Annotated in this window: 92 protein-coding genes and 1 riboswitch (1 of these 93 running past the window's edge); of the genes, 18 read left to right on the forward strand and 74 right to left on the reverse strand. The window is 51.4% G+C overall.

Annotated elements, in window-relative coordinates; all coding sequences use genetic code 11:
- Both PGL01S_RS13325 and PGL01S_RS13330 read left to right on the forward strand, forming a co-directional pair.
- Window positions 1-251 carry the 3' portion of a helix-turn-helix transcriptional regulator gene (locus PGL01S_RS13325; protein ID WP_244935582.1) on the forward strand. Its footprint begins 604 nt before the window's first position, so the window shows 251 of its 855 coding nt (coding positions 605-855); the start codon falls outside the window, past its left edge; it ends in the stop codon at window positions 249-251.
- A 101-nt stretch (window positions 252-352) separates the two neighbouring features.
- Window positions 353-1,090, forward strand: a complete 738-nt coding sequence (locus PGL01S_RS13330) for an SDR family NAD(P)-dependent oxidoreductase (RefSeq protein ID WP_127495102.1) — start codon at window positions 353-355, stop codon at window positions 1,088-1,090.
- Here PGL01S_RS13330 and PGL01S_RS31595 read toward each other — a convergent pair.
- Window positions 1,064-1,384 (reverse strand): CBO0543 family protein, encoded by a 321-nt coding sequence (locus PGL01S_RS31595; RefSeq protein ID WP_373864159.1) that lies wholly within the window; start codon window positions 1,382-1,384, stop codon window positions 1,064-1,066. The two genes, PGL01S_RS13330 and PGL01S_RS31595, sit on opposite strands and share 27 nt — an antisense overlap.
- Window positions 1,385-2,215: 831 nt before the next feature.
- Between PGL01S_RS31595 and PGL01S_RS13335 the strand changes: the two genes are divergently transcribed.
- Complete coding sequence (locus tag PGL01S_RS13335; RefSeq protein WP_127495103.1) at window positions 2,216-2,851, forward strand: hypothetical protein; 636 nt, start codon at window positions 2,216-2,218, stop codon at window positions 2,849-2,851.
- A gap of 342 nt (window positions 2,852-3,193) precedes the next feature.
- On the opposite strand, the gene PGL01S_RS13345 is transcribed toward PGL01S_RS13335, so the two are convergent.
- The gene (locus PGL01S_RS13345; protein ID WP_127495104.1) at window positions 3,194-3,964 is read right to left on the reverse strand and encodes an arylamine N-acetyltransferase family protein; all 771 of its coding nucleotides are present in this window, start codon (window positions 3,962-3,964) and stop codon (window positions 3,194-3,196) included.
- A 589-nt stretch (window positions 3,965-4,553) separates the two neighbouring features.
- Here PGL01S_RS13345 and PGL01S_RS13350 point away from each other — a divergent pair.
- Entirely contained in the window at window positions 4,554-6,281 is a 1,728-nt protein-coding gene (locus tag PGL01S_RS13350) for a cellulase family glycosylhydrolase (protein WP_164775456.1), read from the forward strand.
- Between the two features lie 392 nt (window positions 6,282-6,673).
- Complete coding sequence (locus tag PGL01S_RS13355) at window positions 6,674-8,605, forward strand: fructose-1,6-bisphosphatase (RefSeq protein ID WP_127495106.1); 1,932 nt, start codon at window positions 6,674-6,676, stop codon at window positions 8,603-8,605.
- Window positions 8,606-8,661: 56 nt separating this feature from the next.
- On the opposite strand, the gene PGL01S_RS30830 is transcribed toward PGL01S_RS13355, so the two are convergent.
- A complete protein-coding gene (locus PGL01S_RS30830) occupies window positions 8,662-8,811 on the reverse strand; it encodes a hypothetical protein (RefSeq protein WP_164775455.1) in 150 nt (49 codons plus the stop codon).
- 44 nt (window positions 8,812-8,855) lie between these two features.
- Here PGL01S_RS30830 and PGL01S_RS13360 point away from each other — a divergent pair, with 44 nt between their 5' ends.
- The 5 genes from PGL01S_RS13360 (at window position 8,856) to PGL01S_RS31645 (ending at window position 19,987) form a co-directional block, all read left to right on the forward strand.
- Window positions 8,856-9,092, forward strand: a complete 237-nt coding sequence (locus PGL01S_RS13360) for an acetamidase/formamidase family protein (RefSeq protein WP_373864160.1) — start codon at window positions 8,856-8,858, stop codon at window positions 9,090-9,092.
- A 190-nt stretch (window positions 9,093-9,282) separates the two neighbouring features.
- Window positions 9,283-17,574 (forward strand): GH36-type glycosyl hydrolase domain-containing protein, encoded by an 8,292-nt coding sequence (locus PGL01S_RS13365; protein WP_127495107.1) that lies wholly within the window; start codon window positions 9,283-9,285, stop codon window positions 17,572-17,574.
- Between the two features lie 443 nt (window positions 17,575-18,017).
- On the forward strand, window positions 18,018-18,386 hold the full coding sequence (locus PGL01S_RS13370) for a DUF6864 domain-containing function (protein ID WP_127495108.1): 369 nt from the start codon (window positions 18,018-18,020) through the stop codon (window positions 18,384-18,386).
- Complete coding sequence (locus PGL01S_RS13375; RefSeq protein ID WP_127495109.1) at window positions 18,383-18,697, forward strand: hypothetical protein; 315 nt, start codon at window positions 18,383-18,385, stop codon at window positions 18,695-18,697. The genes PGL01S_RS13370 and PGL01S_RS13375 overlap by 4 nt, the downstream gene beginning before the upstream one ends.
- A gap of 222 nt (window positions 18,698-18,919) precedes the next feature.
- The gene (locus tag PGL01S_RS31645) at window positions 18,920-19,987 is read left to right on the forward strand and encodes a hypothetical protein (RefSeq protein WP_244935583.1); all 1,068 of its coding nucleotides are present in this window, start codon (window positions 18,920-18,922) and stop codon (window positions 19,985-19,987) included.
- A gap of 1,022 nt (window positions 19,988-21,009) precedes the next feature.
- Here PGL01S_RS31645 and PGL01S_RS13385 read toward each other — a convergent pair.
- From PGL01S_RS13385 to PGL01S_RS13400, 4 genes are all read right to left on the reverse strand, one after another.
- On the reverse strand, window positions 21,010-22,065 hold the full coding sequence (locus PGL01S_RS13385; RefSeq protein WP_127495110.1) for an LLM class flavin-dependent oxidoreductase: 1,056 nt from the start codon (window positions 22,063-22,065) through the stop codon (window positions 21,010-21,012).
- Window positions 22,066-22,067: 2 nt separating this feature from the next.
- Window positions 22,068-22,547 (reverse strand): MarR family winged helix-turn-helix transcriptional regulator, encoded by a 480-nt coding sequence (locus PGL01S_RS13390; RefSeq protein ID WP_127495111.1) that lies wholly within the window; start codon window positions 22,545-22,547, stop codon window positions 22,068-22,070.
- Window positions 22,548-22,709: 162 nt separating this feature from the next.
- On the reverse strand, window positions 22,710-23,465 hold the full coding sequence (locus PGL01S_RS13395) for a MerR family transcriptional regulator (protein WP_127495112.1): 756 nt from the start codon (window positions 23,463-23,465) through the stop codon (window positions 22,710-22,712).
- Between the two features lie 134 nt (window positions 23,466-23,599).
- A complete protein-coding gene (locus PGL01S_RS13400) occupies window positions 23,600-25,003 on the reverse strand; it encodes an MFS transporter (protein ID WP_127495113.1) in 1,404 nt (467 codons plus the stop codon).
- Between the two features lie 142 nt (window positions 25,004-25,145).
- Between PGL01S_RS13400 and PGL01S_RS13405 the strand changes: the two genes are divergently transcribed.
- A complete protein-coding gene (locus PGL01S_RS13405) occupies window positions 25,146-26,036 on the forward strand; it encodes a LysR family transcriptional regulator (protein WP_127495114.1) in 891 nt (296 codons plus the stop codon).
- Window positions 26,037-26,096: 60 nt separating this feature from the next.
- Here PGL01S_RS13405 and PGL01S_RS13410 read toward each other — a convergent pair whose 3' ends face one another.
- The 9 genes from PGL01S_RS13410 to PGL01S_RS13450 all read right to left on the reverse strand — a co-directional run bounded on the left by PGL01S_RS13410 (window position 26,097) and on the right by PGL01S_RS13450 (window position 34,586).
- Window positions 26,097-26,981: a tetratricopeptide repeat protein gene (locus PGL01S_RS13410; RefSeq protein ID WP_127495115.1), complete on the reverse strand. Its 885-nt coding sequence runs from the start codon at window positions 26,979-26,981 to the stop codon at window positions 26,097-26,099.
- Window positions 26,982-27,005: 24 nt separating this feature from the next.
- Entirely contained in the window at window positions 27,006-27,962 is a 957-nt protein-coding gene (locus tag PGL01S_RS13415) for an ATP-binding protein (RefSeq protein WP_127495116.1), read from the reverse strand.
- 44 nt (window positions 27,963-28,006) lie between these two features.
- Complete coding sequence (locus tag PGL01S_RS13420; protein ID WP_127495117.1) at window positions 28,007-29,107, reverse strand: threonine aldolase family protein; 1,101 nt, start codon at window positions 29,105-29,107, stop codon at window positions 28,007-28,009.
- Window positions 29,095-29,817, reverse strand: coding sequence for an SDR family NAD(P)-dependent oxidoreductase (locus tag PGL01S_RS13425; RefSeq protein ID WP_244935584.1), 723 nt, complete (start codon window positions 29,815-29,817; stop codon window positions 29,095-29,097). The genes PGL01S_RS13420 and PGL01S_RS13425 overlap by 13 nt, the downstream gene beginning before the upstream one ends.
- Before the next feature lie 160 nt (window positions 29,818-29,977).
- On the reverse strand, window positions 29,978-30,517 hold the full coding sequence (locus tag PGL01S_RS13430; RefSeq protein WP_127495119.1) for a hypothetical protein: 540 nt from the start codon (window positions 30,515-30,517) through the stop codon (window positions 29,978-29,980).
- A 299-nt stretch (window positions 30,518-30,816) separates the two neighbouring features.
- Window positions 30,817-31,329, reverse strand: a complete 513-nt coding sequence (locus PGL01S_RS13435) for an acyl-CoA thioesterase (RefSeq protein WP_127495120.1) — start codon at window positions 31,327-31,329, stop codon at window positions 30,817-30,819.
- Between the two features lie 40 nt (window positions 31,330-31,369).
- Complete coding sequence (locus PGL01S_RS13440) at window positions 31,370-32,329, reverse strand: nucleoside hydrolase (protein WP_127495121.1); 960 nt, start codon at window positions 32,327-32,329, stop codon at window positions 31,370-31,372.
- A gap of 113 nt (window positions 32,330-32,442) precedes the next feature.
- Window positions 32,443-33,723, reverse strand: a complete 1,281-nt coding sequence (locus PGL01S_RS13445) for a D-alanyl-D-alanine carboxypeptidase family protein (RefSeq protein WP_127495122.1) — start codon at window positions 33,721-33,723, stop codon at window positions 32,443-32,445.
- Window positions 33,724-33,740: 17 nt separating this feature from the next.
- A complete protein-coding gene (locus PGL01S_RS13450) occupies window positions 33,741-34,586 on the reverse strand; it encodes an HAD-IIB family hydrolase (RefSeq protein WP_127495123.1) in 846 nt (281 codons plus the stop codon).
- 155 nt (window positions 34,587-34,741) lie between these two features.
- Here PGL01S_RS13450 and yxiS point away from each other — a divergent pair, with 155 nt between their 5' ends.
- From yxiS to PGL01S_RS13465, 3 genes are all read left to right on the forward strand, one after another.
- Window positions 34,742-35,050, forward strand: a complete 309-nt coding sequence (gene yxiS / locus PGL01S_RS13455) for a protein YxiS (RefSeq protein ID WP_127495124.1) — start codon at window positions 34,742-34,744, stop codon at window positions 35,048-35,050.
- A gap of 42 nt (window positions 35,051-35,092) precedes the next feature.
- The gene (locus PGL01S_RS13460; protein WP_127495125.1) at window positions 35,093-35,734 is read left to right on the forward strand and encodes a cysteine hydrolase family protein; all 642 of its coding nucleotides are present in this window, start codon (window positions 35,093-35,095) and stop codon (window positions 35,732-35,734) included.
- Window positions 35,735-35,872: 138 nt separating this feature from the next.
- Window positions 35,873-36,520: a metal-dependent hydrolase gene (locus PGL01S_RS13465; protein WP_127495126.1), complete on the forward strand. Its 648-nt coding sequence runs from the start codon at window positions 35,873-35,875 to the stop codon at window positions 36,518-36,520.
- Between the two features lie 102 nt (window positions 36,521-36,622).
- On the opposite strand, the gene PGL01S_RS13470 is transcribed toward PGL01S_RS13465, so the two are convergent.
- The 28 genes from PGL01S_RS13470 to PGL01S_RS13605 all read right to left on the reverse strand — a co-directional run bounded on the left by PGL01S_RS13470 (window position 36,623) and on the right by PGL01S_RS13605 (window position 65,512).
- Window positions 36,623-36,895 (reverse strand): HesB/YadR/YfhF family protein, encoded by a 273-nt coding sequence (locus PGL01S_RS13470; RefSeq protein ID WP_127495127.1) that lies wholly within the window; start codon window positions 36,893-36,895, stop codon window positions 36,623-36,625.
- Complete coding sequence (locus PGL01S_RS13475) at window positions 36,892-37,107, reverse strand: DUF3006 domain-containing protein (RefSeq protein ID WP_127495128.1); 216 nt, start codon at window positions 37,105-37,107, stop codon at window positions 36,892-36,894. Before PGL01S_RS13475 ends, PGL01S_RS13470 begins: the two co-directional genes overlap by 4 nt.
- Window positions 37,108-37,127: 20 nt before the next feature.
- Entirely contained in the window at window positions 37,128-37,850 is a 723-nt protein-coding gene (locus tag PGL01S_RS13480; RefSeq protein ID WP_127495129.1) for a metallophosphoesterase, read from the reverse strand.
- 75 nt (window positions 37,851-37,925) lie between these two features.
- A complete protein-coding gene (locus tag PGL01S_RS13485) occupies window positions 37,926-38,432 on the reverse strand; it encodes a metallophosphoesterase family protein (protein ID WP_127495130.1) in 507 nt (168 codons plus the stop codon).
- Window positions 38,433-38,472: 40 nt separating this feature from the next.
- A complete protein-coding gene (locus PGL01S_RS13490) occupies window positions 38,473-38,841 on the reverse strand; it encodes an ArsR/SmtB family transcription factor (RefSeq protein ID WP_127495131.1) in 369 nt (122 codons plus the stop codon).
- Window positions 38,842-38,930: 89 nt separating this feature from the next.
- The gene (locus tag PGL01S_RS13495) at window positions 38,931-39,602 is read right to left on the reverse strand and encodes a ThuA domain-containing protein (protein WP_127495132.1); all 672 of its coding nucleotides are present in this window, start codon (window positions 39,600-39,602) and stop codon (window positions 38,931-38,933) included.
- Between the two features lie 19 nt (window positions 39,603-39,621).
- Window positions 39,622-40,077, reverse strand: coding sequence for a VOC family protein (locus PGL01S_RS13500; protein ID WP_127495133.1), 456 nt, complete (start codon window positions 40,075-40,077; stop codon window positions 39,622-39,624).
- Window positions 40,078-40,201: 124 nt separating this feature from the next.
- Window positions 40,202-41,245, reverse strand: a complete 1,044-nt coding sequence (gene add, locus PGL01S_RS13505) for an adenosine deaminase (protein ID WP_127495134.1) — start codon at window positions 41,243-41,245, stop codon at window positions 40,202-40,204.
- A 151-nt stretch (window positions 41,246-41,396) separates the two neighbouring features.
- Window positions 41,397-42,638 carry a pyridoxal-phosphate-dependent aminotransferase family protein gene (gene pucG, locus PGL01S_RS13510; RefSeq protein WP_127495135.1) on the reverse strand — a complete coding sequence of 414 codons (1,242 nt, stop codon included), beginning with the start codon at window positions 42,636-42,638 and terminating at the stop codon, window positions 41,397-41,399.
- Window positions 42,635-43,891, reverse strand: coding sequence for an allantoate deiminase (gene allC / locus PGL01S_RS13515; protein ID WP_127495136.1), 1,257 nt, complete (start codon window positions 43,889-43,891; stop codon window positions 42,635-42,637). Before allC ends, pucG begins: the two co-directional genes overlap by 4 nt.
- Window positions 43,892-43,906: 15 nt before the next feature.
- Entirely contained in the window at window positions 43,907-45,307 is a 1,401-nt protein-coding gene (locus tag PGL01S_RS13520) for an allantoinase (protein ID WP_127495137.1), read from the reverse strand.
- 18 nt (window positions 45,308-45,325) lie between these two features.
- Entirely contained in the window at window positions 45,326-45,712 is a 387-nt protein-coding gene (gene uraH, locus PGL01S_RS13525) for a hydroxyisourate hydrolase (protein WP_127495138.1), read from the reverse strand.
- 5 nt (window positions 45,713-45,717) lie between these two features.
- Window positions 45,718-46,677, reverse strand: coding sequence for a factor-independent urate hydroxylase (pucL, locus tag PGL01S_RS13530; protein WP_127495139.1), 960 nt, complete (start codon window positions 46,675-46,677; stop codon window positions 45,718-45,720).
- Window positions 46,678-46,692: 15 nt separating this feature from the next.
- Complete coding sequence (gene uraD / locus PGL01S_RS31250) at window positions 46,693-47,193, reverse strand: 2-oxo-4-hydroxy-4-carboxy-5-ureidoimidazoline decarboxylase (protein ID WP_127495140.1); 501 nt, start codon at window positions 47,191-47,193, stop codon at window positions 46,693-46,695.
- Window positions 47,168-47,701: a (2Fe-2S)-binding protein gene (locus PGL01S_RS13540; RefSeq protein WP_127495141.1), complete on the reverse strand. Its 534-nt coding sequence runs from the start codon at window positions 47,699-47,701 to the stop codon at window positions 47,168-47,170. The genes uraD and PGL01S_RS13540 overlap by 26 nt, the downstream gene beginning before the upstream one ends.
- Window positions 47,698-50,007, reverse strand: coding sequence for a xanthine dehydrogenase subunit D (pucD, locus tag PGL01S_RS13545; RefSeq protein WP_127495142.1), 2,310 nt, complete (start codon window positions 50,005-50,007; stop codon window positions 47,698-47,700). The genes PGL01S_RS13540 and pucD overlap by 4 nt, the downstream gene beginning before the upstream one ends.
- A 33-nt stretch (window positions 50,008-50,040) precedes the next feature.
- Complete coding sequence (locus PGL01S_RS13550) at window positions 50,041-50,934, reverse strand: FAD binding domain-containing protein (protein WP_127495143.1); 894 nt, start codon at window positions 50,932-50,934, stop codon at window positions 50,041-50,043.
- A 17-nt stretch (window positions 50,935-50,951) separates the two neighbouring features.
- Complete coding sequence (locus PGL01S_RS13555) at window positions 50,952-51,881, reverse strand: ABC transporter permease (protein ID WP_127495144.1); 930 nt, start codon at window positions 51,879-51,881, stop codon at window positions 50,952-50,954.
- 16 nt (window positions 51,882-51,897) lie between these two features.
- Window positions 51,898-53,019 carry an ABC transporter permease gene (locus tag PGL01S_RS13560; protein WP_127495145.1) on the reverse strand — a complete coding sequence of 374 codons (1,122 nt, stop codon included), beginning with the start codon at window positions 53,017-53,019 and terminating at the stop codon, window positions 51,898-51,900.
- Window positions 53,016-54,563, reverse strand: a complete 1,548-nt coding sequence (locus PGL01S_RS13565; RefSeq protein WP_127495146.1) for an ABC transporter ATP-binding protein — start codon at window positions 54,561-54,563, stop codon at window positions 53,016-53,018. Before PGL01S_RS13565 ends, PGL01S_RS13560 begins: the two co-directional genes overlap by 4 nt.
- A 285-nt stretch (window positions 54,564-54,848) precedes the next feature.
- The gene (locus PGL01S_RS13570) at window positions 54,849-56,006 is read right to left on the reverse strand and encodes a BMP family ABC transporter substrate-binding protein (RefSeq protein WP_127495147.1); all 1,158 of its coding nucleotides are present in this window, start codon (window positions 56,004-56,006) and stop codon (window positions 54,849-54,851) included.
- Between the two features lie 180 nt (window positions 56,007-56,186).
- Window positions 56,187-56,789, reverse strand: a complete 603-nt coding sequence (locus PGL01S_RS13575; protein ID WP_164775457.1) for a nucleotidyltransferase family protein — start codon at window positions 56,787-56,789, stop codon at window positions 56,187-56,189.
- Window positions 56,710-57,795, reverse strand: coding sequence for an XdhC family protein (locus tag PGL01S_RS13580; RefSeq protein WP_127495149.1), 1,086 nt, complete (start codon window positions 57,793-57,795; stop codon window positions 56,710-56,712). The genes PGL01S_RS13575 and PGL01S_RS13580 overlap by 80 nt, the downstream gene beginning before the upstream one ends.
- Window positions 57,796-57,831: 36 nt before the next feature.
- Window positions 57,832-59,157 carry a 5'-deoxyadenosine deaminase gene (locus tag PGL01S_RS13585; RefSeq protein WP_127495150.1) on the reverse strand — a complete coding sequence of 442 codons (1,326 nt, stop codon included), beginning with the start codon at window positions 59,155-59,157 and terminating at the stop codon, window positions 57,832-57,834.
- 45 nt (window positions 59,158-59,202) lie between these two features.
- On the reverse strand, window positions 59,203-60,789 hold the full coding sequence (locus tag PGL01S_RS13590; RefSeq protein ID WP_127495151.1) for a PucR family transcriptional regulator: 1,587 nt from the start codon (window positions 60,787-60,789) through the stop codon (window positions 59,203-59,205).
- 266 nt (window positions 60,790-61,055) lie between these two features.
- Complete coding sequence (locus tag PGL01S_RS13595) at window positions 61,056-63,017, reverse strand: stalk domain-containing protein (protein WP_127495152.1); 1,962 nt, start codon at window positions 63,015-63,017, stop codon at window positions 61,056-61,058.
- An 81-nt stretch (window positions 63,018-63,098) separates the two neighbouring features.
- Window positions 63,099-64,073 (reverse strand): serine hydrolase domain-containing protein, encoded by a 975-nt coding sequence (locus PGL01S_RS13600; protein ID WP_127495153.1) that lies wholly within the window; start codon window positions 64,071-64,073, stop codon window positions 63,099-63,101.
- A 23-nt stretch (window positions 64,074-64,096) separates the two neighbouring features.
- A complete protein-coding gene (locus PGL01S_RS13605; protein ID WP_127495154.1) occupies window positions 64,097-65,512 on the reverse strand; it encodes an MDR family MFS transporter in 1,416 nt (471 codons plus the stop codon).
- A gap of 207 nt (window positions 65,513-65,719) precedes the next feature.
- Here PGL01S_RS13605 and PGL01S_RS13610 point away from each other — a divergent pair, with 207 nt between their 5' ends.
- Entirely contained in the window at window positions 65,720-66,346 is a 627-nt protein-coding gene (locus PGL01S_RS13610; RefSeq protein WP_127495155.1) for a DedA family protein, read from the forward strand.
- A 206-nt stretch (window positions 66,347-66,552) separates the two neighbouring features.
- Here PGL01S_RS13610 and PGL01S_RS13615 read toward each other — a convergent pair whose 3' ends face one another.
- Window positions 66,553-66,831: a hypothetical protein gene (locus PGL01S_RS13615; protein WP_127495156.1), complete on the reverse strand. Its 279-nt coding sequence runs from the start codon at window positions 66,829-66,831 to the stop codon at window positions 66,553-66,555.
- 218 nt (window positions 66,832-67,049) lie between these two features.
- Here PGL01S_RS13615 and PGL01S_RS13620 point away from each other — a divergent pair, with 218 nt between their 5' ends.
- Window positions 67,050-68,462, forward strand: coding sequence for a hypothetical protein (locus PGL01S_RS13620; RefSeq protein ID WP_127495157.1), 1,413 nt, complete (start codon window positions 67,050-67,052; stop codon window positions 68,460-68,462).
- Between the two features lie 56 nt (window positions 68,463-68,518).
- Here PGL01S_RS13620 and bacA read toward each other — a convergent pair whose 3' ends face one another.
- The 12 genes from bacA to corA all read right to left on the reverse strand — a co-directional run bounded on the left by bacA (window position 68,519) and on the right by corA (window position 82,050).
- Window positions 68,519-69,307: an undecaprenyl-diphosphate phosphatase gene (bacA, locus tag PGL01S_RS13625; RefSeq protein ID WP_127495158.1), complete on the reverse strand. Its 789-nt coding sequence runs from the start codon at window positions 69,305-69,307 to the stop codon at window positions 68,519-68,521.
- 150 nt (window positions 69,308-69,457) lie between these two features.
- Window positions 69,458-70,756: a hemolysin family protein gene (locus PGL01S_RS13630; RefSeq protein WP_127495159.1), complete on the reverse strand. Its 1,299-nt coding sequence runs from the start codon at window positions 70,754-70,756 to the stop codon at window positions 69,458-69,460.
- 127 nt (window positions 70,757-70,883) lie between these two features.
- Window positions 70,884-71,243, reverse strand: coding sequence for a Lin0512 family protein (locus tag PGL01S_RS13635; RefSeq protein WP_127495160.1), 360 nt, complete (start codon window positions 71,241-71,243; stop codon window positions 70,884-70,886).
- A 14-nt stretch (window positions 71,244-71,257) separates the two neighbouring features.
- Window positions 71,258-72,394 carry a DUF3900 domain-containing protein gene (locus PGL01S_RS13640; protein WP_236013162.1) on the reverse strand — a complete coding sequence of 379 codons (1,137 nt, stop codon included), beginning with the start codon at window positions 72,392-72,394 and terminating at the stop codon, window positions 71,258-71,260.
- Window positions 72,395-72,424: 30 nt separating this feature from the next.
- Entirely contained in the window at window positions 72,425-73,519 is a 1,095-nt protein-coding gene (locus tag PGL01S_RS13645) for a nitric oxide synthase oxygenase (RefSeq protein ID WP_127495162.1), read from the reverse strand.
- Window positions 73,520-73,761: 242 nt separating this feature from the next.
- Window positions 73,762-74,208, reverse strand: coding sequence for a disulfide oxidoreductase (locus PGL01S_RS13650; RefSeq protein WP_127495163.1), 447 nt, complete (start codon window positions 74,206-74,208; stop codon window positions 73,762-73,764).
- Window positions 74,209-74,213: 5 nt separating this feature from the next.
- Entirely contained in the window at window positions 74,214-74,954 is a 741-nt protein-coding gene (locus tag PGL01S_RS13655; RefSeq protein ID WP_244935585.1) for a DsbA family protein, read from the reverse strand.
- Window positions 74,955-75,130: 176 nt separating this feature from the next.
- Window positions 75,131-77,212, reverse strand: a complete 2,082-nt coding sequence (locus PGL01S_RS13660) for a HelD family protein (RefSeq protein WP_127495164.1) — start codon at window positions 77,210-77,212, stop codon at window positions 75,131-75,133.
- 142 nt (window positions 77,213-77,354) lie between these two features.
- Entirely contained in the window at window positions 77,355-77,645 is a 291-nt protein-coding gene (locus PGL01S_RS13665) for a DUF1294 domain-containing protein (protein WP_127495165.1), read from the reverse strand.
- A 25-nt stretch (window positions 77,646-77,670) separates the two neighbouring features.
- Window positions 77,671-80,163, reverse strand: a complete 2,493-nt coding sequence (gene hrpB / locus PGL01S_RS13670) for an ATP-dependent helicase HrpB (RefSeq protein WP_127495166.1) — start codon at window positions 80,161-80,163, stop codon at window positions 77,671-77,673.
- Between the two features lie 84 nt (window positions 80,164-80,247).
- Window positions 80,248-81,072: a hypothetical protein gene (locus PGL01S_RS13675; RefSeq protein ID WP_127495167.1), complete on the reverse strand. Its 825-nt coding sequence runs from the start codon at window positions 81,070-81,072 to the stop codon at window positions 80,248-80,250.
- A 30-nt stretch (window positions 81,073-81,102) separates the two neighbouring features.
- Window positions 81,103-82,050: a magnesium/cobalt transporter CorA gene (gene corA / locus PGL01S_RS13680; protein WP_127495168.1), complete on the reverse strand. Its 948-nt coding sequence runs from the start codon at window positions 82,048-82,050 to the stop codon at window positions 81,103-81,105.
- Between the two features lie 125 nt (window positions 82,051-82,175).
- Here corA and gluQRS point away from each other — a divergent pair, with 125 nt between their 5' ends.
- Window positions 82,176-83,144 (forward strand): tRNA glutamyl-Q(34) synthetase GluQRS, encoded by a 969-nt coding sequence (gene gluQRS, locus PGL01S_RS13685; protein WP_127495169.1) that lies wholly within the window; start codon window positions 82,176-82,178, stop codon window positions 83,142-83,144.
- A 62-nt stretch (window positions 83,145-83,206) separates the two neighbouring features.
- Here gluQRS and PGL01S_RS13690 read toward each other — a convergent pair whose 3' ends face one another.
- From PGL01S_RS13690 to lepB, 16 genes are all read right to left on the reverse strand, one after another.
- Window positions 83,207-83,917, reverse strand: coding sequence for an adenosylcobinamide amidohydrolase (locus PGL01S_RS13690; protein WP_127495170.1), 711 nt, complete (start codon window positions 83,915-83,917; stop codon window positions 83,207-83,209).
- On the reverse strand, window positions 83,914-85,002 hold the full coding sequence (gene cobD, locus PGL01S_RS13695; RefSeq protein WP_127495171.1) for a threonine-phosphate decarboxylase CobD: 1,089 nt from the start codon (window positions 85,000-85,002) through the stop codon (window positions 83,914-83,916). Before cobD ends, PGL01S_RS13690 begins: the two co-directional genes overlap by 4 nt.
- Window positions 85,003-85,024: 22 nt before the next feature.
- Complete coding sequence (cobS, locus tag PGL01S_RS13700) at window positions 85,025-85,837, reverse strand: adenosylcobinamide-GDP ribazoletransferase (RefSeq protein WP_127495172.1); 813 nt, start codon at window positions 85,835-85,837, stop codon at window positions 85,025-85,027.
- On the reverse strand, window positions 85,819-86,799 hold the full coding sequence (cbiB, locus tag PGL01S_RS13705) for an adenosylcobinamide-phosphate synthase CbiB (protein ID WP_127495173.1): 981 nt from the start codon (window positions 86,797-86,799) through the stop codon (window positions 85,819-85,821). The genes cobS and cbiB overlap by 19 nt, the downstream gene beginning before the upstream one ends.
- Complete coding sequence (gene cobU, locus PGL01S_RS13710) at window positions 86,796-87,404, reverse strand: bifunctional adenosylcobinamide kinase/adenosylcobinamide-phosphate guanylyltransferase (protein ID WP_127495174.1); 609 nt, start codon at window positions 87,402-87,404, stop codon at window positions 86,796-86,798. The genes cbiB and cobU overlap by 4 nt, the downstream gene beginning before the upstream one ends.
- An 11-nt stretch (window positions 87,405-87,415) precedes the next feature.
- The gene (gene cobT, locus PGL01S_RS13715; RefSeq protein ID WP_127495175.1) at window positions 87,416-88,483 is read right to left on the reverse strand and encodes a nicotinate-nucleotide--dimethylbenzimidazole phosphoribosyltransferase; all 1,068 of its coding nucleotides are present in this window, start codon (window positions 88,481-88,483) and stop codon (window positions 87,416-87,418) included.
- Window positions 88,484-88,509: 26 nt separating this feature from the next.
- A complete protein-coding gene (locus tag PGL01S_RS13720; protein ID WP_127495176.1) occupies window positions 88,510-89,316 on the reverse strand; it encodes a heme ABC transporter ATP-binding protein in 807 nt (268 codons plus the stop codon).
- The gene (locus PGL01S_RS13725) at window positions 89,316-90,350 is read right to left on the reverse strand and encodes a FecCD family ABC transporter permease (RefSeq protein WP_127495177.1); all 1,035 of its coding nucleotides are present in this window, start codon (window positions 90,348-90,350) and stop codon (window positions 89,316-89,318) included. Before PGL01S_RS13725 ends, PGL01S_RS13720 begins: the two co-directional genes overlap by 1 nt.
- Window position 90,351: 1 nt before the next feature.
- Entirely contained in the window at window positions 90,352-91,341 is a 990-nt protein-coding gene (locus tag PGL01S_RS13730) for an ABC transporter substrate-binding protein (protein WP_244935586.1), read from the reverse strand.
- A 172-nt stretch (window positions 91,342-91,513) separates the two neighbouring features.
- Window positions 91,514-91,728, reverse strand: a riboswitch (cobalamin riboswitch).
- Between the two features lie 32 nt (window positions 91,729-91,760).
- Window positions 91,761-93,995 (reverse strand): heavy metal translocating P-type ATPase, encoded by a 2,235-nt coding sequence (locus PGL01S_RS13735; RefSeq protein WP_127495179.1) that lies wholly within the window; start codon window positions 93,993-93,995, stop codon window positions 91,761-91,763.
- Between the two features lie 145 nt (window positions 93,996-94,140).
- On the reverse strand, window positions 94,141-94,449 hold the full coding sequence (locus PGL01S_RS13740) for a rhodanese-like domain-containing protein (RefSeq protein ID WP_201000397.1): 309 nt from the start codon (window positions 94,447-94,449) through the stop codon (window positions 94,141-94,143).
- Between the two features lies 1 nt (window position 94,450).
- Window positions 94,451-94,831, reverse strand: a complete 381-nt coding sequence (locus PGL01S_RS13745) for a DnaJ family domain-containing protein (RefSeq protein WP_127495181.1) — start codon at window positions 94,829-94,831, stop codon at window positions 94,451-94,453.
- A 106-nt stretch (window positions 94,832-94,937) separates the two neighbouring features.
- Entirely contained in the window at window positions 94,938-95,249 is a 312-nt protein-coding gene (locus PGL01S_RS13750; protein WP_015844937.1) for a YbjQ family protein, read from the reverse strand.
- A gap of 132 nt (window positions 95,250-95,381) precedes the next feature.
- A complete protein-coding gene (locus tag PGL01S_RS13755; RefSeq protein WP_127495182.1) occupies window positions 95,382-95,708 on the reverse strand; it encodes a YqzG/YhdC family protein in 327 nt (108 codons plus the stop codon).
- 80 nt (window positions 95,709-95,788) lie between these two features.
- Window positions 95,789-96,598: a VanW family protein gene (locus PGL01S_RS13760; RefSeq protein ID WP_164775461.1), complete on the reverse strand. Its 810-nt coding sequence runs from the start codon at window positions 96,596-96,598 to the stop codon at window positions 95,789-95,791.
- Window positions 96,599-96,627: 29 nt separating this feature from the next.
- Window positions 96,628-97,164 (reverse strand): signal peptidase I, encoded by a 537-nt coding sequence (gene lepB / locus PGL01S_RS13765; RefSeq protein WP_127495184.1) that lies wholly within the window; start codon window positions 97,162-97,164, stop codon window positions 96,628-96,630.
- 149 nt (window positions 97,165-97,313) lie between these two features.
- On the opposite strand from lepB, the gene PGL01S_RS13770 reads away from it, so the two are divergent.
- Window positions 97,314-98,501 (forward strand): MFS transporter, encoded by a 1,188-nt coding sequence (locus PGL01S_RS13770; protein WP_127495185.1) that lies wholly within the window; start codon window positions 97,314-97,316, stop codon window positions 98,499-98,501.
- Between the two features lie 5 nt (window positions 98,502-98,506).
- Here the strand turns inward: PGL01S_RS13770 and PGL01S_RS13775 are convergent.
- On the reverse strand, window positions 98,507-99,574 hold a 1,068-nt coding region (locus PGL01S_RS13775; protein ID WP_218032365.1), incomplete at its 5' end, for an energy-coupling factor transporter transmembrane component T.

A 99,574-nucleotide genomic window follows, 5' to 3' on the forward strand; every position in this document is an offset into this window, starting at 1 on the left:
TGGAGCGATTTAAACAACTGCTTCGGGATAGCGAAGATTTTGCTCGCTTCTGGGATCTATTCGAAATACAGCAGAAACGGGTAACTCGAGCGGCTTATTTTCTTCCCGACGGACAGAGGATGGATTTCGAAATACACTCTGCCACAGGTATAGACAACGATCCGAATCTACATTGGTGCATCTTTATGCCAGTTGCCAGTACAAACACGGAAGAGCAGCTCATCCGTTTGCTGGAAAAGGATAAGGGATGAAGTTAGCCTGTTAGTACTGTTACTAGAATAGACATGCTGTGGTTAATCATTTTCCTTATGATGTATCCTAAGATGGAATTACATCAAGGAGGTTATTTCGAATGAAAACTTGGTTTATTACCGGAGCAACGGGCGGACTTGCTATACAAATGGTACATCACTTGTTGGAAAGGGGCGACCGCGTCGCCGCCACTATACGCAAACCGGGCATACTCAATGAACTGCAGGCCCAATACGGCTCCCGGTTGTGGCAGGCGAATCTGGATTTGACCAATGCGGCTCAGATCAAAGAGGTCGCGGAACGCGCCATTGGCGAACTAGGCACGATCGATGTCGTCGTTAACAACGCTGCATATGGACTCTATGGGGCAATTGAGGAAGCGAGCGATGACCAACTGGAGCATCAATTTCAGACCAACGTATTCGGCTCGCTTCGCGTAGCAAGAGCGTTTCTCCCCCATCTTCGGAACCGGGGCGTCGGTCATATTGTCCAAATCGCCAGTAAAGCCGGCCATTATGCGACACCCGGGATGGGGGTGTACTGTGCATCCAAATGGGCTATTGAAGGTGCTTTCGAAGCACTGGCCCAAGAAATCGCGCCCTTCGGCATAAAGACAACTATCGTAGATCCAGGCGGTATACGCACAGGATTTGCTGCCAACAATGGCAGATTCGGAGAACAGATGGACGTCTACCGGGATCAAGCCTCCGGAAAAATGATTAGCATGATGAAAGGGGAGGTTCCCGGCATCGATCTAAGCATGTTAGAAAAGCTTGTTGTTGGCGATCCGGACAAGATGGCTCGTGCCATCCTACAGATAGTAGCCATACGAGAGTAATAAGGTCGCAGTCATCGTGAGGAAACTCCAATACCACGTCCAATGCAAATACTTTATTAATTCTGTGTTTTTCTCAAGATAAACCTCACTTATGGTCATAACTCCAGGAATAGCAATGATGTATAGCGTTTTAATGAACCAAGGCTTCTTTTTAGGAAAGTAAATATTATAAATTGTACTTACAGCAGGAAAAACGTAAAACTCAAATGTGAAACTTGCTCGGTATGCCATTTTTAGGAAACCTACGGGATACTCTATCAAACCGCCCTGAACAACTAAAACGTGGTTTTTCAGAAAAGTAAAAGTAGTATAAAAGGAGCGGTAACTCTTATGTGGCTACCGTCATTTTTCCGTTCTCAAGTAGTAGTTGCTCCTCCTTACCGCATGACGTTATCTGCGTCTGTTGAGTAGGCAAGATCTTTTTGAGCTTCCAATTCATCCAGCCTCTTCACGAGCGCTGCGCGAATGTCGTTGTATGCATCACTACCAAGCGGTACTCTAAGGGGACCTTCCCCCTGATCAACGATACTCCTTAATTATTTGTAATTGAACTATATTTAAGTATTTGTCAGGTAATGTAATTCCATTCATGCTCAAATCGAGATGAGTTAGAACTAAACAGCAGTCATGATTGAACTAAACAGGAGACGATAGTTCAGCCATTCAGGAATAATTTTCCACCAGGAACCTAGAAGGGGCTGTTCCAAGGTCACGAAAGTGATCCGAGGGACAACCCCGTTTTTAATAGAATAAGAACTTCTATACAATTACGAAAATAAGTTATTCAGCGAAAGGGCAGGATAGCGTGGCATATACACCGAATTAAGGGGAAATGTATCTGCGTTTCTAGTCATTCAGGAGGTAAAAAACGAACAAAAGAATTGCTATTCAATCTGCAGCAAATGAAATATCACGTTCTATCTAGTGCAGAATTCGACTCTTCTTCTATTGCAACACCCTTGACTAATTGTTAAAGAAGCTCAAGCGTGGAAATTCGTTATAGAATTTCGCACCAACCAGCCTTCTGAATGTGATCTATTACTCAAAGATTTTGAATGAAAGTAAATTACACGCTATGACACGTTCTGCCGGTCGTTAAGCAACAAAAAGAGGGGGTGTTTGGTTATGATACTTAGTGTTGAAGAACGGGACCAAATATTGGCCCAACTGAATGAGCGGCAGCGGCAATACTTATCAGATTATCTTGTTCGCGGTCATCGGACAGTATTTGCTAATATCATGGCCAAGGAGAAGGGTTTTCATATTCCCGAGGATTCGGATCCGGCAGAAATCGAAAGGTTATTGCAAGACTGGATTTATGTGGGCTATATTGATGGCGGCCATATTAGGCAGGACCTACGATGTGAATGCGGCCGGCCGCTGAGATATCAGCACCAGGTAAGGAATAAATCCACTGGCGAAATAAAGTTTTTTGGTATTGAGCATTTAAAAGAGCATTTGGGCATTGGGGCAACTACTGTAGCTGCCGTTAAAAAAGGGTTCGATGCCATTGATTATGAATTGGACGAGCTTCTAACCAAGTGGAAAAATAAATGGATCATGGATCCGGAGTTGCTTCAAGTGGATAGTATTCCAACGCCGGTTGCCGAGCAAATTAAGCTTGGTCTCCCGTTGCTTGAAAAACAAATACGCAGCTTGAAACAGAATCGAATCAGATTACTTCCTAGAAAGCTAACCTTTGAAGAAAAAACGCCTCCCAAAGAAGTAGTTGCAGAAATCGAAAGAGATTTATTCAGCTAGAACGAACCTCCCCAGACTTCACAGAGCGATCCTTTTTATCTTTCGGAGAATTCAAAGTCAGCTATACAAAGTTATATTAAGAGCGGTACTCAAAGCGCCCGTATCATTTCTGATTTACTGATTCTTGAGCACGCAGCTCCGAAGAAGCGTTTGATTACTGGTAAACCTGAGATTTATGCTGCTGTGTGTATGTATATTGAACGTCATTATAATGTAGAAATTACTACATTAGGCGCGGAAGATCGTATTTACACGATTAATTCATAAGAAGTAGAAGTACTCCAAAGAAACTGCCTGTTATCATTCGAATAATGACGACAGGCAGTTCTTGTATTGAAACGACTAGTCCAGCTTGATCCCAAAGTGCTGGCGTAACGCTTCCTTGTAAGCTTCGTCCGATTGGGGCGTGAACACGTTGACCCCATCTTGGGCAAACAGGCGGAATTCCTTCCCGGCCACCGTGTTCCGGCCCTCCCGGGTGCGAATGGCAACCATCTCTGCCTTCGTAAAAATAGAGTCTGGCGCATGCTCGCACCAATAGCTGGCCATGATGTAATCCTTCGGCAGCTGTGGCTCCTCCGTGAATGAATAGAGCCGGCACCATTCTCCATGCTTCAGTTCGCACAGCATCCAGCCATAGTACGGGTCCTTGTCCAATCGGTAAGTTTCATCGCCCTGCCGGTGCGGAAGCCCCTCGACCATGGCGACTGGCCGACGGGGAACAATGCCGCCGACACCCACGTCACATAAATAGGTTTGGTCCCCGGCTTCAACCTTCAGCACTTGATGGCGACGTTTCGGAGGAGGGGACGGCTCGTCGCGCCAAAAGCGGGCGAACAGATCGGTTACAGGGTATCCCAGCTCGCGCAGCAGCCATCCGAACAGCGCGTTCAACTCGAAGCAATAACCCCCGCGTCGCCTGACGACAATTTTATCGAATAGGTGATCGATCTCAAGCGAGACCGGCACGCCACGCACAATGTCCAAATTCTCATAAGGCACGGCGTGAAGATGACAGTCCTGCAGATCTGCGAGCGCTTGAGCGCTTCTGTCCAGCGGTCCTTCATAGCCGATTCGATCTAAATAGAGCTGAATCTTGCTTTTCACGTCCATATTTCCATTCTCCTCCCTTAAGACTAATTTAGATCTAGTTTAACTCAAACTTGTCGTGAGAGGTGACAATTGTTGTCGAACGAGCCGGCAGAAATAAAAAGATGACCTTGATGTAGAAGGTCATCTCTTGGCTTATACAATTCCGTAAGCGAGGAGAAAGCAATGATTCATATTATGTATAGAAGTTCTTATCGTCAGCTCAAGACAAAACTTCTATACAAAGCCGTATTAGGACAATCTTAACTTCTGGAGATACAGGCAGATCACTCGTAAAATACTTCTCTGAGCGCGAAGACCAGATGCGCGAATGGAACAGGGAATGAGGTCGTCTGCCTCCTCAAGAGTACGTTGTCTTTATTGTGCTATTCAAGTGACTCGATAATGAAGGTTATCTTCTATTGTTACCTGTATAATCCAGAATGGAAGCGAGAACTTTTTAAGAGGGGAGGGATATAGGGGAGGCTTGAGATTCATGAAGCTATTTACGAAAACGCTTTCTTTCGCCTCGCTTCATAGCAATTCGAGAGATAGAACAATATGGCACTGACAGGAGGAATTTCTAATGATAGGATCACAGAGAAAAAAATTCATGAAAAGAGTGACAGCTTTTGTGATGACCATATGTTTGATAGCTGCATTTGGGTTTAACAGTTCGAAGCCCGCATCGGCAGCGGCGGTATCTCCGTCGCAGGCCTATGTCGAAGCAATGGGCAAAGGCTGGAACGTATTTAATACCTTTGATAGCTTCAATTCAAACGACTTCTCGCTATCCGATGAAACTTCCTGGGGGCAGCCGAAGGTAACGCAAGAGTTGATTGTGGCAGCCAAGGCCAAAGGCTTCAATAGCATTCGCATCCCCATGACCGCCTATACCAGATATACAATGGGAGCCGACGGACACTATGTCATCGATTCCTCTTGGCTGGCCAGATATAAACAAGTAGTGGACTGGGCCGTTTCCGCAGGATTTTATGTCATGATCAACCTGCATCACGATTCCTGGATCTGGCTTAAAGACTGGGATGGAAATACGGCATCCGAGGAATATAAGCGATATGTGGATTTGTGGACACAGCTTGCGGATTATTTCAAGGACGAACCCAATACCGTATCCTTCGAGACCATAAATGAGCCGCAATTCGCAAGCGATACCGGAACCGTCACAAAGCAGGATAAATTGAATAGGATCAACCAAGCTGCCTATCAAGTGATTCGTCATTCGGGTGGCGATAATGCAACAAGAATGGTTATTATTCCGACTTATGAAACAAACAGTGCTGAGGATAAAACCCTTGCAACCTACAACTTTATCACAAGCCTGAATGATCCGAACATTATTGCCACCGTTCATTATTACAGCGACTGGGTGTATAGCGGCAACCTGGGTATTACAGGTTTTGACGAACAGCTTTACAAAGACTCCGCTCAAACGCCGAGATCCAATACGGATCTGTTCTTTAACACCTTGAATAACACTTTTATTTCAAAAGGCATCGGGGTTGTCATTGGCGAATATGGCTGGTTATCTTCCGATGAAGGCGCTGCAGCCAATCAGTCGGGCGAGAAGCTGAAATATCTGGAATATTTGAATTACATGGCTTCAAAATATAGAGTCAGTACGATGATCTGGCCGCCTGCATTCGATCGGGTCGCGCCATATGACTGGAATTATTTGATAGGGTCAACGATTAAAACATCCGTTCAGGGACAACGTTCCTCCAATTCGACAGGGTTAAACGAAATCTATATTAAAGAAAAGGCTGCAAGGGATATTCAGATTCCGCTTACGCTGAACGGGAATACCTTTAAAGGCATCGCAGGATTGAAGAAAAGCGATTATTCCTATAATGCCAAAACCGCAACTCTTACGCTTTCCAAAAATTTTGTAACCGAGAAATTCACAAAGGGGTCATACGGGCTCATTGCGGATTTGGAGTTGCAATTCTCAGCAGGCGCCGCATGGCATCAATATATAATCAAATATGCAGCGCCAGTATTTCAAACCGCTACAGGCACGACAACCTCCGGAATTACGATTCCGGTAACCTTCAACGGTTCCAAGGTAAAACGTGCTTCAGCCTATGATGCATCCGGCAACAGAATCGGCCCGAATTCCTGGTTCCCGTATATGCAGTTTGGCTCTGAATTTAATGCGAACTATACCGAAGGTACGTTCAGTATACAAAGCAACTTCTTTAACAATTCCGTATTGGATGGTACCATCAAGATTACGATCGAATTCTACGATGGGCAAGTCATAAACTATGCCATCCAAAAGAGCGGATCGAATGTGACCGGGATCGGGGTAGTTTCTTGATCTCAGGTTACTGTAGATTCTGCGACGAGTATATACCGTCGGCATTATAACATAGAAGTAGATCCCCGATCCTTACCGGCATCGGGGATTTTTTTGCTGCGCCAGCTCTCTCTTACGTTATGTACTTGACTAGATGTTTACAACCATCGGTTAAAGGGGCAGATACAATGGCATGATATCAATTTTGAGGGGGAATCCCTGTTTCGCAACTCGATTTATTAAGCTAACGGGCGGATAGTGGGGGAAGTTTCAGTTATAATAGCTGTTAGTAAGAGTACACATGGCCTAACGACTTTCCCTTTACTGTTAACATAAAGCTTAAAGATACGCGGCTAGCCCCATTAAAAAAACTCTTATACATTACCCTATTTCCTTGAAGGAGGATATCTATTTTGGATGCGCAGTTTCTAGATCTATTAGCCCAGAAATACGATACGGAAGAAAAAGTTGTAACAGAAATCATCAACCTTGAAGCGATCTCCAATCTTCCCAAGGGAACTGAGCATTTTGTCAGTGATTTGCATGGGGAGTTCCAAGCTTTTCAGCATGTACTAAGAAACGGTTCAGGCACCGTAAAAGAGAAAATCAAAGCCTTGTTCCGTGAGGATTGGACGGAGCAGGAAATCAATGATTTTACGGCATTAGTCTATTATCCGGAAGAAAAAATACAGCTGGTTAAAGGAGAACTGTGCAATAAACAAGCCTTGAACCGATGGTATAGAAAAACGATTGAACAAATGCTTAAGCTCATTTCATTCGCCTCATCCAAATATACGCGGGCCAAATTGCGCAAGGCTCTTCCGGAGCAGTTTGTATATATTGTAGAAGAGCTTCTATACAAGACGGATTCGACCAACAATAAGGACCCCTATTATGAGGAAATATACCGGCAAATTATTTCCTTGGGCCAGGCGGACAAGCTTATTATTGGCCTTGCTTATACGAACCAGCGCCTGGTTGTTGACCATCTTCATGTGGTCGGGGATATCTATGATCGCGGGCCGGACCCCGATAAAATCATGGACACGCTGATCGACTACCATTCCGTAGACATTCAGTGGGGGAACCATGATGTCCTGTGGATTGGTGCCTATGCGGGTTCCTTGGTCTGCCTTGCGAATATTATCCGGATCTGCGCCAGATACGACAATCTGGACATCATCGAGGACGTATACGGAATCAATCTTCGTCCACTGCTCAATTTGGCGGAGAAATACTATAATGACAATCCGGCCTTTAGACCAAAGCTGCAGACCGACCATAACGGCTCGGAGCAGGAAATCCTGCAGATCACCAAAATTCATCAAGCCATTGCCATGATTCAGTTTAAGCTTGAAATCCCGATTATCAAGAGACGCCCATATTTTAATATGTCTAACAGGCTTTTGCTTAAGCAGATCGATTACGACAAGAATGAAATCAAGATCGGCGGAAAAACTTACCCGCTGGAAAACACCTGTTTTGCAACCGTAAATCCGCAGCAGCCTGAACAATTGCTGGAGGAAGAACAACAGGTAATGGAAAAGCTGCTGTTCTCCGTTCAGCATTCCGAAAAGCTGGCCAGACATATGAGTTTTCTTATGAAAAAGGGTAGCCTTTATTTAACATACAACGGGAATTTGTTATTTCACGGCTGCATTCCTTTGGATGAAGAAGGAAACATGGAAGAAATGCAGATTGAAGACAAGAAGTATTCGGGCCGTCAGTTGCTCGATGTTTTTGAATATTATTTACGTTACGCCTTTGCGCACCCGGAAGATACGGATGATCTGGCTACGGATATGGTATGGTACATCTGGACAGGGGAATGTTCGTCGCTCTTTGGAAAGAAAGAAATGACCACCTTTGAACGGTACTTTATCCAAGATAAAGAAACCTATAAGGAGAGAAAGAACCCTTATTACCATCTGCGTGAAGTTGAGGAGATATGCCGAAAAATTCTGCTGGAATTTGATATGAATCCCGATCATGGACATATCATTAACGGTCACACGCCGGTTAAAGAAATCAAAGGAGAGAGTCCGGTTAAAGCAAACGGGAAAATGATTGTTATTGACGGAGGCTTTTCCAAAGCCTATCAATCCACAACAGGGATCGCCGGCTATACCTTGTTGTATAATTCCTTTGGCATGCAGCTCGTTGCCCATCAGAAATTTATTTCAAAAGAAGATGTGTTATGCAACGGAACGGACGTCTTGTCTATAAAAAGGCTGGTGGACAAAGAACTGGCGCGGAAGCTGGTGAGGGAAACCAATGTCGGGGAGAAGCTGCTGCAGAAAATCTCAAATTTGAAGAACCTCCTAGAATATCGCTACATGAAATGAAACAACTATACGGAGAAGTACCTTTTCATGGGCAACACCAACAACTGGCCAGTAGCTTACAACATACGGATAAAAGCCTGCGGCGAAAAGCTGTAGGCTTTCCAATGCATATCATGCAGCGCCGATATTACGCCCTGCCATTTCACGAATGCCCATACGATGACTTTCGATGGTCCGGTTGGAGTCTGCCGGCGATTTCTGATCATTCCTGTTCAGCGCACCGCTTGCGTATTCGGTAACCTAGGAAGAGCTGAACGAACACAGCACCAATGGTCACCTGGATAACAGCCGCGTTCACGCCGACGCTACGTTGATATGCCCGGTTAAGGTACCCGGCGGCAGCGTCTACTTAGGCGACGTGAATGCCATGCAGGGTGACTGTGAAATTGCTGGCCATACGGCGGAAGTTGAAAACTCACTCCTACTGTCAAAACCGGCTCAATTCGAGGCGGCACCTAAGCTGTTGAATGATTTGAATATGACATAATGTGGAAGAACAGTGCCAGATGCCGTCTCAATGAGGATCTGGTTTATTGTCGTTGGCGAATAAGTTGAAAGGAGTATTTTATAAAAACCCTTTAAAATGGAAATGATTAGATGGTCCAATATTTCTTCACGAACCGGACGAAAAAATACGTTTGCTGAATTCTAACCTATTTCTTCCGGAGGAACCATTCATGTCTGCCACAAATGAACAACTCAGAGAGCGCGCGCACGAGCTGGCGCTTCAGCAACAGCTCAAGTCCGCGGCCGGTCGGTCAGGTTATATAAAAAGACAAGTCGAAACCGACATCGCTAATATCCGAGCATTCGTCGCTTTGCTGCAGGATGCGCCAGTCGGCTGCGGTCAGCAAGCCGAAGAATGGCTGCTAGACAATGCGGAGTTCATCGAGGAACAAGTGCTGAACCTGAAGATGCATTTGTCCGAGTCAGTGCTTATCCATCTGCCCCAACTGCGGGGAGAAGAACGATTGCGTATCCACGCGCTTTGTTTGGCATATCTGGAACAAGTGGAAGGCATCCTGGACGAGAGGACGCTGCTAGCTTTCCTTGGCGCTTATCAGGAAATATCCGTACTGACGCTGGCCGAGACCCGGTTGATTCCGATCATGCTCAAAGTTTCTCTTATCGGGAAGATCGCTGAATCCATGGCATTGGTCCGGGACAGGCGGGAAGTCTGCAGTCAGGTTGAGCAGCTGTTAAAGCAGATAGAACCGGCCAGACTAAGCACCGAAACGATCGGTACGGCACTTGAGCAAGCAGGTCAGATCCCGCCGTTGTCCGGTCCATGGGCCGCGCATCTCATAAGCCATCTGCGGGAATGGTCGGGCGATTCGGATGCCGTACGCGAATGGCTCGTTTGCACGTACGAGAACGGCTCGGACGACCTTGACCGAATCGTCACGTACGAAGCCAAGCTCCAAGTCGCCTATCAGGTAAAAGCAGGCAACCTCATTACGAGCCTGCGTAGCAACGAACGCAGGAACTGGGATGAACTGTTCGAGGCGATCAGTCTGCTCGATCGCACCATGCGCGAGGATGTGACGGGCCTTTACCCTCGCCTGGATACATCCAGCAGGAATGGAATCTTAAATCGGATCGAGGAAATGGCCAGACGCCTGCGAGTACCGGAAAGTCTTGTCGCTTCGCAATCGCTCGCGCTTGCAAAGCATGCCTATGAACACGGCTCCGCGAATCCGATACGAATAGAGAACAAAACTACGGAACAAGAGCATCCGCAAGAAGCGCTAATGCGCCAAGCTTTTGCTGCATATTACGTCTTTGAGCCGGCAGGCGTAAAAAGCCTGGTTCAAGCGTTGAATAAGTGCAGTAAGCCACGGACAATGCCGCTCAAAGGCTTAGCTAGAAGCGCGCCCATGAACTATTTTTCTTCTCTGCTGGCACTGTTCATGCTGCTGCTGGTCGTCGTGGCGGCTTGGGTCGTCGATTGGAATACCATAACGACAGCGGGCATTGCAGCGGTATTCCTAGCTCTTCTGTTCCCGGTAAGCGAGTGGGTTATGACTGGCCTAAACTTTGGGATTGAGCGAATCTGCCGGGCCAAACCGCTGTTGCGGTTCGACTATTCGAGCGGGATTGCGGCGGAAGCTGCGACTATGGTCGTCATACCGGCTATATGGTCGACGGTCCAAGAAGTGGACGAGCTTGCCGATCGGCTCGAGATCCATTACTTAGGCAATCGGGACCCGAATATTCATTACGCGTTGCTCGGCGATTTCACCGATGCGAAAGAAGAAAGCCTTCCCTCGGACGAGATTCTTGTCGCCGCGGTCAAAGCCCGCATCGACCGCTTGAACCGTATGTACGGGGACAGCGGCACAACCTTTCATTACTACCAACGAGCCAGACTGTGGAATCCCGGCGAAGGCAAGTTCATGGGGTGGGAGCGAAAACGGGGAAAGCTGGTCGAGTTCGTGAATTTGTTACGCGGCAGCGAAGATACCAGCTATGCGGTAACGCACGGCGACCGTAAGGTCCTGCCCGGCATTCGCTACATCATTACCTTGGATGCCGACACCCAGCTTCCGATCGGAAGCGCGCAGCGGCTGATCGGAACGCTGCATTTTCCCTACAACCGACCTCGCTTAAACAAGGCGGGCACTAGGGTAGTGGAAGGGTATGGCGTCCTGCAGCCCCGTATCGGCACCAGCCACGATTCGGCCATGCGTTCTCGGCTTGCTCATTTCTGGTCCGATCCGGGCATCGATCCTTATGCGTTTACGGTCTCCGATCCGTTCCAAGACGCGTTCGGTACCGGCATCTTTACGGGTAAAGGAATTTTCGACGTCAACGTATTCGCTAAATTGCTTGGCGAGCGCATTCCGGACAATACCGTGCTTAGCCATGATTTGCTCGAAGGCGGATTTCTGCGGGCGGCGCTCGTGTCCGACATTGAGTTAATCGAAGAGCACCCGTCCACCTTTCTATCTTTCCAGAAACGGATGCATCGATGGGTTCGAGGTGACTGGCAGCTCCTGTGCTGGCTCCGCACCAAGCTTTGTGACCGGCGCGGAGAGCTGCAACCGATCGATCTGTCTCTGCTCACGCGGTGGCAGATTATCGACAACCTGCGGCGCAGCTTGCTGCCTATCGCGATGCTCGTGCTGTTCGGGCTGGCCGTGACCGTTTTGCCCGGCTATCCGGCACGCTGGCTTGCGTTCTTGTTCCTCACTCTGCTGCTGCCCTTAATCCGGCAGCTAGCCATCATGAATTCGGCAGGTGCGCATTCAAAGCATGTGCTGTCGACACTGGTAATGGCCGGCATCGGATTCTGGACGCTTCCGTTTCAGACAGCCGTGTTGCTGGACGCCATAGTCAAGACGCTATACCGCATGGCCGTCAGCAAGCGCGGGATGCTGGAATGGACCAGCTTCTCGCAGACGGAACGAAGTCAAGCTGAGGCACGGCGCCGCTTGATTCTTGGCGGCAGGGGGGGCTACTTGTTAATCTTGCTATTCGCGGCCGCGGTTGTCCTGCAGCCGAGCATCCCGCTTCTGTGTTTCGGACTTGCCCTTTGCCTATTCTGGGCGCTTGCTCCGGTTGCAGTACGCTGGCTTGATCAACCCGTTCTCAAAGCGGAGCGGCCGCTTGAAGCCGCTGACGCGGAGCAGCTGCGCACCTTGGCGAAGGAAATTTGGCAGTTCTACGAGGACTATGCGGGGAAAGAGGATCACTATCTTCCGCCGGACAACGTGCAAATCGAGCCCCCGAACGGCGTTGCGCACCGAACGTCGCCAACCAATATCGGGTTTCTCCTGACGGCGGCCCTAGCCGCGAGAGAGTTGGAATTCATCACAACGCCGATGCTGGTGGAACGGCTCGAGCGAACGGTCGGCGTGATCGAACGGATGGAGAAGTGGAACGGCCATTTGTACAATTGGTACGACACTTCAACGCTGGAGCTGCTTCGTCCGGCTTATGTCTCGACGGTGGATTCCGGCAACTTCGTGGCCAGTCTGATGACGGTTAAGCAAGGTCTGATTCGCTGGCTTCAGACGGACGGATGGGGCAAGGGTTCCCGGCGGCGCGAGCAAGCTCCATTAGCGGCCGTTGGCACGGAGTTTGCCATCGAACTGGATCGCATTCATCCGGAGGAAATGTACGAAGCGCGACGAGAATCAAATGTGAAGCAAGATGAGCCGATGCATGCAACGACCGGTTGGATTGGTCAGGGTTATGAGCTTGTCGACCGCTTGGAACGGCTGATCGTCTCAACCGATTTCCGACAGCTCTATGACGACAAGGCCAAGCTGTTTGTGCTCGGCTACCATGCCGATTCGGGTCAACGGGAAACGATTCTCTACGACTTGCTCGCATCGGAAGCAAGGCAAACAAGCTTCGTTGCCATTGCGCTTGGTCAAATTTCGGTCTCCCATTGGATGGCGCTTGGCCGCACGGCCAAGCAGCAAGGCGGGCATGCGACCTTGATCTCTTGGTCCGGCACGATGTTTGAATACATGATGCCTTGGCTGATTATGCGAACCTATCCGGGTACGGTTTGGGACAGTACCTACCGCGGCGTCGTGCGGCGTCAGATCGCATACGCCGCACGACGCAACGTGCCCTTTGGCATCTCGGAATCAGGCTATTATGCGTACGACTATCAGCTGAATTACCAATATCGCGCCTTTGGCGTGCCGGGGCTGGGGTTCAAGCGCGGGCTTGAGGAAGACACGGTCATCGCACCTTATGCCACGATTATGGCGCTTCCGTTCGCGCTGCGCGAAGGCCTTCAAAATTTGGAGCGTTTGGATCAGCTTGGAGGGCGAGGACAATACGGCTATTACGAGGCGGTCGATTTCACCGCTCAGCGTATGCCACAGGGGGAAACCTACAAGATTATCCGCAGTTTCATGGCGCATCACCAAGGCATGAGCCTGCTTACGCTGGCCAACATGCTGGTGCCGTCGTGCATGATCAACTATTTTCATGCGGATAAGCGCGTTCAGGCCGCCGAGCTGCTGCTGATCGAGCGGATTCCGCACAAGTCGGCGCTTCTCAATCGGGAGCTGCCGGGCAGGTCGCGAAGCGGAGGCGAAACCAAGTTGCCGCAGAACGACCCGCTGCGAGAATTCGCGGAGGTGCCCGCGCCTTTGCCTGAGGCGAACGTGCATGGGAACGGTTCGTTAACGACGGTCCTGACGGAAACCGGCAGCGGCTTCATCCGATATAACGGGCTGGATTTGACGCGCTGGCGGGAAGATCCGGTGATGGATCCTTGGGGCAGCTACATCTATATTCGGGACGTGGAGAAGAATGTCTGCTGGTCCCCGACCTATTTGCCATGCCGCAAGCAGGCGGATCGCGCGAGCGTTCAGTTTCGCAAGGAGCGGACGACGTTCCTCCGCGAGGATGACGGGCTGCATACGAAGCTCGAGGTGACCGTATCGACCGAGCATAATGCGGAGCTGCGCCGGTTGACGTTGACCAACACGACGCAGGAGGCCCGAATTGTCGAAATAACGACGTACATGGAATTAGCCATGGCCGCGCACAACGCGGACAAGGCTCATCCCTCCTTTACCAAGCTTTTCGTTCAAACGGAGTTCGCTTCGGAGGAGCAGTGCCTGCTAGCCCGCAAACGCCCTCGTAATGATGACGAGAAAGCTCTATGGGCTTTTCACACGCTACGAGCTGACGAGGAGCAAGGAGCAGCAGAATTCGAGACTGACCGCGCAGCCTTTATCGGCAGAGGGCATACGCTTGCCAATCCGCGCGGACTGGCAGCCCGACTAGGCGGCACCTTCGGTGCCGTTGCCGATCCGGCTTTTATCATGCGTAAGCGAGTGCATGTTGAACCTGGCAAGCAGATCAGCCTGACAGCCGTAACCGGAGCAGCCGAGAGCAAAAAACAGGCGCTTGAAATCGTTTCGCAGCTGTCGTCCGCCTCGCAGGCAGAACGTACCTTCCAAATGGCATGGACGCGAAGCCAAATCGATCTGCAGCATTTACGCATCGGTGAACAGGAGGCGTCCGCTTACCAGTTGCTGGCCGGTCGGGTCCTGTTCGCATCTCCGCTTCGTCCAGAGCAGGAGGCAAGCATCTCCGCGAATACGAAAGGGCAGCCTGGTTTGTGGGCGCATGGCGTCTCCGGCGACAGGCCGATCATATTGGTGAGCGTGGCCGAAACGTCAAGCCTGCCGTTCATGAATAAACTCCTGGTCGGTTATGAATATTTGCGCCGGAAGGGGCTTAGCTTCGATCTCGTAATTTGGAACGAGTCCTCCGGCGGTTATCAGCAGGAGCTTCGCGATTCGCTGCAGCGGATGATCGAGCAGCACGTCCATAACCTTAACAATGGCGCCGGCGTTCATATCGTCGCGGCAACCGAGCAATCCCAAGAGGACAAGAATCTGTTGTTTGCCGCGGCGCGGCTGCTGCTGCATGCGGAAGGACCAAGTCTGAGAGCCCAGCTCCTGCCTCGCGAGTCAGGAAGCACCGGGCAATTAACCGAGCTGGTGCCTACTTCGCCGCAGAACCTTTATTCCGACAAGCCATCGCGGGACGAAGGCGCGGGTCTGTTCTTTAACGGATACGGAGGCTTCTCGACGGATGGTGACGAGTACCGGATCGTATTGCGCAGCGGACAGCATCTGCCCGCTCCTTGGATCAACGTAATTGCAAACCAGAATTTCGGCTTCCTGGCTTCGGAGCTGTACACCGGGCAGACCTGGTGGAACAACAGCCGTGAATGCAAGCTAACGCCATGGTCCAACGATCCCGCCCTGGATCCGCCTGGCGAAGCTGTTTATATACGGGATGAATCAAGCGGTGAATATTGGGGGATGACGCCATCCCGGAAAGCGGAATCCAAGACGGTGCATACCGTGTCGCATGGACAAGGCTACTCGCGCTACGAGCATGAGAGTCATGGTCTATCGCATGAGATGACGGTGTTTGTCCCTCTGGACGATCCCGTCAAGATCATCCGGCTGCGCTTGACTAATGAAACGAGCGACGTACGGAAACTGTCCGTGACGTACTACGCCGAGTGGGTTATTGGCGTGAATCGCGAAGAGAACGCATCCAATATCGTTACGGAATGGGATCCAGAACATCATATACTGCTTGCACGAAACACCTATCAGGACACGTTCCGAAAAGCGACGCCATTCCTTGCCATGCATCCGCGGGCATTAGAGTCCGGCCCGTCCTGGACGGGAAGCCGGCTGTCATTCATCGGACGGGAAGGTGACTTGGAAGATCCAGCCGCAATGAGCAAAATGCGTCTTTCGGGAGAGTCGGGACCGGTCCATGATGCCTGCGGAGCGATTCAGGGCATCGTATCGCTCGAACCCGGCGAGGGTGGCGTCGTCTATATCCTGCTCGGCTGCAGCGATTCCCGAGATGCCGCGACCCAGCTGGCCCGAAAGTACAGCGAAGCGGACGCCTGCGAAAAGGCTTATCGGGATGCGCGCGCCTTCTGGAAAGACATAAACGGCACGATCCAGGTTGCTACGCCTTCGGCCGAAATGGATATTATGCTGAACAACTGGCTGCTCTATCAGTCGTTGTCCTGTCGGATGTGGGCACGCACGGCATTTTATCAATCGGGAGGCGCCTTCGGATTCCGGGATCAGCTTCAGGATTCGTTGTCCATGCTGCATGCCCGGCCGGAAATGACAAGGGCGCAGATCATTCGCCATGCCTCGCACCAGTACTGTGAAGGGGATGTGCAGCATTGGTGGCACGAAGAGACGCACCGCGGTATCCGCACGAGATTTTCGGATGATCTGCTCTGGCTGCCATATGCTGTTGTCCGTTATTTGGAGCATACAGAGGATACGAGCATTTTAACGGAAATTGCTCCTTTCCTGCAGAGTGAGCTCCTGAAGGAAGACGAGCACGAACGCTACGAAGAGACGGTTCTGTCGGAGGAGAACGGGACGATACTCGAACACTGCTTCCGCGCGATTGATCGGGCGCTTCGCTTCGGCGAACACGGATTGCCGCTCATGGGAATCGGTGATTGGAACGACGGTATGAGCAATATCGGTCCGCAAGGGCGCGGCGAGAGCGTGTGGCTGGGCTGGTTCCTTGGCGAAGTTCTGAGCGGCATTGCCGAAATCTGCGAGCGGTATGGCAAGCGAAGTCACGCGGAGCGTTACCTGAGCGCGAGAAGCAAGCTGGAGAATGACATGCAGGAAGCTTGGGACGGAAATTGGTACCGACGCGCGTTCACCGACGCCGGAGAATGGCTCGGATCCGTCCGCAATGCGGAATGCCGCATTGACGCTATTGCCCAATCCTGGTCGGTCATATCCGGGATGGCGCCGAAGGAACGCGCGCAGCAGGCGATGCACTCCTTCGACAGGGAATTGGTCGATAGACATCTTGCCGTCGCGCATATTTTGACGCCTCCATTTGACCAGACAAAGCCTAGCCCGGGCTATATCCAAGCCTATCCGCCAGGCATTCGAGAGAATGGAGGACAATATACGCATGGTGTCATCTGGAGTATTGTAGCGTGGAGCATACTCGGGGATGGGGACAAGGCTTTCGAGTTATTCCATATGTTTAACCCGATCACGCACACAAAGTCCTCGTTTGACGCCCGCACTTATGTCGGGGAGCCTTACGCCATGGCGGCTGACGTCTATACGGAACATCCGCATCGCGGACATGCGGGTTGGACGTGGTACACCGGCGCTGCTGGCTGGATGTACCAAGCGGGAATCGAGTGGATATTAGGGCTAAAGAAAAGGGGACAAAAGCTTCTGATCCAACCTTGCATCCCTGCGGAATGGCCGGAATTTACCGTTACGTATACGTACAAGAGCACGGCCTACCGAATCATCGTCCGCAATCCGTCGCGCAAATCCGGCGGCTGCACGGCATTAAGGATCGATGGTAAAGAGACCGAGCTCAGCATGAATCTTATGGGCGAAAGTCCGTTTATCACGCTGGAGGACGACCAATTGGAGCATGTGGTCGAACTGACTTTATAGCTCGTTCGCAGGGATCGTGTATATACCTGCATTCACAATGTTTGATGTACCAAAAAGGCCGCATACTTGCGGCCTTTTCGACCTTGACCGGCTTCGTGCCGTTCAAGGTTTTTTAAAGAAAATTTTATGACAGATCAAGAAGGCTGTCGGGTGACAATACCATGGTATCATTGAGAGTCGCATAAACTGCGGCTTTTTTGTTTTATGTTATCAAGTTCTTGTCAATATGAACGGTTGGACCGCAAATTCGACTTTCAACTTCTGGCTGCCTACTTAGAAACAACTGGCAGCTCTGAACGAGCTTTTTGAGCATCGGAGCGCGCTGTAGAAGAATCAAGACAATATTCCTGCCGCGGCCATCGATCGATAGACATGAATTCGAACACCTGCTCGTACACTGTAATAAAGAGCTTGTTCGATGACAACTTACCACGGAGGTGTAAATGATGAAAATTAAGTCCGGCGGATATGAAGCAGTGTATCACGGCCGCGTACTGGCCTATGGTATGAATCCGATCGAGATTGTATTGTCGGAAGAGAGTGATCCGCTGACATTCGTGTTTTGTATTGAACACGAATCGGAACGAGACGACTTCATGACGAATATTCAGCTGGTTCGTTACAATGAAGTCCGCATCGCTTGCGTTAATTTTCCGAGAGGCAAGCCAATCGGTAATCAAGATATGATTCAGCTCGGCGTGTTGAACAACCGCAAACTATCTTTGCGTTATGAAGTGACTATAAATTACGATGCGACGTCCTGGGCGCTGGCCTTTACTTTCTTTGCGGGAGAGGGGGTCGTGCCGGTATGAACAAAATCGAAATTCAGGATCCGAAGGTAGCAAGTAAGATCATCGCTGCGAACGCGGAGAACGATAAGCGCAAAGCGGAGCTCGGCTTTCTTGGTAAATTCTTTGGTTCAGGTGAGAACGTGCGCCTGTATATCGTCGGTACGATCACGCTCGGTGTGCTTATCATCGCGCTGGTCTATACGCTGATCCCCGACCAATATCGTTCGCCCAACTTCGGTTTAAAGGAAATGTGGACGCTCGTGGTACTTCCTGTTGAATCGACAATTATCGGTTACTTGATCGGATCGAGGTCAAAAGAAGAAGGAGGCTAGTCGAGCATATTTTCGAAGGACTCTTAATGATAAAGCTGTTCAATCACGATGGGTTTACTCTAGAATTTAGTGATTCAGATAACAGAACATAGTAACATTGTAAGCCGCAAAAATTGCGGTTTTTTTTGTATGTTTTTTCGGATATCGAAAAGTAGCATTAGAAACATTTACCAGGGTATTTGCGTTTACAGATTAACCAAGATAATAAGGGGATGATTTCTCATGAAAGGAATAATGTCTTTAATTGCGGCAGTTCTTCTATTAACAAGTTGCACGAATAGCACGAATGGTCGCGTCGATACTGATAACGAGGCTTCGCCAATCGCTTCTACAGAAGCACCGTCAACATCAATTGAGAAATCACTTCAACAAAATCTTTCTGCAACTGATCTCAGTATCGAAGGAATACGAATCGGAGGATCAATTGATGATGTGGTTAAATCATATGGCCAACCAAGTGAAAAAACGGTTTCGCATGGATTAGGTACACCGTACTGGATTTTTAAGGAACAAGGAATCTATATAGATTTTGATGGACCAATATGGCAAGCAACAGTAACACCTCCTTTCAAAGGCAAGACACCACGTGGTATTTCAATAGGAAGTTCTACTGAAGACGTTTTAAAAGCGTATCCTGATATTACTACAGGAGATTCGTACATCCAAAAGTCAGCTGACGGGCAATATTCCATTCAATTTTCGTTCAATAATGGAATGGTAACTCAGATTAACATGTGGCAGGATAAGACACTCCCTACTGATAAGAACCCCAATGAGACTATATCAGAGGAGACACCAAAAGAGGTATATGAACACAACCTAGAAAGTAACCTCACCAATAATTATTCATTAACTATTAATAAAAAAAATATCACTCTTAAAGACTGGGATAACACAGTTGATTTGCAAAAAATATTAGGAGAACCTACTTCGCAGAATATTGAAGTACTGGGGAATGAGGCGGATACGCACAAAGGGTCATTTATTAAAACAATGAATTATGATGGACTTCAAATAAAACTTATGTCTCCTAAAGAAAATGGTAAGGATTTTTGGATACTGGAAATGGTGGTTACAAAAAAAGACTACAAAACATCTAAGGGTATTGAAATAGGAGATAAGCTTGAAAAAGTAAAGAATTCTTATCCTGATATAAATATAGCTCTTGACGGAAGAACGGACCCGAATAATTGTGCATATGTCATCAATTATGAGCGAGTTGATTACTTACAATTTGAAGTAAAAGAAGGTCTTGTTAGCGAGATAAAGATTTTTTACCTAATCCCCTAACAGAGAAAGTCATCAATAAACGGTTACCTTGTTACGCTCTAACAGGGAACGTTAGTCCAATAATCAAGTAAGGGGTATCTTTAGTTATCTCATGTTGGAGGACAGCGGTGTTGACAATTGGAGTTTTCATTGACCCTGAAGGAAATCAGATTGAATTGAAGGACTAAATTTAATGTATCGTGAAGTAGCAGTTACACTAACGAGACACGATCATAAATGAAAAAGCTGCGGCAGCCTGTCGCGATCTGCTGCCGCTATCCATGCTAACAGACAGGATAACGTAGACATATATTGAATTTCACTATTTTGAAATGATATCTAAACGACCATATAAATGGAGGAGTAATGGAATGAGATGTAATATCATTTTAGAAATGAAATGTCAGTCAGGGGGATGGACAGATACATTGCTCACACAACTCGATTCATAGACATATGTATAAAATACGGGTTTTGTGAAAAAGACGTTAAGGAAAACTTGGCCACCCAGGGTTTTTATGATTATGGTTTTATGATTATTTACTCAGTTTGCATTATTTTGTTTGTCTCTTTTGGTTATTGGGCTCTTTGCATTATAGGTTTTTATTCTAGTTCTTTTCTGTTCCCATAGTTTGATTTATCATTTGATTTTGTTCTTTTGATTTGGATCCTTAGATTTGATCCTTAGATTTGATCCTTAGATTTAATCCTTAGATTTGATCTTTAGATTTAATCCTTAGATTTAATTCCTTAGATTTAATTCCTTAGATTTAATCCTTAGATTTAATTCCTTAGATTTAATTCCTTAGATTTAATTTCCTTAGATTTAATTCCTTAGATTTAATAATCTAATCTTTTATCAGTTTGGATTTTTTATTGTTGATTTAATCAACTCGATGATCATCATGTCATTTGTAATCATCATTTGGATTTGTCATTTACGCACAAAAAAACCAAGCTAATCATTATTCCTGGTTAGCCTGGTTTTCATTATATATGAAAGCGTTTGCACAATTTTTTTCTTTTTTATTAGCTATTCTCTATCAACTTACCTCATTAGCTTCCCATTTCGCGACTTCTTCACGAACTCTTGGTGCTACTTCGGTACCCAGCAACTCAATTGCATTCATTACATCCTTATGCGGCATGGTGCCAACCGGCAGATGAAGGAAGAATCTCGTGAAGCCCAAATGCTTGCGCATAAAGATAATCTTGTTGGCCACGGTTTCGGGATCACCAACGAATAGTGCACCTTCCAAAGTGCATGACGCATCGAATTGCGAGCGTGTATATTGTCCCCAGCCGCGCTCTCTGCCGAAGTAGTTAAATGAGGCCTGGGTAGGCGGAAAATACTTATCATCCGCAAGCGAGTTGCTCTCCGCAACATATCCAAGGGAATGCACGGCTATCTTTAGCTTCGACACATCATGCCCGGCGCGGGCAGCTGCTTTCTTGTACAGCGGTACAAGCGGAGCAAAGTTTAGAGGGCTGCCGCCGATAATGGCTAATACTAGAGGCAAACCAAGCTGACCTGCGCGGATAACCGAATCCGGATTGCCTCCACTGCCAAGCCAGACGGGCAATTGGTTTTGAACAGGACGCGGATACACGCCCAAGTTATCAAAAGCCGGACGGAATCCGCCTTTCCAGGTTACTTTTTCCGACTCGCGAAGTTTTAATAAGAGTTCCAGCTTTTCTTCAAACAGCTTATCATAGTCTTTTAAATCATATCCAAACAATGGAAATGCATCGACCATGGAGCCTCGGCCAGCGATAATCTCAGCCCGTCCATTCGAAATGCCGTCAAGCGTGGCGAATTGTTGGAACAAACGTACCGGATCCGCGGCAGACAGCACAGTCACCGAGCTGGTCAGCCGAATTTTTTTCGTCATTGGCGCGGCTGCAGCCAGAATAACGGCTGTAGCGGAATCCGCAAACTCTTTGCGATGATGCTCGCCAACGCCAAATATATCAAGTCCGACTTTATCAGCCAGTACAATTTCTTCTACAACCTGACGCAAACGCTCTCCATGACTAATCGTTTCGCCGGTTACGATATCCGGAGTTGTCTCGACGAATGTATCTATACCTATTTCCATGTTTAGTCCTCCTGCTTTTGATTATCTTCAGCTACGCGATTTTTGATACCGTAACCAATCTTCTTCATTACGTGGATGAGCTCAAGCTTTTCCTCGTCCGTTGCGAAAGACAACTGATCCGAGATAAATTGAGCATGCTTTGGAAAAATGTGATCAAAGCTGCTTTGTCCAGCAGCCGTTAATGAGACATTCGTTTTTCTACGGTCCCCCGGAATAGGAATTCGTTCCACCAAACCCTTATTTTCAAGCTTGTCCACCACGTAAGTGATACTCCCGCTTGGAATGGAGAACGTTTCGCTAATCCTTTGAATCGTCTGCGGCCCTCTATTATAAAGTAACTCTAGAATTCGAAAGTTCTCCGCACTAATGCCGTAGCTGTCAATATCACGCTCGAGGCTCGTATACAACACGTTCACCATGTTCCTCAATACGCGAATTAGGTTTAAATCTAGTTCAATTCCTTCCGCATCGCGTTCAGTCAAGCTTCATCCTCCTATCAAGGTTTGACCCCAATTAATATCCTAACATTAGTTATTCTAATATTAGGATATTAATTTGTCAATTCAATCAGCACACAAGCCCACCTCCGGCAACCGACAAAAGGACCGGACCAATTCCCATTGGAGAATTGGTCCGGTTCTCTTTTATCCTTTGCTTTGCGCTTGATAGGCTTCCGCTGCAGCCGCCAAATAATAGGATAGCCCGGTTTGTTGAGTCTCCAGCATGCTTAAATGGAAATCATCCTGGAGAAAAAACTTCGTTTGTGCAGCAAAGTCCAAGGCAGAGAGTTCATGCCCGTGCCCATTCAGGAAATCGATATGAAATTTAATAAGATCTGTTACTTTCACATCGTTATGCTTCACTCCGGTTCTCAACGAGTCAGCCATGTTACTCATAAAAGTCATCGCTTCAGCAGCTTGCTCGTTCATTTTCTGAACATCCGCCTCCTGAACCGTTAGTGGCTCTATGCCGTAAGTTTCCTCCAGGTGTTTACTCTGCTCTTCAAGGGCCTCATTCCATTGCTGCTCGTTGCTAAAGCCGGCAAATAATCGTTTGTTCTCCAAGGGTATTCCTTCTTTCATCGACGTTATAGATAATTTAATCGTATCGATCAGGGTATGAAGTCTTTGGCTTTTGCTGATTAGCAAAGCTTCCTGCTTCTCGAGAATGGTTCTGCGATCGGGATTCGTGTTCATGATTTCTTTGATCTGTTCCAATGAAAATTCCAGCTCGCGATAAAATAAAATTTCCTGCAGGCGCTGCAGCTCCTTTTCACCGTAGAACCGGTAACCGGCTTCGCTGATTTCGCTTGGCATAAGCAGACCGATTTTATGATAATGATGCAGGGTTTTGATGGTCACATCCGCCATCTCGGAGACCTCTTTCACGGATAACAACATGCACAACCTCCTAATTCCCTTTCTTTTGGAACGGCCGTTCACATATTGAAGTTTATAGTCTCCCCTAAGAGGAGAGTCAATGCTTTTTTAATATAAAAAACGAACCGATTCCGTTAGAATCGATTCGTTATTCTTTATCTCTGATTACTCAACATATGCCCATTGGTATTCGTCTTTTTCTTGCTGACATATACACTGCGATACAGAAGAAGCAAAACAACATGAATGAGAGCAAGTACCAGATAAAGATTGCCGAATACAAAGGAAGCTTCGTTTGAATGCCAAGGGATCCAGCTCGACCGGGCGCCGTGGTCCATCACTTTGCCGTATATCCCGGTAGAGACCGCGCCGGAAAGGAAATTGCACAATGTTAATAAACCCATTCCAACCCCAATCTGATCCCGGGGAATGCTGCGCGAGATGGTATTGGATAGTACGATTTGCATGAACATCTGACCCACATTGCCAAGAGTGAAAATCAATCCAATCAGAACGGCTGGACTCCCTGCAAATAACGATAACAGAAGAAAACAACTGAATAATAATAACGACGCCGTGTGATACACGAAGGAATTGCCTTTGATATCCGCCAACTTCCCTACTTTTCGACCTAAATAAGCCGACAAGCAAGCTCCGGGAACCATGACAAAGCCAATTAAACCTGGCTCCAACCGATTGATATCCGCCAACAATTGAGGCGTTAGAAACGGCAGCGCGTAACTGACGCTCATCACGATAGCCGCAATCATTAATCCCATTAAATAAATGCGATCCCTCATAAGCGCCCGTGAGATAAAGGGATCAGCCGCTGTACGTATGCGCCACAAGAAACCGATAAGCAGCAATGCACTGCCTGCTCCCAGCCACATGTTCCCTTGCGTTATCGCAAGCAGCAACAGGGCTACCGTCCCCGTAAGTAGTCCTCCTCCAAGCCAATCAATAGGTCCGCCTTCTTTTATATCCGAGCTCAAATGCTTGCGGTAGAACGGCAAAGTGACGAGAATAAGCAAAGGAATCGCGAACAGCCATCTCCAATGGACAAATGATACCAATAGTGATGAAACAATAGGTCCAATCGCGTTGCCAAGCGCTAATCCGGTAGCCGAAATCCCCAGGGCATGCCCCCTTCTTTCCGGTGGGAAATAGCGGACTGGAATTAACATGGCTAATGCCGGAATAACGGATGCGCCCACCGCTTGCAAAATTCTGGCCATCAGCACGAAAGGATAAGATCCCGCGAGCAGCCCTAGCAAAGAGCCTGAAGCAAATACGAGAAGCCCAAAGGTGATCAGATTTTTGGCCTGATAACGATCAAGCAGCTTGCCGTAAATAACGGAACCCACTGCATAGATCAGTAAATAGGCCGTTGATACCCAGCTGACTTGAGCCATGGATAATTCAAAGTCGGTCCGGATCTCGGGAAGAACAATATTGAACATCGTTGCGCTCATGGAAGATATAATCAAGGTGAACGCTAGAAGCTTAATGAGCACGATTCCTATTGCGGGATGCGTGACATCAGGTTGTTCTACTGGCATTGTAATTTCCCTCCTGCATCTCTTTATATTTACCAATATACCCCTCACAAACGATAAATGATAATATATATTATTGTATGTTATTATATACTCAGGTATATGGAAACGAAGGTAACAAAGAAAGAATGGGGAGGTTTACTTATTGGAACTGCTTCAGCTTCATTATTTTCGTACGGTCGCGAAATACGAGCATATGACAAAAGCAGCCGAAGTGCTTCGTATTGCTCAGCCTGCGCTTAGCAAGACCATCTCGCGACTGGAAGATGACGTTGGCGTCGCCCTGTTTGACCGGAATAACCGGCAAATCCGGTTAAATCGTTTCGGTAAAGCTTTTCTGCAGCAGGTTGAGATTGCGCTTGGAGCGCTTGATGAAGGACGAAGGCAATTGACGGATATGCTAGGCACGGAGCAAGGAACGATACGGCTCGCTACCCCAACGCTTAACCGCCTCTCTTCCACCATAAGCGAATTCCGCAAGGAAAATCCGGAAATTATTTTTCGCGTGACCCAGATCCCACCGGCCTCGTCGAGCGATATGGTCGGACTGCTGGAGCGCGGTGATGTAGACCTCTGCTTCATTGCCGCACCGCTGAATCAATCCTGGATTAAGGAGCAAATCGTATGGACGGCGGAAGTTTGCCTTGCCGTACCGATCACCCACCCACTTGCGGACAGAGACACGATTACCTTGATTGAAACGGCAAATGAGGCCTATATCGAATATCATGCGGGGCATCCATTCCGTCAAATTAACGAAGCTTATTGCGAAGCCGCGGGTGTATCCCGAAATATCATTTGCGAGGTGGATGAGCCTTCCGCGTTATGGAGTCTTGTTCAAGCGGGGCTTGGCATTGCCTTTGTACCGAGAAATACGAATGAAGATCCCCATGTTAAGCTGCTGAGCATTCAATCGCCGGTCTGTGAACGCGAGTTCTCCATTGCCTGGAATGAAAAGCGATACTTGTCCCGCGCTTCAAGGCAGTACCTGGAATTCCTGGAGTCCTACAAGCAGCATGATCTAATCGGACAATAAAAAACCGGATCGTTCTCCTTAAGAGAATCGATCCGGTTTCGCTTGTGTTCCGATATATGCTTATGTCCGCCGCCTGCGCCAGCCAAAAATCTTTACATGAACGATGGCTTTCGTCGACCAATGGGCAATGAGATGAAGAATAATAAAGGCAAAGACCAGGGGCTTGAACAATAACCAACATACCGCCCACATGACAAAAATTTGCCAAGGCTTCATTTTACGGAATAATTTATTAGGCCACAAACAGATCCGGTAGAGTACATATTGATTCTGAAGCGACTCCAGGTATTCGTCCTGATACTGCTTCTCGTCCGGATTTAACCGTACCGCGCTTTGCATGTAAGTCTCGTGCAGCTTATAATCCCCTCTTCTTGCAGCCGACCAAGCTAGATACATCAACACAATCGGTTCCTCTGCACCGTACCTTAGCGCTTCGCGTTCCGTCTCTCTGGATACGGCATCATTTCCAAGCAGAGCTTCCGTGTAGCTGAGAATGGACAAATACTGCGGATTCTCGGGTTCCAGCTCTAAGGCGATCTCGATTTGTTCCTTCGCTTCGTTGAATTTGCCCTTCTTGTTCAATTGATTAGCCTGCAAGTAATAATAATGCGCCTCGTAAGGGTCAATTCGCAGCGCTTCCCTGACCGCTTCATGGAAGGCTGCCTCGTTGCCGGTCTCGTAAAACAACGAAACGCGCACATACCAGCCCAGATGGTGCTCAGGATCGCGTTTTAACGCCTCATCCACCCAATGTTGGGCTTTCTCGTAATCCCCCATTAATACGCAAATTTGCGCGTATAAAGCGTAGGGATCCGGACTATGAGGATCATTCCGAAGAAGCTTCTCCGTTTCAATCAAAGCTTCCTTATACTTCTTCCAGGACATCAGCTGGTAAACGTTCGTGTAGCCTGTATGAGAGGATGGGGTTAATGTCTCTTCTTCCAATACTTAATCCTCCTCCCGAATCGTCTATTTTATCCCATGCTTCTTTGCGTAATCCAGCACAATCTTGTAATCTCCATTCACGTCGCTGAAGGTGGCATAGTTTCGGGCTGTCGCAAACCATTCGATCGTTGTCGCTTTCCGCTCTTTCAGCGCTTTCCGGAGATCATCCTGGGTAATCGGCTGAATCTCTCCGGTCTCGAACGTTCTCTCCATTGCCGAGGTTACGGCATCATTGACAACCTGCTCCAGATCCGCGCCCGAGAACAGCTTTGTCTCTGCGGCAAGCTTGCCAAGATTCAGCGTGCTCGCAGGCTTGCCTGCAAGCTTCAGCCGCAAAATGCTAGAACGTTCTTCCTCCTCCGGCGGCGGTACAAACACAAGATGATTGAACCGTCCAGGGCGGCGCAAGGCGGAATCCAGATACCAAGGCGTATTGGTTGCCCCAATGACGAATACTTGGTCGTTGCCGGATTGCAGCCCGTCCAGCTCCGTCAGAAGCTGATTGACGAGCATGCGCTCATGATGCTGCCTCATCTGATGACGGCTGCCGCCCATGGCGTCCAGCTCATCGATGAAGATGACGCAAGGTTTATTTTCCCGAGCTTTCTGGAATACATCGTGCAGGTTATGCTCGCTTTGACCGACATACATCGACAGGATCGCCTGCAGCTCGATATGAATGAAGTTCGCGTCAATCTCGCCCGCAACAGCCCGGGCAAGAAACGTCTTGCCGCATCCCGGAGGTCCGAACAAGAGAAGGCTGCCGCCGGCCTCTTTGCCATAAGCTTTGAAGATTTCCGGTTGCTGCAATGGCAAAATAAAGTTCATGCGGATCTTCTTCTTCACTTCTTCCAGGCCGCCAACATCCTCGAAGGTTTCTTTCGGCTTATCCGATTCGACCAAGGAATGCTCATCCTTATCAAACTGCATCAGCTTCAGCTTATTTCTTCGCCTCTCCGAAAGTTCATCATAATCCGACATTCTGGGATTCCTCCTTCACCGCTATATAGAAAATAGTATCATATTCATTTCGCCGTTTGTTTTACTTTCTCGTGAAGCAGCTCGAATGCCTGCTTTAACCGGTCTTTCGGAATCGCAGGGTAACGGTCTCCCAAGCTTACTTCATAGTAAGAAGCACCTTCCCCCGCGTCGCGGACATTACCCGTCAGGCCGATCCCGGTCTCTTCATATACGGCGATCAAGATAGTCTCAAAGGTTTCTTTCGGAAAAGCCGCGTGAACATGGAACATATTCGACACCGGCACCAAAGGGCGGGTCGTTACGCCTTCAATGCCGCTATTGTACAAGCCGGCCAATTCGACGGCAGAACGGTAATACTGCTCCATCTTCGGAAGCCGTTCGTCAAACGCTTGATCCGCATTCAGAATATAGGGATAAAGGCTGATCAGATCACCGCCATGGCGCCGCTTCCAGATCTTCGATTGCTTCGTGAACTCATCCTCGCCGGCAATTATAGCTCCGGCAATTCCGCCGATGCCTTTGTAAAAGGACACATAAACGCTATCAAACAAGCTGCATACTTCCGCTGCCGTCTTCCCGTAGTAAGGCAAAATCTCATACAGTCTAGCTCCGTCAAGATGAAGCCTAATGTCTCTCGCGCGGCAGTAAGCCGCAATCGCCTCAAGCTCCTCGAAGGCAGGCAGCTGTCCTCCGATTTCACGCTGGGGCAGTTCGAGCAGCAGACAAGCAATGCCATCCTCCATGCTCTTCACATCGTCTAGCGTGATTAACCGGTCTTTATCCGACAGCAGAACAGGCTCTATATGGTGAAGCTCCTTGAGTCCGTCCTGCTCATGAATCTCCAGATGGCATAACGGATGGTACGCAACCTTGCGGCTGCCCTTTTCCTCGCACCATAGCCGCAGCGCGATTTGTTGAGCCATCGTTCCGCTCGGGAAAAAGACCGCCGAAGGTTTTCCCAGATAAGCCGCTATTTTCGTCTGAAAGTCTTCGATAACGGTGCCCGTCCCGTAAATATCGCTGTCTATTTCGCCGTCCAAGTGATCAAAAGTATCTTTAAGAACCTGAACATTTCGTTTTCCGTGTCCGAATACCGGGTATTCCGCTGTGTTAAAAGCTTCTAGAAGTGTCTTTACCAATTTAATTTCCTACCTTCATAATCTACGTATTCGCATTCCATTTCAGCTGCATCCCTGGATAATGCCGACTGGATCACCCTCGTAATCCCTGCCGCAGACTGCTGGGGAGTCAGTTCAGCCGCTTCATCCAGCTTGCCCTGCATATGCGTCTTCACCCAGCCCGGATGAATGACCAGCACGCGTCCTCCCTGCGGCTTCAGGCCGTTATGTATAAGCTTCGACTGCATGTTTACCGCCGATTTGGACATGCAGTACGCATACCAGGCATCACGCCAGCAGTCGGTAATGCTTCCTGCTTCCGAGGAGATATTTGCAATCAGCTTGGAATCGCTTTGCAGCAGTAGCGGCGTGAACGTGTGGCTCATGCGCAGGCTGCCCAAGGCATTCACATTAAAAACGCTCAGCATTTCTTCGTAATGAAGCTCCCCGAGAATGGTATTTCTAATATCTCCCAATATTGCTGCGTTATTTATAAGGACATCAAGCTTATCGGTCCGGGACCGTACCCATTCGTAAGCCTGCTTCACGCTTGCTTCGCTTGCCACATCCAGCGGGAATACCGTCAGCTGCTCGCCGTATTGCTGCTGCAGCTCTTGCAGTCCGGGGCTGTCCGCGTACTGTCCCGCGAATACGCGGTTGCCGTCCTCCAGCCATTTGGCGGCAAGCGCCAAGCCAACCCCGCGATCCGCGCCTGTCACTAACAAAGTTCTGATCATCCGTATCCCGTCTCCTCTCCCAGTCTGCTCACGCGTATGCCGTCCAATCCGGCCAGAGCAGTTGTTGCTTCCTCAGTATAGCATACAACCAACAGCATGAAATCGTTTACGCAGGCCGCATAAGGAAAAACCGCTGCCGGTTCGACAACGGTTTTTCGCCTTACTCTTCTAGCTGCTTGCTGTTCTGCTCCAATTCTTCCAGGCTGTTCTCTGCTTCCGCCTCGTGGGCAGCAGCAATCTTAAGCCGATAGAGATCCCTGTAATTTTGCAGCAGAGTTGCCTCTTGTTCGTGAATAAGAGCCGTGAGCTGCTCAATGCGCAATTCCAGAGACACGCCGTGTTCCAGTATCTCTTCCTCCACAAGCGGAGGCTCGTAGATTAGGGTCTTGCTGCAGCCAAAGGTTGACTCCGCCCATTCATTGGCGTCATCCTTGCTGCTATGCTTATAGATTTCCACATACGTATCAAATAGCGCATTAACGGCCTTTCGGCAATCCCAGCCTAAAATAACAAGACCTTCTTTGGCTTTGTTCACCGCGCGCATGAGCTGGAAGTCGTTTAATCTTCCGCGTTCGGCTTCTACACGGTCAATCTCCGCGACGAATACTGGATATGCGCGGCAAAATAATGCGGCAGCAGCGAAAAATTCCTCCTGCGGAATGTTGGTGGCATCCTGCTGCGGTTTGGAAGCTTGCTCCATTTTGTCGTCATTCCCCTCTTGCCAGACTTCCTTAAGCCGGATTAAGCATAACCCGATTATAAAAGTATATGTAACATCGCGGAATGAAGCAAGACCGGGCCGCCATGACTTTACTACCATATTCGTATATAATAGATCAAAGATCGATGTACATAGAAAGCTGGTGCTTAAATGAATGGACGTAAAGCGGTATATATTATCATAGGATTATGCGTGGTTCTAGCCTTATTCGTATACGGGTGTATCCACTATGCAGTAAATGCGCATTCGAGCTGAATGCGCATTTTTTACGTCCACTATTAATCCCACGGATGGACGACTGTCAAATAATCCGCGAATTTCTTGCTTTCCTCGCGGCGGATTCGCCGCATCTCCGCACGATGCGGAGCCGTCTCGTACAGCTTGAACTCTTCTTCGGACTCCGGCATGACCTTAGGCACGGGTACCGGGTGCCTATTCTGATCCAGAGCAACGAAGGTCAGGAAAGAGGTTGCCGCAACGATGCGCTCCCCGGTTAACAGATCTTCTTTAATGACCTTAACAAACACTTCGACGGATGTACGGCCCGTCCAAGTAACAAAGGACTCCAGACAGACGGAATCCGATGGACGGATCGGCTGCAGAAAATCGACGGAATCGGTTGAAGCCGTTACGACGGCTCGACGGCAATGCTTGGTTGCGGCAATGGAGGCAATATCATCGATATAAGCCATTAGCTTGCCGCCAAATAACGTGTTGTGGTTATTCACATCCGTCGGGAAAATTCTGGACGTCTTGTAACATCTGGATTCTCTGGAATAACGTTGTTCCATTTCAGCCATCTTCTTTCCTTGTTATTCAAACTACCTGTCCTTAAGGCGCAAGAAATACGGACAACATTTGCCGCAGAGCACGGTCGGCATCTACTTCCAGGCAGAACGTAATCTCTCTACCGACAGCCGGAATGACCCGACGATCCGTAATGATCATGCCTGCCGTCAAGTCATGTCCGCAGTCGATATCCGCATGCATGACTCTCGTGTTCACAAGAGACGGGTTAACCGCTACCAGCACCGCGAGCGGGTCATGCATCGGACATTCGCCCAGGTACTGATTAGTTTGGAGATAGAAATCGAAGTACTTTTCGAGCGATGTATGTAAAAAATCTACGATTGGCTGCTTATTATCCGGAGCAAGCTGACGAAGCTGGGCCAGGTGACCTTTGGAAAGTCTCGTTTCCAGCGTAACATCCAGACCTACGATCGTAAGCGGCACCTCGGAACGGAATACTTGCTGAGCCGCCTCCGGATCGCCCCACAGATTCGCTTCGCTGACCGGTGTAACGTTACCTGGAGCAAAGACGGTTCCGCCCATCACGACTACTTGTCGGATCTTGCCCGCAATGGATGGATCCAGAGACAAGGCCAAGGCAAGATTGGTCATGCGGCCAACCGTGATGACAACCAGCTCGCCAGGGAGTTCGTGGGCTTTGCGGACGATAAACTCTGCTGCCGATTCCTTCAGGGGCCGCTGCTCCGTTGGCGGAATCTCCGCATCGCCAATTCCGTTATAGCCGTGAATATGCGGCACCGGGCCGGCATATTCGCGTTTAAGCGGACCGGAAGCACCTGCCGCTACCGGCACCTCATAGCCGCAATTCGCCAGCTTAATAAGCCGAAGAGTGTTTTCCGTAGCTTGTTCCACATTAATATTTCCGAAGCCGGTTGTTAATCCTTCAACATGAATTTCCGGCGAGAGCAAGGCATACAAAATCGCCAGTGCATCGTCAATCCCCGTGTCTACATCCAAAATAATGCGTGTCTTTGTGTTCATATTGCTATTCCTCCTGTCCGAATACCTCTATTGTAATCGAATTCGACAAATTTTGCCTACCCTAGATGAAACGGAAGAGCCAAGACTTCTTAAGTCCTGGCTCTTCTGCATGGTTATTTATATAATCTTCTTCTGCGCTGCCTTACATACATGATTCTTCCTGCTAACAGCATGAATAGCAGCATGACGGACCAGGTAATCGCAACCCCCAGATTCCAACCGGAGAATTTAGCGGATTGACCGCTGCCTTTTACCGGATTGGAGTTGGTAACCGAAGCAATCTGAACCTCCGCCTGCTCGGCAAGCGGAATGATCGGAACTAATGCTCCCGCTGTTTCGGCCGGATTATAGACTTCCGAAGACTGAACATAGACTTTGCCATTGGAGTCGACCGCTACGGTAGGAACAACCCCGTCCTTGATCGTTACAAATAACGGCTTGTCGGCTATAAATTCAGCGGGTTTTCCCGTATCCCACGTTACGAATGTCCGCTTCTCGTCGGCAGCCATAACCTGCTTGCTTGTAAAATGGGCAAAACCATAATCGAGAAGCTGCGTCATATCCTTATAAACGCCCGAATCGGTAGCGCCCTTTAGAATAACGCCGATAAGCTCCATATCGCCTCGCTGAGCCGCGGAGACCAAGGTATACCCTGCAGCTTGCGTAAAGCCGTTTTTGACGCCAATGGCGCCTTCGTAGCTCCCCAGCATCTTATTATGATTTTCGAGCTTGGAGACCCACTCTTCTCCGACCCATGGCCTCGATTTGGTTGCTACAACCTGCCGAAACTGCTCGTTTTGCATAGCATATTGCGCGATCCTGGCCATATCTCTGGCCGTCGTATATTGATTCTCGTCTGGCAAGCCGCTTGGGTTCACGAAATTCGTATCCCAAAGCCCAAGCTTACGCACAAATTCATTCATTCGCTCGGCAAATTGCTCTTTTGTTCCGTCGATATGCTCCGCAATGGCCGTTGCCGCGTCATTCCCGGAGTTAATGAGCATCCCTTCGATAAGATCCAGCATGGGCTTCTGCTCGCCTTCCGCCAGATAGATCCGGGTGCCGTCCTCGTTCCGCGCCGTCTTGGAGACGGTTACGATGTCGGATGGATTGGACTGCTCCAGCGCGATGATGCCGGTTACAATTTTGGTTATGCTGGCCGGATACAGCCGCTCCGTTTCATTCTTGGCGAACAACACGGCGCCGGACTTGGCATCGATCAGGATCGCGGCTTCGGAATGCGGCGTTTCCGGCAGCTGCTCTACCGTCTGGTCTGCTGGCTGCCCGGTTTGTTCTGCCGGCGGCTGCAGGGCTTCTTCCGCAAAAACAGGTTCGGCTGCTAGTATAACGAGAAAAATGAACATCATTGCTATCAAGCCAGGAAGTCTTCTCATAATTCCCCTCTTTATTGTCATGTAGTCAAACGAGACCGTTCTACCGCTATATATCGGGCGACCGCATCCTCATTACTGGTGCCGACGATGCAGTCCGCCAATTGTATGATTTGTTCATGCGCATCCGCGACGGCTATTCGGGTTCCGGCTTCACGGAACATGCCTAGATCATTGAGGTTGTCTCCGAATACCGTTACGTCTTTTATTTCCGCTCCAACGAGCTTTGCCCATAACCTCGCCCCTTCGCCTTTATTCGCCAAGGGATGACTCATTTCGAGGAAATAATGATCTTTAATATACGCGTCTTTTATGAACTGAATGTGAACAAGCCCTCCAAACAGCCGCTCGGCGGCCTGCTTCAATGGCAAAAGCTCCTCATAAAGTCCGATAAAGGAGAGGATGAGCGAACGGAAGGAATCATGGATATGAAGAAACTCTAGCTCCGTAAACCGCGGATCTTGGGGTCTGCTCTCATAAAAAGCAAGATCCCCCGCTCGGGTCAGCTTCTCATGCAGCACCTTCTCCTCATCGTCTTCGTTCAGCGCGAATACCAGCGGAGCAAGTCCGTGCTGCCGTCCCGCTTCCAGAATGTCATTCGATAATTGGGGACTAAGCCAATGACCGCCTAATACCCGCTTCCCTTCAGGATCGAAAATGACGGCGCCGTTATACAGTACAACCGGATAACGCCATGGAATGGACGAAGTAACCTTTTTAGAGCTCGCATAACTTCTTGCCGTTGCATAGCTGATAATCGTACCCGCTTCCAGCGCTTCCTTAAGCTGAGCGATCGTGTAATCCGATAAAGACTGATCCGAACGCAGCAGCGTGCCGTCCAGATCCGTTAAATAGCAGGAAGGCATATTTAATTCCTCCATTAGATTCGATTAGTCCGTCCGAAAACCATGAATCGCTATGGCAAAATAGACAATTGTATTCTGACTGCTTTCATATTACAATCCGTCTATTATGAATAATTTTTCGTAAATTATATTACCTTCTTAAAGGAGAAATAGCAATGAATTCAAAAGAAATGGAACAGATTATCATAGAAAGCTATAAACGGGATGAGGATACGATGATTCTTGTGTTCGCCCAGTGGTGCGTCAATCATGGGCTGGATGCCGCAGAACTCTATGCTCGGGCCTATCCTGAACAAATAGGCAATAGCCGTCTGCTTGAAGCGATCCCTTTAACGGCGCCTAAGGAAGAAGCCGGCGATATCGACGACGCTACGGTTCTGCAGGTGCTGTCGCTTTTTGGCAATGAAGAGCTTGCCTTCGTCGTGTCCGAAGAGATTGACCGCCGTCCGCGCAAGCATCGTTAGCAATCGAATACATAGCTGCATCCAAATAAAGGAGGTTGTTATATGGAAAAATATACAAAACCGAACTTTAACCGCTGTGCAGTCATTACCATTGATACGCAAAATGATTTCAGTCTGCCTGGAGCGGTTGCCGAAATTAAGGGAACCTACGCAGTCATTCCAAGGATGAAGCTTATATTGGATGCCGCAAGAGCTTCAGGGATTCCGATTATTCATGTCGTGCGGCTCTACATGGAAAATGGTTCAAACGTCGACCTTTGCCGCAAAGAGCTGATTGAATCCGGCGTTGCCATTGTCCGTCCGGGCACTAAAGGCGCAGAGCTTGTGGAGGAAATCATGCCGGCTGACGCCAAAGCGGCTGATCCACGGGTTTTGCTCGAAGGCAGCCTTCCACTTATAGGGCCTTCCGAATGGATGATGTATAAACCGCGCTGGGGCGCTTTTTACCAAACGGGGCTTGAAGCCTTCCTGCGGGATAAAGATATCGATACGTTAATTTTTATCGGCTGCAACTTTCCCAACTGCCCTCGAACCAGTATTTATCAAGCAAGCGAACGGGACTTCAAGCTTATCCTGGTGGAAGATTCCCTCTCGGGCGTTTATGAACAAGGAATAACCGAAATGAAGAACATTGGCGTCCGGATCTATCAGACCCAACCGCTCCTTAATGAACTGCAGCAATAGATGCTTTATAGGACTTAAAATGGGCTGAGTTAACGTATGAATATTTATGTTAACCAATGTGGCGTTAACCGAACGTATGCGCTATAATAGATAGGCGAACATACGTTTGATTACCGCAAATCAGTCACAGGAGGTCCAATGAAAGGCACGACTCATCTTACTATCGGCGTTGCGATTGGCTCAGCCGCTGCAGCTCATTATCCGTTTACTCTCGTTAACGCAGCGACTTATATTGCCGTCGCCGCATTTTCCGCCTTAAGCGCCGATCTTGACGGGCCCAGTCTATTAAGCTCGAAAGCAAGCAAAATCTCCAAATGGCTGCATGGCCTTCTCCTCGGAAGCGGCTGGCTGCTGACCGCCGTTACGGCGTATTTATACTTCAGCGATCATTACATAAACATCCCGCTTGGCGTTGCTTGCGCCGCTCTTCTGCTTCTCGGTCTCGTCGTACGCAGCGGCACGATCCGGAATGCCTTGGTAAGCACGGTAGGCGCTGCTCTGATCTATGGCGGAATAACGATGAGCATGACCTGGTTAATCGGCTTTGGCGTGTTTGTCGTTTGGGTGCCTTGGCTTAAGCATCGAGGTCTAACTCACACGGTATGGGCGGTTGTTGCATGGGGCGCCATTGCTTGGGGTCTGGAGAAGCAGCTGCAGCTGGAAGGCATTATGCAGATTGCCGTCGCCGGCTACTTATCGCATTTGATTGCCGACACGTTAACGCCAAGCGGAGTGAAATGGCTGTATCCGCTCGTTAAGAAATCCTTCAAGCTGCCTTTCCTATAACGATTAAGGCATGCCGCCACATGAAGAAAATGAAGAAAAGACGCTTCAAAACCATGTGTTTACAAGGTTGAAGCGTCTTTCTTTGTATCTTTATAAGAGGGATTACCGAATAAACACGATATTGTCATTGCGGCAGTCGATGGTAAGATCCTTTCCATCCATATACCACGCATCATTTTCCTCCATGTAGAACGTAATGCCGTCTTCCACCGTCGATACGGCCGGATAACGGGCGGTATCCTTCATGATGCCGAATGCGAAGGCGTCCTCTCCGCCGCCGCTGTACCGGACAAAGATCCGCACGCTGTCATTGTTCTTGAAACCCCATTCTTGTTTGAAAAGTGCCGTTGCGGCAGAAGTAACGCTCATTTTCATCGGTTCTTCACCTCCTCTTCCCGTATTTTCACCCAGACTGTCCCGCTCCAGCTCACTTGATCGCCAACAATCAGGTTTTCCGAGGTCTTGCTTCGGGGGACATGAACGGACTTTCCTTCTACCTCAAGCCGCACCTGATCGTCCGTAATGCCTGCGACTATTCCGATACGTTCCGTTCTGCACGATTTCGGCTGTTGCTCCTGATCCGCCACGGCTTCCCGCTCCCCGCCTGCTACAATTGATGAATGGTGACTTCGCTTCGAATGAGAAAACGGGCATTTGTGCCAGTCTGGCTGATTCCTTTTGAAATATAAATCATGCCGTTCTCCATCCGATGCATCCCTTTATAGATTCCTGCCGCAGGCAATGCGCCTTTTTTCAAATACTTGAACAGGAACGGCAGATGAAACTGCATCCCGTGAAAATGCCCCGCCATCAGGTACGCGAACGAGTCCTTGATATGCAAAACAACATTGGGATCATGCGTCAGTACGATGGATGGTTTGCTCGAATCCGCCTTAGCGAACGCGTGTTCGGGATCGCTTTTCTTGCTGGTCCAATCATCGATGCCGATAAATTGATAGTGCCCTTGATCCAGAACTTCGTTGTGCAGCAGACGAACTCCGGCGCCTTCCAGTATCTTCGTCAATTGCTTCAGGGCATCGGGAGGAAGATGATGATCATGATTCCCGTAAACCGCCAGGATAGGCACGCCTGCCGATGCCAGCTCTTTTATGTAACGCTGCATTTTGTGAAGATACGGGGCAAGCTCCGTGAAATCTCCCGTTATCACAATATACGAGGGCCTCTCCGTCTTTATTAACCGGGTTAGCCGGCTAGCCGGAATACGAATATGCTCGATATGAATATCGCTGATTTGGAGAACTTTTATACCTGCTCCCGTCTTATAATGGACTCTCTCGACCTTCAGCCATTGCGTAGGGAGAATAAACAAACCGTAGATCAGCGCAATTAGGGCTACCAGCCCGATTAGGATATAGACGATTATACCAGCCTCCCCTGCAGCTCTTCACACCTTATTATCATAAAAAATATGCCTGGCCTTCAGTTCGCCCTCCGTAATGCTCATTATGCCGAACGAGTATTGGGGCTGCTTGCGCTTAGCCGTCGCCGAACCGGGATTAAACAGCAGGATTCCGTTCTGTTCCTTTAGAAATGGAACATGGGAGTGGCCAAATACGATCGCATCGACCTGTCCCGCTTCAAAAGACAAGGCCGCATTCTGTTCCGCCTTCTTGCTGGAGTATGGAAGATGGCCGTGCACAAGGCCAATCCGTTTCCCTCCGGCTTTGACGATTTTCTTAAAGCCCAGCTTCTTGACGATCGTTTCCCCGTCATTGTTGCCGGCAACGCCTTTTACCGGCGCAAACCTAGACAACTCCCGGTATACGTCGGAGCTGGTCCAGTCGCCCGCATGGAGAATCAGATCAGCGTTCGCAAGCTCGGAAAGAAGCCTTGGCGGAAGAGCCTTCGCCATACGCGGCATATGGGTATCCGAGACGACGACAATTTTCATAGCAAGCAACACTCCTTTTGCCTTCCGGATTTCGTGTCAATCAGGCATAATGCTGCACATGCTGGAGCGTCTGAATAAAGATTTCCTTCACATGATCATCGTCAAGCGAATAATAGACCGTCTTGCCTGCCTTCCGACGTTTGACAATCCTGACATTGCGCAAATACCGCAGCTGATGGGAGATAGCCGACTGCGCCATGTCGAGCACCTGGCATAAATCATGTACGCAAAGCTCCCGGTCCAGCAGCGCGTAAATCATTTTTACCCGGGTTGGGTCGCCAAGCGCCTTGAACATTTCCGCCAAATCTATGGCGGTTGGCTCTTCCATCCTCGCATTTGCCAGATTATCGCTATGAAGCTCCGTGCCATGGCACGTATCGTCACATTGATCATCGATCAATTTTTCCATTACGAGCACCACCTTATGTACATACCGACATTATAGCAGAAAAAGAAGAAGCTCCTCTATAGAAGGAGCTTAATCGGGAATCTGCGGTTTTATGCCCGTGCGCACCAGCGGATGCAGGCTTCGACCAATTGTTTCATCTCGGTCAGGATAAGAGTGTGAAGATTATGGGCAGGGGTGAGGCAGCATACCCGTCCTTTGCCGTACGGATGCGACCAGCCGCCGATGGATTCTCCATCCTCCGAGTAGGTGCGCATAAATACATTGGTGTTAGCTTCGTCGCAAGAAACGAAATAGTGCTCTTCCATCGATTCAAAGCCAAGCGCCGGGTTTACGGCAAAATGGTTCGTTGAATCCGAGGAATGGCTCGCCACAGGTTCAAAGCGAACCAGCTTCTGCTCGGGATGGTACTTGAAATATCCGCGCGTCATCGAGATATACGCACCGTCCTCCGGGTAGGAGGCAAGCCCGGAATGCCAGGAGAACCAGCCGCCGCCTTCATAGACGTATTGAAGCATCGCCTGCTCCGTCTCGGAATCCAGCCAATGCGCGGGATTCTCGTCGGCCGGATTGATCTTGTCGTCCTTGAAGAGGATCACTGCGTCCGGCTTATCCAGAAGCGCTTTCGCTAGATGGTCGGCCGTCGTATAAGCAAGGCTGACGTTACCGCTCGCGAGCCAGGATGCGAGGCTTTCCTCAAGCCCTTCTTGGATGGCCGACTCCGGGTGATAGTAATCCCCGACTACCGCTAATAGTCTATGCATGATGATGCCCTCCCCGCCGTTATTTATCGTTCTCCAACAGTTCGATTAATACCTTAAGCTGCGGAGCGGAATCGAAATACGCATAACGTCCGCCGGTATATTCGCCCTTCTGCTGCAGCTTCATGCCTTTACTTTCCATGATGGCGATTTTCTCTTTCATGCCTTCCACCACAAACGCGATATGATGCGGTCCTTCCCCATGCTCCTCCAGATGATTCCGCCAGGTGCTTGGGTGCAAGTCCGGTTCAATCAGCTCGAGTTGAAGGGAATCCATATCGAAAAAAGCCAGCTTGGCGCGTGCCTCTGAAGGCTCGCCTTGAAACTCGGTTTGCGCTTTGTCCGGGGTATCGGTCCAGTTCCACCCCGGTTTTTCTACGCCGAAGAAGTTCGCGTACGCTTCACTTACGGCCTCGATATCATGCACGAGAATTCCGATTTGGGTAATCATTTTGGTTCCGATTGCCGATTGACTCATTATAATACCCCTTTCTTTCCGGTCGCTGTAATGGGCAGGAGTTGAGGAAACAGAAAACGTTTTCTCCCTGTATTGGGAGGTTCGCCATTCTCTCTATGATCCCTGCCGATAGGCGCAAAAAAGATTAGAGGGTATAGCCAAGCTTTTGCAAGGCGCTGCGAACGGCCGCTTTAAGCTCTTCCTTTTCCTCGCCTTGAAGGAAGGCTGCTTCAGCGCTATTAACGGTCAGCTGTGCAAGCTCTTCAAGCGTAAAGCCGCAATGCTCCGCGAGCATCTCGAATTCGAGATTCATGGTAGTGCCGGACACTGTCATGTTATCCGTATTCACCGTAACCAGAATCCCCTCGTCCAGGAAGCTGCGGATCGGATAATCCTCCCAGCCCGGTACCGCTTTGGTCTGAATATTGCTGACCGGACACATTTCGAGCGGAGTTCGGGTTGTTCTAACCAATTCGATGACCGACGGATCCTCGGTAATGCGAACGCCATGGCCAATCCGGCTGGCACCTAACCTCGTAATGGATTCTCTCACGTTAGCCGCGCCACCCGCTTCGCCGGCATGAATCGTTATTGGCAGCTCGTAGCGGCTGGCCAGCTCAAACGCTTCTTGATGGAGAGCGGGCGGGAATCCCGCTTCGTCGCCGGCAAGATCGACGGCAACCACGCCTTTTCCGTAATACTCCCGGGCCGCTTCGATAACCTCCAGGTTTCTTTCTACCGAATCATGACGCATGCAGATAACGATAACTCTAGCTTTGACCCCAAACATTTGTTCGCCCTTCTGCAATCCGGCAATCGTATGCAGAATCGCTTCGCCTGCAGACAGGCCTTCAAGCGTATGAAGTAAAGGCGCGAAGCGTACTTCGATATAAAGGCAGCCGGAAGCGGCCGCCTGCTCGACCACCTCTTCCGCGATACGTTCAAGCGATTCGGCCGTCTGCATAAAGGGCAGCACAAAACGGAACTTGCTCAGATATTCAACCAGGCTGGTACAGGTCTCGTCAATTTGCATCCATGGCGTCAGATCGCCTTCCGCCCCTTCCGGAAGCGGCTTTCCTTGTTCCTTCGCGAGCTCGCGGATGGTATCCGGCTTCACGCTGCCGTCCAAATGCACATGCAGATCGATCTTGGGGAGCTCTTTTATTTGTTCTAGTAGTTGTTCATTCATGATGGGATGTACACCTTCCTTCCGTGACGATTATGGATATCGGTAAGCGAAAACGGCATCTCCCTTCCTGCGGCAAGCAAAAAGGTGGACACCGTTTCTCAACATATACACATCGTTCAGCTGTCGAAACTTATGTTGTTCCGTCATTTTACTATGTTTGATCGTAAACATCCAGCGCCGCCTGCAAGCCCGCTCCGGCATGAAGCTTCGCCCCGTGGCGAATCAAAACGGCCTCTAGCGCGCCTAGCAATTGAAGGACATTTTGCTGGCGGCAGCTATAGCCCATCGTGCCAATCCGCCATATCTTCCCCTTCAAGCTGCCAAAGGAGCTGGCGATTTCGATGCCAAAGGCGTTCAGCAGCATGCCGCGTACGGATTCGCCGTCGATACCGCTTGGAATCGCAATGCAGGTCACAACCGGCAGCTTGCAGGACGGATCGCCGTACATAACAAGCCCCATTGCTTCCAAGCCGGCTATAAGAGCGGATTCGTTCAACCGGTGGCGGGCGAAGCGCTCCTCGAGACCCTCCTCCAGCACCAGACGCAGACCTTCGCGGAGCGCGTACAGCATCGAGGTCATCTCGGTATGATGATTAAGCCGGGCCGGGCTCCAGTAATCCTGCAGCTGGGCGAGATCGAAATAGTTGCTTTGAATGACGGGACGGCGTGCAGACGCGTTCTCGAGGTTGGGTTCGTGCGCTGCGCGCAGCCCTCGTTCAATAGACTTGCGGGCGTTAATCTTGGCCGCCGCGATGTCATTGTACGTGATCGGTGCCATTCCGGAAGGCACGGAGAGGCATTTTTGCGTTCCGCCGATAACCGCGTCGATAAACCATTCATCCGTATTCACCGGAACGCCGCCGATCGTTGCAACCGCGTCAACCACAAAGAGAATGCCAAGTTCGCGGCATGCCTTGCCAATCTCGGCAAGCGGCTGCATCCGTCCTGTCGACGTTTCCCCGTGAACCATCAGCACAAGCGCCGGCTTCTCCCGGTGAATGGCGTTGATCACGTCCCCGGGATCAAACACGGTTCCCCATTCCGCCTCGATAATAGCGACTTCGGCGCCAACCCGCTCCGCAATTTCGTACAGAAGATTGCCGAACCGGCCGTAGATTGGAATAAGTACCTTATCTCCCGGCTCGATCAGACTGGTAAGTACCGCTTCTATCCCGGAGCGGGAGGTTCCGTCTACCGGAAACGCCCAATGATTCGTTGTACGGAACAAGGAGCGGAGCATCTCCATCGTATCGTTCATGTAAGACGTAAATTCTGGATCGAATTGACCCAGAATCGGATAAGAGAGCGCCCTGAGCACTCGTGGATCGACTTCCACCGGACCGGGGGTCATAATCGTCCGTTGCGATGGGGCTAATTCGGCGTATCGTTTCATGGCAATACCCCCTCGTAAGCTAACTCGTATAGTAAAGCGGCCAATACGGATACCCCTTCGGCCAGCTCTTCAGGCGACGTAAATTCCTGCGGTGAATGGCTGATGCCGGATTGGCTTGGCACAAACAGCATCGCGGTTGGACACTTACTCGTAAACATCTGAGCATCGTGACCCGCTCCGCTGACCATCCGGCGGTAAGGAAGAGACAAGTCATTGGAGATGCGCTCAAGCTTGTCGATCAGCTCCTTGCTCATCGGCGCAGGCTTTGCTTCCAGCCAGGGAACAATCGAAAGCTCGAGTCCCCGCCATTTGGCAATTTCATTAAACTTGGCGATCGCGCTATCGCAAAATTTTGCAATGACGGCTTCGTCTATATGACGGACATCTACTGTAAAGCTTACTTCACCCGGAACGACATTTGGCGTATTCGGCAAGCATTCAATCCGTCCGACGGTGGCAACAAGCGGTTCTCCGCATACGAGAGCATCGGCTTCAAGCTGAAGAATCATCTCCGCCGCTCCAACGAGCGTATCGTGGCGCATCGACATCGGCGTCGTACCGGCATGATTCGTTTCCCCTCGCACCGTTACGACATACCGACGCTGCCCGACTATCGCTTCAACAATTCCGATTCGTTTGCGCTGACGCTCCAGGACCGGACCTTGCTCGATATGAATTTCGACAAAAGCACCGATATCTTCCCGCTTGCTTGCATCCTGCTCCGGCTTGCCGAAGCCCGCGGTTTCCATCGCTTCCTGAAGGCTGACGCCGCCTGAATCAAACACGATCCCGCCGCTCTGCCAATCGTAGACGCCGGTCATATTGCCCGAGCCCCAATAGGTGAGCGGAAACCGGCTGCCTTCTTCCTCGCAGAAGGAGACGATCTCAAGCGTGTTAACCGGCTGACCGTACGTATCCTTCAGATAGGTTACAGCCGCGATTCCGGCCGCTATGCCATAAGCGCCGTCATAATGGCCACCGGAGCGTACCGTATCGATATGCGAGCCGGTAAGGATAACCGGCGCTTCCTTGCTGCTTCCCTCCAGTCGGCCGAATAGATTGCCCACCCGGTCGAACCTTACCTCCATGCCGAGCGATTTCATCTTCTCCGCCAGGAACAACTGTGCCTGCAGCCATTCCGGCGTATATAACAGCCGTGTAACTCCTCCTTGTTCATCAGCCCCAAAAGAGGCAAGCTCATCAAGAAGGCGGGATACAAAAGAGGCTGCTTCTTGTTCCATCGGAATCCTCATCGTTACAGCCTCCTTTTAAGGGGTTTGTTGAGGCGCGTGTACAGGCTGCAGCAACAGTTGACCTTGCTTCACCGGGTTTACGCCTTGCTCTTCGTTATAGACCGTAATGCCGCGTACTAGCGTTGTTGTCACCTTGCAGGCAAATTTCCGTCCAAGGTAAGGACTGACTTTATGCCTTTGCCACAACTGATCTTCCGTCAGCGTATAGGAGCGGCTTGCGTCCACGAGGACCAGATCCGCATCCGCGCCAACGGCTATTTGACCTTTTTGCGGGTATAGACCAAACCGTTTCGCAGGGCCTGCAGACAAGAGTTCAACCAGTTTGTGCAGCGGGATCCCTCTTTTTATAAAGCCTTCGTCCAGCATGAGTTCGAGGCTGCTTTGCGCGCCGGCAATACCGCCCCAAGCCTCGAAGAAGGAAAGGGATTCGTCGAGCTTGAGCTCCGGCGGGCAAGGAGAATGATCGGAAGCGATAACATCCAGCTTGCCCTCCGCAAGCAGCCGCCACAAGCCTTCCTTCTGCTCTCTGCCGCGTAGAGGAGGCGCGCATTTGGCGGCCGGACCTATATCCGCCATATCCTCATCCGTCAACAGGAGATAATGCGGGCAAGTTTCTACGGTAACCGGAATGCTTCGCTTCTTCGCCCGGTCGATCAGCTCCACCGCTTCCACGCTGCTGATATGGACAAAATGGACTTCGCAGCCCGTCTGCTCGGAGAACAGAATGGCTTTGTTTACCGCCTCCAGCTCGGCGATAACCGGACGGGACGCCACAAAGGCTCGTGCATCTGTCCTTCCTTCCAGAATGGCTTGTTCCGCCAGCGCAGAGGTAATCGCGTCACTCTCCGCATGGAGGGCAACAAAACCTCCCAATGCCGCGATCTTCTTCATTCCTTCATATAGCGTTAAGTCGTCAACCTCGCGGAAACGGCCTTCGCCTTCTCCGCCGGGATTGGACATAAAGGCTTTGAAGCCGCGGACGCCTCCCTCCGCCAGCTTTTCCAACTGATCCAGCTTGCCGGGGACGAGACCTCCCCAGAACGTATAATCGACTGCCGAGTTTCCATTGGCTAGTTCGCCCTTTAAGGCCAGAGCCTCAGGGGTAACCGTCGGCGGGTTGCCGTTCAGCGGCATATCGGCGTAAGTCGTGCAGCCGCCGGCAGCAAGCGCGGAGGAACCGGTTGCGAAGCCCTCCCAATGGCCGAAATTGGGTTCATTGAAATGAACATGGATATCGATCATGCCGGGAAGGACGAATTTGCCCTCGGCATCAACCATTTCATCTGCCGGGGAGTCGGCTAGCGATTCGGAGATAGCCGCGATTTTACCGCCGATAATCCCAATGTCCAATCGATAAGTCCCGCCCGGGAGAACAACCTGCCCGTTTAGGATGATGCGGTCATATACTTGGTTCATCCTGCTGCCTCCTTTTGTTCAGCTTCCGCGGTAAGTGCTGTAGCCGCCGGGAGCGACAAGCAGCGGGATATGATAATGGGAACCGGCATCCGTTACGGAGAATCGGATCGGAATCCGGTCGAATACCGGTTCAGAATCGAGAATATGGCGTCTCTTCTCATCCCGGAAGTAGTCCCCGGCGCAAAAGACGATTTCATAGACGGCGGCCAGCATCTCCTCGCTGCCTAGCAGCGGGGCATCCAGCCGTCCGTCTTCGTTGGTGGCCGCCGTCCGCAGCAAGATGCGTTCCTCGGGCAACGCGGAGCTTACGTCTGACTCGATCAGGTAGAGTTCAACTTTAATGCCTACGGCAGGCTTGCCTTTCGACGTGTCCAGCACATGGGTTGTAATGCGTCCGCCGCTCATAGGCTTCACTCCCCGTCCGTAGTCAGATCTTCTTGCGTCATCGTAAAGCCTTGGAAGCCAAACGGCGGGCGAGGTTCGGTATAGACGCCGGCCGGATCGTTCTCGGTGTTGTCCACGATCGTCTCCCAGGTCCGGTTATTCGATTCGAATCGAACTTCGGCCAGCTGCGGGAAACGGGTTAGAATCCGGCGGCCGACATGGTAGATTAGGAACTGAATGGACGGAGATTTCATTTCATGGAAGACGTTATGGGTGATGTCCCGAATTTGCTCGGCAGGAACGTAACGTCCTAGCCCGGCATCAACGGCATCGTCTGCTTGATCGTATTTCCAGAAGATGTCCAGAAAGATGAACAGCGGACGGTCATAGCTCTCGGGCAGCGTTGTATATTCGTCGCGGACAAAGCCGTAAAACGAGCTTCCGCTTACCTTGATCAGCTGCAGATCGGTAATGGCGCATTCATGCGAATCAATACGGGGAGCTCCGTCTTTCCGGACCAGCTTCATCGAAGCGCTGGCATGATCGTTATGCGAACGGCGGTAGACAAGCGAGCTTGGCTCCAGGCCTGAGCCTGCTTGGGAGGTTACCTCCAGCGTCTGGAACGGGATCCGGTCCGCGCTCAGCTCCACGGCATCGATATGGGGGTAACGGTCCATAAACTTCCGGCTGATAAACGCCAGCAAGCCTTCCGTTGTGCTGCCTTCGTAAGCGGCCGTGTTGCGCAGAATAAAGTTTTTCATCGAGTCGGTAGCCACGACTAGCGAGTTGTCGCCTTCGGTAAACGAAGTGAGGAGCTGTTCGCCGCTAACGGCAAACGTTACGTTATGGGCAAAGATGACATTGCTGTCACCGGTATAGGCGGATTCGGGAACGGCAGATACGGATAACGGATTAGCATAAGTGCGGTAAGTAAGAACATCGCCTTTACCATAATAGAGAGTACGACCGCTGCGGAGTTTAAGCATGAATACCAATCCCTTCTATTCTGTAATAAGATCGTGCAGCCTGAATTTCGTAATGCGGGCGATTTGCCATAAGGCCTCGTCGGCTTCTTCTTCCAGGCTGTTGTTGATTCTTGCTTCCATAGCGGCTAAAATATCGGATTTATCCTTGCCGCGGACGGCCAGGATAAACGGAAAGCCGAACTTGCCGGTATATTTGCGGTTGCTTGCCGTAAATACCTCGAACTCTTCCGGCGTCAGCCTGTCGAGTCCCGCTCCCTGCTGCTCCTTCGTCGAATAATCGCCAATCTTGATTCGGGTAGCCAGATCGGGATGCTCGCGGAACAGCTTAAGCTTGGTCTCTTCCGAAGAATGAACAACCGCCTTCACCATGGCGTCATGCAGCTCATCCACGGATCGGAAGGGGCGGGCGGCAAAGGCGGATTCGGCTACCCAAGGCGAATGCTCGAAGATAGCGCCAAGCGCTTCGACAAAAGATTCCTTCGGCATTTCGTTAATCGCGGATAGATTCAGATTCATAGGCTTCCTTCCTCCACTCTATCGCTTTTTGTACGGCTCTCTTAATACCTCCGTAGCCGGTGCACCGGCATATGTTTCCTGATAACGCTTCTTCGATCTCAAGCGATGTCGGATCCGGATTATGATCAAGCAGCGCTTTGACCGAAATAATCATTCCCGGCGTGCAGTAGCCGCATTGGAATCCGCCTTCCTCGAGAAAAGCTCTCTGGATCGGATCGATGCCGCCGGCTTGCGCCGAGACTCCTTCAATGGTTGTAATAGATTTGCCCGAGCATTGATAGGCCATCGTAAGGCAGGAATTAACAGGAACGCCGTCCACCATAACCATGCAGGCGCCGCATCGGCCGATTTCGCAGGAACGCTTCGCCCCCGTCATCGCCAGGTCATCGCGCAGCACATGAAGCAGCCGCTTGGCCGGCGGTACGTTCAAGCTCGCTTCATGACCGTTAATCGTGCACGGAATCGAGCTTGCCGCAAGCGGGGTAACAGACTTTGCCGAATCTTTCATTCTCCGCTCACCGCCTTGTCTAGGAATGAATCAAAAGATTGCGCGAGCAGCAGCTCCGAATCTATTGGAAGCTTAGTCACCCGAACGCCGACTGCGTCATAGATGGCCGCGGCGATGGCCGGTGCCAGCGTAACGGATCCTACCTCGCCAATGCCGCGGGGACCGTAATTGTCCTCTTCCGGCAGCTCTTCAATCGGCTGAACGTCAATGGTGCCTCGATGTTCCGCTATCGTTGGGACCAGGTACGTATCCAGGTTTTTCGTTAAATATTGTCCGCCGCTCATAACCGCGTCTTCCGTAAGGGCGAAGCCGATGGCCATGCTGCTGCCGCCTTCGATCTGCCCAAGAAAGCCTTGCGGGTTGATCACCGGCCCGGCTGCTACCGCATGGTATTGATGCAGCACCCGGACTCGGCCGGTCAACTGATTTACCTCTACCTTTACGGCAACCGCGGAGTACGTATAGAGGAAATGGGCGCCTACCTTTTGCGTGTCGGAGGTAGGGAAATGAAATTGCGTTGAACTGGTAACCGGTTCCCAGCAAGCTGCCGCGAGTGCCGGATAGGTCATGAGACATTTCGGATTGTCAGGCTCGGGGCTGGCTTCGATCGCGTAAACGCCGCCTTCACCAAACCTCAGCCGGCTTGCGGGAAGCTGCAAGATATCCGCGGCTTTGCCGAGAACGGCGTCTTCGAACAGCGGCCGCAGATTTTGCAGCGACTTCCACATCATGCTTGTGGCGCGGGATGCGGTGGTTGATCCGCTCTCCGGCACGATATCCGTATCGCCGATAACGATTCGGATATCCCCGGAGGCGAAGCCGAACTGCTCAATCAGCATTTGTTCCAGGGAAGCGATCAAGCCTTGCCCGAATTCCTCGTAGCCGAATACCGCTTCGATCTTGCCGTCCGCAGCCAGCGTTAATCGACCGCCGGCCGGATCGGGAATCCCGAAGCCTAATCCCGCTCCATGCATCGTAAATGCCGCTCCGATTCCCGTACGGATCCACGGTTCGTCTTGCGCTGCCTTGGCCGCCGGATTGCTGCGCTCCTGCCAGAGCGGGCTGGAAGTCATCGCGGCAGAGACTTGTTTGGCGCCTTCCGTCAGGGCGATGGGCTGGTCAAACGGGCCGGGATCATCGCTTCTCCGCATATTCCGGAGCCGGAGCTCCCATGGATCCATGCCAAGCTTTTCCGCCAGCCGGTCGAACTGCCCTTCCAAGGCAAATATCGCCTGATTGCCGCCAAAGCCACGGAACTCGCCCGACATTCCGTTGTTCGTGTAGACCGAGAAGCCCTCCACGTCCAAATGCTCGTACCGGTAAGGACCAATGACATGCTCCACCGCGAAGTTAAGCACTTCCGCGCCAAGCGTGGCGTAAGGACCCGTGTCCGCGATAATTCGGACTTGGTGGGCAATCAGCCGGCCGCTGTCGTCTACGCCGGTCTTCATCGTAATTTTCATCGGATGCCGCTTGAGACCGGCCCGAACCGATTCCCATCTGGAGTTATGGAGTTTTACCGGACGTTTGGTTATCCGGGCGAGCAGCGCTCCATAGGGCTGAACGTTAAGCTCGTCTTTTCCGCCGAAGGAACCGCCGATTGGGCTGGATACGATCCGAATCTCGCTTTGCGGAATCGCTAGAATGCGCGCCAGCTGCATGCGGTCCATAAAGCCATGCTGGGTTGGCGAATAAACGGTGAGCCGTCCGTCTTCTCCCGGGATAAACAAGCCGCCTTCCGTCTCCATGTACGTATGCATCTGGCGCGGCGTATAATAGGTTTCTTCTACGACATGGGCGCAGCTGTCAAAGCCTGCAGCAATGTCGCCTCGCTGGAATCCGTTCCGGTGAAGCAGATTGCCTTGCGGGTGAAGCTGCGGAGCCTCGTCGGTAAGCGCGTATTCCGCATCCTCCACAATCGGCAGCGGTTCGTAATCGACCTCGATTAACCGAAGAGCATGTTCGGCAATCTCAAGGGTATCCGCCGCTACGGCCGCAACCGCGTCTCCGACATACCGCACTCGGTCCTCGCATAGAACAGGCTGATCGGGATGAGCGATTCCGAACCGGTTAAGACCCGGTACGTCTTTATGGGTAATGACGGCATGCACGCCATCCAATGCCGCAGCATGCTCGGTTCGAATAGCCGTAATCCGCGCATGCGCATGAGGACTTCTCAGTACACGGCCAATCAACATATCCGGCGCTGTCATATCGGTCAGATAAGCCAGCTTGCCGGTTACTTTATCGGGTCCGTCGGGACGAACACGCCAGCGAGCCCCGCTTCCTTTTTTGTTCAAGAGCATAGTTGACCACCCGTCCTCTCTTTAACAGCTGCATTACTTTGCCGCTTTCCACAATTCCGAAGCAATCAGATTCGCCGCTGCTTTCTTCCGGTAACTGACCGGGACAAAAGCATCTCCTTTCGGCTCGTAATGCTCGAGAATCATGGAATAAACCTCCGTAATGGTCTTCTTATCGGCCGGCTTCCCGGTCAAAAATTGTTCCACCGTCTCCAGACGATGCGGGATGGTCTGCCCGCCGCCAAGCGCGAGCCGCACATCGCCCAGCCGGTTGTCCGAATCGAGCTGTATGCTGAATGCGGCGGTTACGACGGAAGGGGTAAAAGCATCTCTTCTGCCGACTTTATGGTAAGCGACGAATCGCTTCGTATTCGAATTCAAGGTTGGCGGTGTCAGCGCAACCGAGAGAAGCAGACGTTCTTTCCAGACCGGATGCACCGCCGCGGTAGACAGCCATTCGGATAAAGACTCCTCAAGCCCGCTTGAGCCATCGTGCCAATGCAGCACCGGATCATAAACGAGCAAGGCCGGTATCGAGTCGCCCACAATCGACAGTACATTGCCGCCGATCGTTGCCAGATTGCGGATAGACGGTGCGGCGATGCTGCGCGCTGCTTCCGTCAGAAGCGGGAAACTCGCATTTACAAGCGGGCTGGTTCGTATTTCCGATAGTGTCGTCATGGCTCCGAAGCAGACTGTTCCGATCTCGCTGTCCGTCCGAGGTCCATGCAGTTCTTGAATTGCCCCGATGTCGATCAGATGGTTCGGCATGGCCGCCAGCCCCGATTCCCATTGCGTGCGCAGCAGCGTGCCTCCTGCGGTGAACACGCCCTCAGCTCCAAGCGTTGCCTTAAGCTGCCAAGCTTCCTCGGCGGTTGCCGGATGCCAGACGAAAGGTGCTTCCGCCACTCCTTGTGCATTTGCAGCCATAACGCCATCCCCTTCCGTTAAAATCTTTGTTCGCGAATATACGGTGTACCCAGCGACTCCGGCGAGCCCGAAGGCTTATTGCGGTTGCGCCAGCCAAGGAACATCAGAACCAGAATCGTTACAATGTAAGGAATCATCTTCAGGAAATAGGATGGAATCTCGCTTCCGATCAGTTGAATGCGGAAGCCGATGGTGTCCAGCGCGCCGAAGAAGTAAGCGCAGAACAGAGCGCGGACCGGATTCCATCTTGCGAAAATAATGAGAGCCACGGCGATCCAGCCTCTGCCTGCCGTCATGCCTTCAATCCAGGTTGGCGAATACACCATCAGCAGATCCGCGCCGGCAAGACCGATCAGCATGGAGCCAATGATGATATAACCGTAACGGAATGTTTGTACCCGGATCCCCATTACGTCGGCCGTTGGCGGATTATCGCCAATCGCTCTTAGATGTAGGCCCCATGAGGTACGGTGAATGTATAAGTGCAAGACGATAACGAGAATAAAGCTGAGCCAGGTTAAAATATCGAGATGAGCGAATATTCCGCCAATTACGGGTACATCTTTAAGCCAATTCAGGTTTACCTTCGGAACCGCGCCCGCTACCGGCTGTCCGGTAATGCTTTTGCCAAGATAAGCGCTAAGCCCGGTTCCGAATAACGTTAAAGCCAGGCCGCTGACAATCTGATTGGCCCGAAGCGTCACGCACATAAAGGCATGGACGATGCCCAGCACCGCGCTTATCGCGCAGGCGGCCAGCAGGGTTAAGGCCAGGCTGCCGGTATGCAGGTATGTCATACAGGCTATGACGGCCCCCATCAGCATTAGACCTTCCGCGCCGAGCTGGATAATGCCTGACCGTTCGATCAGGATGCCTCCAAGCGTGGCGAATAAGAGAGGCGTGCCGGAAGAGATGGCTGCTACAATGATTTGAACGAATATATCCATGGTCTACACATCCCTTCTACGCGTTTCTCCGGATACGGAATTTGCTGGCCATGCTGCCTGCAATGAGGAAGAACAGGATCGCCCCTTGGATCATGGACGAGATGGAGGACGGAAGGCCAATCGTTTGAACGCTGAAGCCGCCCACGATAAGTCCGCCGAACAGGAACGATGAAACGACAAGACCGAGAGGATTCAGCTTCGCAAGCCAAGCCACGATAATCGCCGTATACCCGTAGCCCGGTGATATTCCGTACATGAGACGGTGAGTGACGCCCGATACTTCCGCCATTCCGGCGAGCCCGGCCATTCCGCCGCTAATCAGCATTACGAGCAGAATATGACGGCTGATCTTGATGCCGGCGTTTTTCGCCGCTTCCGGGTTCGCGCCAATCAAGCGAAGCTCGTAACCCCAGCGGGTATATTTCATCAGGAAGGCGTACAGAAGAACAGCAACAATGGCAAACACGAGACCCAGATGCAGCCTTGTATCCCCAAGCACCGGAAGCGACTGCGCATCCGTGAATACCGGAGTACCCGGGAAATTAAAGCCTTTCGGATCCTTCCAGGGACCAAAGACGAAGTAATTCAAGGCCAGTAAGGCCACATAGTTAAGCATGAGAGACGTAATCAGCTCGTTTACCTGGAAATACGTCCTTGGAATTGCAGTCAACAATCCCCAAATCCCGCCGCCTAGTATACTGAACACGACCATCGCGGGAATCACGAGGTATACGGGCATATTCGAAAAATAGACCGTTACCGCCGTCGCCGCCATCGCTCCGGCGAGAAACTGCCCCTCCGCCCCGATATTCCAGACCGAGATGCGGTAAGCAATCGCAACCCCGATACCGCATAGGAGAAGCGGGATGGACTTCACAAGCGTTTCCGTTATGCCGAATGAGGTTCCGAACGCCCCGGTAATCATTTTCGAATAAACCGTAATCGGATTCATGCCGTTAGCTGCGATAAAGATACCGCAGAAGACTAGAGCAAGCAGGATAGAGACGATGGTCATCCACCACGGGCTTTCTTTTCTGGACGGATCCAGCTCGATTCGAAGAGACAGCAGCTTGCTGCGGCGTGTTGGTGTATCCGGTTGTTCAATAGCTAAAGCGCTTTGTACAGGCTGCTTGCTCATACGACCTTCTCCTCCTCCGTGTCATCCGTTTCCCGAACGCCGGCCATGTATAAGCCGATCTGTTCGCGGGTCGCTTCCCCTCGCGCCAATTCCCCGACCATTCGGCCGTTATAGATTACTAATATGCGGTCGGAGAGCTGCATAACCTCATCGAGATCTTCCGAAATAAGAAGGATGCTTTTGCCTTGTCCGCGCATCTCCGTAAGTAACCGGTGTACGCCTTCCGTTGCTCCGACATCCAGCCCTTGCGTAGGGTGAACGGCCACCATAAAGAGCGGATCCTGCTCAACTTCCCTGGCAAAAAGCAGCTTCTGCTGATTGCCGCCGGATAGCTGTCTTACAGGCGCATCCAGTCCCGGAGTTTTGACATCGAACTGCTCTACCAGCGACTGCGACCAGCTTCGGTTCGCCCGCGAGCGAAGGAAGCCGAAGCGGGAGCGATCGCTTGTGCGGTAGGATTTGAACAGCAGGTTGTCGACAATGCCCAGGCTGCCGGCAAGACCGCTCTTCATTCGGTTCTCCGGCACATGGGCGATACGGGCTTCGATCGCTCCGCGAACCGAAGCGTTCTTCAGCGGGCTGCCGTTAAAGGTAATGCTGCCTTTGCGCCATGCCCGAAGTCCCGTTAACACCTCCGCCAGCTCCTTCTGGCCGTTGCCCGCTACGCCCGCAACCCCAACGATCTCGCCTTCATGCACCTGGAATTCCATCTGGTTCAAAGCCTTTCTTCCATGATCGGCATATACATCAAGCTGATCAACGATCAGGAGCGGCTTGCCTTTCGGACGGCTGGCAAGCGGCTTTTGAACGGTCAGCTCCTTGCCAACCATTAACCTCGCAAGCTCGCGTTCGTTCGTCTCGGTTTTCATCATCGTATGAGTGAGTTTGCCTTTCCTCATAATCGATATGCTGTCGGAGATCGCCATAACTTCCTTTAATTTATGAGTCGTAATCATGACGGTCTTGCCTTCCGCCTTCATCTGCGCAAGCGTGACGAACAGCTGCTCCGCTTCGCCTGGCGTAAGAACCGACGTTGGTTCGTCCAGAATAATAAGATCGGCGCCGCGATACAGCGTCTTGACGATCTCCACCCGCTGCTGCTCGCCTACGGACAGCTGCCAGATCGGGCGGTCCACCGGGAAGGTTAGCCCGAATTTGACCGCTATCGCCTCAATCTCCTCCTGCTTCTTCTTCATCCAGCCCGGGCCGCGCCAGAAGGAGGATTTCTCGCCTAAAATAATGTTCTCGGCAGCCGTTAAGGTCTGAACGAGACGAAAGTTTTGAAACACCATCCCGATGCCAAGCTTCATGGCATCCTTGGGCGAGCGGATTTTTACTTTTTCGCCTTGGATATAGATCTCGCCGCTAGTTGGACGATAGACGCCGGACAGCATGCACATCATCGTGCTTTTGCCGGCTCCGTTTTCTCCTAGCAAGGCGTGAATCTCTCCTGCCTTCGCCTTGAAATCGACCTGATCATTCGCGACAACGGAGCCGAACTGCTTGACGATACGCTGCATTTCTACGGAGTAGGTTTCGAGCATTCCGCTTCCTCCTTAAAAGAATTGTCACACAAGTGGGCCTTTTTTCCGGCCTCTTGTGATGATTCTTGCTTCGTAAGCATTCGCTTAAAAGAATTGTCACACAAGTGCGCTACTTTCTAGCCACTTGTGATGATTCTTGCTTCGTAAGCATTCGCTTAAAGAATTGTCACACAAGTGCGCTGCTTTCTAGCCTCTTGTGATAATTTAGGATGAGATGGAGGCCAATAAATCAACAAATCCCTTTAGCAAGGGATTTGTTGATCGGCCGTTTTGGCTGGCTGAAGGCTATTGAGGAATGGTTCCTTCCACGCCTTTGACGAACCAGTTCATCTCCAGAATTTGCTCCAGGCTCATCGTTTGGCCCGCTTCCTGCTTAGCTGCGCCGGATGCATCGGTGATCGGACCGCTGAATACGTCCAGCTCGCCGCTGATGATTTTCGCTTTTGCATCCTCTACCAGCTTCTTCACATCGTCAGGAATGCTAGGTCCAAGCGGAGCGAGGCCAACCATGCCGTCCACCATATCGCCGGAGAATTGCTCGCTCTTCCAGGTTCCGTCGATCACGGATTGCACGACCTTCGTATAATAAGGGCCCCAGTTCCAAGTCGGGTTCGTTAAGTAAGCATCCGGTGCGTAACGGGTCATGTCGGAGTCGTTGCCGCCTGCCAGCGCGCCGCGTTCGGCAGCTGCCTGCAGGGTTGCCGGGGAATCCTGATAAGCAAGCAGGACGTCCGCGCCTTTATCCAGCAAGCTGATCGCCGCTTGGCGCTCTGCGGTCGGATCGTACCAGGTGTTGCTCCATACGACGTCTACTTTCGCGTCCGGATTGACGCTTTGAATGCCAAGCGCAAAGGCATTGATGTTATAAATAACTTCGGGAATCGGGAATGCGCCGACGTAACCGATGACATTCGACTTCGTCATTTTCCCTGCCGCTATACCTGTCAGGTAGCTGGCTTCATAGTTTTTGCCGAAGTAGGTGCTCATGTTGTCCGCCGTTTTGTAGCCGGCCGTATGCATGAACTTTACGTTCGGGAACTTCTTCGCCACATTTAGCGTCGGATCCATGTAACCAAAGCTTGTCGTGAAAATAATGTCGTGGTTTTGAGCCAGTTCCGTAATAACGCGTTCCGCGTCCGCGCTTTCCGGTACGTTTTCTACCGTGTCAGCTTTAATGCCAAGCTTCTCTTCCATGTACTTCCTGCCGTTATCATGCTCAAAGGTCCAACCGCCGTCTCCGGGAGGTCCGATGTAAACGAAAGCGACCCGCGGCAGCTTCTTGCCGCTATCTGTTGCCGACGGCTCTGTAGATGTCTGTGTATTGCCGCCGCTTGCCGTTTCGTTTGTTTTGTTATTGCTGTTACTGGAACAAGCAGATAAAATAACGACCATAAATACGAGCAATGCCAACCCCACTGTACGTGCTTTTGCAAAATGTTTCATATGGTTCCTCCCCAACTCTCTATCATCATCATGACCAACGGATGATGTAGTCTCAATATACTTCCGCGTAACCAACACGTCAATATATCTAACATGAGATTGGAAAGACAGATAAAATAACAAAAACTCATTGTGCATGATGCACGTCTGATGACATCCATGTAACAAAAGATCACATTTTTATCTCCGGCCTCGGATTTGGCGATATCGCCTAACTGCCTGCCCAAGACTGTCCTCATCATCTACATCAAGCAGCAATTCAGCAGCCTCTTCGCCGAATTCAATAATTTCTCCGGTATAATCCGGAGATGCAAACAGCTTGCGCGCTCCCATATCCCCTTTCAATCCCCGAAGCGCCTTATACATGGTATAACGGATAACGGCAGGAGGCATAACGACTCCCCGCATAGAGGATGCGGCAAAATCCAGGACCGGATTTTCCTCCATAACAACAAGAAGACGCCGCACCATGGCAGCCGTGACAAAAGGTTGGTCGCCAAGCCCAATGACGACAGCATCGGGAAGCGGCAGGCTGGATAGCGCGGCGTCTACACCGGCACGAATGGAATAAGACATGCCGAGACTTGCTTCTTCGCAGACGACGATATTTAATTGAGATGCGTATAGCGAGCTTTCCCTAATATCCTGCAGCCATGTTAACGGATCATCCGGACGGACCACAAGGTGTATCCGTCCGATTCCGCTAGCCAAGAGAGCACGAAGCGCCAGACTGCCGAGCGCTACGCCCGGCGAAAGCTCGAGCGGCAGCTTCGGCTTGCCCATTCGGCTGCTCTGTCCTGCCGCCAAATATATTGCGGATAGGTTCATGCCGTTCCTCCTTTTGCCGATCAGCCTTTTGCTTATTCCGCCATTGATATCGCAAAGCGATTAATTCCGCGGCAATACTGACCGCAATCTCGTAAGGCCCCTCAGCTCCAATCGATAATCCGATAGGAGCCTTCACGTTAACAGGCGGGGCATCCCCATCAAACAGCATGCCAATCCGCGTGGTTGAACCCATTACTCCTATATACTTTGAGTTTGACGTTAATGCCCATTCGATCATTTCCCGGTCGTAACGGAGATGATGGCTGCAGACGATAACCGCAGCCTCGGTATCCAGAAGCAGCATTTCTTTGAGCTGCTCCGGCGTGCCGAGATAATGCTCTGCGTCTGGATAAGCAGCCAGCAAACGCGGACGCCAGTCCGCGACAATAACGTGAAAACTGCTTTGCGTCAAGAGCTGATAGATGGGAACGGCATCCAGACCTGCGCCAAACAGAATAACCCGTTGCCTATTCGTTAAATGAAGACTAAACTGCCAATCGTAGCCGGACTGACCGGAAGGGAGCGGTATAACCTCTTCCGCCGAAAGCTCATAACAGAGCTCTTCTCCCTTCAGCCTGCGCACAAGCTGAACCTCCCTGCCTCTATCGAGCAGATCCAGAGCATCCGTCAGAATGGTCCGAAGCGTTCCTTCTATCGGCTCAAGAAGCACGCGGATAACTCCGCCGCAGCCAACCGCTTCTCCCCAGATGGGATCGTCGTCCGGGTCCATGTTATATTCCGCAATCTCATACCGGTTTGTTTCCCAAATGGAGGGAACCCGCTCCAGGAGATCGGATTCGATACAGCCCGGACTAACCGTTCCGACGGTATCACCGCTTAGCGGGAGAAGCATGGCTGCTCCGGCCTTACGGTATGCGTGCCCCTCAACCCCGATAATGGTTGCCAGGACTGCCGGCTGATCAAGCCGCCGGATCGTTCGCAGGATGTTAATCATGTCCATCGGCAACCCCTCCTGATAGCGTATAGTTTTGCAAAATTAGAGTCTTGCCAACAGCTCCTTCAACGTTCGGTCTGCCTCGCGCAACACGAGCGGCTTATCAACCGTCTTCATGATTCTGTTCTCCATTACGAGCTGCCCGTCAATCATCACGGTATCGACATCGCCGCGCGTAGCCGCGTAGACCACTCTGGAATACCAATCCGCATCAAATGAAGGATAGACATGGAAGTCCTCCAGATCAAGCAGCTGAAGATCAGCAAGCTTGCCAACCTCGATGCTGCCGATTTTCTCCTCCAGCCCGAGAACGTGAGCTCCACCCATGGTCGCCATGCGAAGCACGGTCTTTGCGTTCATGACGGTTGGACCATGCTTTACCTTCTGGATAAAAGCCGTAAGCCGCATCTCCTGGAACATATCCAGATTGTTATTGCAAGGCGCTCCGTCCGCGCCGATGCCGATATCGATCCCTTCCCGCAGCAATTGGGGAACCTGCGCCACACCGGATGCAAGCTTCAGGTTTGAGCCCGGGCAGTGCGTAACCTTTACGCCCCGTTCCTTGATAATCCGCTTTTCCTCTTCATCCAGCCAAATGCTGTGCGCCAGAATAAGATTCGGACGGGCAAGACCGATATGATCCAGATAAATCACGTTTCGCATGCCGCGTTCGGATTCGACGATCGAGATCTCTTCCCTGTTTTCCGACGCATGGGTATGTACCTTTACGCCGTATTGCGCGGATAAATCCCTTACGCCAATAAGAAGCTCTTCCGTACAGGAGACAACGAACCGCGGGCAAAAAGCGTATTCGATCCGTCCGCCGGCAGCTCCGTGCCACTTCTCCAGCAGCTCCACGCTTTCCTTCAGCGACTGCTCCGTCTTCTCCTGAAGCGGAAGCGGAACCTCCGTTCCGTAATCCATCATCACCTTGCCGGAGACGGCTCGAATCCCGCTCTCGAGAATCGCCTGGAACGCGGACTCCGTATGATTAACGGTCTCCATATCAAGAATGGTCGTTGTGCCGCTTCTAATCAGTTCTCCAATACCCAACAGGGCCGAATAATAGACCGATTCTTCATTATGCGCGGCTTCAAGGGGCCAGATCCGCTGTCTCAGCCAGTCAATCAGCTCCAGATCATCCGCTCTTCCGCGGAATAGAGTCTGGCACAGGTGAATGTGCGTTTGAATGAAGCCGGGCAGCAGCACCTTGCCTCCGGCATCGATGACGCGGTCAACCTCATTTTCCTGAATATTCGGACCAATCTGAGCGATCTTGTTGTCTTTTACAAGCACATCGCCAATTAAAATATCATCTGATGCATTCATCGTCATAATGACGGCATTTCGGATCAAAGTCGAACTCATATGTTCCGCTCCTTTGTTGTAGCACAGTGGATTGATAATAGCTGATTATGATTGTTCGTTAATTAACAGCTTGCGGAACAAGAACGCGATTTTGAGCCTGAGAAGATCATTCATTTTCTTGAAGTCCACCCCTAATATTTCGCTCAGCTTCTCGATCCGGTAAGTTGCCGTGTTGCGGTGAATATACAGCTTCTTCGCTGTTTCGTTTAACTGGCCATCCTGCTCCAAATAAGTCTCTAGCGTGCGAAGCATTTCGCTTGCGTAATCCGGGTCCTTGTTTACAAGTCCGCCCAGCCAGCGGTTGCAGAAGGCCTCCATCCGGTCCTTCGATACATGCTCGAACACGATTGCCAAATCCATTGTATCAAAGGAAGTAATAGATTGCCCGACTCCCCATTCGGTAGCAAGCCTTTGGGTCTGTCTGCACTCGTCAAAAGCTTCGTAAAGCTGATCTGCCCGTTTTTTCCGGCAGCTGACCGCCGCCCGGGGACTCTCGCCGCACTCCCGCTGAATAGATGCGAAGCATGCGTTTAACGCGGACATAAGACTACCTTCCGCTTGCCCTTCAGGCTCGGGAAAAACGGATAAAAGCCCCTCTTCCATTACAATATGCATGCCTTTCCATTCTTGAAGTTTCGCGTGGCTTAAAAAATCCGATTTCAGCTTCTCGAGCTTCTCAGTCCGTTGCAGCGCGGAAGCATGAGCAATATCGCTGAGTACGCAGACATAATGGCTTTGAAAAACCTCGAGCTCCCAGCGATCCGCATATTCGACAACCTTATCGATCGGCAATCCGTTTCTCAAATAGCGTTTGATCAGTACGCCAAAATCCTTTTGCACGGATAACTCGAAATAATCCTCGTAATTAAAATTCATTTGATAGGATAATAGCTCCGCCGCTTGCAAATAGAGACTTTCTTCAATAGTTGAGAGAAATAGCTGCGGGTTAAAAAACAGAACAAATCCCGTACAGCGGGATTGCTTCATAAGCGGAATTCGGAAAGCCTGCCACTGCTTGCTCTTCATCCATTTCTGCTGTTGCGGCCATGGCCAGCTGCCGGTTAATTCCGTATCAGCCACCTGCGAGCTGTTGTATACGATCTGTCCCCTTGAGCCAACAATCGCCATCGGGAATCCGATAATATCCGCTACCGCATCAAACAATTCGTTAATATGATCCGTCTTGAGAGCCATCCGCATCAGCCGGACCTGCTTGTCGAAAATATCCTGCAGCACGCCGGTATTGCGCCTGAGCTCTTCCTTGAACAAGCCGCTCATCTGATCGGAGAACGTGAATTGATAAGGAAGCTCTATAAGAGGAAACCCCAGTTCATTGGCGAAAGCAATCAACTGTTCGGGGATCGCGTCCCAGAATCGGCCTAGCTTGATCCCGAGGCCCGACGAGCCGCGCTGGTTCAACTTAACTAGCAGCTCCGTCGCATCCTGAGGATGGTCCTTGATCAGGTAGGCGGTCGTAAACAACATTTCCCCTTCCTTGATCCAGTCGGTAATATCCGGAGCATCCATCACATTGACGGATCTCACGATCCGATTGCGCCCTGCCGTTCCGGCAACCAGTTTCCCTTCCGATAAAGGAAAAACGTTCAGCGCCTGTTCCACTGTCAAATGCATAGCGCGCACCTCCGATCACCTTGTAAACACATTTATCGTGTTATTTTATATAACATCATAAATCAGAGATTTCCTTTTATCAATAGTTATGTAAATATAATTAACCATATAAACTCTTAATCTCGACATTCAAACTCTATATCCTCTTATATCATCTTATATTCTGGCTGCACTCTTTTAAATCTAACATATATATAACGCATCAGAACGCAAAAAATGCCGATAAAAGCAAATTTGCTCTTATCGGCATTTTTTCTTACCTACAATTATTGTTTAACTTCCGGCAATGGCAGGAACAGAAGGTTGATCGGCAGGTTGCTGCCGGATGCCGGCGTAAATACGATCGATACCGATTCTTCGGTATCTCCCGTCCGGTAAAGGACGCCTGCTTCGTTCGCATTGCTCAGAATGGTCGTATTTGTTGCGTAGACCAGCTTATTGTTGATCAAGAACGCGCCGCCGTAATGACCGCCGCGCGGATTCAAGGCAATAAGCGTGTGCGGTTTTACATGCCACAGATTCAGAACGTACAATGCTCCGTTGTTGCCGTCATTGGACATCACGTCCCCTGTCAATACATCGAAACCGGACAAGCGGGTATCCACTACTTTGTCGGCCAGGATCATGCGCGAAGGAACATCGCCAATGGTCTGCAGAACGTTAATGCTGCGGTTCGCTTGTTCGAAAGTACCGCGTACGTGTTTGCCGTCGCGCGGCAGGATCGGAAGCTGCGGAAGCGCCTGCAGCACGTCTTTGCTTGCGTCTACCACGATCACGCTGAATTTGATTGGCGCGGAAGTGGTTACATCCGCATACAGCGTAATGACGCGGCCGTTGACAACTTCTTTGCTGCTTAACGGGCTAAGTACAACACGGCTTTGTCCCGCGGGAATGGTTGTTACCGTTCCAACCGGGTTAACGGTTCTCGACAGCAGGTAGTTCGCCGTAGCGGCTTTGCCTGCCTGGGTTACGTAAGGAGCCGGACCGCCAAGACCGATACGCTCATCGGTTACGGTAGCCGCCGTGGAGTTTTCGTTGGTTGCTACGATATAAACCTTAACCGGATTAGGACGGTTGTTCTGATTGTGGATCAAGAAACGGACATTGCCGTTTGCGGTATCCTGGTAGTAAATCCCCTCGTCGTTAATCATCTCGGGGCTGTTGCTGCGGATAAACGTTTGCTGACCGTTCGAGACAACGGTGTAAGGCTGCGTAGGAAGCTTAAGTACGCTTGCGCCGTCAATCGTGAATTTCTCGCCTTGATCCATGTATAGCTGGTCGAACTCCTGCTTCGTATACAGCGTATCATTCGTAATCGTAACCGTCTGGGAGAATTCGCTTGTAAGGCCATGCGCATCCGTTACCTTCAACGTTACCGTCTGTTCGCCTGGTTCGAAGAAAGCCTTAGCGTTATTAACCCACTCGCGTTTAGTAATCTTGTTCTCGTCATCGGTGCTGATATCATTGTATTGAATAAGTTCGCCCATTTTATAATAAGACTTGTCCGTTGCAAAACGCGCTTCCGGCGGAAGATTCGGCGGAAGTACGTTAATCGTCACCGAATACGGATCGCTCCAGACACCGTTTGCATCTTGAACCCATTTGGTTACCGTATAAGATCCTGCTGCCTCGAATACGGTTTGTTTGCCTTCCCAACGCTCGTTAACGATGGCGGCACCGCTTGGCGAATACGACATATCGCCATAGGTCACTTCGGTTTGGCCGGCATATACAACGCCGGATGCAATGTTAAACTTGGCTACCGGCTTAGTTGTCCAAGTCAAGACAATCTTCTTCTGTGCCGGAATCGTAGACAATGTCATTCCGAACGGCTGAAGCACCGAGCGGAGCGGGATCATCAGGCTTCCGTTTTGTACAAAAGGCGCGCCCGTAAACGTTGCGCGAGTACCATTTACCGTATAGGAGGATTTGCCCGCCGCATAACGGAGTTCGTTTGTTGCGCTGCGAAGGACATATTCCTTCTTGTTCGCATCGTACAGCACGGATCCCCCGAGTCTGCCTGCGATGGCAGTAGCGGAAATATAAGTCGTGCCTTTCAATTCGGTAAGCGGCTGAGCAGCCATGTAAAGCTTGCCGTTATGGTACATTTGCTTTGTTTTTTGAAGAAGAATTAATTGATTCTGACCGTTGGAAGCGCCTTGCGCCGCTATAGGAATAGCAAACAGCATCAATGCGGCAAGGACAACTAAGCTGACTTTCTTAAACATTGGATTCTCCTTTTCTCTTTGGGATGGTTTGAACAGACATAGATTAAACGCATCCCAGAGCAAAAGGTTGCACCAAACCGCCTACTTTTTTAAGGCTCCCGCAATATGTTCAAAGATAAGATTGCGAGATTTGACCGCTTCGTTTCGTCCCGCCAGTGCTTTTCGCAGCACAATAACCAGTCGTTCTTCAGGCGCAACAAGCAAATATTGACCGCCGTGCCCAAACGCGAAATAGCAGTCAAACGCTCCGTTATGCTCGGCTGGCGACTGCCACCAGTGGTACCCGTAAGCCCCGTAAATCGGCGGCTCATAGTGAAGAAGTCCTCTATGGTGCCGCTTTGTCGACTCCTGTACCCATGAAGCTGGAATCAGCCTCTCACCGAACCAATCGCCTTCTCTTAAATGCAAAAGTCCCAGCTTTGCCAAGTCTCTTCCGAATAATTGAAGACCGGTGCCTCCTTCGTTAATCCCTTTATGCGAGGTCCATATCGCTTGGCGGAAGCCCATTGGCCGGAAGAGCCTGCTTGTGGCGTAGTCAAGCGCGCTTTGGCCCGTAGCTGCCGTCAGAATAGCGGATAAAAGATGGGAGCCGCCCGAATTGTAGAGATAGGCGTTACCCGGTTCGCTTATCATGGATCTTTCAAGTACAAACCGGATAGGGTCAGGAGCTTTTTTCATCGCTTTATAAGGCTTATCGAAGTCCGGCCAATCCCAACCGGACGTCATCGTCAGCAAATGCTTGATTTGAATGGAGGAGTCTGCCGCTCCTTCGAAATAATCCGAAACAGGCTGGTCTACGCTATGGATATAACCATCCTCGATGGCAACTCCGATAAGCGCGGACAACACGCTTTTGGTACAGGATAAGAGCGGCCCAACCGAATCTTCGCCCTTCGCATGCCACTCCCAGGCTATCGCGTCATCTCGCATAATAATGATGGAAGTCATTTTCCATGGCTCCAGCCATTCCTTCATCCGTTCCAGCTTCGATTCATCCAGACCTGCAACGGATGGCTCAACGATACGTAAATAAGGATCATCGATTAAAGTTGTCATGCCATTCATCAGCCTTTCTGGTTCTAAGAGGATGCATCCGCAGCATCCGGTGCTGCATGGCTGCCTTCTGTGCCGGCTTTTGGCAGCATAAACATAGACAGCAGCGCCACGACCGACATGACGCCCAGGATCATAAAGATCCGGTGAAGGCTATGCTCCAGCTTAAGCGCATCAATCGCTTCCGTATTCCCGGTGTTAAGGAGCAGTCCAAACATGGCTATCCCCACCGTCTGTCCAAGCGTGCGGATGAAGTTGTTGCTCCCCACCGCCGCTCCGCGCAGCTCCCAGCTGACAGCCGAGGTTACCGCGACGGTAAAGCTTGTTAACGATAAACCGAACGACAAGCCGGATAAGCATGTATAAACCATAAACAGCACGATGGAGGTGTGGGCGTTCATAAGCATGAAGCCGGCGCTTCCGGCTATGAGAAAGAGCGAGCCCGTTACCGCGATGCGGCGCATGCCATACTTGGCAATAAAATTACCGGCTAGAATAGCTCCAAGCGGCCAACCTATGGACAGCGGGATCATGGCCATGCCGGAGTATGTCGCGCTTTCGCCAAGTACGCCTTGAATCCACAGCGGAAGATAAAAGATCGCAACCACATTGATTACGCATATTAGAAAGCTGATTGCGTTCACCGCGCTTATCGTCCGGATTTTAAAAATCTGCAGCGGAATAATCGGCTCGCGCGACCGCTTTTCAATATAGTAGAACAATGTCAGCAGGATCACCGCGGATGCCAGAAGCAGGATGATTTCGGTTATGGATTGAGAGGCATCCGGCTCACGGAGAATCGTCAGTGCGTACAGGAAAGCGAACATCCCTGCCGCAAAAGAAGCGATACCGGGATAATCAATATGCCGATTCTGCTTCACGGACACTTCTTTCATCGACACCATCAGAAGCATTAGCGCGACGATGCCGAACGGAAGATTCATATAAAAGATGGCCCGCCAGGACACGTAGTCAACAAGCAAGCCGCCGGCTAGAGGTCCCGTGATGCCGGCGATGCCCCAAATACTCGACATCCAGCCCTGGACTTTAGCCCGTTGCTCGAAAGGGTATAAGTCGCCGATAATGGTGTAAGGAATCGTGGTCAACGCCCCCGCTCCAAGCCCTTGAACCGCCCGGAAAGCAATCAGCTGCGGCATGGAGACGGCAAGTCCGGACAGCATGGAGCCCAGAAGGAAAATACCCGCTCCGGCGATAAACATTTTTTTGCGACCGAAGAGATCGGACAGTTTGCCGTATATCGGAGTCGTGATCACCGTGGCAAGCAGATAAATCGAGATAATCCAGCTGTATTGCTGGATCCCGTGCAATTCACCGGTAATGCTCGGCATAGCCGTACTTACAATGGTTCCTTCTACGGCCGCAAGGAAGGTCGCAACATACAAGGCAACGGTTACGGTACGTCTATTGGTTGTTGTACTCATTATTTCTCCTTTCCGTACGTCTTATGACTTGGTAAAAATGCGAAACACTCTATTATGATACTTGTTCAGGGAAAAGAGCAATGCTTTTTGCGGTTTTTGGCAAAGAACACAACCATTTCGACCTATCGGAAAGCCTTGTTTTATGTTAGCTTTATAAAAGCGCCTTTTTAATCAAATACGTTGATGATGTAAGGGATGAATAAACAAATGGGATATGATTATTTAGTATCCGTCATTGATCAGTTCGGCTACGTCTCGCTTTTTCTGGTACTGTGCCTTGGCTTAATCGGGCTTCCCGTTCCGAACGAAGTTGTCGTTATGACGGGCGGCGCATTTGTTGCTTCGGGTCTGTTAAGTCCCGTGCCGGCTTATCTGATGGTATTCCTTGGAATATGCTCGGCGATGACTTTTAATTACTCGATCGGCCGGTTCGCGGGCAGTAAAGTGTTCGACTGGTTCATGAGAAAAAAGAACATGGATAAATTCATACATCAAGCTCAAAACATGAGCGAAAAGTACGGCGGCTTTGCGCTAAGCATCGGCCTTATTCTTCCCGTGCTGCGGCATGTGATGCCGTTTGTCGGGGGAACCAACAAGATGACTTTTAGACGTTTTGCGTTATTTGCCTATCCAAGCGCGTTTGTATGGACGCTTATCTATTTTATCCTTGGTACGTTCGTCGGTGACCGGGTGCAAGCGATTGGCGACTCGATTGCCGATAACGGCATGATTGTCGTCTACGCCCTGATTGCTGTTGCGGCAGGCGCGGCAGCCTGGCTTTACATTCGCAATCGCACGGCGAAGAAGAACGATAAGGCCGAGCGGCCGATGTGATGAAATCTTTATCGAAGTCATTCGAAGATGAGCGACCGCGGTTAGCGGTAGATTTAATCGCCAATTAGAATTTAAGTTTCCAATTATTTGGAAACATGAAATTCTAATGTGGAGATAATACCTATCGAAGCAATTCGATGATGAAGGACCGCAATAAATGCGAAAAAACCTCCGGAACCCTATATTTAGGGAAGCCGGAGGTTTTTTTATTTGAACTTCGGATCCAATTTTTCTTCCGCCGCGTTCACCAGGTAATCAAACAGCTCGTCATCCTCCTCGAGCATATCCTCTACCGCCAGCAGCTGGTCCTCGTCGCCCGATTCGTGAAGGAAAAATAGGCCGTACCCCCACTCCGTTCTTTTCCGGCTGTGAATGGTCATTTCGTATTGATTGGGCTGGCCGGTCATTTCGAATTGTATGCGGCCAACATAGCCTTCTTCCTTCGTATAAGTCATCGACGCATCCAAAATTTTAACGTTATCCATCTGTTCTATACTTCCTTCCGATCATTCAAGTTTGCGATTGAAATGGTTAAAAAAGCCTGTCCTCTAATTGTATACGGTTTGCCGCATTCGTCAACAAATGTTCACGGCGGTTAAGCACATTCTCATGGATACCGTGATGAACGCCTATGGGCAGCCCTGCATACTGTACATTACGGCAGCGGTTACCGAAGCCGTGTATCCCATGAGAGGGTGATTTTATGGCCATTGATTTAGTGGCGCTGCATTGGGTGTATCTCGTCTTTATCGTCGCCATTATCGGCTTTATGGTGATGCGCAGAGATACGTCGCTCATTTGCATCGTTGGCATCTTTGTGCTTGGCCTACTCGCAACCGAATCGTTGAGCGACTCGGTCAGCGGTGTATTTAACAGCTTTATTTATGCCATTAAAGAACTAATGGGTACTATCCTCATTATATCCATAATTGTCGCAATGAGCCGGGTATTGATCCGGACTGGCATAAATGAAGTGATGATCTCTCCATTCGCCCGCTTCCTGCGGACGCCTACCTTGGCCTTTTGGGGAATCGGCTTGATCATGATGGTCACTTCGTGGTTTTTCTGGCCATCCCCTGCCGTAGCTTTGATCGGTGCCGTGCTGCTGCCTGTTGCGCTAAGAGTGGGTCTTCCCGCATTAGGGGCCGCGATGGCAATGAACTTGTTCGGCCACGGCATTGCGTTGTCCGGCGACTACATCATTCAAGGCGCCCCAAAACTGACGGCCGACGCGGCCGGCTTGCCGGTCAGCGATGTTATGGAGGCAAGTATTCCGCTTGTTATCGTAATGGGGCTCGTTACGACGGTTACGGCTTTCTGGATGATGCGCCGCGATATGAAGACCGGGAAATGGAACGATGGCATCATCTCCAAAGTGGAAGGCGATAAAGAGCTAACCGGCGAAGATGATCTTGCTTTCAAAAACGTGCTGTCCCACGGTACCAAGCTGACGCTTGCCATTCTGATTCCGTTGCTGTTTGCCGCAGACGTAGTGGCCATGTTTATGCTGGACCTGCAAGGCGGCGATGCGACCGCGCTTGTCGGCGGTACCGCGATTTTTATCCTGCTCATCATCACTATGCTCGCTCATAAGAACAAAGGCCTGGAGAAAACGACTAATTATCTGATTGAAGGCTTCTTGTTCGGCTTTAAAGTGTTTGGCCCCGTCATTCCGATCGCGGCCTTCTTCTATCTGGGGGATTCCGGCTTTACCGCCATCTTCGGAGATACGCTTCCTGCCGGCTCTCAAGGCATCGTCAACGACCTTGGCGTTGCCCTAGCGAACAATGTACCCGTGAATGGCGAGGTAGGCTCCGTTACGTTGACGCTGGTAGGCGCCGTTACCGGCCTTGACGGATCCGGCTTCTCGGGTATATCGCTGGCGGGTTCCATTGCCCATCTGTTCGGAGGAGCAATCGGCTCCGGCGTAGCCACCTTGACCGCTCTGGGTCAGGTCGCAGCGATCTGGGTAGGCGGCGGTACCCTTGTACCGTGGGCGCTTATCCCCGCTGCAGCCATTTGCGGCGTAAGCCCATTCGAGCTGGCACGACGTAATCTAAAGCCCGTTATTATCGGACTTTGCGTGACTACGGTTGTAGCCATGTTTCTGGTCTAACACTAAAAAAGGATGATCCCGTTGGCTTAAAGCCATGAGGATCATCCTTTTGTTGTTTACAGAATAATAAAAGCAAATACAATTGCAAGAGCAAAGCGGTAATATGCGAACCACGACAAGCTAAGACGCTTGATCAGGTTCAGGAACGTCACAATCGCGATCATCGCAACGATAAACGCAGCAACGAAACCGATAATAAACAGCGGGGCGTCCGATGCCGTTAAGAACTCGCGGCTTTTGATCAAGTCAATGCCGCTGGCACCCGCCATAATCGGCACCGATACCATAAACGTAAATTCGGCTGCCGCCTTTTGGCTTGCGCCAAAGAACATGCCGCCCGAGATCGTCGAGCCGGAACGGGAGAAGCCCGGCCACAAGGCGAGAACCTGGAACATACCGATAGCAAAAGCTTGCTTGTATGTAATGTCATCCAGCTCTTCCGCAGTAACTTTCTTTTTCAACCGGTCTGCTACGATCATCAGGATACCGCCTGCTACGAGACCGACAAGCACCGTTGCGGAGCTGAATAAATAATCTTTGATAACATCATGAAACAATACTCCAATTACTCCGGCGGGAATCATGGCAAGCACAAAGTGAATGGCGTTAACGCCCGATCCTTTTCTGAAATCGAATTTCAGCAAGCCCAAAAACTTTCTCCAGTACAACACGAGGACGGCAAGTACGGCGCCTAATTGGATAACAACCTCAAAGACCTTTGCCCGGTCATCCTGAAAGTTTAACAACTCTGCTGTCAGAATCAAGTGGCCTGTTGAAGAGACAGGCAAAAATTCCGTAAGCCCTTCAATGATGCCCATAATAATGGCATTAAATAAATCTCCCAAATGTAGTCCTCCATCTCCTAAATTTTCTTTCGCTTATTTTTCTGAGTTAACCAACCTTATTATCATAGCACAAGGTGGAGACAAGCGAAAGCAACCAACGTTTTAGGAGAAAAGCCGCATTCCTGCTATTCGAATACGGCTCGTTAGTCCTTATTCATTAACGAGGTTAACGATATTGACGATGATTTCAATCTTGCGGATGCGATGCCGTTCTTTCTCGCGGATAATAAAAGTCAGCTCTTCGTAATCCTGAGGCACCCCGACCTGCAAATCAGGGTATTGATTAAACAACCAGCCTCCGATCGAGTCCACGTCATGGCTTTCCAGATGGGATCCAAGCGCTTCATTAACTTCGCTGATTAATGCTTTGCCGTCTATTATAAAACGATTCGGCTCGATGGCATCGATTTCCTTCACCTCGTCGGCGTCAAATTCGTCGCGGATCTCTCCGACAATTTCCTCGAGAATATCCTCAATCGTGATCAACCCCGACGTCCCGCCGTATTCGTCAAGCAGAATAGCGATATGCACCCGCTCCTGCTGCATTTTTCGGAGAAGCTTCTTGATGGGCATCACCTCCGGTACAGACATAACCGGCTGCAGAAGCGAGGCAACATCGGTCTCGTCGTTGCCGAAGTACTGCATGAAGAACTGCTTCGTATTGATGATGCCTATAATATTGTCCTTGCTTCCTTTCGCAACCGGGAACCGTGTATATTGCTCGCGCCGGATAATCGAGATATTATCCACTTTGGAATTCTCGATAAACAAACAAACCATGTCGGTACGCGGCACCATGATTTCCCTTGCCAGACGTTCGTCGAATTCAAATATCCGGTTCACATAGCTGAGCTCGCTTTGATTAATTTTGCCGTTCTCGAAGCTCTCTGACATGATGCTTTTGATCTCTTCCTCCGAATGAGCTTCATGCTCGCCCGTCGGCTTGAAGCCCATCAATCGGACGATGCTGTTGGCAGAACCGTTAAGCAGCCAGATAAAAGGGAACATCACTTTATAAAAAACAATGATAATCGGAGCAGCGGTTAAGCTGATTTGCTCCGGCTTAATGATTGCAACCGTCTTTGGCGCAAGCTCGCCAAGCACGACGTGAAGATAGGTCACCACTGCGAAGGATATAATAAAGGACAGCACGTTAACCAGATTTCCGCCGATATGCAAGCTGTGAAACAGCGGATCCAGCAGATCATGAACGGTAGGTTCGCCAAGCCAGCCCAAACCCAGTGCAGTAATCGTGATGCCCAGCTGACAGGCGGACAAATAACTGTCCAAATGCGTAATTACATTTTGCACCGCGGTCCCATTTCGGACACCTTCCGCGACCATTTGGTTTACCCTGCTGGGGCGGAGACGGACAACTGCGAATTCTGTTGCTACGAAGAATGCAGAACAAAACAGCAGCACCGCAAACAAGATCAGTTTCAGAAGCATAAGCGTCTCTCCTCGGCACTGTTCGTAATTATATGTATTTTACCCTCCTTGGCCGCTCATGAATCCTGAAAAAATAAACCGTATCCGGATCAGCAGGATCCGAATACGGTTTAACTAGCGCTTCTTATTAATATCCAACTTCCACCGACGCATTAACGATGTAGATCAGATCGTTTTTGTCATCCTTGTCCGGCAGTACAACTCCGCTTGTCGTCATCATTCCGCCATCCATAATTTCCACCGTAACCTGGCCGTATGGCAATACAGCCTTCACTTGCTCTACGTCAAGAAGCTCCTTGTCGCAAGGCACAGCCAGCTTGACATGAACCTTCATGTTGTCCAGCGTCCCGCCTGGCAGGACCGAGCGCAGTCCGGGCATCGAATTATGATGGATCGCGTTCTGGACCGCTCTAACCGCAGCTTTCGTTACGTTCTGGCCGTGCAGATCGCAACCCATTCCGATCTCGATAAAAAATAATTTGTCCATTGACTTCCCCTCCGTTACCAAGGTACGTCGTCATCCTGCGCGGATGACTCCTCTGCATACGGCTGTATAGCCGGTTCTTCTTCCTTGACGTTAGTCCCGATAATCGGCAGGAGCTGTTCCAGATCCGGAGGCAGGAGCAATTCGACAGGCGAGACCCCTTTCTCGAACTGGAAGGCATCTCCTTCAATAACGGCAACATAACGTCCATTATGTTTAGCAAAATGCAGCGTGATTCCGAAGTCGGCCAGCAGCCCCTTAACGGTTACGCCGCCAAGCTTGAACGAAAACGGCAGATCCGGCTTTTGCTCGACAAGCGCAGCCGAAGCGGTGCTCACCTGCTCATGGGTCCAATATTCTTGAAGCTCGCGCTTCTCGCTGGCGGCCCACACCTCGATCGCATTCTCTTCCTCGCGTCTTTCCGTGCTTTCCGGCTCAGCCTGCCACTTATCCTCCATGTACTGTTGGACCATGCCCAGCACTTGTTCGCCCATAACCTCGGGAAGCGGCTTTTCGTAAGACACGAACTTCAGGAAATCCTCGAAATAACGGGCATGCGAAGCCTGATGGATTTTGAGCTCCCAATGGTCAAGCGATCCTTCCTCCGGCATATGCGGATATTGAATCGACTTCATCCCCCGTGCGCTGATTGCCATTTCGACATGCGAAATCAAGCTCCGTTCATCGGAAATCCGTGCAATCTTTGGTTCGAAATCGCATTTAAGCAGGAAGAGGAAAGGTTCGTCGAAATACGTATTCAGCTTAGCCCGCGCAATGATAAAAGCCCCGCCCCGAACGGCCGTCGTATCCATATAAATATGGACCAGCTCGTCGGCGATACCGATGAAGCGCTCTTTCGAGTCCGCTTCCCGCAAGCGTTGGAACAGGTTGTAGTTCTGGTTGCTCCCCAGCTCGTAACCCGGCTCAACCATGAAGCGGCCGATTTTCGTTGGCGCATTTTCGGTATTGGGGTTGCGTTCTACTTTTCTTTTGACAATCCGCGTAAATTCCCCGTCGAGAAAACGTTTGATCTCGCTGTCTTCATAATCGTCTTCCTCCAGCGTTTGAAAATGCTTATACCGCTTCGAGGAAGAGCTGTCCTCGCCATCCGTTACAATAACGAAGAAAGAGAGATATTCCATTCTGAAATCCACTTTTTAGTTTTCCCCCATGACCTTGGCTTATTAATTATTCCGGGTATAAGGAGCCTTCTGATAACCGTAAGCCGGCTTTAGCTCCGTATTGTCAAACCCGCGATGCCATACCGGCGTCGTAGAAGGCGACATCGGCGGGATGAGCCAGGACCATCGGCCGGTCAGCGGCCTGTCGTTATTTTGCTCCTGCTGGGCGAACCGCATGAACTGCTCCGAGGCCGTATGATGGTCCACAATGCTCACGCCGTGCTTTTTGAAGGAGTGAATAACCGCGACGTTCAGCTCGACCAGCGCACGATCCTTCCATAACGATGTATTGGTCGACATATCCAGCCCCATCAGCCGGGCAACCTCAGGAAGCTTGTTGTAGCGGTTGAAGTCGGCCAGATTGCGCGCCCCGATCTCCGTCCCCATATACCAGCCGTTGAACGGTGCGGCCGTGTATGTGATACCGCCGATCTCCAGCTTCATATCCGAAATGAAAGGAACCGCGTACCATTTCAGAGCCAGCTCTTCAAATCGTTCAATTTCGGGATGAGACAACGGTACTTCCTTCACTAGTCCTTCCGGATGCTCGTACCATCTTGGAGGATCGTCATTCACCTGAATGACAAGCGGCAGCACGTCATACGCGGTTCCCGCCCCTTTCCAGCCCAAATCCGTGCACACCCGGGTAAATTCCAAAGATGCCGGATCCCCCAGTATTCCGCTTCCCGTATCGTAACCTGCATATCGTACAAGCTGATGGTTCCAAATCCGGATCTGCCGATCTCCGAATTGCGGCGCGAATACCGTAATAGCGGGACGGATACGTCCTTCGTTTGTCGCATATTTAATATGGTTAAATACCTGTTCCGCTATTTGATCGGCATCCTTTAAAGAACGCGCATCGATCACTTCAAGCGATTGCCAGAATAACCGGCCTATACAACGGTTGCTGTTCCGCCAGGCCATCCTCGCTCCATGCCGAAGCTCCTCCAACGTATGTACATAGTAGCCCTTGCTCTCAATCGACTGCTCGATTTCCTTCAGACGGTCCAATGCTTCCGATTCCGTCTTGCCCAGCTCACTGTAACAATTGGCGATAAACGGCTCCGCCTCTTTATATAATTCTGTTGCAATCATGCTCGCACCTGCTCTCTATCCAACAACTTTCTTCTTACGATAACGTATTTTGAAGGAGCATGCCACTTTGCCGCTAGCGAAAAAGGGGCGTTCACTTATTGTTCATGGTTTTATTTAACCGGCTTGTCACAATTGCGTTAGTAAGCATCATCTCAAAAGAAAATCGCCCTTTCCCTATGGGCAAGTAGAAGCTGTTGAAAGCTTTCCTGCCTCTAAGGGAAATAGGCGATTTCATTTTTTCATTACTCGCTTTTTTGGCGGCCAAGCACCAGAAGAACGGTAATTAAAATAAAAGCGGTCAAGGCCATCAGCGGGATGGTGATGAAGCCCAGCCAGTTCAGATAATCATAGTTGCATGGAATACCCGAGCGGCATGGCATCATATCGCCCACCTTCGGAAACCAGATTTCGAAATTGTGATAGATCGAGATCAGCATTCCGATGATGCTCAGCGGCAGAACATAACCGATGATGCGGCGGTCGCCGCGATAAGCCGCGATTCCAAGCAGAATGACCTGCGGGTACATGAAAATTCGCTGGTACCAGCACAGATCGCAAGGTATAAAGCCGCGGATTTCGCTAAAATACAAGGACCCGCCGGTAGCGACTAGAGCGACAAGCCAAGCCAAATATAAACCATATCGCTGAAACCAGCTTTCATAGATTTCGGATTCGGTTGTCGTTGTCAAGTTCCCTACCCCTTATTCACAGCTTCGTCGATTGCCGCTTTGATACTCGCGTAATCAAGGTTGCCGGCATATTGGACGCCGTTAATAAAGAGCGTTGGCGTACCCGTTACATTAAGCGGGCCTACTTTCGCGTTGTCTTTGTTCACTTCGCTTTGATACGTTTTATCGTCGATATCCTTCTTCAGCTTGTCGAAGTCAAGCGTAAGCTTCGCGTCCTTCGCGAGCTGAACAAGGTAGTCCGAGGTTGCCCATTTGGTCTTCTCGTCCTTTTGATTATTATAGATCGTTTTGTAATACGTCCAGAACGCTTCGTCGCCGGCTTGCTGCTGCACTGCTTCGGCAGCCAATGCCGCTGTTGTTGAGTCGGGACCGATAAAGGTATAGTTCGCGAAATACAAAGCTGCTTTGCCCGTATCGATAAAGTCTTTCTCCAGCTGCGGTTCTACGTTTTGCGCAAAATACTGGCAAACCGGGCATTTGTAGTCGCCGAACTCGACGATTTTGACCGGAGCCTCCGCATTCCCCTTAACCGGAAATCCCGTATAATCGATATCGTATACCTTGTTTGCAAGATCAGCCTGCTGATTGGATTGATGATTAATACCTAAAATGATAACTACGATTACGGCTACGATCGCCAGCGTCAAAACAATAAGCGATTTATTGGATTGCTTCTTTACCGGCTGCTTGTAAGTGCCTTGTCTTGGCCGCTGCTGCTTGGCCTTTGCTTTTGCTTGAGTGCCCAAACTTGTCCATTCCTCCCCGGCATTTGAATAATGTCGCTTGGCCGTATCCAGCGCCAGGCACAATTTCCAGTGCCTGGCGCCGATGATGGGCCTGTACTTGTGACCAGTGTAGTTACAACGGGCTTTAATGTCAATAACTAGCTGTGACATGACGAAATACTGTCATATTTATTCGGCTAATCTTCGTTAATTAATGTCGTTAAAGAATCACGGTGCAGCAGCTTCAGCTTATGAAGAGCACGCGTGCAGCCTACATACAAAAGCTTAGCGTCATCCTGCGTATACATATCGGCTCCGGCGTCCGCAATGAGTACCGCGTCGAACTCCAGCCCCTTCGACAAATAGACCGGCACAACCGATAGCCCCCCGCCGTACTCCGGCTGCTTGCTCTGTACCAGCGACGCCTCGAGCCCTTCGCTAATCAGATAATCATGCAGCTCCGCGCATTGCTCCGCGGTACGGCCGATAACCGAAATCGTCTGGAACTGGCCGTCAGCCTGCCACTTACGGACGGACTGCGCAATCTGCTTCTGCCATGCGGCTTGGTCCGCCTGCACAACCTCAACCGGGTCTCCGCTCCGGAACACCGGCACCGCCGGTTTTACGCCGCCGCCCATCGCGCCTAGAATTCGGTTCGCGAATTCGATGATTTCCATGGTCGAACGATAGCTGCGGTTCAGCTCGAAAAAGCCGGTCTGTTCCTCGTTAAAGAGCTGGATCAGCTCCGTCCAGCTGTTAATTCCTGCGTATGCGTGAATGCCTTGCTGAAGATCGCCCAGTACCGTCATCGACGGCGTTCGTTGGCAAAGCTTCAGGGCTTCCAGCTGGAATGGCGAGTAATCCTGCGCCTCGTCAATAACGATATGATCGTAAGCCGGGATCTTTAATCCATACAGCCGCAAATGAATGTAGACTAACGGTGCCAGATCCTCCGCTTCAACCACGCCATCCTTCAACGCGGCGGCCGTAGCTGCCGCGATATCCTTCGGAATGACAGACACGGCTTGCTTGCCTTGGAATAAAGCCGTATATAGCTGCGGTGCCGTGTAAGATGGGATCTTTTTCGCAAAGGCAGTGAGCTTGGTCTGCGCTTTGGCGCGCAGCTTCTTATCCACAACCTTGCGCAGCTTAAGCTCCGATTCATACCAGCGGCGGATGCGGTTCACGAGCCGTTCGCGCTTTTGCATCAAAGTCTCGTCGCCGTAATCCGTCTCGTACCATTCCTTCATTTGCTCCGGCTGCAGCACAAGACCTGGCAGCGGTTCAAACGGAATAACCGGAACGATCCGCTGTGCCAGCTCTTCTATCCGGGAATCGATCGCTTCTTTGAAGGCAAGCGAGCCTTTGATCCGGCCTGGCGCATTTGCCATCTCAACCGCCGAACGATGCTGCTCGAACCAGTAAGCCAAGGCATCCGATGCGCTTCTCAGCTTCACCTCATGCCCTAACAGCTCAAGCGACCAGTCCGCAAACGTCGTCTGCAAAATATCGCCTACGCCAAGCTCGGGAAGAACGCCAGAAATGTAATCCAGGAACATTCGGTTGGGAGCGAATATAATCATTCGTTCCGCTTTTACCCGATCCGCGTATTGATAAAGAAGAAACGCTAGTCTATGAAGGGCCACTGTCGTTTTACCGCTTCCCGCTACCCCTTGTATGAACAACGCTTTGCTCCGTTCGGAACGGATAATCCGGTCCTGTTCATGCTGGATCGTTGAGACGATATCCCGCAATTTGTTATCTTTGTTCTCGCCCAAGCGGTATAATAGGAATTCATCCGTTACGGACTCTTCTTCCTTCCCGCGCACGTAACTGTCAACCATGCGGACAAGCTCGCCCTGCCGCACCATAAAATTGCGCTTCAGATGCACATAGCCTTCGATATCGCCTTCCGGCGCCGTGTACGTAGCCGCATCCTCCCCGCCCGTAAAAGAATAGAACAAGCTGGCGACCGGCGCGCGCCAATCGATAACAAGCAACTCGTTGCTGCCTTGCTTGGCAACGCCTGCCTTGCCGATATACAGCGGCTTCTTCTCGCCTTCCGGCAGCTCCTCGAAATCAATCCGCCCGAAATAAGGCTCGCGGAATGCAACCTCCAGACGCTGTTTGCGCTCCTCGCGCTGCAGATCGAGCATCTGCTCCGTAAAATCGTCGCCCGTATAACGGGGACCAATGCCTGCCAGCTGACTCTTGATATCGTCGAGCGACCGAGCCAGCCTTTCTTGTTCTTCTTGATAGGCACTTTGAACCGTGGTCATTGTCAGTTACCTCCTAAAAAGAATGAACTGCACAGTTGACTTCCATATAGTCAACTGCTGTGATTCTTAGCCCGTAAGCATGGACTAAGAATGATGTTGGTTTGCAAAAAACGAATAACCAATATACCACAGGACAAATGCCTTAAGCAACGAAATTGAAATTCATCCCGATCAATCCCGCTAAATAGTAAATCACGACAAGGTTAAAAATGAACAACAACGGAATTCCGACCCGGAAAGAGGCATGCTTCGTTTTGTGCCTCCATGCCTGCATGCCTATCCAGGCCCCTAAAGCTCCGCCGATTGCGCTTACTCCAAACAGCCTTTTTTCCGGAATGCGCCTCTTCTTGCGTCTAGCATAGCTTTTGTCCATTCCCATCATCGCAAACGCGATTATATTAACGACAAGCAAATAAATAATCAACAGGATCATGCTCGTATCCCCTTCCTGCAATCGATTACGTACGCGGCTTTACCCGGTTCGTTGGCTGCGCCGCATACGGATCATCCGGCCAATAATGCTTCGGATACCGTCCTTTCAAGTCTTTTTTCACTTCGAAATAGGCTTCGTTCCAGAAGCTTCTTAAATCTCTGGTCACCTGCACCGGCCTTTGGGAAGGCGATAACAGATGAAGCGTCAATGGCAGCCTTCCCCCAGCGAGGCGCGGCGTCTCCCGCAGCCCGAACAGCTCCTGAAGCCTTACGGCTATGAAAGGCGCGTCCGGATCGCTGTAATCAATCGGAATCCGCGAGCCGCTAGGCACCGTCATATGCGTAGGCACCTGCTCGTCAAGCTCCTGCCGCTGCCCCCAAGTCAGCAGCCCTTCCAGCAGCTGCACCATGTTAAGACGCTGCAAATCCGATTTGTTCTTCATGCCGTACAGATGCGGAAGCAGCCAATCGTGAACGGTAGCAAGCAGCACAGCTTCGGATACATCCGGCCATCCGCTGTTATGATGCGCCATCAGCTGCATTCTCGCCTGCAATTGCCTTGCGGCCTTCGACATCGAGAGCAGACCAAGACCAGCGCTTGCAATGCCGTCAGCCAGCGCTGCAGCAATCAACTCAGGCGCTGGCTGCTGAATTGGCGTTTCCTTTAATATAATCGAGCCAAGCCGTATGCGTCTTCGTGCGCGCACCGCTTGCGCTCCGGGATCCCATTCCACGCTCTCTTCCGCTTGGAACTGTTCACCGGCTGCGTGCTCGAGCATATCTAGATCCAGCTCGGCTGCAAGGCGTACGCGGCTTTCGCTGCCCGCATCGTCAAGCTCCGCTGCAGCCAAGAAGGCAGACCGCGACAAGGGCTGAAGCTCCGGCAGCGCAGCACCGCGGCCATTCGCGAGCAAATAACGGCCATCCGCCCGTTTTTGCGCGATCCGGTCCGGGTAAGCCAAAGCAATCAGCAGACCCGCATAGGAGGTACCCTTCCAATCCCGTTTGCCTTGATCCTCCTGCTCCTTAGCTTTCACCATCTGCCGCCACTGCTTGGCTTGTGCTTTAATCCGCTGCACGGCTCCGCGGTCAGCCTCCAGTCTACCGCCTGCTCCGTGCAGAGCCTCAAGCCGAAGCGATACATCGACATTCCGCTCCTGCGGCAATAAATCACGCTCGCTAAGCAAACCAGCCAGCTCGCATGCTTCATCTAACAGATTCAGTTCTTCTGCCTTAAGCAGCATAAAACCCAGCCTTGGATGAAGGCCAAGCTTCGCCATTCTCGCCCCCCGGCTTGTTATTCGGCCATCCGCATCAAGAGCCTGGAGCAGCTTCAAGAGCTCAAGCGCTTGACGGTAGGCTGCCTGCGGGGGAGCGTCCAGCCACATCAATTCGCCCGGATCGTCGGTTCCCCATGCAGACAGCTCCAGAGCAAGCGGAGCCAAATCCGCTTCAAGCAGCTCCGGCGTGTTATGCGGCGGTAAATAAGGATGCTCCTGTTCCGTCCACAGCCGGTAGCAGACGCCAGGCGCAAGCCGTCCTGCCCGGCCTCTGCGTTGGTCGGCCGAGGCTTGCGAGACAGGCACTGTCTCCAGGCGTGTCATCCCGGTGCGGGGAGAAAACTTCGGAACCCTCATCAGTCCGCAATCCACAACGATACGAATCCCTTCGACGGTTAAGCTGGATTCCGCAATGGAGGTGGCCAATACCACCTTGCGTTCTCCGGGTTTGCAGGGAGCAACAGCCGCATCCTGCGCTTCCAGCGGAAGATTGCCATGAAGCTCAGCGATTCGGATCGATGAAGCTAGTCCGGATTGCGCAAGAAGGCCTGCCGTTCGCCTGATCTCTCCTGCGCCGGGCAGGAACACTAGGACGTCGCCCTCATGTTCCCGAATAGCTTCCACTATAGTGGAAGCAACTAGCGTTTCAATCCTGCCTTCTACCCTCGTACTACGGTAGACGGTCTCAACCGGAAAGACGCGCCCGCTGCTTTGGATCACAGGTGCCCCGCCAAGCAATTCTGCGACAGGCTCCGCGTCAAGCGTGGCTGACATAACGAGAAGGCGAAGCTCCTCCCTCAGCAGCGACTGGGACTGCAGGGTTAACGCCAGGCCAAGATCCCCATGAAGGTGGCGTTCGTGAAATTCGTCGAATAGAACCGCCCCAACCTGTTCAAGCGCCTGATCCTCTTGCAGCATGCGGGTCAGTACGCCTTCCGTGACCACTTCGATTTTCGTTTTTGCGCTTACCTTCGTATCCAGCCTTACACGGTAGCCGACAGTCTCTCCGACTTGTTCCCCCAATGTGGTTGCCATATATTTGGCTGCGGATCGCGCGGCAAGCCGGCGCGGTTCCAGCATCACGATTTTCCGGCCGTTCAGCCATTTCTCTTGAAGAAGCGCCAGTGGAACCCGGGTTGTCTTGCCGGCTCCGGGCTCTGCGACAAGCACCGCGTTTGTTCCGTCCCGCAAGGCTTGCAGCAGCTCCGGCAGTACGGCATCAATAGGCAGTTGCTTCATAAGTTACACATTCCCCCGCTTTTATTTAACCTCATTAAATACCTCTTATTTAATGCGGTTAATTATGATAGTTAATGGCATGAATTATTTGACCAGCCTCATCATTTGAACCACCGGCCGGTTATCCCCGGTTAATGTTTTTTCCGCGGAACGAAGCTGGGACGAACCGTCCCCGTCAAGAAAAATCCCGTCCGCCAGCATACCTCTGCCAACCTTTTCTATTATCGCATCACGAAAAGCCTGCAGCGACCCTTTCGAGCTGCTAACAACCAGAAAGAGCAATCCTTCCCGGTCATAGACGGCGGCCGAACGCAAACGGGCATCGTCCGGATATGGCGCTTGTTCCGTCTCGATCTGCTCAAGCCACTTCTGATCCTGCCCCAGACTCATGCTTATGCCGCCCTGCGCCCAAAACCTGGTGTGGTCCATAACCTTCAAATCGGCGGCTTCGCTTACCACCTGCACGGACAGCTTGTCCGAAGCTCCGTCCCAGACTAATGTTCCGCGGGCATACTTGACATTCTCCGCACCGGATCCGTAATCATCCGGAGCCCCATTGACCGGCAGTCCGTCTACCACGGCGATGCTTAGCAGGGAATTCTCATAAAAAAACCCGCCGTTTACTCCGTAATAAGGCGTTAAAGAGATGTTGTTCCGAATAGAGGCCAGAGTGATATTCGAAGGCCTTGTCTCCAGCACGTGAAGCTTCATGCCGTTGGATGCTTCGACTTCTTCATAAATATAAGCAGACGGAGCATTGGCGTCCCGCTTCACCCCTTCGCTTTTCGCCTGCATAGCGTAGATCATCACGGCAAACAGCAGCCCCAGCAATAAAAAGATGCCCGCCATGATGCCGGCGATTTGCAGCTTTCTTTTCCTATCCAAGCCCGCAACTGATGGATTCTCCATGAAAAACCTCAATCCCTGGAAATTGTTTTTCTAATCAAACCAGCCTTTTCTGCGGAACCAGATGTACATGGCTATACCAATCATGACCATAAATCCGATTAGGCCAAAATATCCCCAATGCCATTTCAACTCCGGCATATTCTCGAAGTTCATGCCGTAAATGCCGGCCAGAAACGTCAGCGGCATAAAGATCGTCGTAATGACCGTTAACGTCTTCATGATGGCATTCATCCGGTTCGCGTTGTACGACATAAAGCTGTCGCGCAAATCCGATGTCATTTCGCGCGAGGCGTCGGTCATTTCAGTCAGCTTCAGAAGATGGTCGTACACGTCGTGATAGAACGCCAGATAACCTTTTAACCCTTCAATCCGTTCCGTATTCAGTGTTCGATAGAGCAGGTCCCGCATTGGCAGGATCGTCTTGCGGAGACGCAGCAGCCTTGAACGAATGTTGAAGATTTCGTCCATCGTCATTTGATTCGCGCTTTCGCTGCCGATCTCCATATCAAGCACCTGCTCCTCCAGTTCCTGTACGGCAGGGAAATACTCGTCAACCAGCTGGTCGATAACCATATAAGCCGCAAACAAATAGCCGTCGTTTCCCAGCTTGGAAGCAGATTGCATTTTGGCCCACGCTTCGTTAATCTCTTCTGAATTTTTTACGTGATAGGTCACGATAAACCTGGGGCCAATAAATAAATTGACCTCCTCCACATCCAGGCTGCGCGAGTTAACCGAATGCAGCACGAAGAAATGCGTATCGTCGTAATGGTCCAGCTTAGGCCGCTGCAGCAGATGACAGCAGTCCTCAATCGCCAGCGGATGAAAATGAAAGTATGTATCGAGAAGCTTCGTCTCCGAGGCTTCCGGCTCGCTGAAATCGACCCAATACCAGTCAAGATCGAGCTTTTTGAGATCCTCCAACGCGATGTCGTTGACCCATGTTTTTTGTTTCGTATAACCTTTTATCCGAATCATAGCCGAATCCTCCATCGTGATAACCGATTCTCTTATTCTAACGCGTAACCGCCATTCTGTAAAAAAGTTGCGTCGTTCAAAATAGTCGTGCTATCATCGGTGTCAATAAAGGAGAGTCGATCGATATGTCGAATATACGCGGACGCTTCGCTCCTACTCCGTCCGGACTGATGCATGTAGGCAATGCCTGGGCAGCGCTGCTCGCCTGGCTGCAGATCCGCAGCAATAACGGGCAATTCGTGCTGCGGATGGAAGACATCGACGGTCCGAGATGCCGCCCGGAGCTTGCTGGACAAGCACTTGCCGATCTTCGCTGGCTGGGACTTGATTGGGATGAGGGACCCGATGTCGGAGGACCCCATTCCCCGTATACGCAAAGCGAGCGTATCCCGCTCTATGAAGAGGCGCTGGACAAGCTGCTTGCAAGCGATAAGCTATATCCATGCTTCTGCAGCCGGGCGGAGCTGCTTGCGGTTGCCAGCGCCCCTCACGGGTTATCCTCCGAGGGTCCCGCTTATGCCGGAACATGCCGGCATTTGACGCTGGAGCAGCAGCGGGAACGGCGCGAAGCCAAGACCCCATCTCTTCGGTTTAAGGTTGACGAGACCAGAGCGATTACTTACGAAGACGGTATTGCGGGAACGCTGCGATTCCCTCCGGGGGTTGGCGGCGACTTTGTGGTCCGCCGCGCGGATGGCATTATCAGCTACCAACTAGCGGTCGTTATCGATGACGCTGCCATGAACATGACCGATGTTCTGCGCGGAGCAGATCTGATGGATTCCACCCCGCGCCAGCTCCTCTTGTACGAAGCGCTGGGGCTTCCCGCTCCCCGCTTCGCCCATGTTCCTCTGTTGATGGGCGAGGATGGAAAAAGGCTGGCCAAACGGCATGGCGATACCTCGATTGCCGGTTTAAAGGAAGCTGGCGTAGGACCCGAGCGTATTATAGGCTGGCTAGCTTTTCTTGCCGGGCAAACGGACCGATTCGAGCCCATTGCCGCGACCGAGCTCATCGGGTATTTCGATCAAGGCCGGATTCCGAATGAACCGATTACGATCAGCGAGACTCTAATGAAGCAGCTGTTCTACTAATGGATCGGCAAAAAAACACGAGAGCCGGTTTCAGCCCTTCACGCAAGACGTGAATGGCGGAATCAGCTCTCGTGTTGTGTCCGGCATGCTTCCTGCACGGTCTCGTAAACAAGACGGCCTATCGCATTGCCAATGGTTGTGGCTGCTCCCGCATAAGCATGCACTGCCTGATAGGCAGGATTGCCGCTAACCCCAACCACGACGGCATCCGTCGTGGTACCGGTTGCAATCCGGCTTGTTTCCGGATCCATCAGCCGCAGATCGGCAAGAGCCGCAGCTTTCGCTTCGGCGTACGTAATAATCGCGTTTGTCATCGCCGAATCGGTCATTTGACCATCCACAAGCAGCACCGTATTAATAGTGCCCGCGGAATACGCGGAGAACGTTACCCGCGGCAAGCCCGCTCTGGCCGCATTCCGGGTACCCGCCGTCGTCAGGCACAGCAGCTTGAAGCAATCCCCTTCCAGCTCCGCAACGGAAGCATGCGTCAGCTTCGCCGCGGTCAGCAGGCCTATCGTATGTTCCGGCTCATAGCCCCATTGTCTCAATTGATCGGACGTATCGCGTGCAGGGTCTGTACCGCTGTAATGCAGAGGCACCTTCCAGTTCACGATAACATCGGCCTCGGCCAGACCACCGGTATGAATCGCATTGCTTAACGTCCTTAACTTTCCGGGACAACCTATTTCCAGCCGTTCTTCCCAAAGGGTAATGCTTACCCCGTCCCATAACCTCGAACAATAATGCTGGCCTTGCCTAAAGGGCTGGCTCATCGAGTTGCCGCCTCTCGGAACTTGGACAAAGAACGGTCCAGCGCCTCCAGCAGCCATTCATTCTGATGGCGGAGCTTAACCGCAAAGCGGCAATACGACTCATCCAGACCGATAAAATGCGAGGCATCGCGGATGAGAATTCCCATTCTTCCCATTTCGTGCTGCAGACCCGCGGCCGTTAATCCCGGAATATCCGGCAGCCGGACAAGCAAATAATTCACCTTCCCCGGAATAACCCGGAAGCCAAGCGCTTCTAGCTTGCCGATCAGCCACGGACGCTCCTCCAGCAGCCAATTCATCGTGCGGGAGGCATAATCCTTCTCTTCCAGCACCGCTTCTCCAATCTGCTGGGCCAAGGAATTTACGCTCCATGGTACCTGAAGTCTGCGCAATTCCGAGATTTTATGAGGCGCTCCTACCATATAGCCTAGACGAATACCCGGTACGGCATAAAATTTGGTCATCGACCGGATGACGAATAACCTCTCATGCGACGCCGCTTCCCTCAGAAGGGTATAGCTCTCTTCCTCCGGCACAAAATCCATAAAGGCTTCGTCCACCACAACCGTTGCGCCGTTATACAACAGCTTCATGATCAGTGCCGGATCCACCAGTTGTCCGGTTGGATTGTTAGGCGACCCAATCATATAAAAGTCTGCTTCCGAATCTATCATCGATGAATTCAAGACAAAATCATTGTCGGCAGACAACATAATTGGTGTAATTGAACCGCCGGTCTTCATCACCGCGTCACCGTATTCCGTAAAGCATGGATAAGCTAATGCCGTAACGGCCGGGCGAAGCGCTCTCACAACCAAATCGATCAACTCGGCGGCGCCGTTGCCGATTAGAATGGATTGCTCGTCTACGCGGTGAAGCTGCGCCAGCTTGGTCCTAAGCCCGCGTACAGCCGGATCCGGATAGCGGTCAATCTGCTCCGCATAATGCACCAAGGCGCGTCTAACTCCATCCGGCGGGCCAAACGGATTCATATTCGAGCTGAAATCGATAAACTGTCTTGCCGGGAAGCCGAAGGTTTCTTCCGCCGTCCGTAAATCTCCCCCATGTCCATAGCGTTCAAGCATGGATATTCCCCTCTTCCCCTTGCTAAATGACGTGAATGGCCAATACTCCTGCAAATAATAATACGGCCTCTACGGCTTCGTTCAGCGCACCGTAGGTATCCCCGGTCAAACCGCCAAGTTTGCGGCTGAGCCATACGGCGAACAGTAATCCCGTAAGTATCGTTAAGACAATGCACCCGGCAAGAATCAACAGTGTTTCCTGCCAAGCCAATCCGTCAAGGGACAAGCACAGCACCGTTACGAAGACAGCTGCGATAAAGCCTGCCGCAACTTGTCGACCCGAAGCCAGATGGAATAAAGCGCCGATCCCTTCCCCATGCCGGGCATTTGGCCAGGCCGCGATGGCGGCTCCCATCCACCATCTGCTCCAGACCGGTATGATCACTAGAAGGGATAAAACTCGGCCGCCGTCCTGCTGACCAAACCATTCGGCAAGCAAGGAGAATTTGAAGAGCAGCAGCAGCACCGCAGCAATGACGCCCATTGCCCCAACGCGGCTGTCCTTCATGATCTCCAGCATCCGCTCCCGGGACCGGTGGCTGAGCACGCCGTCTGCCGTATCCATCCATCCGTCGAGGTGCAGGCCTCCGCTAAGCGCTGTCCAAATAACCAGCAGCAATACGGCAGACGGCATCGCGGGCGAGAACAACTCCAACACGGCAAATCCTCCTGCCAATATCGCCCCAATAAGCACGCCAGCCGCTGGAAAATAAATAACCGTCCGCGCCAACGTCACCGGTTCAAACGGTACCGTTACCGGTATAGGAATCCGCGTAAGAAATTGCAGAGCCGCGGCGGCTGCCAACGCATGGCGTTTTAACGCAGCAATAACCATAACCCCAACACTCCAGCCATTATAAGAATACTAACCGTGTACAAGAGACGGACGGAACGGACGATATCATAAGGCTCCATCGCTCTGGTCGGCCACCCCATCCTGGCCCGTTCGCTTGGCTGTCCGAAATAATAATTTAGTCCGCCAAGCTCAATGCCAAGCGCTCCGGCCACTGCAGATTCCGGAATACCGCTGTTTGGACTTGGATGATAACGGGCGAACCGGCGAACGGAAGCCCAGGACCTTGCAGCCGACATTCCCCTGTTCAGAAATGCGGCAAGCGTGAGCAGCAGCCCTGTCAGACGTGCCGGAATATAATTGAGCACATCGTCCGTTCGGGCAGAACACCAACCGAAGTTTACATAACTATCATTACGGTAACCAACCATGGAATCCAGCGTATTTGTTGCCCGGTACAGCATGGCAAGCGGCGCACCGCCAAGGATGGCGAACAGGATAGGCGATACAAACGCATCTACCGTATTTTCCGCGACCGTCTCTACAGCTGCCCGTGAAGCTTCGGGTGGCGTAAGATTTCCCGTATCCCGTCCTACAATATATCCCACGAATTTGCGCGCGTCCTCCAATTGACCGGCGGCAAGCGGACGGTAGACAAGCATGGCCGCATCCTTCAGCCCTTTTACCGCTATCGTGGTGGAGATAAACCAGGCGCTTGCCGCATACCCCAGCCAGGGATGAATCCATGCTGCCGCAGCCGTTACTCCCCACATGATGCCATAGGATACGGCTAAAGTAATTATCGTCAAAATAATGCCCATGCCCTTAATGCGCCTTGCGTTCCGTCCTTCTTCGTTCCTGCGCAAAAGTTTCTCGAGTACGCGAATAAGCCGACCGATCCAGATAACGGGATGGGTCGGCCACTTCGGATCGCCGATAATCCAGTCTATAACGATAGCTGCCGCAACAAGCAGCAGCGTTTCCTGCAAAGAATAAAAGATCATAAGCTCTCCCACCGAAATTGCAAGGCTTTCAGCTCGACCGGAATTCCCGCCGTAACAAGGAAAACCTTGTCCGACAAGGCAGCCATCCGTTGATTCAGCCGTCCGGCTTCATCGCGGAATCTTCTGCCCAGCGGATAAGCCGGTACAATTCCGTCCCCGACTTCATTGGTCACGAGGATAAGCGGATAGATGTACTCCTGAACGGCAGCTGCCAGTTCATTAACCTGTTCATTCAACCAATCCCGGGCTTTGTCCGCGGATTCGGATTTTTCCCGTTCCTCCGCTTCCATTAGCACATTTGTCAGCCATAACGTCAGACAATCAACCAAGATCACCGGCGGCTTCCCTGCCATCCGCTCCAGCTCATAGGCTTCCTTCGCCAGCTGTCTCAGCCGGTCCGGAAGCTCAATCGGCTCCTCCATGGTGGTCCAACGAAAGCCTCCTTGTTCCCGGTTCTGCCGGTGCAAAGCGATCCGTTCCGCCATTTCCTCATCCCAGACCCGGCTGGTCGCAATGTAGATCCCTTGCTCCCCGAGGCGGGCTGCAAGCTTCTCGGCGAAGGAGCTTTTGCCGCTTCTTGCTCCGCCGGTCACCAACATAGCCATGTCCGATGCACCTACTCCCTGGAAACTCCGGCACTTGAGAAGGTTGCCATTTCCTGCATCAGCTTTAACGCGGCATCAACGAAATGGAAGCACAAGACGGCGCCCGTTCCTTCTCCAAGCCGCATATCGAGCTGAATCATCGGAGACAGCCCCATCGACTCCAGCACAACCGCATGCCCTTGTTCCTGGGACAAATGGGAGGCGAACAAATAAGGCTTCGCCTGTTCAGCCAGCCGAACCGCTACCAGAGCGGCAACCGAGGAAATAAACCCGTCAACGACAACCGGACAGCCGTTTGCTGCCGCGCCGATGATAAATCCGGCCAATCCCGCTATCTCCGCGCCGCCTACCTTGGCGAGTACATCAAGCGGATCCGAGGCATCAGGGTTATTAACGGCAATCGCGCGTTTCACGACTTCAATCTTGTGCCGCCAGCTTTCATCGTTAATGCCGGTTCCTCTGCCAACGGACAGTTCGGGCGATAATCCCGTCAATACGGTTGTCAGAGCGGCGCTTGGGGTCGTATTGCCGATGCCCATCTCTCCCGTTGCGAACAGCCGGTAGCCTTTTTCAGCCAACTCATTGGCTACTTGTACGCCTGCCATAACCGCCTGAAGTGCTTCTTCCCTGCTCATCGCAGGCTGCTTGGCCATATTGGCTGTACCTCGAACCACCTTCCGGCTGATCAGCCCCGGATGCTCGAGCTCGGCATTAACGCCAATATCCACGCAATAAACATCCGCTCCCGCCTGTCGTGCGAGGACATTTACCGCCGCTCCGCCGCTTAAGAAATTAAGGACCATTTGAGGGGTCACTTCTTGCGGATACGCGCTGACTCCTTCCTCGCATACGCCGTGGTCTCCAGCCATCACGACTACCGCTTTGCGGCTCAAATCCGGCCATAGGCTTCCTGAAATCCCGGCTAAGCGAAAAGCAATCTCTTCAAGCTTCCCGAGACTGCCGGTTGGCTTTGTCAACTGGTCGGAATGCGCCTTGGCTTCAATTACAGCCTGTTCTTGGAAAGGTCTGATTCGTTCGATCACCTGTTTTAACTCGGCACCTAATTCATTTGCCACAATATTTTCTCCTCTCCGTATGTAGAACTCTATGTCATTTCAATTAATCTGCCGGCATCCTGTTGCTTCGGCTGCAATAGAATCTGGGGCGTACCGGTTAAAGGATGCTTCACGATCGTTGCTTCCGTCTGATAAACCTCACGGATCAGTTCAACGCTAAGCACCTCCGCTGGAGCGCCCATTGCCGCTACTCCGCCCTTATGCAGGACGAGTATCCGATCACAATAAAGGGAAGCCAAATTCAGATCGTGCAGAACGGCTACAACCGTCAAATTGCGCTCCTGCTGCCACTTCCGCACGGTATCCAGCAGCTGTACCTGATAACCGATATCCAGATAAGTCGTTGGCTCATCCAGCAAAATAATTTCCGGCTCCTGCACCATCACCTTCGCTAGAGCTACCCGCTGACGCTCCCCGCCGCTTAGCTGATCAAGCGGCCGGTTAGACAAAGGCGTCAGCCCCATCGACTCCAGCGTATAATCGATCAGCGCCGAATGATCCTCCCGTTCATCGCCAAACCAATTCTGATAGGGAAAACGCCCCATTTCAACCACTTGGCGGACGGTAAAGCCAGCTGGGGGTAACCCGCCTTGCTGCAGAACCGCCAAACGTCTCGCGAGCGCTTTGCGGGAAAAATTCGACAGATTCACGCCGGATAAGCTGACATCGCCCGAAGAAGGCTTTGTCACGCCGGATAATAGCTGCAGCAGCGTTGACTTTCCTACGCCGTTTGGCCCGATAATGCCATGAATCCGGCCGGGCTCAAGTTTAAACGAGAGGTTCTCCAGGACAGAACGGCCGTTAACTTTCTTGCTCACTTGTTGAACCGAGATCATTAATAGCCCTCCTGTCCTTTTTTGCGCCGATACAGCAGATACGCGAAGAATGGCGCGCCTAGCAAAGCGGTTACGACCCCAAGCGGTATTTCTTTCGGGGCAAGGGCTATTCTTGCAAGCGTATCGGACCATAACACGAATATGCCTCCGCCAATCGCCGAGAGCGGAATCAGCAGCCGGTAATCGGGACCAACCATTAACCGGATGAGATGCGGCACCACCAAGCCTACGAAGCCGATAACTCCGCTGACCGACACCGCCGCCGCGGTAAGCAGCGTCGAGCCGATCAGGACGATCAGCTTTGTCCGTTCAACCCGGATTCCCAGATGCGCCGCATGCCTCTCGCCAAGCACAAATAGATTCAGCGCTTGTCCGTATGCAATCAAAATCGGCAGGCCAATCACCAGGCACGGAAGCACGATATAGACGTCCGCCCAGTTTTTCATCGCCAGAGACCCCATCAGCCAGAACAGAATCTGATTAATGACTTCGTCGGACATCGATACCATAAACGATACAAACGCGCCTAAGAAGGATTGAATGATGACACCGGACAGGATCAATGTCTCAATCTGCATGACGCCCCTGCTGCGCGCCAGGAAAAAGACGCCGAGCAGCGTCAGCGTTCCCGTCATAAAAGCAACAACCGGAATCGTCCATTCGCCCAGCACGGCCTGATAACCAAACAAAATAAGAAAAGCCGCCCCTACCGAGCTGCCGGATGATACCCCTAACGTATACGGATCGGCAAGCGGATTGCGAAGCACGCCTTGAAAGCCCGCTCCGGCAAGCCCGAGGCAAGCGCCAACAAGCACGCCTAGCAGCACGCGTGACAATCTGACCTGCGTCACAATCGCGATCTCTCCGGTACTCCAATGAGTGCCCGCATCATCCGTCCAAGGAAGCTGATGCCAGAGGATTCCCCATACATCGGCAAACGGAATCATGGAGGACCCAATCGACAAACTTAGAACGATAGAAACAGCAAGAAGGAGCAAAGCTGCTCCTCCATAGACCGCTAGTTTTCTTTTCATCTTACTTCACAAGATCCGGGTGAAGAGCTTTCGCAACCTGCAGCAGGGCATCCGCAAGACGCGGACCTACGCGCGAAGTCTCGTCATTGCCAACTTCGAACATCTGCTTGTTCTTCACCGCATCAATCGCATCCCAGCCCGGACGGCTGTTAATTCCGGTAACGATTGGATTCGGATCCTCTCCCAGATCAGGATAAAGGATAATTTCAGGGTTTTGCTTCACGACTTCTTCCGCGCTAACTTCATACCAGCCTGCTTGCGAAGCGCCCACGTTCGTTCCGCCGGCAATCGTAAGCAGTTCATCCAGGAACGTGCCGGAACCAACCGTCCAGCCTGGCGAGAATTCCAGGTAAACCAGCTTTTTCGGAGCGTCCTTCACGGCATCCGTCACCTGCTGCTTCACATCGCGCATATGCGTTGCGACTTGCGCGGCTTCCGTGTTCTTATTCATTATTTTACCGATTGTCTCGATTTTGGCAATTGTTTCATCGTAAGTTTTAGGATCCGTGGCAAGAACCGTAATGTTCAGCTTGCGAAGCTGCTCGACCGCATCGGTATTCATCGAAGAGGAAGCCACTACAAGATCGGGATTAAGAGCCGCGACTGCTTCGATATTGGTCGTCATGTCGCCTACTTTAGGCTTGGACGCCGCTTCTTCCGGATAATTGCTGTAGCTGTCAACGCCGGCTACTTCTTCGCCTGCGCCAACCGCATAAAGAACTTCCGTCTCGCTTGGCGCGAGAGATACGACCTTCGCTGGAGCTTTCTCAAACGTCAGTTCCGTTCCAGTAGCATCCGTCACTCTGAACGGATATACCGTCTCCGCTGCGGCTGCCGGACTTTCGGCCGGCTGCTCGCTTTGAACCGGCGATGCCGACGCGCCCGCATTCCCCGTATTCCCCGCATCGTTCGTGTTCGCTTTGTTAGCGCCGCATGCCGCCATAAAGACCAGAATTGCGGCCATCAGCATGGCCAGCATTAATTTCGACAATCTTTTGTTTCTCCCAACCATTGTTTCCAAGCACCCCTTCTATTTATCTTGAATCGAAAACAAAAAAAGGCATTCCCGGCAAAGGTGCCGGAAATGCCGGAAGTCTTTCTTTGTATGCGCGCAAAGAAAGACGGGTTCCCTCATTCCAACACTTCCCTAATTCCGCGTAGGTACAGCGTTATGCGAACAGGCAGGTCTCCTGACTCGAAGCAGTAGCGCCAGCGTCTTCCCGAATATAGCATTCAGTGACGTAAGCTGGCACACGGGTCTAATTAAAATTAGACCGCTTCTTACAGTGGCGGGTCCGTGCCGGATTTTAACCGGACTTCCCTATTAAGCTTGCAACAGCCTGTCGGCTCCTGCAGCACCTGTTCCATGATTTATTCGTTTTCGACCAACGTAACTATACCACCCATATTCTAGAATTGTCCAGCAGCTCTTCTTAATCTTGCTCCAAGACGGATGGCGTTGCCCACCACCGACACCGAACTGAACGCCATTGCCGTACCGGCCATCCATGGCTGAAGCATGCCGCAAGCGGCGAACGGAATGATAAGCGCGTTATAGATAAAAGCAAACGTCAGATTTTGCCGGACATTGCGAACCGTTAGGCGGCTGATCAGCAAAGCCTCCGGAATAGCGGTCATCCGGGGCTGGAGAAGCGTAATATGCCCGGCCGTTAACGCCGCATCCGTACCGTCTCCCATCGCGAGGCCTACATCCGCCGCGGCAAGTGCCGGAGCGTCATTCCAGCCGTCGCCAGCCATCCCAACCTTGTAGTCCTGCTCCTTCAGGCGGTCAACCAGCTCCAATTTATCTTCAGGCAGCATATTGGCATAGACCTTCGAAGGATCGATTCCCGCCGTTTGGGCCGCGCTCAAGGCAGGCGCAGGATGATCTCCCGTTGCCAGAACCACGGTTACTCCGGCTTTCCGAAGCTGCGTCACGGCCGGCTTGGCAAAAGCCTTTACCGCATCGATGAAGGATATAGCTCCGATTACCCGGTTATTATCCGCTACGTATAACACCGTTTCCCCAAGCTTCTGGCGTTCTTCCGCGAATCTTTGAATAGCTGGACTGCCGATGCCCCACTTTTTCAGTGAGGCAAACCCGGCATTGCCGATTCCGATTCTTCTCTGCTCCACCAATGCTTCTACCCCTTTGCCTGTCGTATAGGAGAAATCGGTTGCGGCAGGAGGAACGAGGCCGGTCTGCACGGCCTCCGCCCGAATGGCGACGGCAAGCGGATGAGTCGAATTGGCTTCAACGGCGGCTGCAAGCCTCAAAAGCCCTTGCTTGCTTCCTTGCGTAACGTGCATGCTGCCAATCTTCGGTTTTCCTTCGGTTAACGTTCCCGTTTTGTCAAGCACGAGCATATCAAGCTGTGCCAAGCGTTCAAGCGCACCCGCTTCCTTCACCACAATCCCTCTTTTGGCGAGACGCCCCGAGGCTACGACAAGGGAAATCGGAGTCGCAAGTCCTAGCGCGCATGGGCAAGCCGCCAACACTACCGCGACGGCGCAACGGAAGGCTGTCGTCCAATTGCCCGGATCCACAGCCGTAACCCAAATAACAAAAGTGCCTAACGAGAGAAGCAGCATCGCCGGTACAAACCAAGCCGATACCGCATCGACCTGCCGCTGAATCAGCGACTTCGAACGCTGCGCCTGCCTGACGAGATCAACAATACGGCTTAACATGGTAGCATAACCGGCAGCGGTGGTGCGGATTCGGAGGCTGCTGCTTTCATTCCGGGTTCCCGCCCATACCTGGTCGCCGGGACGCTTGGCAAGCGGAACGCTCTCGCCCGTCAACAAGGATTCATTAATTTCCGACTCTCCGTTCGTTATAACGCCGTCAACGGGAATAATCTGTCCGGCAGGCACAAGCACATAATCGTTCTCCCGGACAAATTCCGTTTTGATCTCCATTTCAACGCCGGCCCGCTCCACTTTTACTACCGTGTTCAGCAGCTTGCTGTATCCCGAGGCATCCTGCTGCGCGCGCGAAGTAACCGAGGCTTCAATAAACTTGCCAAGCAGCACGGCCGTTATAACGACTGCGGATGTCTCGAAATAGAGAGGAACCTCATGGGCATACAAAGCGGTTCGATCCGCATTAAATACGAGAAAATGGCTGTACAAATAAGCAGCCGAGGTTCCGGTTGCCACCAGGACATCCATATTGGTCGCCCGCGACCGGATGGCGTGATAGGCCCCGATATAGAACGGCAGACCTATGACGAACTGGATGACGGTCGCAAGAACCAGTTGAAGCCACGGATTGGTCAGAAGCTCGGGAAGCTCTATCCTGGCAAACGGAGCCAGATGCTGTACCATCGCCGAGAGCAAAGGCGCAGTAAGAATCATGGAGATGATCAATCTCAGCCGAAGCCGGCTTCGTTCCTTCTCGAAGCCTTCCTTCGCATTTTCGGGCAGATCCGCTTTAAAGCCAAGCTTGGCGATCTGATGCATGATGGCTGACGGTTCAATCATTCCAGGCTTATATTGCACCCAGGCCGTACGTGCCGAATAGCTGACCGCTACGGCTTCAACGCCTGGCATTTTTCCGACATTCTTCTCTATTCTGGCCGCGCAAGCGGTGCAGCTCATCCCTTGCACGGATAAATCGATCGTAATTCCCTTATCGTCCATACGGCTCACCCGCCTTCCGCTTGTCCATTCTACTGCCGTAATCGAACAAGCTCCTGCGTTAATCTATATGATTCGAATGGAGGATGTAGAATTAAAAAAGCGTGCTTGCGGAGGCAATTGCCGCCTGACAAGCACGCTTTGATTTTTATTTGCCGTATGCGACATCGCCATTCCAGGCCAGCATGCCGCCGGTCATGTTGGTTACGTTATAGCCTTGGGCATGAAGGAAATCGCAAGCTCTTCCGCTGCGTCCGCCGCTGCGGCAAACCATGATCAGAGCCTGATCCTTCGGCAGCTCTTCGTAGCGTTCGCCGAATTGCGAGAGCGGAACGCTGACCGCTTCCGCGATATGTCCCGCTTCCCACTCGTCATCCTCGCGCACGTCAATCAGATTCAGCTTCTCGCCGTTTTTCAGGCGCTCTTCAACTTCTGCTGGCGTAATTTCTGGATACACTTCATTCCACTCCTTCATATTTCTTCAATATCTTTGTTTCATATTGCTGAAAAACCGGCGATTGCCGCAGTCCGCGCGCTTCCATGAGCATCTTGAACCTCAGCTCTTTCTCCGTCAGCTTCTTCTTGAGAACGGCTTGTTCATCCGGATTCCGGCATAGGCGGATCATATCGCGGAGGCTCACGATTTCCTTCTTCACAACCATCTCTTCGGGAATCATTCCGGCGTTGCTCAGAAGCTTGTAGGCAACCCGGAGCTCCTCCGGCACATGGGAGTTATCCTCCAGTTCCAGCGGTTTGCCTTTCCCTTTCAGGTTGTCAAATTCGCCCTTCGCCATCGATTCCTTAATCCGCTGCTCTACTAGCGAGGACATAAAATCCATGCCATGTCCGCCTCCTGTCATTGCCCGTCATCCCTAGCGCTTTCTTTATGCATTGTAACGAAAAAGAAGCCTCCCGGCAATGAGAAGCTTCTTTCTCAACCTTATATTAGATACGAACGGCCGTGCCGCTGACAGCGACCATCAGCATGCCATCGCGCACGACCTCGTAGTCGATATCAATGCCGACGATCGCATTCGCTCCCAAGCGGAAAGCCTGGTTTTTCATTTCTTCAAACGCAACATCCCTTGCTTCCTTCAGCTTGCTCTCGTAAGCCCCGGAGCGTCCGCCCACAATATCAGTTATGGAAGCAAAAAAGTCGCGGACAACGTTAGCCCCCATAATCGCTTCGCCGGTTACAATGCCGGAATATTCGATAATCGGACGTCCTTCAATAGCTGCGGTTGTTGTTACTAACATAAAATGACCCCTCCCGATAATAGTTAAGCCGATAATAAGAAGGAATACGTTTCGTGCGAAAAAACGTTTCATTTAGCACTAAGAAAAGGGCAATTTCCCCGAGGGCTTTTGGATACCGATTTGCGTTCGACTTCAGCCCCTCAGCTCCTCGATCCGAACATCTCTTACTTGGCCGGTATCGGCTGCCACAAAAATATGGACGCGCACCCCGAATTCGGCACCGCTGCCTCTAAGCCATAACTTAAACCGCTCTTCCGTCCTCGAACCTTCGGCGGTAAAATGCCCCTCGTATTTGTAATCGATAATATCGGCATCCGGATATTTATTCGCGGTTTCCTGCATCGCGATTTTTCCGTATTTGGCATATGAAGGCTCCGCATGCGCGGCTGAAGGCACCGCAATCGCAAATAAAACGGCAATCAGCATATAAATCAATAGTCTGCCTTTTTTGAATCCCATACTGCCACCTCCCTGACCACATTTTTGGTACTCCGCTTAGTGTGGCTGTTCGTGAAGGCAGGCATACATGCTATTCTCTTTTACACCGGTTCAAGCATAGGGGCATACATCATGACGGCTTCATTCTCCGTGACGAACTCTTCGCCCAGCAGCTCCCCTTCATCCAACGCGTATTTCCTGCGGTAGATCGAATTGCTTCTGACGTAACCGCCCCATGGCTTCAGCTCGATCCGGTGATCCTTCTCCACGACTTCGTACCGGTAATTCACCGGAAGAGACGAGCGCCACTCGCCAACCAGCTTATCCTCCGTAAGACCTACGATCAGCTGAAAAGGCTGCCGCGTCGGATTATGGATCTGCAGATCCAGATAATTGTACGCGCAGGTTGCCCCGCTTCCGAACGGCTGCGTCCGCCCGGCGTCCGGGAATACATCGTAGCTGTGCCTGTGCCGTTCAATGACCTGCAACGGGGTATGCAGCGTCATCCAATAGATGAGATTGGACATTTGGCATAATCCGCCGCCTATTCCATGTTTATATCCGCCGTAAAATAAAATCATGCCGTCCACATAACCCTTCCTTCTAGTCGGTTTGCCTATGGCCCGCCAGTAGGAGAAGGTTTCGCCGGGCATTAATACGATGCCGTTCAACTTCTCAGCCGCCAGCCGCAAATTAATGACCTTGTTGGTCTGCAGCCACATGTCTACATTTCGAAGCTGCCTCATAAGAGGAGTTGCATGGGTAAAAACCACATACGGCAGGGACAGCTCATTATGGATTCTGGCAAGCTTTCCGGCACTGAACAGCCATTTTACCCTTCTTTTATTCGTATACCACCATTTACCCGCCTGCAGTCGCAAAAAAGAACGTTTGACGGGCCGATGCTGCATCAGATTATTCAACTTCCCTCTTCTCTCCTTTACAGAAGTCCAATTTTGTTGAGCGGCCATATCCGGTATACGGCCTTCCCTTCAATGCTGGAAAAGGCAATCGGCCCGATTGACCGGCTGTCCACGCTATGCTCGCGGTTGTCGCCAAGAACAAAAAGCTCCTTCCGGGCAACCGTGTAGGGGAATTTCATCCCGCCAGGCTCCGTCATCCCTACGGCGTAATTCTCCGTTAGCTGCTGCCCGTTCAAGAGAACCATTCCGTCCCGGACATCAATAACATCGCCTGGCACGCCTATGACTCTCTTCACCAAGCGCAAGGAGCTTTCGGGCCCATGGATAATAACGATATCTCCGCGTTCCGGCGGCTTGAAACGGTAGGACCATTTGTTTTCGATCAGGCGCTGGCCTTCCACAAGCGTTTTTTGCATCGAGATATTATGTACCTCTGCCTGCGCGTAAACATAGTTTTGGAACAGCAAAGCGATGATGATGGCGGCCGTAATCGAAATCAGCCACTCTCTTAGCTCACGCAGCAGCTTGCGATTCCCGGTTAGTTGATCATCCATTCCCTAGCACTCCTTGAAGAAATAGGAATTCAACATAACCATCACCTATAACGTTTTCGCCCGGCAAAAAGTTACCTGAGGACTAAAAATACCGTGACAGGTGCGTGGCATGTCTTATAAAGTAGATTTATATGAGGGAGGTAGCCAGAATGGAACCATCAACACGATCGCAGCGACTACTTTTTATGACGGTAACGTTAATGTTCTGGATTGCAATGTATACATACGTGCCGACGTTGTCGCCTTATTTGAGCTCAAGAGGGCTTTCGCTTGATTTAATCGGGGTTGTGCTTGGCAGCTATGGCTTTGTCCAGCTGTTAATCCGTTTTCCGCTGGGGATGCTGTCGGACCGTTACGGTAAAAGAAAGCCGTTTATCCTGCTTGGCATGCTTGCCGCCAGCGTCAGCTGTCTTCTGTTCATCATTCCGGGAAGCTGGCTGTGGCCGCTTGCGGGGCGCGCGATGGCGGGGTTATGCGCATCGACCTGGGTTGCTTTTACGGTGATGTACGCGAATTATTTCGCTGCGGAGGACGCCACGAAGGCGATGGGGAATATTAGCGTGATGACCGTGTCCGGCCAAATGATCGGGATGCTGTTAAGCGGCTGGATGTCCGAGGGATTCGGAGCGGATGCTCCTTTCGTGCTTGGGGCGGTTATCGGAGGAATCGGGCTGTTGCTGGCGCTCGTGATTCACGAGCCGGCCAAACCGCTTCATGAGCGGAGCGGAATATCGTTCTCGAAGATTCAAAGCGTAATCCGGACGAAGCTGCTGCTGCAGGTGGCCCTGCTCTCTTTGCTCGCGCATTGCGTGCTGTTCATTACGATGTTCGGGTTTACGCCGTTAAAAGCGGAGGACATGGGCGGCAGCGGACTCGAGCTTACGTTGCTCGTATTCGCCTTTATGGCGCCGCATGCTCTCGCTTCCATGTTTACGGCCAGATGGTTTGCGCCGCGCTTCGGGAATTGGACGACGATCGGCGCCGGATTTATCCTAAGCGCCATCTGCACCGTCTCGATCTGCTATGTGCATTCCATCTGGATTCTTATGCTAACGCAGGTGATTAACGGATTTGCGCAAGGCTTGCATATCCCTCTTCTGCTTGGTCTTGCGATCCGGGACGTGGATCCTCCCGGCCGGGCTACCGCCATGGGTCTGTATCAGGCGGTCTACGCGGCAGGCATGTTCGCCGGGCCATTCCTTGCGGGCTGGCTGAACGAAAGCTGGGGGTTAAACAGCGGCTTTGCGCTAGGCGGTATGTTTGGATTGATCGCCGCCGCGCTATGCCTGGTCTATTACCGTTCGGATCGCAAATTAATTAAGTCCATTAATGATTAATGCTATTATCTAATTAAAAAAAGAATGATCGCAGCGGCAGCCGCAGTAATTACGATGACGATATCCTCCCTGCTGAACTTCAATCTCAGCCCTTGCGTTGGCTTCGCAAGCGGATGACCGATCCCGCGGGCTTCAAGCGCATCCGCCATTTGCTCGGCCATACGCAGCAAGGAACGGATGTAGGGCACCATGGCAGGCAGCAGCATCCGGAACGGAAGCGACCCTGCGGCGGTCGTGACCTTGCCCCGCGCATGCGCGATCTTCACGTAACGCTCCCATTCCCCCGCAAGCAGCGGTATAAAGCGGAAAATCAAGGTTACCGTAAGCGCGATGGACATCACGGGAACGTTGAACCGGCTCAGCCAGCCAAACGTCTGCTCCAGGCTGCGCTGGACTCGCAGCGGCGTCACGAGCCCCATTAGAGGCAGCCCCAGGATCATCACAAGCAGCAAACCGCTGAAGCGCTGGATGGTCTGGAGGGCGGCCTCCCAATCGAAGCTATATGGCGAAAATTGCACGCCCGAAATAATGGCGATCACCGCCGTCATGATCACGTAGGCCCGGATGGCATTCATCCAGGGCCTTATTTGTGCTCGCAGCGGGATAAGCACCGCAAGGGAGAGCGCCGCGGCGACAGCCAGCCCTGCCCAGCTGTGCTGGAGCAAGATGGTTGTGGCGAGCAAGAGGTACGCGGCGATTAACGCCCGCGGATCGAACCGCGCAGCGAGCCCTTGGTTTGGCGCCTCAGCGGGCGCAGCCACGACGGGCGATCCAGCAGCGGGCGATGCAGGCGTAGGCGGAGCTGCAGCGGGCTGAGCAAGTGCAGGCGATGCCGTAATAGGTAGAGCCTCAGCGGGCGATGCCGTAGTAGGCTGAGCTGCAGCGGGCTGAGCAAATGCAGGCGATGCAGCCGTAGGCTGAGCTGCAGCGGGCTGAGCAAATGCGCGCGATGCTTCTGTGAGCGATGCCGTAGTAGGCAGAGCCTGCGGCTCCGCCGCCAGTGCTGCTGCCGATGTTAGTGCAGCAGCACTGGCGCCAGCGGCTTGCAAGGACGGGCGCTCCGCCGTCCTTGC

The sequence above is a fragment of the Paenibacillus glycanilyticus NBRC 16618 genome (genome assembly GCF_004000805.1).
Classification (GTDB): domain Bacteria; phylum Bacillota; class Bacilli; order Paenibacillales; family Paenibacillaceae; genus Pristimantibacillus; species Pristimantibacillus glycanilyticus.

Bases quoted from the DNA above. Each gene is read 5' to 3' on its own strand.
- PGL01S_RS13330 (WP_127495102.1), top strand. From the start codon at position 353: ATGAAAACTTGGTTTATTACCGGAGCAACGGGCGGACTTGCTATACAA.
- PGL01S_RS13335 (WP_127495103.1), top strand. From the start codon at position 2,216: ATGATACTTAGTGTTGAAGAACGGGACCAAATATTGGCCCAACTGAAT.
- PGL01S_RS13345 (WP_127495104.1), bottom strand. From the start codon at position 3,964: ATGGACGTGAAAAGCAAGATTCAGCTCTATTTAGATCGAATCGGCTAT.
- PGL01S_RS13350 (WP_164775456.1), top strand. From the start codon at position 4,554: ATGAAAAGAGTGACAGCTTTTGTGATGACCATATGTTTGATAGCTGCA.
- PGL01S_RS30830 (WP_164775455.1), bottom strand. From the start codon at position 8,811: ATGATCAGAAATCGCCGGCAGACTCCAACCGGACCATCGAAAGTCATC.
- PGL01S_RS13365 (WP_127495107.1), top strand. From the start codon at position 9,283: ATGTCTGCCACAAATGAACAACTCAGAGAGCGCGCGCACGAGCTGGCG.
- PGL01S_RS13370 (WP_127495108.1), top strand. From the start codon at position 18,018: ATGATGAAAATTAAGTCCGGCGGATATGAAGCAGTGTATCACGGCCGC.
- PGL01S_RS13375 (WP_127495109.1), top strand. From the start codon at position 18,383: ATGAACAAAATCGAAATTCAGGATCCGAAGGTAGCAAGTAAGATCATC.
- PGL01S_RS31645 (WP_244935583.1), top strand. From the start codon at position 18,920: ATGAAAGGAATAATGTCTTTAATTGCGGCAGTTCTTCTATTAACAAGT.
- PGL01S_RS13385 (WP_127495110.1), bottom strand. From the start codon at position 22,065: ATGGAAATAGGTATAGATACATTCGTCGAGACAACTCCGGATATCGTA.
- PGL01S_RS13395 (WP_127495112.1), bottom strand. From the start codon at position 23,465: ATGTTGTTATCCGTGAAAGAGGTCTCCGAGATGGCGGATGTGACCATC.
- PGL01S_RS13400 (WP_127495113.1), bottom strand. From the start codon at position 25,003: ATGCCAGTAGAACAACCTGATGTCACGCATCCCGCAATAGGAATCGTG.
- PGL01S_RS13415 (WP_127495116.1), bottom strand. From the start codon at position 27,962: ATGTCGGATTATGATGAACTTTCGGAGAGGCGAAGAAATAAGCTGAAG.
- PGL01S_RS13425 (WP_244935584.1), bottom strand. From the start codon at position 29,817: ATGATCAGAACTTTGTTAGTGACAGGCGCGGATCGCGGGGTTGGCTTG.
- PGL01S_RS13430 (WP_127495119.1), bottom strand. From the start codon at position 30,517: ATGGAGCAAGCTTCCAAACCGCAGCAGGATGCCACCAACATTCCGCAG.
- PGL01S_RS13435 (WP_127495120.1), bottom strand. From the start codon at position 31,329: ATGGAACAACGTTATTCCAGAGAATCCAGATGTTACAAGACGTCCAGA.
- PGL01S_RS13440 (WP_127495121.1), bottom strand. From the start codon at position 32,329: ATGAACACAAAGACACGCATTATTTTGGATGTAGACACGGGGATTGAC.
- PGL01S_RS13445 (WP_127495122.1), bottom strand. From the start codon at position 33,723: ATGAGAAGACTTCCTGGCTTGATAGCAATGATGTTCATTTTTCTCGTT.
- PGL01S_RS13450 (WP_127495123.1), bottom strand. From the start codon at position 34,586: ATGCCTTCCTGCTATTTAACGGATCTGGACGGCACGCTGCTGCGTTCG.
- yxiS (WP_127495124.1), top strand. From the start codon at position 34,742: ATGAATTCAAAAGAAATGGAACAGATTATCATAGAAAGCTATAAACGG.
- PGL01S_RS13460 (WP_127495125.1), top strand. From the start codon at position 35,093: ATGGAAAAATATACAAAACCGAACTTTAACCGCTGTGCAGTCATTACC.
- PGL01S_RS13465 (WP_127495126.1), top strand. From the start codon at position 35,873: ATGAAAGGCACGACTCATCTTACTATCGGCGTTGCGATTGGCTCAGCC.
- PGL01S_RS13470 (WP_127495127.1), bottom strand. From the start codon at position 36,895: ATGAAAATGAGCGTTACTTCTGCCGCAACGGCACTTTTCAAACAAGAA.
- PGL01S_RS13485 (WP_127495130.1), bottom strand. From the start codon at position 38,432: ATGAAAATTGTCGTCGTCTCGGATACCCATATGCCGCGTATGGCGAAG.
- PGL01S_RS13490 (WP_127495131.1), bottom strand. From the start codon at position 38,841: ATGGAAAAATTGATCGATGATCAATGTGACGATACGTGCCATGGCACG.
- PGL01S_RS13495 (WP_127495132.1), bottom strand. From the start codon at position 39,602: ATGCATAGACTATTAGCGGTAGTCGGGGATTACTATCACCCGGAGTCG.
- PGL01S_RS13500 (WP_127495133.1), bottom strand. From the start codon at position 40,077: ATGAGTCAATCGGCAATCGGAACCAAAATGATTACCCAAATCGGAATT.
- add (WP_127495134.1), bottom strand. From the start codon at position 41,245: ATGAATGAACAACTACTAGAACAAATAAAAGAGCTCCCCAAGATCGAT.
- pucG (WP_127495135.1), bottom strand. From the start codon at position 42,638: ATGAAACGATACGCCGAATTAGCCCCATCGCAACGGACGATTATGACC.
- allC (WP_127495136.1), bottom strand. From the start codon at position 43,891: ATGAGGATTCCGATGGAACAAGAAGCAGCCTCTTTTGTATCCCGCCTT.
- PGL01S_RS13520 (WP_127495137.1), bottom strand. From the start codon at position 45,307: ATGAACCAAGTATATGACCGCATCATCCTAAACGGGCAGGTTGTTCTC.
- uraH (WP_127495138.1), bottom strand. From the start codon at position 45,712: ATGAGCGGCGGACGCATTACAACCCATGTGCTGGACACGTCGAAAGGC.
- pucL (WP_127495139.1), bottom strand. From the start codon at position 46,677: ATGCTTAAACTCCGCAGCGGTCGTACTCTCTATTATGGTAAAGGCGAT.
- uraD (WP_127495140.1), bottom strand. From the start codon at position 47,193: ATGAATCTGAATCTATCCGCGATTAACGAAATGCCGAAGGAATCTTTT.
- PGL01S_RS13540 (WP_127495141.1), bottom strand. From the start codon at position 47,701: ATGAAAGATTCGGCAAAGTCTGTTACCCCGCTTGCGGCAAGCTCGATT.
- pucD (WP_127495142.1), bottom strand. From the start codon at position 50,007: ATGCTCTTGAACAAAAAAGGAAGCGGGGCTCGCTGGCGTGTTCGTCCC.
- PGL01S_RS13550 (WP_127495143.1), bottom strand. From the start codon at position 50,934: ATGGCTGCAAATGCACAAGGAGTGGCGGAAGCACCTTTCGTCTGGCAT.
- PGL01S_RS13555 (WP_127495144.1), bottom strand. From the start codon at position 51,881: ATGGATATATTCGTTCAAATCATTGTAGCAGCCATCTCTTCCGGCACG.
- PGL01S_RS13560 (WP_127495145.1), bottom strand. From the start codon at position 53,019: ATGAGCAAGCAGCCTGTACAAAGCGCTTTAGCTATTGAACAACCGGAT.
- PGL01S_RS13565 (WP_127495146.1), bottom strand. From the start codon at position 54,563: ATGCTCGAAACCTACTCCGTAGAAATGCAGCGTATCGTCAAGCAGTTC.
- PGL01S_RS13570 (WP_127495147.1), bottom strand. From the start codon at position 56,006: ATGAAACATTTTGCAAAAGCACGTACAGTGGGGTTGGCATTGCTCGTA.
- PGL01S_RS13575 (WP_164775457.1), bottom strand. From the start codon at position 56,789: ATGGGCAAGCCGAAGCTGCCGCTCGAGCTTTCGCCGGGCGTAGCGCTC.
- PGL01S_RS13580 (WP_127495149.1), bottom strand. From the start codon at position 57,795: ATGGACATGATTAACATCCTGCGAACGATCCGGCGGCTTGATCAGCCG.
- PGL01S_RS13585 (WP_127495150.1), bottom strand. From the start codon at position 59,157: ATGAGTTCGACTTTGATCCGAAATGCCGTCATTATGACGATGAATGCA.
- PGL01S_RS13590 (WP_127495151.1), bottom strand. From the start codon at position 60,789: ATGCATTTGACAGTGGAACAGGCGCTGAACGTTTTTCCTTTATCGGAA.
- PGL01S_RS13595 (WP_127495152.1), bottom strand. From the start codon at position 63,017: ATGTTTAAGAAAGTCAGCTTAGTTGTCCTTGCCGCATTGATGCTGTTT.
- PGL01S_RS13600 (WP_127495153.1), bottom strand. From the start codon at position 64,073: ATGACAACTTTAATCGATGATCCTTATTTACGTATCGTTGAGCCATCC.
- PGL01S_RS13605 (WP_127495154.1), bottom strand. From the start codon at position 65,512: ATGAGTACAACAACCAATAGACGTACCGTAACCGTTGCCTTGTATGTT.
- PGL01S_RS13610 (WP_127495155.1), top strand. From the start codon at position 65,720: ATGGGATATGATTATTTAGTATCCGTCATTGATCAGTTCGGCTACGTC.
- PGL01S_RS13615 (WP_127495156.1), bottom strand. From the start codon at position 66,831: ATGGATAACGTTAAAATTTTGGATGCGTCGATGACTTATACGAAGGAA.
- PGL01S_RS13620 (WP_127495157.1), top strand. From the start codon at position 67,050: ATGGCCATTGATTTAGTGGCGCTGCATTGGGTGTATCTCGTCTTTATC.
- PGL01S_RS13630 (WP_127495159.1), bottom strand. From the start codon at position 70,756: ATGCTTCTGAAACTGATCTTGTTTGCGGTGCTGCTGTTTTGTTCTGCA.
- PGL01S_RS13635 (WP_127495160.1), bottom strand. From the start codon at position 71,243: ATGGACAAATTATTTTTTATCGAGATCGGAATGGGTTGCGATCTGCAC.
- PGL01S_RS13645 (WP_127495162.1), bottom strand. From the start codon at position 73,519: ATGATTGCAACAGAATTATATAAAGAGGCGGAGCCGTTTATCGCCAAT.
- PGL01S_RS13660 (WP_127495164.1), bottom strand. From the start codon at position 77,212: ATGACCACGGTTCAAAGTGCCTATCAAGAAGAACAAGAAAGGCTGGCT.
- PGL01S_RS13665 (WP_127495165.1), bottom strand. From the start codon at position 77,645: ATGATCCTGTTGATTATTTATTTGCTTGTCGTTAATATAATCGCGTTT.
- hrpB (WP_127495166.1), bottom strand. From the start codon at position 80,163: ATGAAGCAACTGCCTATTGATGCCGTACTGCCGGAGCTGCTGCAAGCC.
- PGL01S_RS13675 (WP_127495167.1), bottom strand. From the start codon at position 81,072: ATGGAGAATCCATCAGTTGCGGGCTTGGATAGGAAAAGAAAGCTGCAA.
- corA (WP_127495168.1), bottom strand. From the start codon at position 82,050: ATGATTCGGATAAAAGGTTATACGAAACAAAAAACATGGGTCAACGAC.
- gluQRS (WP_127495169.1), top strand. From the start codon at position 82,176: ATGTCGAATATACGCGGACGCTTCGCTCCTACTCCGTCCGGACTGATG.
- PGL01S_RS13690 (WP_127495170.1), bottom strand. From the start codon at position 83,917: ATGAGCCAGCCCTTTAGGCAAGGCCAGCATTATTGTTCGAGGTTATGG.
- cobD (WP_127495171.1), bottom strand. From the start codon at position 85,002: ATGCTTGAACGCTATGGACATGGGGGAGATTTACGGACGGCGGAAGAA.
- cobS (WP_127495172.1), bottom strand. From the start codon at position 85,837: ATGGTTATTGCTGCGTTAAAACGCCATGCGTTGGCAGCCGCCGCGGCT.
- cbiB (WP_127495173.1), bottom strand. From the start codon at position 86,799: ATGATCTTTTATTCTTTGCAGGAAACGCTGCTGCTTGTTGCGGCAGCT.
- cobU (WP_127495174.1), bottom strand. From the start codon at position 87,404: ATGGCTATGTTGGTGACCGGCGGAGCAAGAAGCGGCAAAAGCTCCTTC.
- PGL01S_RS13720 (WP_127495176.1), bottom strand. From the start codon at position 89,316: ATGATCTCGGTTCAACAAGTGAGCAAGAAAGTTAACGGCCGTTCTGTC.
- PGL01S_RS13725 (WP_127495177.1), bottom strand. From the start codon at position 90,350: ATGAAAAGAAAACTAGCGGTCTATGGAGGAGCAGCTTTGCTCCTTCTT.
- PGL01S_RS13735 (WP_127495179.1), bottom strand. From the start codon at position 93,995: ATGGACGATAAGGGAATTACGATCGATTTATCCGTGCAAGGGATGAGC.
- PGL01S_RS13745 (WP_127495181.1), bottom strand. From the start codon at position 94,831: ATGGATTTTATGTCCTCGCTAGTAGAGCAGCGGATTAAGGAATCGATG.
- PGL01S_RS13750 (WP_015844937.1), bottom strand. From the start codon at position 95,249: ATGTTAGTAACAACAACCGCAGCTATTGAAGGACGTCCGATTATCGAA.
- PGL01S_RS13755 (WP_127495182.1), bottom strand. From the start codon at position 95,708: ATGGGATTCAAAAAAGGCAGACTATTGATTTATATGCTGATTGCCGTT.
- PGL01S_RS13760 (WP_164775461.1), bottom strand. From the start codon at position 96,598: ATGCAGCATCGGCCCGTCAAACGTTCTTTTTTGCGACTGCAGGCGGGT.
- lepB (WP_127495184.1), bottom strand. From the start codon at position 97,164: ATGGATGATCAACTAACCGGGAATCGCAAGCTGCTGCGTGAGCTAAGA.
- PGL01S_RS13770 (WP_127495185.1), top strand. From the start codon at position 97,314: ATGGAACCATCAACACGATCGCAGCGACTACTTTTTATGACGGTAACG.